General features: G+C 68.7%; 96 protein-coding genes, 1 pseudogene and 1 riboswitch (1 of these 98 running past the window's edge). Of the genes and pseudogenes, 48 read left to right on the top strand and 49 right to left on the bottom strand.

The window, feature by feature from the left end; genetic code table 11:
- Together SCNU_RS10830 and SCNU_RS10825 are read left to right on the top strand one after the other, a co-directional pair.
- On the top strand, window positions 1–980 hold the 3' portion of the coding sequence (locus SCNU_RS10830) for an MFS transporter (RefSeq protein WP_009679412.1). Its footprint begins 280 nt before the window's first position; 980 of the gene's 1260 nt are visible here — the last part of the coding sequence; its start codon lies off the left edge, out of view; its stop codon occupies window positions 978–980.
- A gap of 75 nt (window positions 981–1055) precedes the next feature.
- Window positions 1056–1889, top strand: coding sequence for a hypothetical protein (locus tag SCNU_RS10825; protein WP_009679411.1), 834 nt, complete (start codon window positions 1056–1058; stop codon window positions 1887–1889).
- 314 nt (window positions 1890–2203) lie between these two features.
- Here the strand turns inward: SCNU_RS10825 and galE are convergent, their stop codons facing one another.
- Together galE and rfbB are read right to left on the bottom strand one after the other, a co-directional pair.
- Window positions 2204–3223, bottom strand: a complete 1020-nt coding sequence (gene galE / locus SCNU_RS10820; RefSeq protein ID WP_009679410.1) for a UDP-glucose 4-epimerase GalE — start codon at window positions 3221–3223, stop codon at window positions 2204–2206.
- A 17-nt stretch (window positions 3224–3240) separates the two neighbouring features.
- Window positions 3241–4245: a dTDP-glucose 4,6-dehydratase gene (gene rfbB / locus SCNU_RS10815; protein WP_009679409.1), complete on the bottom strand. Its 1005-nt coding sequence runs from the start codon at window positions 4243–4245 to the stop codon at window positions 3241–3243.
- Between the two features lie 111 nt (window positions 4246–4356).
- On the opposite strand from rfbB, the gene rfbA reads away from it, so the two are divergent.
- From rfbA to SCNU_RS10795, 4 genes are all read left to right on the top strand, one after another.
- Window positions 4357–5232, top strand: a complete 876-nt coding sequence (rfbA, locus tag SCNU_RS10810) for a glucose-1-phosphate thymidylyltransferase RfbA (RefSeq protein ID WP_009679408.1) — start codon at window positions 4357–4359, stop codon at window positions 5230–5232.
- Between the two features lie 3 nt (window positions 5233–5235).
- Window positions 5236–5847 (top strand): dTDP-4-dehydrorhamnose 3,5-epimerase family protein, encoded by a 612-nt coding sequence (locus SCNU_RS10805; RefSeq protein ID WP_009679407.1) that lies wholly within the window; start codon window positions 5236–5238, stop codon window positions 5845–5847.
- 97 nt (window positions 5848–5944) lie between these two features.
- On the top strand, window positions 5945–6988 hold the full coding sequence (locus SCNU_RS10800) for a 2,3-butanediol dehydrogenase (protein ID WP_009679406.1): 1044 nt from the start codon (window positions 5945–5947) through the stop codon (window positions 6986–6988).
- 111 nt (window positions 6989–7099) lie between these two features.
- Window positions 7100–7525, top strand: a complete 426-nt coding sequence (locus SCNU_RS10795; RefSeq protein WP_009679405.1) for a PPOX class F420-dependent oxidoreductase — start codon at window positions 7100–7102, stop codon at window positions 7523–7525.
- Between the two features lie 3 nt (window positions 7526–7528).
- Here SCNU_RS10795 and SCNU_RS10790 read toward each other — a convergent pair whose 3' ends face one another.
- From SCNU_RS10790 to SCNU_RS10770, 5 genes are all read right to left on the bottom strand, one after another.
- A complete protein-coding gene (locus SCNU_RS10790; RefSeq protein WP_009679404.1) occupies window positions 7529–8887 on the bottom strand; it encodes a M1 family metallopeptidase in 1359 nt (452 codons plus the stop codon).
- A 75-nt stretch (window positions 8888–8962) separates the two neighbouring features.
- A complete protein-coding gene (locus SCNU_RS10785) occupies window positions 8963–9418 on the bottom strand; it encodes a hypothetical protein (protein ID WP_009679403.1) in 456 nt (151 codons plus the stop codon).
- Window positions 9419–9497: 79 nt separating this feature from the next.
- Window positions 9498–10670 carry an alpha/beta hydrolase family protein gene (locus tag SCNU_RS10780; RefSeq protein WP_009679402.1) on the bottom strand — a complete coding sequence of 391 codons (1173 nt, stop codon included), beginning with the start codon at window positions 10668–10670 and terminating at the stop codon, window positions 9498–9500.
- 156 nt (window positions 10671–10826) lie between these two features.
- Window positions 10827–11750 (bottom strand): helix-turn-helix domain-containing protein, encoded by a 924-nt coding sequence (locus SCNU_RS10775; RefSeq protein WP_139025948.1) that lies wholly within the window; start codon window positions 11748–11750, stop codon window positions 10827–10829.
- Window positions 11751–11777: 27 nt separating this feature from the next.
- Window positions 11778–15656: a Pls/PosA family non-ribosomal peptide synthetase gene (locus SCNU_RS10770; protein WP_009679400.1), complete on the bottom strand. Its 3879-nt coding sequence runs from the start codon at window positions 15654–15656 to the stop codon at window positions 11778–11780.
- Window positions 15657–15889: 233 nt separating this feature from the next.
- Between SCNU_RS10770 and fgd the strand changes: the two genes are divergently transcribed.
- From fgd to SCNU_RS10740, 6 genes are all read left to right on the top strand, one after another.
- On the top strand, window positions 15890–16903 hold the full coding sequence (fgd, locus tag SCNU_RS10765) for a glucose-6-phosphate dehydrogenase (coenzyme-F420) (RefSeq protein ID WP_009679399.1): 1014 nt from the start codon (window positions 15890–15892) through the stop codon (window positions 16901–16903).
- A 420-nt stretch (window positions 16904–17323) separates the two neighbouring features.
- A complete protein-coding gene (locus tag SCNU_RS10760; protein ID WP_009679398.1) occupies window positions 17324–18061 on the top strand; it encodes an ATP-binding cassette domain-containing protein in 738 nt (245 codons plus the stop codon).
- Window position 18062: 1 nt separating this feature from the next.
- Window positions 18063–19946, top strand: coding sequence for a YhgE/Pip family protein (locus SCNU_RS10755; protein WP_009679397.1), 1884 nt, complete (start codon window positions 18063–18065; stop codon window positions 19944–19946).
- A 54-nt stretch (window positions 19947–20000) separates the two neighbouring features.
- Window positions 20001–21383: a glutamate decarboxylase gene (gene gad / locus SCNU_RS10750; protein WP_009679396.1), complete on the top strand. Its 1383-nt coding sequence runs from the start codon at window positions 20001–20003 to the stop codon at window positions 21381–21383.
- 77 nt (window positions 21384–21460) lie between these two features.
- Window positions 21461–22123 carry a hypothetical protein gene (locus tag SCNU_RS10745; protein WP_009679395.1) on the top strand — a complete coding sequence of 221 codons (663 nt, stop codon included), beginning with the start codon at window positions 21461–21463 and terminating at the stop codon, window positions 22121–22123.
- Entirely contained in the window at window positions 22120–23109 is a 990-nt protein-coding gene (locus SCNU_RS10740; protein ID WP_009679394.1) for an AraC family transcriptional regulator, read from the top strand. The genes SCNU_RS10745 and SCNU_RS10740 overlap by 4 nt, the downstream gene beginning before the upstream one ends.
- Before the next feature lie 24 nt (window positions 23110–23133).
- On the opposite strand, the gene SCNU_RS20430 is transcribed toward SCNU_RS10740, so the two are convergent.
- Window positions 23134–23637: a hypothetical protein gene (locus SCNU_RS20430; RefSeq protein ID WP_139025946.1), complete on the bottom strand. Its 504-nt coding sequence runs from the start codon at window positions 23635–23637 to the stop codon at window positions 23134–23136.
- Between the two features lie 304 nt (window positions 23638–23941).
- Between SCNU_RS20430 and SCNU_RS10730 the strand changes: the two genes are divergently transcribed.
- Window positions 23942–25012, top strand: a complete 1071-nt coding sequence (locus SCNU_RS10730; protein WP_009679392.1) for a helix-turn-helix domain-containing protein — start codon at window positions 23942–23944, stop codon at window positions 25010–25012.
- A gap of 51 nt (window positions 25013–25063) precedes the next feature.
- On the opposite strand, the gene thiD is transcribed toward SCNU_RS10730, so the two are convergent.
- Window positions 25064–25867, bottom strand: coding sequence for a bifunctional hydroxymethylpyrimidine kinase/phosphomethylpyrimidine kinase (gene thiD, locus SCNU_RS10725; protein WP_083812594.1), 804 nt, complete (start codon window positions 25865–25867; stop codon window positions 25064–25066).
- 47 nt (window positions 25868–25914) lie between these two features.
- On the bottom strand, window positions 25915–27597 hold the full coding sequence (thiC, locus tag SCNU_RS10720; protein WP_009679390.1) for a phosphomethylpyrimidine synthase ThiC: 1683 nt from the start codon (window positions 27595–27597) through the stop codon (window positions 25915–25917).
- 3 nt (window positions 27598–27600) lie between these two features.
- Window positions 27601–27716: riboswitch (TPP riboswitch) on the bottom strand.
- Window positions 27717–27839: 123 nt separating this feature from the next.
- Here thiC and SCNU_RS10715 point away from each other — a divergent pair.
- Window positions 27840–28190 carry a GNAT family N-acetyltransferase gene (locus SCNU_RS10715; protein ID WP_009679389.1) on the top strand — a complete coding sequence of 117 codons (351 nt, stop codon included), beginning with the start codon at window positions 27840–27842 and terminating at the stop codon, window positions 28188–28190.
- Between the two features lie 212 nt (window positions 28191–28402).
- Here the strand turns inward: SCNU_RS10715 and SCNU_RS10710 are convergent, their stop codons facing one another.
- From SCNU_RS10710 to SCNU_RS10690, 5 genes are read right to left on the bottom strand one after another with little or no spacing between them, the layout of a single operon-like run.
- Complete coding sequence (locus SCNU_RS10710; protein WP_009679388.1) at window positions 28403–29185, bottom strand: exodeoxyribonuclease III; 783 nt, start codon at window positions 29183–29185, stop codon at window positions 28403–28405.
- A 4-nt stretch (window positions 29186–29189) separates the two neighbouring features.
- Window positions 29190–29675, bottom strand: coding sequence for a barstar family protein (locus SCNU_RS10705; RefSeq protein ID WP_009679387.1), 486 nt, complete (start codon window positions 29673–29675; stop codon window positions 29190–29192).
- On the bottom strand, window positions 29672–30187 hold the full coding sequence (locus SCNU_RS10700) for a guanyl-specific ribonuclease (protein WP_009679386.1): 516 nt from the start codon (window positions 30185–30187) through the stop codon (window positions 29672–29674). Before SCNU_RS10700 ends, SCNU_RS10705 begins: the two co-directional genes overlap by 4 nt.
- Window positions 30188–30217: 30 nt before the next feature.
- On the bottom strand, window positions 30218–30910 hold the full coding sequence (locus SCNU_RS10695) for a GNAT family N-acetyltransferase, cg3035/Rv0428c family (protein ID WP_009679385.1): 693 nt from the start codon (window positions 30908–30910) through the stop codon (window positions 30218–30220).
- A gap of 2 nt (window positions 30911–30912) precedes the next feature.
- Window positions 30913–31506 carry a peptide deformylase gene (locus SCNU_RS10690; RefSeq protein WP_009679384.1) on the bottom strand — a complete coding sequence of 198 codons (594 nt, stop codon included), beginning with the start codon at window positions 31504–31506 and terminating at the stop codon, window positions 30913–30915.
- A gap of 172 nt (window positions 31507–31678) precedes the next feature.
- Between SCNU_RS10690 and SCNU_RS10685 the strand changes: the two genes are divergently transcribed.
- On the top strand, window positions 31679–32035 hold the full coding sequence (locus SCNU_RS10685) for a DUF3263 domain-containing protein (RefSeq protein WP_009679383.1): 357 nt from the start codon (window positions 31679–31681) through the stop codon (window positions 32033–32035).
- Window positions 32036–32045: 10 nt separating this feature from the next.
- Here the strand turns inward: SCNU_RS10685 and SCNU_RS10680 are convergent, their stop codons facing one another.
- A complete protein-coding gene (locus SCNU_RS10680) occupies window positions 32046–33005 on the bottom strand; it encodes an AraC family transcriptional regulator (RefSeq protein ID WP_040518213.1) in 960 nt (319 codons plus the stop codon).
- Between the two features lie 145 nt (window positions 33006–33150).
- Here SCNU_RS10680 and SCNU_RS10675 point away from each other — a divergent pair, with 145 nt between their 5' ends.
- The 4 genes from SCNU_RS10675 to SCNU_RS10660 all read left to right on the top strand — a co-directional run bounded on the left by SCNU_RS10675 (window position 33151) and on the right by SCNU_RS10660 (window position 36093).
- A complete protein-coding gene (locus SCNU_RS10675; RefSeq protein WP_009679381.1) occupies window positions 33151–33621 on the top strand; it encodes an anthrone oxygenase family protein in 471 nt (156 codons plus the stop codon).
- A 62-nt stretch (window positions 33622–33683) separates the two neighbouring features.
- A complete protein-coding gene (locus SCNU_RS10670; protein WP_139025944.1) occupies window positions 33684–34196 on the top strand; it encodes a LytR C-terminal domain-containing protein in 513 nt (170 codons plus the stop codon).
- Window positions 34197–34327: 131 nt separating this feature from the next.
- On the top strand, window positions 34328–34936 hold the full coding sequence (locus SCNU_RS10665; protein WP_009679379.1) for a superoxide dismutase family protein: 609 nt from the start codon (window positions 34328–34330) through the stop codon (window positions 34934–34936).
- A 26-nt stretch (window positions 34937–34962) separates the two neighbouring features.
- Window positions 34963–36093 (top strand): glutamate--cysteine ligase, encoded by a 1131-nt coding sequence (locus tag SCNU_RS10660; RefSeq protein ID WP_009679378.1) that lies wholly within the window; start codon window positions 34963–34965, stop codon window positions 36091–36093.
- Between the two features lie 134 nt (window positions 36094–36227).
- Here SCNU_RS10660 and mnhG read toward each other — a convergent pair whose 3' ends face one another.
- From mnhG to SCNU_RS10630, 6 genes are read right to left on the bottom strand one after another with little or no spacing between them, the layout of a single operon-like run.
- Entirely contained in the window at window positions 36228–36557 is a 330-nt protein-coding gene (mnhG, locus tag SCNU_RS10655; RefSeq protein ID WP_009679377.1) for a monovalent cation/H(+) antiporter subunit G, read from the bottom strand.
- Window positions 36554–36817: a monovalent cation/H+ antiporter complex subunit F gene (locus tag SCNU_RS10650; RefSeq protein WP_009679376.1), complete on the bottom strand. Its 264-nt coding sequence runs from the start codon at window positions 36815–36817 to the stop codon at window positions 36554–36556. Before SCNU_RS10650 ends, mnhG begins: the two co-directional genes overlap by 4 nt.
- Window positions 36817–37599 (bottom strand): Na+/H+ antiporter subunit E, encoded by a 783-nt coding sequence (locus SCNU_RS10645; protein WP_009679375.1) that lies wholly within the window; start codon window positions 37597–37599, stop codon window positions 36817–36819. The genes SCNU_RS10650 and SCNU_RS10645 overlap by 1 nt, the downstream gene beginning before the upstream one ends.
- A complete protein-coding gene (locus tag SCNU_RS10640) occupies window positions 37596–39233 on the bottom strand; it encodes a Na+/H+ antiporter subunit D (RefSeq protein WP_009679374.1) in 1638 nt (545 codons plus the stop codon). The genes SCNU_RS10645 and SCNU_RS10640 overlap by 4 nt, the downstream gene beginning before the upstream one ends.
- Window positions 39230–39880, bottom strand: coding sequence for a Na(+)/H(+) antiporter subunit C (locus tag SCNU_RS10635; RefSeq protein WP_009679373.1), 651 nt, complete (start codon window positions 39878–39880; stop codon window positions 39230–39232). The genes SCNU_RS10640 and SCNU_RS10635 overlap by 4 nt, the downstream gene beginning before the upstream one ends.
- Entirely contained in the window at window positions 39880–42765 is a 2886-nt protein-coding gene (locus SCNU_RS10630) for a Na+/H+ antiporter subunit A (RefSeq protein WP_040518211.1), read from the bottom strand. Before SCNU_RS10630 ends, SCNU_RS10635 begins: the two co-directional genes overlap by 1 nt.
- 83 nt (window positions 42766–42848) lie before the next feature.
- Here SCNU_RS10630 and SCNU_RS10625 point away from each other — a divergent pair, with 83 nt between their 5' ends.
- Window positions 42849–43268 (top strand): hypothetical protein, encoded by a 420-nt coding sequence (locus tag SCNU_RS10625; protein ID WP_009679371.1) that lies wholly within the window; start codon window positions 42849–42851, stop codon window positions 43266–43268.
- 121 nt (window positions 43269–43389) lie between these two features.
- A complete protein-coding gene (locus SCNU_RS20035) occupies window positions 43390–43893 on the top strand; it encodes a hypothetical protein (protein ID WP_009679370.1) in 504 nt (167 codons plus the stop codon).
- A 77-nt stretch (window positions 43894–43970) separates the two neighbouring features.
- Here the strand turns inward: SCNU_RS20035 and SCNU_RS10610 are convergent.
- Window positions 43971–47202 (bottom strand): annotated as a pseudogene (locus tag SCNU_RS10610) ((Fe-S)-binding protein).
- 415 nt (window positions 47203–47617) lie between these two features.
- On the opposite strand from SCNU_RS10610, the gene SCNU_RS10605 reads away from it, so the two are divergent.
- The gene (locus SCNU_RS10605; RefSeq protein ID WP_009679367.1) at window positions 47618–48955 is read left to right on the top strand and encodes a hypothetical protein; all 1338 of its coding nucleotides are present in this window, start codon (window positions 47618–47620) and stop codon (window positions 48953–48955) included.
- 251 nt (window positions 48956–49206) lie between these two features.
- Here the strand turns inward: SCNU_RS10605 and metA are convergent, their stop codons facing one another.
- Window positions 49207–50115, bottom strand: coding sequence for a homoserine O-acetyltransferase MetA (metA, locus tag SCNU_RS10600; protein WP_009679366.1), 909 nt, complete (start codon window positions 50113–50115; stop codon window positions 49207–49209).
- A gap of 69 nt (window positions 50116–50184) precedes the next feature.
- Entirely contained in the window at window positions 50185–51585 is a 1401-nt protein-coding gene (locus SCNU_RS10595) for a WS/DGAT/MGAT family O-acyltransferase (RefSeq protein WP_040518210.1), read from the bottom strand.
- A gap of 125 nt (window positions 51586–51710) precedes the next feature.
- On the opposite strand from SCNU_RS10595, the gene SCNU_RS10590 reads away from it, so the two are divergent.
- Window positions 51711–52382, top strand: a complete 672-nt coding sequence (locus SCNU_RS10590) for a SanA/YdcF family protein (protein WP_009679364.1) — start codon at window positions 51711–51713, stop codon at window positions 52380–52382.
- Between the two features lie 9 nt (window positions 52383–52391).
- On the top strand, window positions 52392–53099 hold the full coding sequence (locus tag SCNU_RS10585; RefSeq protein ID WP_009679363.1) for a hypothetical protein: 708 nt from the start codon (window positions 52392–52394) through the stop codon (window positions 53097–53099).
- Here SCNU_RS10585 and SCNU_RS10580 read toward each other — a convergent pair.
- From SCNU_RS10580 to SCNU_RS10570, 3 genes are all read right to left on the bottom strand, one after another.
- Window positions 53096–54310: an acyltransferase gene (locus SCNU_RS10580; protein WP_009679362.1), complete on the bottom strand. Its 1215-nt coding sequence runs from the start codon at window positions 54308–54310 to the stop codon at window positions 53096–53098. The genes SCNU_RS10585 and SCNU_RS10580 overlap by 4 nt on opposite strands.
- Before the next feature lie 101 nt (window positions 54311–54411).
- Window positions 54412–56562 carry an acyltransferase family protein gene (locus tag SCNU_RS10575; protein ID WP_009679361.1) on the bottom strand — a complete coding sequence of 717 codons (2151 nt, stop codon included), beginning with the start codon at window positions 56560–56562 and terminating at the stop codon, window positions 54412–54414.
- Between the two features lie 69 nt (window positions 56563–56631).
- Window positions 56632–57627 (bottom strand): alpha/beta hydrolase family protein, encoded by a 996-nt coding sequence (locus SCNU_RS10570; RefSeq protein WP_009679360.1) that lies wholly within the window; start codon window positions 57625–57627, stop codon window positions 56632–56634.
- 193 nt (window positions 57628–57820) lie between these two features.
- Between SCNU_RS10570 and SCNU_RS10565 the strand changes: the two genes are divergently transcribed.
- From SCNU_RS10565 to lon, 3 genes are all read left to right on the top strand, one after another.
- Window positions 57821–58945 (top strand): NDMA-dependent alcohol dehydrogenase, encoded by a 1125-nt coding sequence (locus tag SCNU_RS10565; protein WP_009679359.1) that lies wholly within the window; start codon window positions 57821–57823, stop codon window positions 58943–58945.
- A gap of 148 nt (window positions 58946–59093) precedes the next feature.
- Entirely contained in the window at window positions 59094–59696 is a 603-nt protein-coding gene (locus SCNU_RS10560) for a VOC family protein (RefSeq protein WP_009679358.1), read from the top strand.
- 99 nt (window positions 59697–59795) lie between these two features.
- On the top strand, window positions 59796–62138 hold the full coding sequence (gene lon, locus SCNU_RS10555; RefSeq protein ID WP_009679357.1) for an endopeptidase La: 2343 nt from the start codon (window positions 59796–59798) through the stop codon (window positions 62136–62138).
- Between the two features lie 110 nt (window positions 62139–62248).
- Here lon and SCNU_RS20030 read toward each other — a convergent pair whose 3' ends face one another.
- The 9 genes from SCNU_RS20030 to SCNU_RS10520 form a co-directional block, all read right to left on the bottom strand.
- Window positions 62249–62680 (bottom strand): endonuclease domain-containing protein, encoded by a 432-nt coding sequence (locus SCNU_RS20030; protein WP_050792806.1) that lies wholly within the window; start codon window positions 62678–62680, stop codon window positions 62249–62251.
- Complete coding sequence (locus SCNU_RS20025) at window positions 62659–63177, bottom strand: type IV toxin-antitoxin system AbiEi family antitoxin domain-containing protein (protein ID WP_050792805.1); 519 nt, start codon at window positions 63175–63177, stop codon at window positions 62659–62661. Before SCNU_RS20025 ends, SCNU_RS20030 begins: the two co-directional genes overlap by 22 nt.
- A gap of 105 nt (window positions 63178–63282) precedes the next feature.
- Window positions 63283–63594 carry an EthD family reductase gene (locus SCNU_RS10545; protein WP_009679356.1) on the bottom strand — a complete coding sequence of 104 codons (312 nt, stop codon included), beginning with the start codon at window positions 63592–63594 and terminating at the stop codon, window positions 63283–63285.
- A 113-nt stretch (window positions 63595–63707) separates the two neighbouring features.
- Complete coding sequence (locus SCNU_RS21130; RefSeq protein WP_238526425.1) at window positions 63708–64187, bottom strand: DUF2339 domain-containing protein; 480 nt, start codon at window positions 64185–64187, stop codon at window positions 63708–63710.
- A 719-nt stretch (window positions 64188–64906) separates the two neighbouring features.
- The gene (locus SCNU_RS21125) at window positions 64907–65740 is read right to left on the bottom strand and encodes a hypothetical protein (RefSeq protein WP_238526424.1); all 834 of its coding nucleotides are present in this window, start codon (window positions 65738–65740) and stop codon (window positions 64907–64909) included.
- Between the two features lie 90 nt (window positions 65741–65830).
- Window positions 65831–66490 (bottom strand): response regulator, encoded by a 660-nt coding sequence (locus SCNU_RS10535; RefSeq protein WP_009679354.1) that lies wholly within the window; start codon window positions 66488–66490, stop codon window positions 65831–65833.
- A complete protein-coding gene (gene macS, locus SCNU_RS10530; RefSeq protein ID WP_009679353.1) occupies window positions 66487–67692 on the bottom strand; it encodes a MacS family sensor histidine kinase in 1206 nt (401 codons plus the stop codon). The genes SCNU_RS10535 and macS overlap by 4 nt, the downstream gene beginning before the upstream one ends.
- A 3-nt stretch (window positions 67693–67695) precedes the next feature.
- Complete coding sequence (locus SCNU_RS10525; RefSeq protein WP_009679352.1) at window positions 67696–68490, bottom strand: crotonase/enoyl-CoA hydratase family protein; 795 nt, start codon at window positions 68488–68490, stop codon at window positions 67696–67698.
- 61 nt (window positions 68491–68551) lie between these two features.
- The gene (locus SCNU_RS10520; protein WP_009679351.1) at window positions 68552–69919 is read right to left on the bottom strand and encodes an HNH endonuclease signature motif containing protein; all 1368 of its coding nucleotides are present in this window, start codon (window positions 69917–69919) and stop codon (window positions 68552–68554) included.
- 572 nt (window positions 69920–70491) lie between these two features.
- Here SCNU_RS10520 and SCNU_RS10515 point away from each other — a divergent pair.
- Complete coding sequence (locus tag SCNU_RS10515) at window positions 70492–71070, top strand: hypothetical protein (protein ID WP_009679350.1); 579 nt, start codon at window positions 70492–70494, stop codon at window positions 71068–71070.
- Window positions 71067–71750, top strand: a complete 684-nt coding sequence (locus tag SCNU_RS10510) for a nitroreductase family protein (RefSeq protein WP_009679349.1) — start codon at window positions 71067–71069, stop codon at window positions 71748–71750. The genes SCNU_RS10515 and SCNU_RS10510 overlap by 4 nt, the downstream gene beginning before the upstream one ends.
- Before the next feature lie 12 nt (window positions 71751–71762).
- Here SCNU_RS10510 and SCNU_RS10505 read toward each other — a convergent pair whose 3' ends face one another.
- From SCNU_RS10505 to SCNU_RS10470, 8 genes are all read right to left on the bottom strand, one after another.
- Window positions 71763–72497 carry a nuclear transport factor 2 family protein gene (locus tag SCNU_RS10505; protein WP_050792811.1) on the bottom strand — a complete coding sequence of 245 codons (735 nt, stop codon included), beginning with the start codon at window positions 72495–72497 and terminating at the stop codon, window positions 71763–71765.
- A gap of 194 nt (window positions 72498–72691) precedes the next feature.
- Entirely contained in the window at window positions 72692–73657 is a 966-nt protein-coding gene (locus tag SCNU_RS10500; RefSeq protein WP_083812590.1) for a hypothetical protein, read from the bottom strand.
- Window positions 73650–74216 (bottom strand): signal peptidase I, encoded by a 567-nt coding sequence (locus SCNU_RS10495; protein WP_009679346.1) that lies wholly within the window; start codon window positions 74214–74216, stop codon window positions 73650–73652. Before SCNU_RS10495 ends, SCNU_RS10500 begins: the two co-directional genes overlap by 8 nt.
- A gap of 6 nt (window positions 74217–74222) precedes the next feature.
- Window positions 74223–74876: a SipW-dependent-type signal peptide-containing protein gene (locus SCNU_RS10490; protein ID WP_040518206.1), complete on the bottom strand. Its 654-nt coding sequence runs from the start codon at window positions 74874–74876 to the stop codon at window positions 74223–74225.
- A 13-nt stretch (window positions 74877–74889) separates the two neighbouring features.
- Window positions 74890–75834: a signal peptidase I gene (locus SCNU_RS10485; protein ID WP_009679344.1), complete on the bottom strand. Its 945-nt coding sequence runs from the start codon at window positions 75832–75834 to the stop codon at window positions 74890–74892.
- A complete protein-coding gene (locus tag SCNU_RS10480; RefSeq protein ID WP_009679343.1) occupies window positions 75831–76370 on the bottom strand; it encodes a hypothetical protein in 540 nt (179 codons plus the stop codon). Before SCNU_RS10480 ends, SCNU_RS10485 begins: the two co-directional genes overlap by 4 nt.
- A 20-nt stretch (window positions 76371–76390) precedes the next feature.
- Window positions 76391–76897 carry an alternate-type signal peptide domain-containing protein gene (locus tag SCNU_RS10475; RefSeq protein WP_009679342.1) on the bottom strand — a complete coding sequence of 169 codons (507 nt, stop codon included), beginning with the start codon at window positions 76895–76897 and terminating at the stop codon, window positions 76391–76393.
- A gap of 150 nt (window positions 76898–77047) precedes the next feature.
- A complete protein-coding gene (locus SCNU_RS10470; RefSeq protein WP_009679341.1) occupies window positions 77048–77719 on the bottom strand; it encodes a hypothetical protein in 672 nt (223 codons plus the stop codon).
- Between the two features lie 632 nt (window positions 77720–78351).
- Here SCNU_RS10470 and dnaK point away from each other — a divergent pair.
- The 5 genes from dnaK to SCNU_RS10445 all read left to right on the top strand — a co-directional run bounded on the left by dnaK (window position 78352) and on the right by SCNU_RS10445 (window position 82961).
- A complete protein-coding gene (gene dnaK, locus SCNU_RS10465) occupies window positions 78352–80196 on the top strand; it encodes a molecular chaperone DnaK (RefSeq protein ID WP_009679340.1) in 1845 nt (614 codons plus the stop codon).
- Window positions 80193–80792 carry a nucleotide exchange factor GrpE gene (gene grpE / locus SCNU_RS10460; RefSeq protein ID WP_009679339.1) on the top strand — a complete coding sequence of 200 codons (600 nt, stop codon included), beginning with the start codon at window positions 80193–80195 and terminating at the stop codon, window positions 80790–80792. Before dnaK ends, grpE begins: the two co-directional genes overlap by 4 nt.
- Before the next feature lie 117 nt (window positions 80793–80909).
- On the top strand, window positions 80910–82073 hold the full coding sequence (dnaJ, locus tag SCNU_RS10455; protein ID WP_009679338.1) for a molecular chaperone DnaJ: 1164 nt from the start codon (window positions 80910–80912) through the stop codon (window positions 82071–82073).
- A 7-nt stretch (window positions 82074–82080) separates the two neighbouring features.
- Entirely contained in the window at window positions 82081–82491 is a 411-nt protein-coding gene (locus SCNU_RS10450; RefSeq protein ID WP_009679337.1) for a heat shock protein transcriptional repressor HspR, read from the top strand.
- A 71-nt stretch (window positions 82492–82562) separates the two neighbouring features.
- Window positions 82563–82961, top strand: coding sequence for a DoxX family membrane protein (locus SCNU_RS10445; RefSeq protein WP_009679336.1), 399 nt, complete (start codon window positions 82563–82565; stop codon window positions 82959–82961).
- 114 nt (window positions 82962–83075) lie between these two features.
- On the opposite strand, the gene SCNU_RS10440 is transcribed toward SCNU_RS10445, so the two are convergent.
- Complete coding sequence (locus SCNU_RS10440) at window positions 83076–84230, bottom strand: globin domain-containing protein (protein ID WP_009679335.1); 1155 nt, start codon at window positions 84228–84230, stop codon at window positions 83076–83078.
- Between the two features lie 142 nt (window positions 84231–84372).
- Here SCNU_RS10440 and SCNU_RS10435 point away from each other — a divergent pair, with 142 nt between their 5' ends.
- Both SCNU_RS10435 and SCNU_RS10430 read left to right on the top strand, forming a co-directional pair.
- Complete coding sequence (locus SCNU_RS10435; protein WP_009679334.1) at window positions 84373–85497, top strand: amidohydrolase family protein; 1125 nt, start codon at window positions 84373–84375, stop codon at window positions 85495–85497.
- A gap of 78 nt (window positions 85498–85575) precedes the next feature.
- Window positions 85576–86445, top strand: coding sequence for an SDR family oxidoreductase (locus tag SCNU_RS10430; protein ID WP_009679333.1), 870 nt, complete (start codon window positions 85576–85578; stop codon window positions 86443–86445).
- Here the strand turns inward: SCNU_RS10430 and SCNU_RS10425 are convergent.
- A complete protein-coding gene (locus SCNU_RS10425) occupies window positions 86430–87002 on the bottom strand; it encodes a TetR/AcrR family transcriptional regulator (protein ID WP_009679332.1) in 573 nt (190 codons plus the stop codon). The two genes, SCNU_RS10430 and SCNU_RS10425, sit on opposite strands and share 16 nt — an antisense overlap.
- A 214-nt stretch (window positions 87003–87216) precedes the next feature.
- Here SCNU_RS10425 and SCNU_RS10420 point away from each other — a divergent pair, with 214 nt between their 5' ends.
- Both SCNU_RS10420 and SCNU_RS10415 read left to right on the top strand, forming a co-directional pair.
- Window positions 87217–88062 (top strand): sulfurtransferase, encoded by an 846-nt coding sequence (locus SCNU_RS10420; RefSeq protein WP_009679331.1) that lies wholly within the window; start codon window positions 87217–87219, stop codon window positions 88060–88062.
- Window positions 88062–88736 (top strand): response regulator transcription factor, encoded by a 675-nt coding sequence (locus tag SCNU_RS10415; RefSeq protein ID WP_009679330.1) that lies wholly within the window; start codon window positions 88062–88064, stop codon window positions 88734–88736. The genes SCNU_RS10420 and SCNU_RS10415 overlap by 1 nt, the downstream gene beginning before the upstream one ends.
- A 50-nt stretch (window positions 88737–88786) precedes the next feature.
- Here SCNU_RS10415 and SCNU_RS10410 read toward each other — a convergent pair whose 3' ends face one another.
- Together SCNU_RS10410 and SCNU_RS10405 are read right to left on the bottom strand one after the other, a co-directional pair.
- Entirely contained in the window at window positions 88787–90190 is a 1404-nt protein-coding gene (locus SCNU_RS10410) for a sensor histidine kinase (RefSeq protein WP_009679329.1), read from the bottom strand.
- A gap of 242 nt (window positions 90191–90432) precedes the next feature.
- Entirely contained in the window at window positions 90433–92073 is a 1641-nt protein-coding gene (locus SCNU_RS10405; RefSeq protein WP_009679328.1) for a (2,3-dihydroxybenzoyl)adenylate synthase, read from the bottom strand.
- Between the two features lie 105 nt (window positions 92074–92178).
- Between SCNU_RS10405 and SCNU_RS10400 the strand changes: the two genes are divergently transcribed.
- The 10 genes from SCNU_RS10400 (at window position 92179) to SCNU_RS10355 (ending at window position 115297) form a co-directional block, all read left to right on the top strand.
- Entirely contained in the window at window positions 92179–93525 is a 1347-nt protein-coding gene (locus SCNU_RS10400) for a salicylate synthase (RefSeq protein WP_040518202.1), read from the top strand.
- Window positions 93522–97046, top strand: coding sequence for a non-ribosomal peptide synthetase (locus SCNU_RS10395; RefSeq protein ID WP_009679326.1), 3525 nt, complete (start codon window positions 93522–93524; stop codon window positions 97044–97046). The genes SCNU_RS10400 and SCNU_RS10395 overlap by 4 nt, the downstream gene beginning before the upstream one ends.
- Window positions 97043–98359 carry a SidA/IucD/PvdA family monooxygenase gene (locus tag SCNU_RS10390; protein WP_009679325.1) on the top strand — a complete coding sequence of 439 codons (1317 nt, stop codon included), beginning with the start codon at window positions 97043–97045 and terminating at the stop codon, window positions 98357–98359. Before SCNU_RS10395 ends, SCNU_RS10390 begins: the two co-directional genes overlap by 4 nt.
- Window positions 98356–98976: a GNAT family N-acetyltransferase gene (locus SCNU_RS10385; RefSeq protein ID WP_009679324.1), complete on the top strand. Its 621-nt coding sequence runs from the start codon at window positions 98356–98358 to the stop codon at window positions 98974–98976. Before SCNU_RS10390 ends, SCNU_RS10385 begins: the two co-directional genes overlap by 4 nt.
- 276 nt (window positions 98977–99252) lie before the next feature.
- Entirely contained in the window at window positions 99253–100014 is a 762-nt protein-coding gene (locus tag SCNU_RS10380; RefSeq protein ID WP_009679323.1) for a thioesterase II family protein, read from the top strand.
- Entirely contained in the window at window positions 100011–101345 is a 1335-nt protein-coding gene (locus SCNU_RS10375) for a beta-ketoacyl [acyl carrier protein] synthase domain-containing protein (RefSeq protein WP_009679322.1), read from the top strand. The genes SCNU_RS10380 and SCNU_RS10375 overlap by 4 nt, the downstream gene beginning before the upstream one ends.
- Window positions 101338–104430, top strand: a complete 3093-nt coding sequence (locus SCNU_RS10370) for an acyltransferase domain-containing protein (protein ID WP_009679321.1) — start codon at window positions 101338–101340, stop codon at window positions 104428–104430. The genes SCNU_RS10375 and SCNU_RS10370 overlap by 8 nt, the downstream gene beginning before the upstream one ends.
- Window positions 104431–104688: 258 nt before the next feature.
- Window positions 104689–105459 (top strand): MTB12 C-terminal domain-containing protein, encoded by a 771-nt coding sequence (locus tag SCNU_RS20605; RefSeq protein ID WP_009679320.1) that lies wholly within the window; start codon window positions 104689–104691, stop codon window positions 105457–105459.
- A gap of 77 nt (window positions 105460–105536) precedes the next feature.
- Window positions 105537–110792 carry a non-ribosomal peptide synthetase gene (locus SCNU_RS10360; protein ID WP_009679319.1) on the top strand — a complete coding sequence of 1752 codons (5256 nt, stop codon included), beginning with the start codon at window positions 105537–105539 and terminating at the stop codon, window positions 110790–110792.
- Window positions 110789–115297 (top strand): non-ribosomal peptide synthetase, encoded by a 4509-nt coding sequence (locus SCNU_RS10355; RefSeq protein WP_009679318.1) that lies wholly within the window; start codon window positions 110789–110791, stop codon window positions 115295–115297. Before SCNU_RS10360 ends, SCNU_RS10355 begins: the two co-directional genes overlap by 4 nt.
- Window positions 115298–115343 lie beyond the last annotated feature (46 nt).

The following is a 115343-nucleotide window of genomic DNA, read 5'->3' as shown; positions in this document are numbered from 1 at the left end:
TGGCGTCGGGCGAGCACTCCGTGCCGCTGCTGGCCGCGGGGCGCATCCTCAGCGGCGTCGCGCTGGGGCTGGCGATGGCAGTCGGCGGGACCTGGATCAAGGAACTGTCGGACCGGGCAGGCGATCCGCCGTCGACGGGTGCGCGTCGCGCGGCGCTCAGCCTCACCGCAGGGTTCGGGATCGGCGCCGGTCTGGCAGCGGTGCTGGCTCAGTGGGCCCCGCTGCCCGGCCAGCTGTCGTACCTGGTCAATGTCGCCCTCGCCCTCGCCTCGCTCGGCCTGATCCTCCGAGCTCCAGAGACCCGGCCCCGGACCTCCGACGGGCGACTCCCGGACGCGATGAGGATCCCGTCTGTGGCCAAGCCTCGCTTCTGGCTGCTCGTCGCTCCGGTCGCGCCGTGGGTGTTCGGTGCGTGCGCGATGTCGTACGCGGTCATCCCGGCGATGATGACCGAACGCACGCCGGGGACGGCGATCGCGTTCGCGGGGCTGTGCTGCGTCGCGGGACTGACCGCGGGCTTCTTCATCCAGACGATCGGCAAGCGCATCGATCGGCCGGGGTCGGTTCGCGCGCTGCTGGCGGCGCTGGGACTGGTCGCGGTCGGGATGGTGCTTGCGATCGCGGTCGCCCTTCACCCGTCGCTTCCGCTGGCCGTGTTCGCGGCGATCGTCTTGGGCTGCGGCTACGGTATGGCGCTCATCTCCTGTCTGATGGAGGTTCAACGCATCGCCGGCCCGGACGATCTCGCCGGCCTCACTGCGGTCTTCTACACCCTGACGTACCTCGGATTCGCCTCGCCCGCGGTGATGGCGTGGGTGATCGAGCGCTTCCCCTCGGTGGGCTATCCGCAGATGTTCGGCTTCGGAATCGCGATGACGGTTGTCGGCGCGGTGGTGGTCACGGTCGCCAATCGGACCCGGCTCGCCGGACCTGGAACCGTGTCGCCGCGCGAGCGGGAAGTGGATCTGCAGCGAGTCTAGGCAAGACGGCCTAGTTCTGTGCACTCACCGGGAGTCCGGTGAGTGCACACACGCGCGGGGTGGCATGATTCGCCAATGGTTCTGACCAAGGTCACCGACCTTCTGAACGCGGTCGTCGCGCGGCTTCCGGAGAGTGCCGGAAAGTACGTCGTGCTGATCTTCCGGATGATCCGGGCGATCGCGGTGAACAACATCAGCGATCGCGCGATGACGCTGGCGGCGCAGGCCTTCACCTCGATTCTGCCGGTGCTGCTTCTACTGACGACGCTCCCCGGTGCGGGCATCATCGACCGCACCATCGACATGTTCCGGCTCGACGGCCTCGGCCTCGGACAGCCGGACTCCCCGGAGACATACGCGTCGTTCGGCTTCGCCGGAGCGTTCATGACCATCGTCTCCGCGACGTCGATGGCCCGGGCGCTCGACCGGATGTACGTCGGCGTGTGGGGCGTGACGTCGACCGGGCTGCGTGGCTGGTGGCGATGGGTGGCGGTGGTCGTGGTGCTCGCACTGGCGACGATCGCGCAGGCGCTGGTGGTGCTCAGCTTCGACGACTCGGATCGCCATCTGGTGTTGGCGCTGGTGGGGACGTTCGTGGTCTGGACTCTCGCGTGGACCGCGGTACCGCGAATCCTGACGGTGAAGCAGCTCGGGAAGGTCGACCTGTACTGCCTCGGCGGCCTCGCCGGGACCGGGATCACCGTTTTCATGGTGGTCACCGAGATCGGCTACTCACAGGTCTTCAAGTCGGCACGGGACTCGTTCGGACCGCTGGGCGTGGTGTTCGCCTCGATCGGCTGGCTGTTCGTCTTCACCGCGATCGTGGTGGTCGCGACCGTCCTCGTCCAGGTGATTCGCCGACCGGAGGCGGAGACCCCCGACGTCGTCGAACAGGAGATGGAACTGTAGCGACCCGGTGGGGCACGGTCGTCTCCTGCGCCGGCCGACGCCTCGAAGCCGACGTCCGTCGGGCTCCGCGCTCGGCACACCCCATTCTTGTCAGAGGTGATCCATATCATAGTCAGCGCAAGGTCGGAGGTGGCCGCGAAGGTCGCCTCGGGTTGTTTGAGAACTTCATAGCGCGTCGCGGCACACGGCGACTCCGACTGCTTCCGGGACATGGGGTGCCAGAGGCGTTCGGTGGGTGCTGCGACGGCACGGGTGGTGGCGCCGTCGGACGACGGGCCGAGCGCCTTACGCGTCCGGGTACCCGTCGGGATGCCTTACGCGTCCGGGTACCCGTCGGGATTCTGTGACTGCCAGCGCCAGGTGTCGGCGCACATGTCGTCGATGCCGCGGGTGGCCCGCCAGCCGAGCTCCCGGTTGGCCTTCGACGGGTCCGCCCAGTACGCGGCGACGTCGCCGGGGCGGCGCGGGACCACCTCGTACGGGATGTCGCGCCCGCTGGCCCGCGCGAAGGCGGTGACCACCTGCAGCACCGAGACCGGTTCGCCGCTGCCGAGGTTCCAGACGGACAGGGCGTCGTCGACCTCGCCGATCTTCTCGAGAGCCGCGAGGTGACCGGCGGCGAGGTCCTCGACGTGGATGTAGTCGCGGACGCCGGTGCCGTCCGCGGTGTCGTAGTCGTCGCCGAAGACGGCCAGCTTCGCCCTGCGGCCGACCGCCACCTGGGAGACGAACGGCATCAGATTGTTCGGCAGACCGCTCGGATCCTCGCCGATCCGGCCGCTGGCGTGCGCTCCGACCGGGTTGAAGTAGCGCAGGAGGGCGATCCGCCAGGAGTCGTCGGCGACGGCCAGGTCGCGCAGTACCTGCTCGACCATCACCTTGGTCCAGCCGTACGGGCTGGTCGCGTAGGTCGGCATGTCCTCGGTGCGTTCGAGGACCGGATTCTCGCCGTAGACGGTGGCCGACGAGGAGAATACGAACCGCCGCACGCCGTGGGCGTCCATCGCCTTGAGCACTGAGAACGTGGTGTCGAGGTTGTTCTGGTAGTAGCTCAGCGGCTTGGCGACGGATTCGCCGACCGCCTTGAATCCGGCGAAGTGGATCACTGCGTCGATGTCTTCGGCGGCGAAGAGGGCGGCGGTCGCGGCCTCGTCGGTCAGATCGATGCGGTGCACCTTGATCGGCCGGCCGGCCAGTTCCTCGAGACGGTCGATCACGGACGGCTTCGCGTTGCTGAAGTCGTCGGCGATGAGGACGTCGTGTCCGGCGGCAAGCAGCTGGAGAACGGTGTGCGAGCCGATGTAGCCGGCGCCGCCGGTGACGAGTACGCGCATGAGGATCGAGTCTCCGATCAGTCGAGGATCTGTTGGGTCCGGGCGTAGGCGGCTTCCACATCCGCCTTCCGCGGCGCCCACCAGTCGCGGTTGTCCCGGTACCAGTCGATGGTCGCGGCGAGGCCGGAGGTGAAGTCGACGTACCGTGGCTGCCAGCCGACCTCGGCGCGGAGGCGGCGCGAGTCGATGGCGTAGCGGCGGTCGTGCCCGGCGCGGTCGGTGACGAAGTCGAAGGCGTCGGCCGGCTGTCCGAGAGCGGTCAGGATCGCCTCGACCACCGTCCGGTTGTCGGCCTCGCCGTCGGCGCCGATCAGATAGGTCTCGCCGATCTGTCCGCGGTCGATGATGGCCCACACCGCATCGTTGTGGTCGTCGACGTGGATCCAGTCCCGGACGTTGCGGCCGTCCCCGTACAGCTTCGGTCGGACGCCGGTGAGGACGTTCGTGATCTGACGCGGGATGAACTTCTCGATGTGCTGGTACGGGCCGTAGTTGTTCGAGCAGTTCGAGATCGTCGCCGCGGCGCCGAACGAGCGGACCCAGGCGCGAACCAGTAGGTCGCTGCCCGCCTTCGTGGCGCTGTACGGGCTCGAGGGGTTGTACGCCGTCTCCTCGGTGAACCGCGCGGGATCGTCGAGCTCGAGGTCGCCGTACACCTCGTCGGTGCTGACGTGATGGAAGCGCACGCCGTGTCTGCGGACGGCCTCGAGCAGGGTGTACGTGCCGACCAGATTCGTCTGCACGAACGCCGAGGGATCGGCCAGCGAATTGTCGTTGTGGGACTCCGCGGCGAAGTTCACCACCAGGTCGGACTCGCGGACCAGCGCGTCGACCGTCGAGGCGTCGGCGATGTCACCACGGACCACGCGGACGCGGTCGGCCACCGCCTCCAGAGTCGCGGGGTTGGCCGCGTAGGTGAACTTGTCGAGGACGGTCAGCTGCGCCTCCGGCCGGGTGGCCAGCGTGCGCAGCACGAAGTTGGCTCCGATGAAACCGGCGCCGCCGGTCACCAGGACTCGCATACGGGTTCCTCGGATCCGGGCATCGCTGCCCTGAGTTGCTCTGCGGCGCGACTGCCGCATGCCGTGTGGCTTCGAATCTGTCGCGGCCAACTGTACCGATAGGCTGGGCGCATGCGCGGAATCATCCTCGCCGGCGGGACCGGGAGCCGACTGCACCCCATCACGCAGGGCGTCAGCAAGCAGCTGGTGCCGGTCTACGACAAGCCGATGATCTACTACCCGCTCTCGACGCTGATGCTCGCGGGCGTGCGAGACATCCTGATCATCACCACACCCGACGACCGCGGCGCGTTCGAGCGGCTGCTCGGCGACGGCTCGCAGTTCGGTGTCGAGATCAGCTACGCGGTCCAGCACGAGCCGAACGGCCTGGCTCAGGCCTTCGTCCTCGGCGCCGAACACATCGGTGAGGACTCCGTCGCGCTGGTGCTCGGTGACAACATCTTCTACGGACCGGGCCTCGGCTCCCAGCTCAAAGGCTTCGGCGACGTGGACGGCGGTGCGATCTTCGCCTATCGCGTCGCCGACCCGTCGGCGTACGGCGTCGTCGAGTTCGATGCACACGGGAACGCCGTGTCCCTCGCGGAGAAGCCGGCCCGGCCCAAGTCGCGCTATGCCGTGCCCGGTCTGTACTTCTACGACAACGACGCCGTCGACATCGCCGCCCGCCTGGCACCGTCGGCACGCGGCGAGTATGAGATCACCGACGTCAACGCGGAGTACCTGCGTCGCGGCAAGCTGCGGGTCACGGTGCTGCCGCGCGGCACGGCCTGGCTCGACACCGGGACCTTCGACAGTCTGCTCGACGCGGGCAACTTCGTGCGGACGGTCGAGCAGCGGCAGGGACTGAAGATCGCGGTGCCCGAGGAGATCGCGTGGCGATCGGGTTACCTCGACGACGACCAGCTGCGGGCCGCGGCGATGCCGCTCGTGAAGTCTGGCTACGGAAGCTATCTGCTCGACCTGCTCGAGCGCGGACGGGAGTTGTAGAGCGTGGACGTGCGACCACTGACCATCGACGGCGCGTGGGCCTTCACGCCGGTGCAGCACGGCGACGGCCGTGGGCTGTTCCTCGAGGCCTTCAAAGCCGACGTGGTGGCCGAGACCATCGGGCACCGCCTCGACCTCGCGCAGGTCAACACGTCGGTCTCGGCCGCGGGCGTGATCCGCGGGGTGCACTTCTCCGACGTGCCGCCCGGACAGGCCAAGTACGTGACCTGCAGTGCGGGTGCGGTCCTCGACGTGGTCGTCGACATCCGGGTCGGATCACCGACGTTCGGACGGTGGGACGCGGTGCTGCTCGACGACCTGGACCGTCGCGCGGTGTACCTGTCCGAGGGACTGGGTCACGCGTTCTGCTCACTGCAGGACGGTTCGACGGTCACCTACCTCTGCTCCACCGGCTATCGCCCGGGCGCGGAGCACGGGATCGATCCGATGGATCCCGAGATCGGGATCGCCTGGCCGAAGGTGGCCCGCGACGGATCGCCGCTGGAGTTCGTCCTGTCGGAGAAAGACGCCGCCGCGCCGAGTCTGGTGCAGGCGCGCGAGTCCGGGCTGCTGCCGGAGCTCGACGTCGTGCGGGAGTTTCTCGCCTCGAGGTGACCGCACGGAGGAGCGCTCCCCGCTGAGTGGGACGAACTGCTGCCGTCGCCGGCGGCTACGGTCGATGATCGGGGAAACCCACGACTCGGAGGTCCCCATGAAGTCTCTGCTGCTGTTCGGTGCCCAAGACGCGCGCGTCGTCGACGTTCCGGAGCCGGAACCGGGGCCCGGGCAGGTGAAGGTCAAGGTGGAGTGCGCGGGCATCTGCGGCTCGGATCTCTCACTCTTCCAGTACGCGCCGATCCCCGCCGGGTTCAAGCACCCGCTGCTCTGCACGGACGGGCCGCATGCGCTCGGTCACGAGTTCTCCGGCCGGGTCGTCGCGCTCGGCGAAGGTGTGGACGACATCGAGGTCGGTGCCCTCGTCGCGATCCGCCCGAACGTCTACGACGGGACCTGCCCGGCGTGCCTGCGCGGCGAGCAGAACCTGTGCAAGCAGGGCGGGTTCATCGGCGTCAGCGGTGGTGGCGGCGGCTTCAGCGAGTACGCGGTCGCCGGACGCGACGCGGCGCACGTGATCCCGGAGGAGTTCGGCCCCGAGGTCGCGGCGATGGTGGAGTCGACGGCTGTGGCGTGGCATGCGGTGAAGCAGTCGGGCGCCACCGCCGGCACGTCCGCTCTGGTGATCGGCGCAGGTCCGGTCGGGCTGGGGCTCGTGGCCTGCCTCAAGGCGCGCGGCGCCGACACGGTTTACGTGAGCGAGCTGAGCGCGGCGCGCAAGGAGCGTGCCGCGGCGATGGGAGCCGAAGTCCTCGATCCGAGTGAAGTCGATGTGGTCGCGCACGTGCAGGAGGTCGGCGGGGTCGACGTCTCGTTCGACGCCTCGGGTGTCGGCCAGCCGACCTACGACACCGCGCTGGACGCCCTGCGCCCGGGCGGCACCTCTGTGGTGGTCGCGATGTTCCACGAACCGGTGCAGGTGGATCTGCAGAAGTACATGACGTCGGAGAAGCGGCTGGTCGGGTCGATGGCCTACACGGATGCCGACTTCGGTGAGGTGGTGGACGCGATCGTCGACGGCAGGCTCGATCCCAAGCCGCTCATCACCGGGCATATCAAACTCGATGACATCGTCGACAAGGGTCTGAACCATCTGCTCGGCGAGGGGCGCAACAGCGAGATCAAGATCTTGGTGTCGTAAGGCTCCGAGCCCGAGATCTTCGGCACATGAACCGGCTTGTGACGCCGGTTCATGTGCCGAAGTTCTGCGGTCGGCTGGAATGCCGGTCGCAAGGTCCGTGTTGGACCGAGCATGACCGACTTCGACCCCCGAACCCTGATCGCCGAGACCCCGATCGGCGTGCTGGCGACCATCAGATCCAGCGGACTCCCGCAGCTCTCGCCGGTGACCGCGGTCTACGACCGTGACGCGGACCTGATCCACGTGTCGATGACCGAGGGACGGGCGAAGACCGCGAATCTGCGTCGCGATCCCCGCGCCGCGATCGAGTTCACCAGTCCGGACGGGTACTCGTGGGCGACCGCCGAGGGCGGTGTCACGCTGACCGGACCGTCCGACGATCCGGACGATCCGGCGGTCGATGCGCTCGTCGACTACTACCGGCTCGGCGCGGGTGAGCATCCAGACTGGCGCGAGTACCGCGAAGTGATGGTGTCCGACCGCCGCGTACTGATGACGATGTCGATCACCAAGGTGTACGGCGCGAAGCTGCGGTAGCCGTCAGGCCAGGGCGGGGAACGGCGGGAGGCTCGGTGTGAAGAGCCAGTCGTGCCAGATGTCGTTCAGAGACGCTGACGAGAACGTCGAGGCGAGTGCGATGAAGTCCTCGGTCGTCGCGCACCGGTACGCGTACTTCTCAGTCCACCTGCGGATGAGCGCGAAGAACTCGCCGTCTCCGATGCGCAGGCGGAGCGCGTGCAGCGTCATCGCGCCGCGCTTGTAGACCCAGTCGTCGAACATGTCCTTGGCGCCCGGATCGGCGAGTGGCACCCGGACGGGCTCGGCCGCGAGCTTGGCGTAGTAGTGGCGGGCCCATTCATCGGCCGACTTGCCGCCGGAGTGCTGACTCCACAACCACTCCGCGTAGCAGGCGAAGCCCTCGTGCAGCCAGATGTCGCGCCAGCGCGCGACGGTCACCGAGTTGCCGAACCATTGATGAGCCAACTCGTGCGCCACCAGCCGTTCGTGCTCCAGGGTTCCGTCGCAGTGATTGGCGCCGAAGGTGGAGAAGCCCTGCGATTCGAGCGGGATCTCCAGCGCGTCCTCGGTCACCAGTGAGGTGTACTCGCGGAACGGATAGGGCCCGAACATCTCGGTGAACGCCTCCACCATCTGCGGCTGTCTGCCGAAGCTGACGGCGAACTGGGCGCGGAGCTTCGGTGGGATGAGCGCGTGTACCGGTACCGGTCCGTCGGTCATGGTGATGCGTTCGTACTGACCGATCTGCACGGCTGCGAGGTAGGTCGCCATCGGCTCGACCTGCTCGTACACCCACGTGGTCTGCGCGGCGCGACGACGCTTCGAGACGAGCCGCCCGTTGGCCAGGGCGTAGTACGGAGTGTCGGTGGTGATCTCGATCCGGAACGGCGCCTTGGCCTCGGGATGGTCGTCGCACGGGAACCACGACGGCGCCCCGTTGGGCTGGTTGGCGCAGAGCGAGCCGTTGTCGAGTTCCTCCCAGCCGACATCTCCGAACGGGCCGCGGATGGGGCGGGGATTGCCGCGGTAGCGGATCTCGACCGTCAGCGAGCCGCCGGGCGGGATCGGTGAGGCGGGAGTGATCGACACTTTCCCGAGACGGTGGGAGAACCGCGCGCGGCGACCGTTCACCGTCGCCCGGTCGACGCGCATGCCGGTGGCGAGGTCGAGGCTGAACCTGTCGAGTTGCTGATACGAGGCGGCCGTGATGACCGCGACCCCCGACAGCCGATTGCTGTTGACCCGGTAGTCGAGCCCGAGGTCGTAACGGGACACCCGGTAGCCGAGGTTGCCGCTGTTCGGAACGTACGGGTCGAGTTCGTGGGACGCCGCGCTGAGTTTGGGTGTGTGCCAAGCGGACTTGTCGATTCTGCCTGGCACAGACAACCTTCCCGTCGTTCGGATCGCGCGGCAGTTCGAGGGTACCGCTGAATGTCCGGTGCTGCGGGACGACCGTCAGCGCGCCGACCCGTACGGCGGCTGCGACGGGTGGCGGACGGGAGCCTGCGGTGCGGGATACGGCGCAGGCACGACCGCATGCGGGGGCCGGGAAGCCGGAGGCGGGGGCCCGGCGGTCCGGACATGGGGCGGCCGGGGGCCGGCCTGGCGCGAGGGATTCGGCATCGGACGTCCGCCCTGCACGTACTGGGGCGGGTCCTGCCGTGGGTACTGCGGCGCGGGATAGGGACCCTGCCGAATCGACTGGCCCGGGACCGGCGGGCGCGTGGGCTCGACGCGATCGGGTTCGCCGCGGAACGACTTCCAGAGGGCGACGAACGGATACATCAGGGCGGCGAAGAGCTTGTCGAGGATGCGGTCGGCGATGCGTTCCACCGGTCGCATCAGCAGGGTGTAGAGCACCGTGAACGCGATGATGAAGAGGAAGACCCCGATGGCGACTGCGATGCCCATGCGTCCATCTTCATCGACATCGGCCGCCGGGGGAACTCCGCGGCGGCCGATGTCGGTCGATCGATAGAGGCGGTTCGGTTCAGCAGGTTCGCGGTGTCGGCTGTCCGGCGAGGAGGCGGGAGACGAAGCTCTGCGCGTCGCCGAGTGAGTCGGGCACTGCGGCGCGGTGGTCGGCGCCGTCGTACACGCGGTAGTCGACGTTCGCGTTCTTTCCGCAGAGCGTCGAGACCAGGCGGTCGGTGCCGGGCTTGGAGACGAGCGCGTCGGTGGTGCCCTGCGCGATCATCACCGGCACGCGCGGCGAGGTACGTCGCGGATCCTGTGATTCGAGATAGCCGGTGAGCTGTGAGACGTCGGCGTTCGGCCGGAACACCTGGGCGGGCGGCACGGGCGTCATCCCACGCATCTGTGTGAGGCATCCGGTCTTCGCGGTCGCGAGCATCGGGTCCATCGCCGGGCTGAAGATCTCGGCGGGGTCGATCGACGGTCGGGCCACCTGCGCCCCCAGCACGATCAACGGGAGGAAGGCCTCCGCAGCCTCGGCTCCGGGCTGTCCGGAGCGGACGTAATCGACGGTCTGGCTCAGATCGACGCCGCCGGGCGCGATCGCGACCGCGCCGCGCAGTCGCAGGGACGGCTGCCGGGCGGCGCCCTGTTCGGCGGTGAACAATGCGGCCTGTCCGCCCTGGCTGTGCCCGGCGGCGACCCAGTCGCGGCCTATGCGGGGGTCGAGGGCGCGGGCCGCGCGGACGATGTCGGCGACGGTGTTCGCCTCACTGGTGCCGTTGATATAGGGGTGACCGCCGGGCGTGCCGAGGCCCTCGTAGTCGGTCTGGACGACGGCGTACCCGCGCTTGACCCAGGTGTCGAGAACGGTGTCGACGCCTGCGAGGTAGTCGTGGCTGGGTCCGCCCGCGGTGTCCTTCGACGGCGCGCAGGCATCGGCGTAGCCGGTGGTGCCGTGGGCCCAGCTGATCGTCGGCCAGCCGCCGCGCGGCGGGGGAGTGCGCGGGACGGCGACCGTTCCGGAGACGACGATCGGAGCGCCCGTCGCGCCGGTCGAGACGTAGGTGATCGCCGTGGTCCGTGCGGCGCTGGGGAGTGCCGCGGCGGTCGTGAGGGGCCGGGCCGAGAGCAGTCGGCCGGCGGTGGGAGCGGGCGTATGCGGTGCCGCGCCGGCGAGCGGACCGGTTGCCAGTACGGCGCCCGCTGCGACGATCAGCGCGAGGGCGCGCCGAAGGGTGGTTGCCATGGTGGTGAGGACTCCTGAGATGTCGTGCCCCGGGGAGGGTAATGGTCGAATATTCGACCGAGCCGGTAGATTTGTGGTGGGCATCACCGTACGCCGACGACCGTCGCGAGGTCAACGGTTGGCGGAGGTCGGCCGCCTGCGGGGCAGACCTGTGGGTCAGACCTGTGGAAACCGACCGCCGAGGGCGATCGTCAGCTCGTCGGCGACGGTCCGGAGCGCGTCCCCGCGGGCGGCGATGTCGGCGGCGGTGAGCTCGGCGCGTGCGTAGATCGCCAGGAGCAGCGCCTGCTGTCCGGCGGCGTCGAAGGTGGGCGCGGAGACCGCCCCGACGCGGTGCGTGGCCTCGGCGTCTCGGACCAGGTCGTCGTGGAACAGCACCCGTCGTTCCCGCATTCCCGCGAGGAGTTCGGCGATCAATTCGAGGACGTCGGGCGGCAGGCTGTCGCCGTTGCGGCCGATGATCCGGTACACCCGCTCGAGCGTGGGCGACAGATTCTCCACCAGGTAGCCGGTGCGCCGGCACTCGGCGGCCATCCGCTGTACCTCCGGCGTGCTGAGACCGGGGAACGGCTCGGGATGATCGGCCGACCGTCGTGCGAGGACGTCGTCGGGCTGCCACAGCTGGAACATGACTCCGGTCGGCAGCGTGAACGGGAACCGCTGGCCGACTCGGACGGCCGGGCTGCTGCCCGTCGGCGCGGTGGCCCCCAAGATCATGAACTGGTCGCCGGACCGGCCGGCCGCGAGCGTCATCGCGCCGAATCGGTCGCTGAGCGCCTGCAGTCGTTCACTGACCACGGGTGCGACGGCGACCTCGCGCTCCGCCGCCCGACCGGCCGCGACCAGCGACGGACCGAGTCCGTACGTCTTGCTCGCCGGGTCGAGCCGCAGATATCCGCGGTCGGTCAACTCGGTGAGCACCGCCAGACAGGTCGGTTTGCTGATTGCGCACAGGCGCGCCAGCTCCGACAGCCCGAGGCGATCGCCGGGCCGCGCGATGAGCGCTTCGAGGACGTCGACCACCCGCCTGGTGGGCGGGGACGCGGTGGTGCGCTCGGAAGGGTCGGCCACGCCGACCATCGTAGAAGAACGGACCGGGCGATCCGGTCAGCGCGGCCAGGGAGCGATCGGGTTGCCCTGCCAGCGGGTGTGCGCCGGGACCACGTCGCCGCGCATCACCAGCGATGCCGGTCCGACCGTCGCCGACTTCGCGACACCCGACGCGGGCAGGGCCACACAGTGCGGTCCGAGTGTCGCGCCCTCGGCGAGGGTCACCTCGTCGATCGCCATCACGCGATCGTGGAAGAGATGCGTCTGAACCACGCAGCCGCGCTGGACGGTGGCACCGTCGCCGAGCGTCACCAGGTCCGCCTCGGGCAGCCAGTACGACTCGCACCAGACGCCGCGTCCAATGGTGGCGCCGAGCGCGCGAAGCCACAGGTTCAGTACGGGGGTCCCCGCCGCGGCGTTCGCGAACCATGGTGCGGCGACGGTCTCCACGAACGCGTCCGACAGCTCGTTGCGCCAGACGAAGGAACTCCACAGCGGGTGCTCCGAGGCCCGGATGCGGCCGACCACGATCCACTTCGCCACCGCCGCGACCGCGCCGGCGACCACCCCGGCCGCGAGCAGGATGAGACCGCTGCACGGTGTCGCGACCAGCACACTGAACTCGACCGCCAGGGTCTGCATCGCGAACAGCACCCCGATACCGATCCCGAACGAGACCATCACGGCGATGATCCGGAGCGTCTCGACCACGCCGCGCGCCACCCGAAGCCTCGTCGGCGGGGCGAACGTCCGCGAATCGTCCGAGGCGGACGCGGTGCGGCGGAGACGGACCGGCGGACTGCCGAGCCAGCTCGATCCGCTCTTCGACTTCACCGGCGCCGAGGACAGAACGGCGACCAGCGAGTTCTTCGGGAGTTTGCGTGACGGCGCCACCATTCCGGAGTTGCCGAGGAAGGCACGCTTCCCGACCTTGGCCTCACCGATGCGCATCCAGCCGCCGCCGAGTTCGTACGAGGCCATCAGGGTGTCGTCGGCGAGGAACGAATCGTCGCCGACGGTCGTGAACTTCGGGATCACCAGGGCAGTCGAGATCTCGGTGCCCTTACCGATCCTGGCGCCGAGCGCGCGGAACCACCACGGGGTCAGCAGGCTCGCATACATCGGGAACAGGTACGTGCGCGCCGAATCCATCAGCCGCTCGGTGGCCCACACCTGCCAGCCGATGCGCGACCGCACCGGGTACACGCCCGCCTTCATCCCGACCGCGAGCAGTCGGACCGCCACCAGGACGAGGAGGGCGAATGTCGCCATCGCGGCCACCGCGGCGACCGGTGCCATCGCCAGGCCGCGGAGCACCGCCGATCCCATGCTGTCGGCGGGCAGGGCCCAGGACCCGATCACGATCAGGCCGACGGCCAGCGCGACCAGCGGGATCCCTGAGACCAGGAAGGCGCTCGCGGCGTACACCGGCACCCACCAGCGCCGTTGTGGCGGGCGTCGGTCGGGCCACTCGGCTCTGGCCTTGCCGACCTTGACCGCCGGGGAGCCCGACCACCGCTGGCGGGCCTTCACCTTGCCGATGACCGCCGAACCGGGGTCGACGATCGCATCGCGGCCGATCACCGCGCCTGGAAGCAGCGTCGAACGGGATCCGACGGTCGCACCCGGCTTGACGACGATCTCGCCGATCACCAGCTCATCGCCGTCGAGCCACCAGCCCGCGAGATCGACCTCGGGCTCGATCGCCGCGCCGTCTCCGACGTCGAGCAGACCGGTCACCGGGGGAAGCGAGTGCAGGTCGACTCCCCGCCCGATGGTGGCCCCCAGTGCCCGCGCCAGCGTCGGTAGCCACGGCGCGCCGGACAAGTTGTAGGCACCGCTCGCGTGCATCAATCGCTCGGCGAGCCACAGTCGGATGTGGACCGATCCGCCGCGCGGATAGGTGCCCGGGCGGACGTCGGACAACAGCGCCCGCGCACCTGCCGCCGCGATGACCAGCCGCCCGAACGGGGTGACGAAGACGAGGAAGGCGACGATCAGGACCCACCAGTTCACCGACACCAGCCACGGTGCGGGATAGCCTGCGGCGTCGGCGATCTCGCGGCCGACGTTGTTCGCGATGCCGAGCCAGGTGATCCACTGGACGCCGGTCAGCGTGGCGAGTGGGATCGATGCCGCCGCCTGTGCGACACCGGTCGATCGCGGGACCGGCCGCACCTCGCGGGCTCCGACCACGGCTCCGGGGTCGAGCGAGTCGAGGAGCTCGGCCAGGGAGCCGAGCCGCGGGTGGTCGTAGAGGTCGGCGACGGTGATCTCCGAGTAGCGCGTGCGCAGTGCCGTCACCAACTGCGCCGCCGACAGCGAGCCGCCGCCCTCGGCGAAGAAGTCGGCGGTGGCCGACTCCACCCCGACGCCGAGCACCCCGGTCCACTGCTCGGCGAGCCAGGCCTCGGTCGGGGTGAGATCGCTCGCGCCGTCGGATGAGTCGGTGCCCGGCGCCGGCCAGGGCAGCGCGTCGCGGTCGACCTTTCCGGAGGTGCGTGTCGGGAGCTCGTCCATCAGGACCAGGCGGGGGACCAGCGCAGCGGGGAGTGCCTCGCGCAGTCGTCCCGCGGCGGCGGCGACGTCGAAGGCCGGGTCGGCGGACGCCAGGTATCCGACGAGCAGCGAGTTGCCGGTGGCGGTCTTGCGGACCGCGGCGGCGGCGCCGCTGACGCCGGGAAGATTCTGGAGCGCGTTGTCGATCTCGCCGAGTTCGATGCGCCTGCCGCCGATCTTGACCTGATCGTCGGCGCGGCCGACGAACTCGAGCCCCTCCTCGAGGAGGCGGACCAGGTCGCCGCTGCGGTAGGCGCGATCCCAGCCGAGCGAGGGCATCGGGGAGTACTTCTCGGCGTCCTTCACCGGGTCCAGGTAGCGAGCCAGTCCGACTCCACCGATGACGAGCTCGCCGGATTCGCCGACGGCCACCGGCTGCCCATCCGATCCGACCACCGCGAGATCCCAGCCGAGGAGCGGCAGCCCGATGCGGACCGGCTGCCCGCGGTGCATCTGCGCCGCACAGGCGACGACGGTCGCCTCCGTGGGGCCGTAGGTGTTCCAGAGCTCGCGGTCCTCGGTGGCGAGCCGGTCGGCGAGCTCCGGCGGACACGCCTCGCCGCCGAAGATCAGAAGCCGGACGGCCTCGAGTGCCTCGGCGGGCCACATCGCCGCCAGGGTCGGCACCGTCGACACGACGTTGATGTCGCGCTTCACCAGCCACGGACCGAGATCCATGCCCGAGCGGACCAGCGCACGAGGTGCCGGAACGAGGCACGCGCCGCTGCACCAGGCCAGCCACATCTCCTCACACGAGGCGTCGAACGCCACCGACAGGCCGGCCAGGACCCGATCACCGGGGCCGAGCGGCTCGTCCCGCAGGAACAACTGCGCCTCGGCGTCGACGAACGCGGCGGCGTTCCGGTGAGTCACCGCGACGCCCTTCGGTTTGCCGGTGGAGCCCGAGGTGAAGATGATCCAGGCGTCGTCTGCCGTCGTCGCGGGAGAGGTGACCAGTGCCGACTCGGCGACCGGCGGCTGCTCCCGGTCCGTCCGCCGATGCACGCCGTCCGCATCGATGATCGCGTCGACGTCGGCCTCGCCGAACACCAGTCCGGCGCGCTCGTCCGGGTCGTCGGCGTCCACCGGGACGTAGGCGGCACCGGCGTACAGCGTCGCCAGGATCGCGATGTAGAGGTGCCGGTCGCCTGACGGCATCCGGATGCCGACTCGATGTCCGCGTCCGATGCCGATAGCGGCGAGCCTGCGCGCGACCCGTCGGACCAGGACCGCGAGTTCGGAGTAGGAGACGAGCTGATCGCCGTCGTCGATGGCCGGCGCGTCCGGGTGCCGCTCGGCGGTCGTCGCGAGGATCTGGCACAGGGTGCGCGGGGCGGGCGCCTCGGACGAGAGCAGATACGCGGGCGGGATCGGCACGGGTGATGGACCTCCGGGAGCGCAGCGCGAGCAACGGGCCACCGCGGCACGTCGACGTAATTGTGCAACAGCTCCCGCGGTCGCGCTGGGTAGCGCACGGTGATTTGTCCGACCGGATTCGCCTCCTCGGCCGAGGTCGCGGACCGGACCGTAAGGTGGATCACGTCCGGCCGTCGACGTTGATCGGGGGCACGGTAACGATGCTTATGCGACTAGCGCTCAGGAGATGACACATGGCAGCACCGCTCAAACTCGGACTCAAGGCGTCGGCAGAGCAGTTCGACCCGCGTGAACTGGTCGAAGTCGGCGTGATGGCCGAGGAGTTCGGACTCGACTCGGTGACCGTCAGCGATCACTTCCAGCCGTGGCGGCACAACGGCGGTCATGCACCGTTCTCGCTCGCCTGGATGGCGGCCGTCGGCGAGCGCACGCAGCGACTGCAGATGGGCACGTCGGTCCTCACCCCGACCTTCCGCTACAACCCCGCGGTGATCGCGCAGGCGTTCGCCACCATGGCCTGCCTGTACCCGGACCGGGTGATGCTCGGTGTCGGCACGGGCGAGGCGCTGAACGAGTACGCCACCGGATTCCAGGGCGAGTGGCCCGAGTTCAAGGAACGGTTCGCCCGGCTCCGCGAATCGGTGCGGCTGATGCGCGAGCTCTGGACCGGCGAGAAGGTCGACTTCGAGGGCGATTACTACCACACCCAGGGTGCGTACATGTACGACATCCCCGCCAAGCCGGTGCCGGTGTACATCGCGGCGGGCGGCCCGGTGGTCGCACGTTATGCCGGCCGTGCGGGCGACGGCTTCATCTGCACCTCGGGCAAGGGCATGGACCTCTACACCGAGAAGCTCATCCCCGCCGTCAAGGAGGGCGCGGCGAAGGTCGAGCGCGAGTTCGACGAGATCGACCGGATGATCGAGATCAAGATCTCCTACGACCGCGACCCGGCCAAGGCCCTCGAGAACACCCGGTTCTGGGCGCCGCTGTCGCTGACACCGGAACAGAAGCACAGTGTCAACAGCTCCGTCGAGATGGAGCGACTCGCCGACGAACTGCCGATCGAACAGGTCGCCAAGCGATGGATCGTCGCCTCCGATCCGGACGACGCCGTCGCACAGATCAAGACCTACATCGACGCCGGACTCAACCACCTGGTGTTCCACAACCCCGGACACGACCAGCGCCGCTTCCTGGAGGCGTTCACCGCCGACGTGGTGCCGAAGCTGCGCGCGCTGGCCTGATTCGCCGCGGTGGCCGGTGGCGCCGCCGCTCACTGAGAATGCCGGATGGGACCCACGTCCCGTCCGGCATTCGGCGTTTGTGCCTGCAGGCGTAAAACCGTGCCGCCTAAGATAATTGACTTAGTCTGATCGGTTTATGTTTTCGGTCGGAAATGTGCCGCGCGCGTAGATAACTGTGCCGGGCGTCACGTCATGCGACCGGGCCGATGTCTCGTTCGTGCCCTAATAAACGCAGGTCGGCAGAACTCTTTCGTTGTCGGGCCAGGTCTTGGTGCGTCAGATAGGTTCGTCGTGGTCAGTGCCCGCGAGTGTCGCAAAGTTCCCGAAGGGGGCGTCTGGATGTGCGGTGTCTTGTCCGACGAGGTCGTCGGTGTCGATGTGCCTGACCGACGCGGACAAGACTCTGGGGCGAGGTAACAGGTGACGAACGAGTATTACGCTGCGGGGCCGGCTGAGAGCGGGCCGTTGCTGCGAGCGACCGAGCTGGGGGTGGCGGCGTCGTGGGGGCACATCTACGGCCCCACCGACATCACCGTGCAGCCCGGTGGCGTGACCGTGATCCAGGGGTCGGGCGGCCGCGGCCGGACCGCGCTGCTGCTGACGCTCTGTGGACGGATGCGCCCGACCACCGGAACGCTGGAGGCCTTCGGGCGCACAAACAACGCGCACCACCTGTTCAAACACGCTGCGATGGGATTCATCGACGAGGTCGACGGGATCGAACAGACCATTCGCGTTCGCGACGTGGTGACCGAGCAGCTGCGCTGGCATGCGCCCTGGTACCGGTGGGTGAAGCAGGCGAGGGACGAGGATCTCGAGCGATTCTGCCGCCCGGTGTTCGGCGACGAACTCAAGCTCCCGTCGCTGATGTCGTACGTCGAAGAGCTGCCTGAGCTCACGGCCGCGCTGTTCCGGATCGCAATGGCGAACATCCGGACGCCGGAACTCCTGGTCGTCGGCGGCATCGACAGTCTGACGCGAGTCGAGAACTCGCACATCATGCTCGACCGACTCATCGCGCTCGGCCGCACGCAGACCGTGGTGACCGCCGACATCAACGGTGCCCCCGCACACCGAGGCCTCGTCCGAGTGGAACAGGTGGACAACCTCACCGACCGCGAATTCGTCCGGCTCGAGCCGGCAGATCGGAACATCTGACATGCTTGCCGCCTTCTCTCCGGGCAGTGACTTCAAGCGTTACTACCGCGGGCGGATGCCCCGGCTGGCGCTCGCGGTCATCATCCTGATGCCGCTGATGTACGGCGCGCTCTACCTGTGGGCGTTCTGGAACCCGTTCAATGCGGTCAACAAGATCCCCGTCGCCGTGGTGAACCTCGACACGGGCGCGGAGGTCGCGGGGCAGCAGCTCCATGCGGGTGATCAAGTGGTGCAGGGGCTCGTCGACTCGAAGCAGCTCGACCTCAAGGTCGTCTCCGAAGACGAGGCGGTCAAGGGAGTCAACGACGGCAAGTACTACTTCTCGATCACGCTGCCCGCGGACTTCAGCGCCAAGGTGGCCTCACCCACCTCACAGAAGCCCGAGTCGGCCGAGCTGATCTTCACCTACAACGACGCGAACAACTACCTGGCCACGATCATGGGACAGGATGCCGCACAGCAGGTGATCATCCAGGTCGCGTCCCAGATCGGATCACAGACCTTCGACATCGTGCTGAACGACGCAGGTTCGATGGTCGGCAAGCTGACCGAAGCCGCGAACGGGGCGAACGAGCTGAGTGCCGGCCTGGTGGCCGCGCACGACGGCTCGGCGCAGCTCTCGTCGGCGCTCGATGAGCTGAACTCGGCGATCATCAAGGCCACGGATCCGTTGCTGCAGCTGTCGGAGTCGCCGGGCCGGGGGATGAGCGCGGCGGAACTGTCCGCCACCGCGGACCGGATGAGTAAGACCGCAGCGGGCCTCAGCACCATCAGCGGTACCGCCGCCACGACGGAGAGCAACGCCGCCCAGGCCCTCTCGGGCGTGATGAATCAGCTGAAGGCGCACCCGGATCCGGCTGTCCGCGCCGCGGGCCAGGCGCTCGAGCGCATCCGCGGCCAGCTCATCGCACCCGCTGCTGAGCCGGACCTGCCGAGCTCCGCGGAACTTCAGCAGCTCAGCACCGACACCGCGGCGATCAGCCGCGAGCTCGCCGATCCGAACAGTCCGGTGCGGATGGCGATGACCCTGCTCGAGCCGGGTGTCATGCACGACGACATCATGAAGGTCCGAGACGGTTCCGCGGAGCTCAGTTCGGGATCTGACCAGCTGACCGCAGGTCTGGTGGAGCTGTCGTCCGGCGCCAAGGAACTCGCCTCCGGCCTCAATGAGGGCGTGAAGGCGATCCCGAGCTGGACGGACGCGCAGAAGAGGGAACTGGCCGACACCCTCGGGCAGCCGGTGAAGCTGACCGAGAACACCGAGCACGAGGCGGCGACGTTCGGTACGGGCTTCGCGCCGTTCTTCTTCTCGCTGGCGCTGTTCGTCGGCTGCATCATCGCCTGGATGCTGTTCACGCCGATTCAGGCGCGGCCGGTGGCACAGGGACTGAACCCGCTGCGCGTGGTGCTGGCGTCCTATGCGCCGACGTTCGCGGTGGGCTTCCTGCAGGCGGCGATCCTGTATCTGGTGGTCGTTTTCGCGATCGGCATGCGGCCCGCGTACTCGTGGGGCACATTCGGCTTTATGCTGCTGACAGTCGCCATGTTCTCAGCGATGATCCAGATGTTCAACGCGTTGTTCGGGCCGGCGGTCGGACGCGTGGTCACGTTGGCGTTCCTCATGGTGCAGCTGACATCCGCCGGCGGCATCTATCCGGTGCCGACCACCACCCTGCCGTTCCAGTACATCCACTGGGTGGACCCGATGACCTACACGGTGAACGGACTGCGGCAACTGACGCTCGGAGGCATCGACCACAGGCTGTGGGTCGCCATCATCGTGGTCGCGGGCCTGACCCTCGCGTTCCTGGCGATCTCCACGTGGGCCGCCCGTCGCAACCGCCAGTACACGATGGATCGCTTGTACCCGCCTGTCGAAGTCTGACCGGCGTCGCCGAGTTCTGCTCACACCCGAACGACCCTTTCGAAGGAGATAGAGATGCCCAACCCGAACTCGAACGACTCGATGACTCTCAGCCCGGTGTTCAACCGCGCAGGCGAAGCGACGGAGCTGCCGCGTTTCGAGATCCCCGACACGATGATGCTGCCGGAGACGGCTTATCAGATCGTGCACGACGAGGCGATGCTCGACGGCAACGCCCGACTGAACCTGGCGACCTTCGTGTCGACCTACATGGACAAGGAGGCGCACCTCCTTTACATGCAGACCGTCGACAAGAACATGATCGACAAGGACGAGTACCCGGCGACCGCGGCCATCGAGGACCGCTGCTGGCGGATCCTCGGCAATCTGTGGAACAACCCGGACGTCGGTCAGGCGATCGGCACGTCGACGATCGGTTCGTCGGAGGCGTGCATGCTCGGCGGTCTGGCGCTCAAGCGTCGGTGGCAGGCCAAGCGCAAGGCCGAGGGCAAGTCGACGGAGAACCCCAACATCGTCATGTCGACCGCCGTGCAGGTCTGCTGGGAGAAGTTCACCAACTACTTCGAGGTGGAGCCGCGCTGGGTGCCGGTCAGCGAGGAACACCTGTTCCTCGACGGCTATGAGCTGGAGAAGTACGTCGACGAGAACACCATCGGCGTCGTCGCCATCATGGGCCAGACCTACACCGGCGCCTACGAGCCGGTGAAGGAGATCGCCGCCAAACTCGACCAGATTCAGGCCGACACCGGCCTCGACGTGAAGATTCACGTCGACGGCGCGTCCGGGGCGATGATCGCGCCGTTCTGTCAGCCGGACCTGGAGTGGGACTTCCGGGTCGACCGCGTCGCATCGATCAGCACCTCCGGACACAAGTTCGGCCTCGTGTACCCCGGTGTCGGCTGGATCGTCTGGCGCGACGCCGAGGCGCTGCCCGAGAGCCTGATCTTCCACTGCAGCTACCTGGGCGGCGACATGCCGACCCTCGCCCTGAACTTCTCGCGCCCCGGTGCGCAGGTGCTGCTGCAGTACTACCAGTTCCTCCGCCTCGGCCGAGAGGGATACGCGGCCGTGCAGCAGGGGTCGCTCGACGTCGCGCAGGAACTGTCGTCGGCCATCGCGGAGATGGGACCGTTCGAGCTCATCAGCAAGGGCGACACCATCCCGGTGTTCGCGTGGCGGTTGAAGAAGGACGCGAACCCGAACTGGAACCTCTTCGACCTTCAGGATCGCCTGCGGATGAAGGGGTGGCAGGTCCCGGCCTACCCGCTCGCAGACGACCTGGCGGACATGACGGTCCAGCGGATCGTCGTCCGTGCGGGCCTCAGTCACGATCTGGCAGACAAGCTGCTCGAGGACATGCGCGCCGAGGTGGACTTCCTCGACAAGCTCGACGCCCCGATGCCGCGTGAAGGCCAGGGCTCACACTTCCACCATTAGTCACATGACTCGCTGCCCGTCTCGCCGATCGCGCGGGTGCGGGCAGCGAGCCTTCGGTTAGGAGACGTGTTCCTCCCATGACGAACGCCAACGTCGGGGCGTCGACGAGTCGGGTACTCGTCCCGTCGGTAGTCAAGCAGTGCGTCGGATTCATGATCGGCTCGGCACTGTTCGCCCTCGGCTCGGCACCCGGATTCGGGTCCTGGGCGGGCGCGACGACCGCGAATGTCTGCTACTTCGCCGGATCCTGGTTCTTCACCGCCGCCGGGCTGATCCAATTGGTCCTCAGCGGTGCCAGAACGGTCCCCGTCTCCTATGCGCCCGGGCAGATGTTCCGGGCGGAGTGGCTGGCCGCGTCCACTCAGTTCTTCGGAACCCTCCTGTTCAATGTCAGCACCGGGGCGGCGCTGATGGCGCACACTCCGGCCGGCGAGGACCACCTCGTCTGGACGCCGGACGCGGCGGGGTCGGTCGCCTTCCTGATCAGCGGTGTGTTCGTCCTCGTCGCCTTCACGCGCGCCACCGGCAAGCTCTGGGACGTCCGGAGCCGGGACTGGTGGGCCGGTCAGATCAACTTCATCGGCTGCGTCGCCTTCGGCGTCTCCGCGGTCGCGTCGTACATCTCACCCGACGGTGTGACCGTCGACGCGGTGCTGGCGAACGCCGGAACCTTCATCGGTGCGATCTGCTTCTTCGTCGCATCGGGCATCATCCTCCCGCGGGCGCTGGCGGAGCGATGACTTTCCGGCCGTCGCCCGACGAGATCCGGGACTGGAGTCGGCGCGTGGGTGCCGGCGAGAGCGAGGCCGCCGCGGTGATCGGAGGCGATCAGGGATACGCCATGTACCGCGCGTTGGTGGGTTTCGGGCAGCTCACCAGCGACGATCCGGCCTCCTTCGGTGCCGCGATCCACCGGCGCCGGTTGTCTCTGGTCACGGTGCGACGGGTGCTGCGTACTCCGCTGGCGCTGCCGCCGGGTTTCGTCAACGTCGGTCCGGACGGTGACTTTCTCATCATCGCGACTCCCGACCTCCACGGACCGGCCGGTGCGGGTGTCCCGGTCGATCACGTGGTGGTCGCCACTGCGGGATCGACGGACGGGTCCAGCGGCGATGAACTGCACGACATCGCGGTGCTCCACGTCCCAGCCGACAAGCTGGGGGTCAAGGTCAGTACGCTCGCCGAGTCGCGGCTCGGCGTGCCGGACTCCCTGTTGGCGGTCGTCGCGGCGCGGAGTCTGCGCGGTTTCGTGTCCTCCGTCCTCAGCCCGGATCACCGGCAGCAGACGCTGGCGGCGGAGATCGCGATGATCGACATGCTCTCGGCGGTCGTCGCGGAGCGGAACTCCCGGGTCAGCGGGGTCTCGACCAACACGGCCTTCGTTCGGCAGGAGACGCACGACCTGATCGAGCGGCACTATCGGGATCCGGCGCTTTCGCCCGTGGTTCTCGCCGAATACCTGCACCTGTCGCGCAGGCAGTTCTACCGGCATTTCGAAGGCTGCGACACCAGCGTCGCGGAGATGATCGCCGACCGACGGCTGCAGGCCGCCCGCGCGCAGCTGGTGTCGAATCCGACGGTGTCGATCGCGTCGGTGGCGCGGTCGTGCGGATTCGCGTCCCTGGGGGCGTTCCGCTTCCGCTTCCGCCGCGTCTACGGCGTCGGTCCCACGGAGTACCGCGATCGCATGACCGAGGTGGGCGAGTCCGTTCCGCCCGCGGGCTGAGTCGGGCGCCCCTGCCGACCTCTCCTAGGCCGCCGGTTTCGACGCCTCGGCCGTCTCGGTGACTGTCGTCGTACTCAACTCCGTCTTCGTCTTCGTCACCGTGTCCGTCACGGTCCGAGTCCCCGTCGCATTCGACGTCTCGGTCTCGGTCTCGGTCTTCGTGACGGTGGACGTCGCCGTGTGCGTCGCGGTTCGTCCCGCGGTCGTCGAGACCTCGGTGGTCGTGTCCGTGACCGTCTCGGTCACCGTCGCCGCGGTTCCCGACGATCGGCTCTCACCGACGAGGAAGAAGGTGACGATGACGAGCGCCGCGGCGACGCAGGCGATCGCCGTGATGATCCGCCAGCGCCGGACTGCGGCCGTCTCAGCCGCCGAATCGGTCGCCGGGGGAGCCGGGCTGGCAGGCGGCGGGTAGGCCGCCGACTGGCTGCTGTAGGCGGCGTTGCCGGTGGACGCGGGTGGGACTTGCGAGTACTGCGGATCGCCCGGCGGGGGTGTCGTGGGGCCGTCGTTCGGCGGCTGGGTCACGGGCGCTCCTAGGACGAGATGATGCTTGCTGCGACGATGCGATCGCGCCGCATGCTTTAAGCACCCTACCGCGCCGGGTATGCCGCGATGCAGGCGTGTTAGCAGTTACGCCCAGGTGAGGCCCGTTGCGACCCAAGATTGCCGACCGTGACCGTCGGATGTGACCCGAATATCACTTCGGCCGGTTTCGTGATTCACTCGACACGGGAAATTGGGTATGCAAGTATGTCAGATGAGAATGCAAGGCTCCCTCCCAAAGCCAGGCCAATCTCGTCATGTCCCCATGCGTAGAAGGTCTCCCCTGATGTCCTACAGCTCCACCCTGCCCAAGACAGCTCTGTCCAAAACTCGCCCGTCGGTGTCGGCTGCCACCCGCCCCGGACTCTCCACGCGACTGACGCCCCGCACGGTCGCCGAATGGGAGGCCCGGCTCGGCGTCGGCAGCGCCGCGACGCGCCCTCGCCCGGACCGCTTCACCGGGCAGTCCGGCACGGCGTCGTACAGTCCGACCGTCGACGTCCGGATCGCCGAGCCCGACTCCTTCCATGCGATGCGCTTCGCGCAGAATCTCTCGTCGATCGCCACCTACTGCGCGCTGCAGCCCGCGATGACGCTGGAACGGACCGCCGAGCGCGTCCGGACCGAACCGTCGGAGGCCCTGGTCGTCAGTGTCAGCGGCATGCGCGGACAGTCGCTGGTCCGCCAGGGCGGTCGTGAGTTCGTGTACGGCCCCGGCGACCTCGTCTTCGTCAGCAACGCCGCACCGTACAGCCTCATCACCAATGCGGTCTCGGACCCGTCGGGTCTGCTGATCCCGTTCACCCGCCTCGGCAAGCCCCGCCACATCGCGGAGCGGCTGCAGCGGCCGGTCGCCGCGAATACGCCGCTCGCCCGCGCCGCCGCGGTCTTCGTCCGCCGGTTCGCGGCGGAGACGTCGGCCATCAATGCCGGACAGGCTGCGGGGAACGTGTCGGAGCAGGCCGCCGTCGACCTGATCGTCGCAGCGCTCTCGGAACTCGAAGGTTCGCCGTCCGCCTCCGAGGACAACGCCCTGTTCGTCCAGGAGGCTGCACGCGACCTCATCGATCGGCATCATCGCGACGCGACGTTCTCGCCGGACGCCATCGCCGAGCACCTGCACCTGTCACGCCGCCAGCTGTACCGCTACTTCGAGAGCTGCGAGACCTCCCTCGCCAGCCGAATCGCGGACCGTCGCCTGCAGACCGCCCACGAGCTGCTCGTCCAGAATGCGGGTGCCTCGATCAGCGCGATCGCCCTCTCCTCGGGCTTCCCGACCGTCGCGACCTTCCGTAATCGGTTCAAGTCGCGCTACGGGGTCGGCCCGGTCGAGTACCGCCACCGCGTCCGCGGCTGACAGCGTTCTTCGCCGATCGAGCCGGCGGGACTTCGTCCGACGGGCCGGCGCTCAGTCCGCCTCGGGATCCAGGCGCCAGAGCGGATTCACCGGACCGTGCCCCGCGCCCAGCGGATAGGCGGCGGCCAGCCCGCGGGTGACCCACTGTTTCGCGAAGCCGACCGCGTCGGGCACGGCATAGCCGTGCCCGAGCGCGCCGGTGATCGCGGCGGCGAGGGTGTCGCCCGCGCCGTGGTCGTGCGGGGTGTCGATCCGGGCACTCGGGAATTCGAGGAACCCGGTGCCGTCGTACAGCACGTCGGGACTCACATCGCTGCCCCGCAGGTGCCCGCCCTTCACCAGCGCCCAGCGCGGCCCCAACGCGTGCAGCGCGACGGCGGCGGCTCGCTGGGTGTCCGCGTCGACGACGTCGATGCCGGTCAGCAGCCGTACCTCGTCGAGATTCGGAGTCACCACCGTCGCCAGCGGGAACAGCCGCTCCTTCAACGCGCCGAGTGCGTCCGCGGCCAGCAGCGGATCGCCGTGCATCGACGCGCAGACCGGGTCCACCACGAGGGGGACGTCCGCGTCCCGTCCGATCCGCAGGTCGACGGCCGCGTCGGCGATCGCGTCGATGATCGGCCCCGAGGCGAGCATGCCGGTCTTCACGGCCGACACGCCGATGTCCGGTACCACCGAGCGCATCTGCGCGGCGACCACCGACGGCTCGATCTCCTGAATGCCGGTGACGCCGGTCGAGTTCTGCACGGTGACCGCGGTGACGGCCACACAGGCGTGCAGGCCGAGCAGCGCGAACGTGCGCATGTCGGCTTGGATTCCCGCGCCGCCGCCGGAGTCCGACCCTGCGACGGTCATCACCCGCACCGGAGTGGCTCCCGATGCGGGCAGCGGCAGTCGGGCAGTCACCCGACCGTCTCGGTGATCGGCAGGTAGACCTGGTTGCCGGACGCCGCGAACTCCGCCGACTTGGCGGCCATGTCCTGAGCGAGACGGGCGTCGATGTCCTCCTGTGTCACCAGCCCGTTCTGTTCGGCGTAGGTGCGGACGTCGGCGGAGATGCGCATCGAGCAGAACTTGGGACCGCACATCGAGCAGAAGTGCGCGGTCTTGGCGGGCTCGGCAGGCATTGTCTCGTCGTGGTACTCGCGGGCCGTGTCCGGGTCGAGCGCGAGGTTGAACTGATCGGTCCAGCGGAACTCGAAGCGCGCCTTGCTCAGCGCGTCGTCCCGCTCCTGCGCACGCGGATGCCCCTTCGCGAGGTCGGCCGAGTGCGCGGCGATCTTGTAGGTGATGACCCCGACCTTCACGTCGTCGCGGTTCGGCAGTCCCAGGTGTTCCTTCGGCGTGACGTAGCAGAGCATCGCGGTGCCGGCCTGGGCGATCATCGCTGCGCCGATCGCCGAGGTGATGTGGTCGTAGGCGGGCGCGATGTCCGTGGCCAGCGGGCCCAGCGTGTAGAAGGGGGCCTCCTCGCAGAGTTCCTCTTCGAGCCGGACGTTCTCGGCGATCTTGTGCATCGGCACGTGGCCGGGACCCTCGATCATCACCTGCACTCCGTGGCTCTTGGCGATCTTGGTCAGTTCGCCGAGCGTGCGCAGTTCGGCGAACTGCGCCTCATCGTTGGCGTCGGCGATGGAGCCGGGACGCAGCCCGTCCCCGAGCGAGAAGGTGATGTCGTACTGCGCGAAGATCTCGCACAGTTCGCCGAAGTGCTCGTACAGGAACGACTCGCGGTGGTGGGCCAGGCACCACGCCGCCATGATGGATCCGCCGCGCGAGACGATGCCGGTGACGCGCTTCGCGGTGAGCGGCACGTAGCGGAGCAGGACGCCCGCGTGCACCGTCATGTAGTCGACGCCCTGCTCGGCCTGTTCGATGACCGTGTCGCGGTAGATCTCCCAGGTGAGCTTCGTCGGATCGCCGTTGACCTTCTCGAGGGCCTGGTAGATCGGCACGGTGCCGACCGGGACCGGAGAGTTGCGCATGATCCACTCGCGCGTCAGGTGGATGTCCTTGCCGGTCGACAGATCCATGATGGTGTCGGCACCCCAGCGCGTGGCCCACACCATCTTCTCGACCTCTTCGGCGATCGACGACGTCACCGCCGAGTTGCCGATGTTCGCGTTGACCTTCACCGCGAAGGCCTTGCCGATGATCATCGGCTCGCACTCGGGATGACGGTGGTTGGCGGGGATGACGGCGCGACCCGCGGCGATCTCCTCGCGCACGGACTCGGGCGAGACGCCTTCGCGGGCCGCGATGAACGCCATCTCGGGGGTGATGATTCCCTCGCGGGCCCACGCCAACTGGGTTGCGGCGGCATGCCCCGCGACCTGCACCGGCGCCGGATGAGTCCACGCGTCACGGGTCTTCGCGAGGCCGGCTTCGAGGTCGATGATCGCCGACGAGTCGGTGTACGGACCGGAGGTGTCGTAGAGGTCGAGGTGTTCGCCGTTGGTGAGGTGCACGCGTCGTCGGGGGACGGCCATCCCGTCCACGTCGAGGTAGTGCTTGGTGCTGCCCTCGATCGGGCCGCACGTGACCTCGGCCGCTCCGTTCGAGTCGGTCCGAGTTGATCCAGGCATGGTTGTGCCCATGATGATTCCTCCCTACGCCGGCATTATCCGGACAGGTTCAGGCGGTCGACGACCGCCTGTCGCCATCTCAGCCCCCGGTTTCCGTGGGAGCCCCCGCGTGTGAAGTTGTGCGTTGCCCACCATACGCATCTCCCGGAACGACGTCGCATCGTGATGCAGATGTGACAGATGTGACTTGCGTCTCAGCTCGCGCGGAACGTAATCTTGTGACGCTGGTCACAGGAGGTCACATGCGCAGGAAGATCCGTCACTCGCATCCGCCGCAGTCGGCGCGCTCGCTGCTGCATCAGATCTCGCAGGTGTCGCACAATCCCGATCGCGAACGGTTCGAACTCTGGGTGGCCGGCGACCTCGTCGGGGTCCTCGGCTATCGGATCGACGACGGCCCCGAGGGACAGGTGGTCACCATCCTGCACACCGTCCTGTATGACGAGTACAGCGGTCACGGTCTGGCGACCCGCCTGACCGGCAGTGCCATGCAGTACATGCGTGAGAACGGTCTCAAAGTCCGTCCGCTGTGCACCTTCACCAAGCACTTCCTGGACGCGCACCCCGGCATGGTGGCGATGGCCCCGGCCTGAGCGGCACCCGGGGTGGTCGAGCCTCCCCAGGGTGGTCGAGTAAGCCGCCCCCAGGGTGGTCGAGTAAGCCGAGGAACGTAGTGACGAGGCGCATCGAGACCCCCAGCCGCGGTACGGAGGCCTCGATACGCTCGCTCACTTCGTTCGCGGGCTACTCGACCAGCCTTGGGGGTAGCTCGCTCGACGGGCCTGGGCGGCTCTCACCCCTGCGCTCAGCTCAGGTCGAAGACGATCGGTGCGTGGTCGCTCGCGCCCTCGGCGGCGCGGGCGGCGCGGTCGATGAAGGCGTCGTAGACACGGTCGTCGAGGGCCGGGGAGCAGAGCGCGAAGTCGATGCGCATGCCCTCGTTCCGCGCGAACCGGCCCGCCTGATAGTCCCAGAACGTGTAGGTCTTGGGGTCGGTGGTGTACGGCGCCGCACTGTCGACGAAACCGCCCTCGATGAAGTGCCGGAACGCCGCGCGTTCCTCTTCGGAAGTGTGCGTGCGGGACTCGAAGTACTCCGGATCCCAGACGTCGTCGTCGGTGGGTGCCACGTTCCAGTCGCCCGCGAGGACGACCTGTGCGGCCGGGTCGTGCGAGAGTTCGAGCGAGGTCACGTCGCCCAGTGCGCTCAGCCAGTCGAGCTTGTACTGGAAGTGCGGGTGACCGGGCTCGCGGCCGTTGGGCACGTACAGGCTCCAGACGCGGACGTCGCCGCACGTCGCGGAGATGGCGCGTGCCTCACGCTCGCCGTCGTACGTCGGCTGACCGTCGAAGCCGATGTGCACATCGTGCACGCCGATCCGCGAGGCGATCGCGACTCCGTTGTAGCCGCCGGTCCCGTGGAAGGCGACGTCGTACCCGTGCGCGAGGAAGCTCATCACCGGGAACTGGTCGTCCGGGCACTTGGTCTCCTGCATCGCCAGCACATCGATCGCATGCCGGTTCATCCATGCCACGACCTGCTCGGATCGGGCGCGGATCGAGTTCACGTTCCACGTCGCCAGGCGCATGGGGTCAATCCTGCCGCAGTCGGATCAGCGGATCTCCGGCGGCCTCCCATCGTGCCGCCACCGACGGCGCCGTGTCGTCGTCGGCGGATAGGACGAGGCCGAAGCCGCGGCCGGATCGGAGTGATCGCTCGCGCCAGTGCTCGGGCGAGGTCGCGAACCACTCGAAGTCGTCGTCGGAGGCGTCCGACAGCAATTGCTCGGCATCGGTGATCACTGTGAGATACCCGGTCGCGGGGGCGCCGATCGCGGTCCGGAGCCCGAGCGGGAGGTCGCCGAGGCAGTCGTCGAACGCGTCCTTGTTGCGACCGAAGTGGTCCGGAAAGCTCCAGGCCCGGGCGAAGGCGTCGTACAGCCCGTCGAGTGTGCGCATCCGCGCCCCGGACAGCCGGCGGACCACCGCCCCGGTTCGGGCGGCGGAGACGTCGCCGACGGCCAGTGCCGCGGCCGGACCCGGGCCGCTCAGCAGTTCGGCGGGCACGATCGCGGTCATGCCGACGGCCCCCGGATCTCGACGAAGGTCCGGTAGTGGTCGAGGGTGTACCAGGCGGACCCGTCGCTGCCGGTGACGATGCGCTCGGCGTCCCGTCCGCGGTTGGGCTTCTTGGGGTTGACGTCCCATTCCTTATAGGTGATGCGACGGCCCGCGTCGGTCTTGACCGGGAGCTTGCGCTCGTTGTTCCGGAAGGTGTCGCCGCCGTGGGTTCCCGGAGCGTTGGCAGCCTCCGGCCATCGGCCCGAATCGATCTTCGCCAGCGTCGCCGTCACCCGCGTCGGCGCCTGGTCGGCGTTCGCCGCGACAGTCGCCTCACCGGGCGCCACCGCATTCGTCTCGACCAGGGGCGTGCTCGCGGTAGTGGTCGGCGCCGAGGAGGCGTCGTCCGGGCTGTCGCGGCCGTCGATCCACCAGGTGAACGCCAGCACGGCGAGAAGCGCGACGACGGCGAGCGCTGAGGCGATGACCCGCCGCCGGGTGAGTTCCGGGTCAGTGGTGGAGTTCGACATCGTCGTCCACCGTAATTCATCGGATCTCGGCTACAGATTCAGCATTCGGCAGGTGTGGTGCAACTCGAAACTCAGCGCTCGCCACGCGGCGCGTGCGGCGTCGTCGTCCGCGAGCACGGTGACGGCGGCGACTCCGTCGGCGATCCGCGCCCATTCCCCGGCGGCGGCCGTGGTCGGCTCGGGTCCGACGAGGACTTCGAGATCCGCCGATCCCACGACGGTCGCGCCCAGTGCCGACGTGCGCAGCAGACGGTCGGCGACGACCACCCGAGTCGGCAGCCCACGCGCGGCGAGCCACTCGCGCGCGCCGACCAGCCCGGCACCGGTGGCGCCGAAGTCGACCGGGGCGACCGCGGCGGAACGCAGCCCGTCGCCGGCCCCGTTCAGCAGCCAGCCGTCGGACTCGGCGCGCTCGCGGGCGGGTGCCGCGAGCATCAGGGCTCGCTCCACCTCGCGGATCTCGGAGTTGCGCACCACGCGCCGCGACAGCAGGCGGACCGAGGAGATCGCCGACGTCGCGAGACGGTGCAGCGCGCCGTCGCGTTCCACGACGATCGCGTCGTCGCTCTGCTCACGGAGGATCCCGGTGATGTCCGACTGGGTCGGTGAGCCGGTGGTCGGCGGATTCGGCGACGACCGCCAGTCGGCGGGAGCGTCGTCGCCGAGGCGATACCGGATCACCACGCGATCGCCGAGCGCGGGGCGAGGTCCCCGAGTCGCCATCGTCAGTCGTCGTCGTGCCCGAAGGGATCGCTGACGGTACCGGGCAGCCAGGTCAGTCCGGGCACACCCCAGCCGTTGCGCTTGACGGCCTTCTTCGCGGCGCGGGCGTTGCGGCCCACCAGCACGTCGACGTACAGGAAGCCGTCGAGATGGCCCGTCTCGTGCTGGAGCATGCGCGCGAAGAAGCCGTTGCCCTCGATCTCGACCGGATCACCGTTCCGGTCCGTGCCGACCACCTTGGCCCAGTCGGCGCGACCGGTGGGGAATCCCTCGCCGGGGACGGACAGGCAGCCCTCGTCGTTGTCGTCGGGGTCCGGCATTGTCTCCGGGATCTCCGAGGTCTCCAGCACCGGGTTGATCACCTCGCCGCGGCGCCGGACGCCGCCGTCGGGGCAGTCGTAGACGAACATCCGCAGGCCCTCGCCGATCTGGTTGGCGGCGAGCCCCACTCCGTTCGCGGCGTCCATGGTGTCGTACATGTCGTCGAGGAGCGTGACGATCTCGGCCGAGGGCTTCGAGTCTGCGTCGAGCTCGACGGGGGTGGTCGGCTGATGCAGGACGGGTTCGCCGATGATGCAGATCGGGAGAATTGCCATGACAGAGCATTCTACTGCCCGACACATCGGATCCGGCTGCGGTGCGTCGCCGGGGAAGCGGCTGCGGATCGTGGTTAGATGTTCGTCGGAACCACACTGATGTCATTCGTCCGCCGGGAGGCTCGTCGCGGACTCGGTGTGGATGCATGGTTCAGCTGTTTGAGGGAGCGAGATGAACGGCGCAACGGCGCGTAGCCCCAAGGGCGACGACCCCACGGCGATCGACGCAGCCCGCGATCAGGCTGCGAACCTCGACCCGCACGAGATGGGCCCGGACGGACTCACCCGGCGGGAACGCGAGATCCTCAACTTCGAACGCCAGTGGTGGAAGTACGCGGGCTCCAAGGAAGACGCCATCAAGGAGCTCTTCAACCTGTCGGCGACCCGGTATTACCAGGTGCTCGGCGCGCTGGTGGATCGACCGGAAGCGCTCGCGGCCGACCCGATGCTGGTGAAGCGGTTGCGCCGACTGCGTGCGTCTCGCCAGAAGGCTCGCGCCGCCCGCCGCCTCGGCTTCGAGATCACTTAGCGCCAGAAGTTCAGGGCCCCGGCACCTCGTCCCGTGCCACGGAGCCGGGGGTACGCCCGACGATGCGGGTGAACGCGCGATTGAACGCCGCCTCTGATCGATAGCCCAGCTGCGTCGCCAGGCCGGCCGCGGTGACGTGCTCCCGGCGGAGGCGCGACTCGGCGATGCTCATCCGCCAGCGGGCGAGGTACGCCATCGGCGATTCGCCGACCGTCTCGGTGAAGCGCACGCTGAACGACGACCGCGACATCGCGGCCACCTGCGCCAGTCGCTCGAGATTCCACTCTCGGCCCGGCTCTGCGTGGATCGCTTCCAGGGCGAGACCGATCCGCTCGTCTCGGATCCCACGGAGCCAGCCGGCGGCGGGCTGCTCGCCCTCGGCGATCCAGGCGCGGATCGCCTGGACCACCAGGATGTCGGCGAGTCTGGTTGCCACGGCCTCGCCGCCGGGCTGGGGGCGGACGAGTTCGCCCGCCATCAGCCGAAGCGTGTCGCGGACCGACGACGCCGCTGCGGGGCTGTCTCCGCTGATCGACAGCACGGTCGGCAGAGTGCGCATCAGTTCACGCGCTGCGGGGTCGTCGAACGAGACGATGCCGCAGATCAGCTGGGCCGTCCGGCCCGATCCGCCGTAGCGCAGCACCGAATACCGGGGGCTCAGGTACTCCTGCGGCAGCAGGTCGACCCGCGGACCGGGACCGGAGTCGAGGTCGCTGAGCAGATCGTGTCCGAGACCGCGGGGCACTAAGGCCAGGTCGCCCGCGCGGAGTTCGACGGGAGGCCGGTCGGCCACGCGGAGCAGGCAGGTCCCCGCCGTCACGACGTGGAAGCTGACGGAGTCGGCGATCGCGGGCATCTGCAGCGCCCACGGCTCGCTCAGTTCCGCCTGACAGTAGAAGGTGCCGCTCATCCGGAGCATGTGCAGCACACGTGCCAGGCGATCTGTACTCGCTCGTCCCGGTGCGTCCATCCGTCAACGATGGCACCGAGATCGCCATTCGTTCGCCACATGCGGACGAATGAGCAAGATATTCGGGATTCTGATCGTTGTTTCGCCGACAGGTGGTTCCTAGCGTTGATGGCAGGAGCAACAGCTTCAGACGAAGGGGAATGTCATGGACGTCAGCAAGACAGTGACCGTGGCCGTGGTGATGAACGGACTGCTGGCGGGGGTCTACTTCGCGTTCGCATGCGCGGTGACTCCGGCGCTCGGCCGCCTCGACGACCGGAGTTTCGTCGAGGCGTTCCGGTCCATCAACACCGTGATCCAGAACGGGTGGTTTCTCACCGTGCTGTTCCTCGCGCCGATCGTCACGGTCGTCGCCGCGGTGCTCGGCGGGGTGCAGCGTCACCCGTCGTTCTGGCTGCTGCTGGCCGCCGCCGTGTGTGCGGTGCTGACCTTCGTCGTCACGGTCGTCGCCAACGTCCCCTTGAACGACGCCCTGGACACCGCGCGGACCGCCACCGCCGGTCAGTACGAGACGGCCCGTTCGGCCTTCGAACACGCGTGGCGGAACTGGAACGTCGTTCGCACCGTCACCGGGGTCGCAGCCCTCGCATTGCTGGCCGCGGCGAAGACCGGCTAGCCGACGCCCGCCACGGTCTGTGGGCGGGCCTCCGTCGTGACCGGTGGGTTAGAGTTGCCGTGATGAATGCTGAGCGAGATAACAACCGTCTTCCGCTGCGTGCGGGTGCCATGCTGCTGTTGGCGATCGCGGTCGTCTGCATCGGTCTCGGCATCCATCAGCTGACCACCACCGGTGAGGATCCCGACGCGGGCCTCAAAGCCGCGGGCCAGAGTGCCCAGGCGGCCGCCGAGTCGGAGAAGCAGGCTTCCACGAGCAAGGCGCCGACGAGCACGACCAAGGCGGCGGCGGACACCTCCGGCGTGCCGGAACTCTGCGTGCTGAACGCGGGCAATGTGACCGGTCTGGCGAGTGAGGTCAGCAAGAGCCTGACCGACGCCGGGTTCACCGTCGGCGAGACCGCGAACCTCAGCACCGCCAGCGTGAGTGAGAACACGATCTTCTACAACCCGGAGCAGGAAGAGGCGGCGAAGAAGGTCGCCGAGGCGGTGCCCGGCGGCGCCGAGCTCAACCCCCGGCCGACCGCGTTCACCCGCTGCCCGGAGGGGCTGGCGGTCGTCGTGGTGAGCCGGTAGCGCGCGGGTCGGGCCCACCCGTCATAATCATTGGCGAACAGTAAACATCAGGGAATACGGCAACAGCCCAAGTGCACGCGAAGCGGACTCCCCGCCCAGCCGACCACAGTGCCGACGACTAAGGAGCACACATGACCGTCCGTAGCACCAATCGCGCTTCGACCGTTCGGGTCATCGCGGCACTGGCCGCCGCGGGCGGCGCAGCCCTCGCCCTCTCGGCCTGCACCCCGAACGAGCAGCCGAGCGACGTTCCGGGCACCACCCCGGCGGTCGTCACCGGTGACCAGGTCAATCCGGCGGACGCCGTGAACGCCGACGGAATCCCGGCGGAGGCCTCCTCCGCCTCGACCACGCTGGTCGGCAAGGACGGCAACCGCGTCGGCTTCGTGAGCTTCTCGCAGGACGGCGAAGCGGTGAAGGTCTCGATCCGGGTGACCGGCGTGAAGCCCGGTGCACACGGCATCCACATCCACACCACCGGCAAGTGCGAGCCGGCGACCGACTTCGCCACCGCGGGCGGGCACTTCCAGGCCGACGGTCACACCGGCAAGCCGGAGTCCGGCGACCTGGCGACCCTGAACGTCCTCAAGGACGGCACCGCCAGCACCTCGACGACCACCGACGCGTTCACCGTTCAGCAGATCCGCGGCAAGGCCGTCATCCTGCACGACCTGGCCGACGGGGGCTCCGAGGCACCGCGTCTGGCCTGCGGCGTGATCTCGCAGACCAGCGGCAACTAGGCGAGACCTGAGGTCCGGGAGTCACGGTGGCCTCTCCGACGGAGATCGCCTTCACTCGCTCGCCGAAGCCGACGCTCGGCGTCGAGTGGGAACTCGCGCTGGTCGACAAGGCCAGCCGGGACCTGTCCAATGCGGCGGATCTCCTGTTCGAACTCGTCGACGCCCGCGCCGGTGACCAGCGCGGCAAGATCCACCGTGAACTGCTCCGCAACACGGTGGAACTGGTCACCGGGGTCTGCACCACCGTCGGACAGGCGATGGACGACCTCGGCGGTTCGCTCGAGGTGGTCCACGCCCTGTGCGACGAGATCGGCATCGACCTCTACGGCGCGGGGACCCATCCGTTCGCGGAGTGGTCGACGCAGCAGCTCTCGGAGGGCCATCGGTACGCGGAGCTGATCGAACGCACCCAGTGGTGGGGCAGGCAGATGCTCATCTGGGGCGTGCACGTCCACGTCGGGATCGACCACCGCGACAAGGTGCTCCCGATCCTGTCGTCGCTGCTCAAGTACTACCCGCACCTGCTGGCGCTGTCGGCGTCGTCGCCCATGTGGGCCGGTCGTGCCACGGGCTACGCCAGCAATCGCGCGATGATGTTCCAACAGCTGCCCACCGCGGGTCTGCCGTTCCAGTTCGAGTCGTGGTCGGAGTTCGAGGGCTTCGCCCGCGATCAGAAGACCACCGGAATCATCGACCATCTCAATGAGATCCGCTGGGACATCCGGCCGTCGCCGCATCTCGGGACCATCGAGGTCCGGGTGTGCGACGGCGTCTCGAATCGCCGGGAACTGGCCGCCATCGTCGCGTTGACGCACTGCCTGATCGTCGACCTGGACCGCCGACTCACCGCGGGCGAGACGCTCCCGCAGATGGCCCCCTGGCTGGTTCAGGAGAACAAGTGGCGCGCCGCCCGGTACGGGCTCGACGCGATCATCATTCAGGACGCCGCCTGCTCCGAGCGGCTCGTCACCGAGGACCTCGCGGAACTGCTGGTGCGGCTGGAGCCGGTGGCCGCCTCCCTCGGCTGCCTCGACGAGCTGGCGACGGTGGGCGACATCGTCGCGCGCGGGGCCAGCTATCAGCGTCAGCAGTCGGTGTTCGAGCAGACCGGCGACATGCGCAGGGTGGTCGACTCGGTGGTCGCCGAACTGGGGTGATGGAGCGGAGCGACAGGTCGAGCCGATTTCCGAGGCCGAAAGCCGAGGCGTCGGTCGAGACCAGGTGAGTCGCGCTGGTTGTCACGGGGGTTTCGACTCGCTGCGCTCGCTCAACCAGCGAGGGAGCGCCCCGCTCAATCCCCGCGCGGCGCCAACTCGTCCTCGTCCAGTACCGTCTTGCCCAGCGCCTGCTCGCGGTAGACCAGCCGCCCCACGCGCTGCGCGACCACGGGCGCGGTGATCAGCGTGAACAGTCCGGTGAGGACCAGCATGCCGCCGTCCGGGTGGCCGTCGAGCTTGATGAAGGCGCCGATCAACACGAGGATCATGCCGAACGTCTGCGGCTTGGTGGCCGCGTGCATGCGGCTGAGGGTGTCGGGGAATCGGACGATGCCGATGGCCGCGGTCAGGGCGAGCAGCGACCCGGTGAGGATCAGTGCGGCGGCGATGATGTCGATGATCACTGCTGGTCGTCCCTCACTCGGAAGCGGGCGACGGCGATCGACCCGATGAAGCCGACCAGGCTGAGCGCGACGATCCCGGGCACCACCGTGGTGTCGGTGGTGTAGGCGACCCACACCGACAGTCCGCAGATCGAGATGGCGACGATCGCGTCGACGCCGACGAGGCGGTCGAGCGTGGTCGGCCCGCGCAGCGTCCGGTACGTGGTCAGGAGGACGGCGGTGAGCAGCATCGTGGCGCTGATGATCCAGACGACGGTCATCACTTCTCCTTCCGCGAGGGATCCTGCTCGGCGACGCGCCGGCGGTCGCTGAACGGTACGTGGTGGTAGTCGTCGTCGATGCCGTGGAACGGGCTGGCGTGCCACTCGTCGTCGCGTTCGAAGGTCTTGATGAACTGGCGCTCCACGTACGCCATCTGCCGGAGGAACTCGTCGATGTACTTCTGCTTGCGCACGTCGAAGACATGGATGTACAGCATGCGCTGGTCCTGGTCGATCTCGACGACCATGGTGCCGGGCACCAGATTGATGTAGTCGACGGCCAGGGTGAGCGTGAGGTCCGACTTGATCGCCATGTGCACGCGGACCACGGCACCCAGCGGCGGGTCGCCGGGTGCGACCGAGGCCCAGGCGACCTGTGCACTGGAGATGAAGAAGTTGTAGATCATCGTCGCGATCAGCTTCAACGCAGCGATCGGGTGGAACCGGCCCTCGACCGGAACGCGGGGCAGCGGTAGCACCACCATCACCAGCAGCGCGATCACGGCGCCGACGACGATGTTGCCCCACGTGATGTCGCCCCACAGCAGTACCCACACGAACGTCAGCCACGCGAAGCCCCAGAGGCGGACGCCGAAATCGCGAAGGGATCCACCGGTCCACGCGGGCGCGTGCAGATTCTCGTTCAGCCACACGTACGACCGCACGGCGGGCCACGCCAGATGGACCAGCGTGACGCGCCACAGATTGCCGAAGAACGCCGCGACCGGACGCTTGCCGACGGGCTTGGCATGCGGGCGATCGGGGAACGGAGCGTTGCTCATCGCTGGCCTCCGTCCGTCGGGTGCGCTTCGTCGGAGTGGTGCAGCACGGTCGAGATGTACTGGCTGCGGTCGAGGACACCGTCGGCGGCGTCGTCGGTGAAGTGGAAGATCTGGCCGCCCCACACGGTCAGTGCGAGGCCGGCTCCGACCATCGCCATGGTCGGCAGGACCATGGCGGGAGGCATGCGTCCGACGTCCTCGCGATCTTCGAGCAGTACGTCGGTGCCCTCTTCGATGAGCGCCGAGGCAGTGCTGGAGGCCATCGAACCCTCGGGTGCATCCGCGCGGGCCCGCCAGAACGCCTTGGTCCAGATACGGGCCATCACGTAGAGCGTGAGCAGGCTGGTGACCACCGAGCCGCCGACCAGGATCCACGCGAGCACCGATCCGTCGGCGGTGCCCGCCTCGAGCAGCGCGACCTTGCCGATGAACCCGGAGAACGGCGGGATCCCGCCGAGGTTCAGCGCCGGGATCAGGAACAGGCCGGCGAGCAGCGGGCTGGCGATGAGTCCGCCGAGTCTGCGGAGCGACGCCGACCCGGCCTGGCGCTCGATGAGTCCGACCACCAGGAACAGCGTCGTCTGCACGAGGATGTGGTGCGCGACGTAGAAGATGGCCGCCGACGTTGACAGCTGCGAGCCGACGGCGATGCCGAAGACCATGTAACCGATGTGGCTGACCAGCGTGAACGACAGCAGACGTTTGATGTCCGACTGCGCGATCGCGCCGAAGATGCCGACCAGCATCGTCAGCAGTCCGGCGACCATCAGGACGTTGTCCATCGAGCCGCCGGGGAACAGCAGGGTGTGCGTCCGGATCAGCGCGTACACGCCGACCTTCGTCAGCAGTCCGGCGAACACCGCCGTCACCGGGGCGGGCGCCGTCGGATAGGAGTCGGGCAGCCAGGTGGACAGCGGGAACACGGCGGCCTTGATGCCGAAGGCGACCAGCAGAACCGCGTACAGGGCGTTGCGTGTGCCGTCCGGGACGTCGTCGAGGCGCACCGCCATCTCGGCGAGGTTGAGCGTTCCGGTGGTCGCGTAGGCGAAGGCGATGCCCGCCAGGAAGATCAGCGACGACACCATCGACACCATGATGTACGACGCGCCCGCACGCACCCGATCGGCGCTCGCACCGAGGGTGAGGAGCACGAAGCTCGCGGCGAGGAGGACCTCGAACGAGACGTACAGGTTGAACAGGTCACCCGCGAGGAACGAGTTGCACACCCCGGCGGTCAGGATCAGGTAGGTCGGCAGGAAGATCGACACCGGCTGCTCGGTGGTGCCGTCGCGGATGCCCTGCCCGATCGCGTACACGACGACGCACAGCAACACGGTCAGCGAGATCACCAGCATCAACGCGGCGAGGCGGTCGACGACCAGGGTGATGCCGAGCGGGGAGCCTGCGATGCCGCGTCCGTCCCAGCCGCCGACGTTGACCGCGAAGGTCCCGTGGCCGCTCGTCAGGTACAGCATCATTCCGGACGCGATGAGGGCGATGCCGATGGCGGTGACGGTGACCGCCCGCTGGATCGTCGGACTGCGGCCGGCGAGCAGGGTGACGGCCGCCGCGAGCAGCGGCACCATGGTCGGGAGGACGATCAGCACGGAGATCCACGATGTCTGCGGGATCATCGGGTCGCCTCCTCGTCGTCGGGCTCGTCGGCGTCCGTGGGCATCTCGTCGCCGTCGTCGGGCAGTTGCTCGATGACGGCCGCGTCCTCCGGCATCAGGTCGGGTTCGTGAACGTTCACGTGGGCGGCGATGAATTCCTCGGCCGTCAACGGATTGCCCCGCTTGTCGAAGAGATCGCCGACGACGGTGTCCGCGCCGGTGGTCGGATCGTCGCTGCGGTCGCGGTCGGGCTGCGTCTGCGGCGTGCCGGTGAGGATCTTGATGTCTTCCTCGTCGTCGCCGAGTTCGTCGTCGGTCGCGACCTCCTGTCCGAGGAGCTTCTTCTCCTCCTCGGCGGCCTGGTTGATCTTGAACAGCCGATACGTGACCGCCAGAACGAAGGCCGCGATGCCGAGGGTGATCACGATCGCGGTGAGGACCATGCCCTGGGCCAGCGGGTCGGTGTCGAAGTTCGGTCCGTTGGTCTCGCGGCCGCGGATCGGGGGATGGCCGGGCGGACCGGACAGCACGAGGATCATCAGGTTGAGCGCGTTGCCGACCAGCAGCAGACCGAACAGCATGCGGATCAGGCTGCGCTCGGTGAGCAGGTAGACGCCGGCGGCAGCCATCGCTCCGACGACGATCAGGAGTCCGAGGTTCACCGACATCACTTCACCTCCTCGGGTTCGGGCGCCGGGGTCGTCGGGGTCGGCGGGTCGACGACGTCGAGCCGGGCGCCGAGGCTGCGCAGGATGTCGAGGACCAGGCCGACCACGATGAGATAGATGCCGAGGTCGAAGAAGAGCGCGGTGACGATGTGGACCTCGCCGAACACCGGCAGATGCATCTCGATCACGGCGGACGAGAGCGCGGGCGCGCCCAGAAACAGGGACACCGCGGCGGTCGTCGCCGAGATCGCCAGACCGGCGCCGAGGATGGTTCCCGCTTCGATGCGCATCGCCTCGCCGAGCTCGTAGCGGCCGCCCGCCAGGTATCGGAGAACCAGGGCCAGGCCCATCACGAGGCCGCCGGCGAAGCCGCCGCCGGGGGCGTTGTGCCCGGCGAAGAAGAAGTACACCGACAGCACGACCAGCGTCGGGAACACCAGCCGGGTGGTGGCCTCGAGGATGAGTGAGCGCTGCGACGGGTCGCGCATCTCGCTGCCACGGAGCCAGGTGGTTCGGCCGTGCGACGGGTCGTCGCCGTTGCGGCGCTCGGCCAGCGCGGACTCGGTGACGCGCGGGACGGCACCGAATCTGCGGCTCCGGAAGACCATGGAGGCGACACCGGTCGCGGCGACGATCAGCACCGAGATCTCGCCGAGGGTGTCCCAGGCGCGGATGTCGACCAGCAGCACATTCACGGCGTTGGCCCCGTGCCCGAACTCGTAGGCGGCGTCGCCGAGGTACACGTGCAGGGGTTCGGTGGAGCGCGCCGCGGCGGCGAACAGACCGATCAGCACGAGCATCGCGCCGAAGGCGACGGCGATCACGATCCGCACGGGCCGGTGACCGGTCCGTTGCTTGGGTGTCGCTTCGGGGGGCAGCTTGCGCAGCACGAGAACGAACACGACCAGCGTCAGACTCTCGACCAGGAACTGGGTGAGCGCGAGATCGGGAGCCCCGTACATGGCGAACAGCGCACCGCAGCCGTAGCCGGTGATGCCGAGGGTCAGCAGGCCCGCCAGCCGATTGCGCAGGACGGCGGTCGCGACGGCCGCGGACACCATCACGAAGCCGATGACGATCTCGTCGGCGGTGTTGAATCCGCTGATGTGCAGTGTCTGCCTGCTGCCGAGGAAGAGGACGGTGACCGGCAGCAGCACCGCGGTGGTCAGGATGACGCCCTGGGTGATCGGCAGCGAGCCGCGCTGGGTGTTCCGGGTGACCCACAGGGACACGGTGTCGGCCGCGCGAAGCGTGCGGTCGTAGATCCGGTCGGCGTTGAGCCGCGGCGGATGGACGAAGACGTGCGCGCGTCGTGCCCGGAGGAACATGAAGAGGCCGGCGCCACCGGCCACCACGATGATGGAGAACACCACGGGCAGACCGAAGCCGTGCCACTGGGCGAGGTGCTCGAGCTCCTCGCCGTATGCGGGCAGGGATTCGGCGTACGGCTCGAAGAGCGAGCCGATCCAGCCGGAGGCGAACGCGGCGATCACTCCGGTCGCGGACAGCAGGGCCGGCGGCACCTGGAACATCACCGCGGGCGGTTCCAGCTGGGCGACGGCGCGCGTCGGCAGATGCCTGACCTTCCGGCCGAAGGCGCCCCACAGGAAACGGGTGGTGTAGGCGAAGGTGATGATCGAACCGACCAGCAGGACCACGTCGACGGTGTGCCGTTGCAGCGGGGAGAGCGCACCGGTGTCCCAGACACTGCCGAACGCCGTCTCCTTCCCCACGAAGCCGAGGGTGAACGGCAGACCGGCCATGCTCGCTCCGGCCACCGCGGCGGTCACCGCCAGGACGGGCAGTCGTTGCCCGAGTCGCGCGAGCTTGCGGATGTCGCGGGTGCCGGTGGACTTGTCGATGATGCCGACGACCATGAACAGGCAGGCCTTGAACATCGCGTGCGCGACCACCATGGCCAGGCCGGCCATCGCCACGTTGGCATCGCCGATGCCGACCAGCACCATCATGAAGCCGAGCTGCGAGACGGTGCCGAAGGCGAGGATCAGCTTGAGGTCCAGCTCTCGCAACGAGCGCCAGCCGCCTAGCACCATCGTCAGCAGGCCGAGCCCGATCACCATGACCTGCCAGCTGACGAGCGGCGCGAAGGCGGGGGCGAGGCGGGCCACCAGGTAGATGCCCGCCTTCACCATCGCGGCGGCGTGCAGGTAGGCGCTGACCGGAGTCGGCGCCGCCATGGCGCCGGGGAGCCAGAAATGGAACGGCACGATCGCCGACTTCGACAGTGCGCCGATCAGCACCAGGATCACCGCGACGTCGATGTAGACGCCGCCGGTCGGCGGGTGCGCGACGAGGTCCGACAGCAGGTAGCTGCCCGTCCGTTCGCCGAGCATGATGATGCCCACCAGCATCGCGAGTCCGCCGAAGGTGGTGACCAGCAAGGCCTGGGTGGCCGCGCGCCGCGACGTCGCACGGACGGCGTTGAAGCCGACCAGCATGAACGACAGGACGGTGGTCGCCTCCCAGAACACGTACATGACCAGGGTGTTGTCGCTGACCACCAGGCTGAACATGGCACCGGCGAAGGCCACCAGCTCGCCGCCGAAGACCGCGACTCGACGGCGCATCTCCTGGAAGTAGTTGGCGCAGTAGACCAGCACCAGTGCGCCGACCCCGAGGATCAGGACCGACATGATCGCCGACAGCGTGTCGAATCGCAGCACGATGTCCATGTCGAGGCTGGGGATCCAGCTGATCGTCTCCGTGCGGGGCGGCTCGCCCGGCGTCGGCCAGTTGGCGGCCACCCATACGAGTCCGGCCGCCGGAGCGAGCGCGAGGACGTAGAAACCGCGTGACCCGAGCGTCTTGATGATCGGTGGTGAAATGAGCGCACTGACGGCCAGGGCGATCAATACCAGGATCAAAATGGCACTCCGACTTGTGTCGAGGACGGGCGGGCGGGGTGTCGTGGTGACGCGAACTTGAGGTCTACCTTACCGTTCTCCCTATGAAGGATTTTCGCAGACTGCTGGCAGCCGCGCTGATCATGGTGTGTGCGAGCACATTCCTCATGGCTTGTGGTTCGGACGACGAGCCGACTCGACCGGGCGTCGCACTGCCGTCGGATTTCCCGGAGTCCGACGTCCCGCTGGTCGACGGGGCGGTGCTCACCGCCTCGGGCGAATCGCCCAAATGGCAGGTCACCGTGCAGGCGAAGGCATCCGACGGAAACGCTTTGACCAATGCGGTCACCGAGCTCACCGACGCCGGCTTCGAGGAGTCCTCGCGAGTCGACGACCCGCAGTCGAAGTCGGTCCTGCTGAGCAAGGACGTCGACGGCAAGCAGATCTGGGTGAACGTCGGATCGTCGCCGACCGCGTCGGCCGGTGCGTCCACGCTGATCTATCAGGTCACCGTCGCCGGATAGGGGCGTTTCGCGGGCTCGGAGGAGATCCGCACGTCGGTCCCAGCGACCTCACAGGGGCCGCGGGTTTCCTCGGTGGTCGACGGCGACGATCGTCGCCACCGGATAAGAGGATCGACCGAGCATGACTGACCCGAACGAACCCCAGCAGCACGACCCGGCGGCCGCGGACCCGCAGGCCCCCCCGCCCCCCGCCGAGCCGATCGCTCCGACCGAACCGATCGTCCCGCAGGCCGACGCCCAGGCCGCCGTGCCCGCACCCGGTGCGCCGGTGCCTGCGGCCGCGGCATCCCAGTCGATCGAGGTCAAGCGCAAGTGGCTGCTCGTCGGATCGGGTGTCGGCGCGTTCGCCTGCCTCGGCCTCGCGTTCGGTCTCGGATACATCACCGGTGACCAGACTGGCGGACACGATCAGGATCACGGCTCCCGCTACGAGCGCGGCGAGGACATGCGCGGTTTCACCGGCGGCGACGGTATGCAGAACCAGTTCGGGCGCGATCAGCGCTGGCGGATGATGCCGCCGGGGTCGCAGAACGGCGATGAGCAGGCGCCGGGACAGCCGGGACAGTCGGGGCAGCAGAACCAGACGCCGGGCACGACCACCGCGACTCCGGGCACGGCGAGCTGACGTCCCGGAAAACACTCATGCCGTTCTGCGTCACCCGAATCGGTGACGCAGAACGGCATGAGCGTTTCTAGGGACTGCTACTTGGCGCCGGGACGCTTCTTGCCGGCGGCGAGCCCGAAGCCCTTCGCCTTCGAGGCGCCGGTCTCGGCGATCGTCCGCGCGTCCTGAGCGGTCTCCGCCGGAGCCTCGACCGGTGCGGAGGCCGGCTCCGCGGGAGTCGGCTCCGCGGCAGGCGCGGCCTCGGCCTCCGGCTCGGGAGCCGGTGCCGCGGGTGCCGCCGCAGCGGGCTTCGGCGCGCCGGGCTTCTTCGCGCCCGGCTTCTTCAGACCCGAGGCCATCCCGAAGCCCTTCGCCTTGCCTTCGGTGCCCTCGGTGGTCGCCGCACCCTCGCCGGTCGCGGCGCCGCCGTCGACGACCGGCTGCTCGGCCGGCGCAGCGGGCGTCTCCGCGGGGGCCTCGGCCGCCGGAGCGGCAGCGGCAGCGGGCTTGGGGGCGCCGGGCTTCTTGGCACCGGGCTTCTTGAGTCCGCCCGCCATGCCGAAGCCCTTGGCCTTGCCCTCGGTGGCCGCGGTCTCGACCGGTGCCGAGGCCTCGGTGGCTGACGCCTCGGTGGCCGGGGCCTGCGTCGCGGGGGCCTCTGCGGCGGGTGCGGCTGCCGGAGCCGCCGCGCCGGGCTTCTTGGCCCCCGGCTTCTTGAGCCCGCCGGGCTTCTTCAGGCCGCCGCCCATGGCCAGACCCTTGGCCGCGGGGGCCGCGGGCGTCTCCGCAGCAGCCGCCGGAGCTGCGGTTGCCGCCGGAGCCGCTGCGGCGCCGGGCTTGGGTGCGCCACCCGGCTTCTTCAGCCCGCCGGGCTTCTTGAGTCCGCCGCTAGGACCCAGAGGTCTCCGAGTGGCCTGCAGGGACAGGCAGCGGAGGGCGAAGCGCGGCGTCGCGGTGGGACGGCCACTCGGCCGCCGGAGCCGCCGCAGTCGCCGCGACTGCGGCCGCGGCCGGCTCGGGGGCCCGCTCGGTCTGGATCGGTCCGAGGAACTTGCCGCCGCGCTTGACGTCCTGTCCCTCGCGGCCGCGCTTGACGCCCTCCAGGATCAGCTGGCTGACGTCGACGACCTCGACCTGGCCCTCGTCCTCGGTGCCCGCGGTCTGGGCGGTCACACCGTCGGTCAGCATCACACGGCAGAACGGGCAGCCGGTCGCGATCTTGCGGACCTGCTTGTTGCCGTCGGCGTCGGTCGGCCGCGAGTTCAGCGTGTTCAGCGCCTCGTCGACGCGGTCGACGTTGATGCGCTTGCCGATCTGCTCTTCCATCCACATCCGGGCGCCGCCGGCACCACAGCACATCGAGCGCTCGCCGTGGCGGGGCATCTCGGTGAGCGTCGAGCCCGACGACTCCATCAGCTCGCGCGGAGCGTCGTAGACCTTGTTGTGGCGACCCAGGTAGCAGGGGTCGTGGTAGGTGATCTGCTCACCCGCGGGTGCGGCGACCGGGACCAGCCGCTTCTCGCGAACCAGGCGGTTCAGCAGCTGCGTGTGGTGGACCACCTCGTACTTGCCGCCCACTTGCGGGTACTCGTTGCCGATCGCGTTGAAGCAGTGCGCACAGGTGACGACGATCTTCTTGCGCTGTTCGGGAGCGGTCGCGAAGACCTCGTTGAACGTCTCGATGTTCTGCTGCGCGAGCATCTGGAACAGGAACTCGTTGCCCGCGCGGCGAGCGGAGTCGCCGGTGCAGGTCTCACCCTGGCCCAGCACCATGAAGTCGACGGCCGCGATGTCCAGCAACTCGGCGACGGCCTTGGTGGTCTTCTTCGCGCGATCCTCGTAGGCGCCGGCGCAGCCGACCCAGAAGAGGTACTCGTAGCCCTCGAACGAGTCGACGTCCTGGCCGTACACCGGGATGTCGATGTCCATCTCATCGATCCACGCGGTGCGCTGCGAGGAGTTCTGGCCCCACGGGTTGCCCTTGTTCTCGAGGTTCTTGAACATGCCCGCGAGCTCGGACGGGAAGTCCGACTCGATCAGGACCTGGTAGCGGCGCATGTCGATGAAGTGGTCGACGTGCTCGATGTCCACCGGGCACTGCTCGACGCAGGCGCCACAGGTGGTGCAGCTCCACAGTGCCTCGGCGTCGATGACGGCGCCGGTGGTGCCCTCCGACTCGCCGACCAGCTTGCGCTCGGCCTCTGCTCGTGCGGCCTCGGGCACCTTGTTCAGGCGTGCCTCGTCGACGTTGCCCTCGGCGTCGACGATGCCGACCTCGTCGCCGCCCATGTCCTTGCGACCGCCCGCGAACAGATACGGAGCCTTGGCCTGACCGTGGTCGCGCAGCGACATGATCATCAGCTTCGGCGACAGCGGCTTACCGGTGTTCCACGCGGGACACTGGCTCTGGCAGCGACCGCACTCGGTGCAGGTCGTGAAGTCGAGCCAGCCCTTCCAGCTGAAGTCCTCGATCTTGCCCGCGCCGAACGCGTCGACGTCGGGATCCGCGGTCTCCATGTCCAGGACCTTGCCCTGGCTCATCATCGGCTTGGCAGCACCGAGAGCGACGCCGCCGTCGGACTCACGCTTGAAGTAGATGTTGAAGAACGCCGCGAAGCGGTGCCAGGCCACACCCCAGTCGATGTTCAGACCGACCACGGCCAGCCACACCATGCCGCTCATCAGCTTCACGACCGCGGCCGCGGTGACCCAGTAGATCGAGATGCCATCGAAGAGCTGGGCGAAGTAGTGCGTGAAGAACGAGGTCCAGACCGGCGGATCCTCGATGTCCGAGGCGATCTTGAAGGTCTTCACGAAGATCATGCCGAGACCCTCGAGGAGGACGACGGCCTCGACGAAGTAGGCGGCGCCGAAGCGGGAGCCGGAGAACCGCGACAGTCGTGCCGGAACGCGCGGGTGATTGAGCTGGCGGATGATGATCAGCACGACGATGCCGATGACCGTGGCCAGACCCAGGACCTCGTCGGCGAAGATGTAGATGTTCCAGGCGCCGATGACGGGCCAGTGGAACTCGGGCTCGAAGATCTGACCGTAGGCCTCGAACCAGAAGATGAAGCCGATCAGGAAGCCGAACATCACCAGCCAGTGGGCCCATCCGACCGTGCGGAACTTGGCCATGCGGGTGTGCGCGACGAACTCCTTGAGCATCGTCGCCAGACGTTTGCCCGGGTAGGCGAATCGCGTGGATTCGACCTTCTGGCCCTGCGCGATGGAGCGCACCATCGTGCCGACACCGCGAAGGAAGAGTGCCCAGCACACGAGGCTGAGTAATACGGCGATGGTCCCGATCACGGCGGTAGTCGTCGTCACTGGAAGTACCGGCCTTTCTGTCCAGGTCGTACCAAGACGTCAAAGCGCTCGGGTCGTAGCACTCCACGTCAACCTTTATTCCCTGGTAACCGTAAAGGTTCGACCCTGCTCAGGTCTGCCAAGGTTTGCCTTACTTGACCTGTGGATCGGAGCTCGAGGTTCCCGTTGAGTGGAATATTACTCGCGAGTAACAAGGGGGTCCAGTCCGTCGCCGCGGCGGCACGAGGCGGCGGATCTGAGTCGCAGCGGCAATTCCGTGCAGCGAATTCGTGTCACCTGAACGGTTGAAAGGATCGCTTATCGCCCGAAAGTTACCGTTCGGTACGAGTCCGGCGGCGGGCGCGCTCCGACTGTCCGCGGGGATGGAGCGCCGGGCTCGGTCCACAACGTTTTCGCTGAACAGAAAAGAGTCCCTGTGACCTCGCTCGATACTCGATCCCCAGCCCGTCGTGCACGACCTTCGCGTGTCCTCACCGGACTCACCTCCATCGCCGCGTCGGCGGCGATCGTGGCGGCCGGTGTCGGTGCGGGTGCCGCCGACGCCGGCAACGGACCGTACGACCTCCCGGTCGTCCAATGCGCACCGGGGCAGACCGCGGTGCCGAGTGACATCGGCGACTCCGCCGACTGCACGGCCGCCTCGCCCTCGATCATCGCGAAGGTCGGCGACACCCTGATCGGTGCGGTGCTGCCCGGGCTGGGCATCAGCCTGGCCGATCTGAACACCGCATCGGCGATCAGCCTGGCGCCGTTGCTCGGCGACATGTATCCGGGTGCCGCGACGATCGCCGGCACCGGCCTCGCCTCGGCGTTCGCCTCCGGCGGCACCGCGAATGCGACGGCGGACGCCTTCCTGTCGGCGGCGATCTCGATCGGCGCGCTCGGTTCGCAGGCGGATTCGCACGCACTCGGTGGGCTCGGCCTGGCGGTGGGTGCCGGTGTCGGCGGAGCGTCGGCGAATGCCTTGCCCGCAGGCATCGCCCTCGCCTTCGGTCTGGGCGAGACCGCGTCTGCGACGGCGCTCGGCGGTGTCGCGGCGGCCACCGGTGTTCTCGACGGAGTGGCCGGTGTCCCGGACCCCGCACAGAGCACCGTCATCTGCACGGCGCTGTACGGCCGGGCTCAGGTGACTGACGGGGAGACCGGTGCGAACTACTCGTCGTGCACCAGCCTGGCCTTCCTCTTCCAGAAGTCACAGCAGGGTGAGGGGCCGGTCGTCTACTCGATCAAGAACCCGTTCTCCCTGGAGCTGACGGCTCCGCTGGCGCCGATGTCGAGTCTGCTCGATCTGGTCGGCGCCCTCGGTGTCGAGACGCCGTTCCCTCCGGCGGTCACCGACATCCTGATGGGCAAGATCATCCCGACGTTCACGCAGGACCTGGTCCGCGTGGTGATGACCGACGGCGGCCCGAAGCTCGAGACCGATCTGTTCGGCAAGAGTGACGCGCCCAGCGCGCCGGCGCCGACTCTCGCCTCGGCGACCGTGTCCGACCCGGTCGACGACGAGCAGGCGTCTGCCGAGTCGGTGTCGGCGGTGACCGAGGCTTCGGCGACACCCGAGGTCGACGAGTCCGACGACGAGCCGGCCGCCGGCACGGCACCGGTTGCCGATCCCGAGCCCGAGGCTGATGTGGACACCGCCCCGGAGGTCTCCGAGGAGGCGTCGGCGACCGAGTCGGAAGTCAGCGATCCGGCGTCCGCGGAGTCCTCGGCCGATGCCGCCCCCGGCGACGACTCGGCGTCGATTGCGTGACGTAACACACTGATCGGACTGTGAGTGGCATCACACCGTCATACGATGGCGATGTCGTCATGCAGCAGACCGAGGAAAGGGACCGACGATGAGCAGATGGACTCGACTTCGTAAGCAGGTCGCCGAGTACTTCGCGGCGGGATCGACCGTCGCACTGATCACCAGCGGAATGGCCTGACCTCGATCCGAACCGCCGGACGCCCGCCTCGTGCAGTCGCACGGGGTGGGCGTTCGGCGTTGCAGCGATCCCGTCAGGCCAGGTCGAACGGGGTCTCCTGGTACACGCAGTAGTTCAGCCAGTTGGTGTACAGCAGGTGGCCGTGACCGCGCCAACGATTGAGCGGGACGGCAGTGGGATCGTCGCCCGGGAAATAATGCGCGGGTGCCGCGACCGCCGCCTGCTGTGCGACGTCGCGCGCGTACTCGAGGGAGAGGGTGTCGGCGTCGTACTCCGGGTGGCCGGTCACGAAGACCTGGCGACCGTCGGGAGTCGCGGCGAGGAAGACCCCCGCCTCGTCGCTGATCGCGAGGACGTCGACCGCCCCGGTCGCCTCCACGTCGGCGGCGTGCACGTCGGTGTGCCGCGAATGCGGGGCCAGGAACTCCTCGTCGAACCCGGTCACGACAGGTGACTTCGCGCCGGTGAGGCGATGGGAGAAGACGCCGGAGATCTTCTTCGGCACTTCGAACTTGCCGACTCCGTAGTGGTGGTAGAGCGCCGCTTGCGCTCCCCAGCAGACGTGGAGCGTCGACTGGACGTTGGTCCGGGTCCAGTCGAGGACCCTGGTCATCTCCGGCCAGTAGTCGACGTCCTCGAAGGCCAGCCGCTCGATCGGCGCCCCGGTGATGATCAGACCGTCGAAGTGTTCGTCGGCCACCTCGTCGAACGTCGAATAGAACGCCTCGAGATGTGCGGCCGAGGTGTTCTGCGAGACGTGGCTGGACATGTGCAGCAGGGTGATCTCGATCTGCAGCGGGGTGTTGCTGAGCAGTCGAAGCAACTGTGTCTCGGTGGCGACCTTCGTCGGCATGAGATTCAAGATGGCGATCCGCATGGGGCGGATGTCCTGACGGCCCGCGCGCTCCGCGGACATGACGAAGATCTTCTCGGACTCGAGAATGGCTCTGGCCGGGAGGTCGTGCGGCATCGTGACAGGCATCGGGGACGAGTCTAGTCGCGGTGGCGGTGTGGCGACATCGCCGCAGACCGCGACCGTGACGGACGCCGGTCAGGAAGCGGGCGGCAAGTCCTCCAGCTCCGACAGCGCGGTCTCCAGATGCACCAGGATCCGCTGGAGACTGGGCAACTGGGCGCGGGCCCCGATGATCCCGAAGCCGGCTTTGCCGCCGATCGTGGTGACCGTGATGTTCATCGCCAGCCCCTCCATCGGGATCGACACCGGATAGCAGCCGTCGAGGCGCGCGCCGTTCCAGTACAGCGGCGTCTCCGGGCCGGGGACGTTGGAGATGATCAGGTTGAAGCCGCGCGGGGTGTACTCGACGAACCCGGGGACCGTGGCGAAGGCGAGCGGCCAGATCGTCGCCGCACCTAGCGCCAACGACTGCAGGGGCTTGAGCCCGCGGATGACGTTCTTCGCCCCTGCGGTCGACGCCTTGATCGCCGCCACTCGCTCGGCGGGCGATTCGAGGTCGGTCGCCATGCGGACGGACATCGCGGTGACCGCGTTGCCGTCCGAGTCACCCTCGCTGTGCAGGGAGACCGGGACCATCGCGATCAGCGACTCGTCGGGCAGCCCGCCCTGGTCGGTCAGGTAGGAGCGGAGGGCGCCCGCACACATCGCGATGATCACGTCGTTGATCGTCATGTGCTGGTACCGGGCCACGGCGCGCAACCGTTCGACGGGCCAGTCCTGTGCGGCGAATCGACGTGCGGAGCCGATCGACTGATTGAGGATGGTCGACGGCGCCATCTGCAGGGGAGCGACGTAGTCCTTGTCGAACACGCCCGCGGTCGCGACTCGAGCAGCGGCCGGAGCCATGCCGACCACCTGGCCCGCGGTGTCGACCACCGCACTCGCCGCGCCGGTGACGCGATCGAGCCAGCTCCTGTCGGTCTTGTTCGCGGCGTGTCTGCGCCGTCTGCGGCGGACGAGCTCCATGTCCCAGAACGCGGTACCGGACCGGTCGGCCGGATCCGTCGACAGCGATCGCTGCAGCAGGCGGAGCGCGGTCACCCCGTCGACGACCGAGTGGTGCACTTTCGAATACAGCGCCACCCGCCCGTCCTTGAGGCCCTCGATGATGTGGATCTCCCACATCGGCCGACGACGGTCGAGCAGGGCGCCGTGGTTCTGGGAGACGTAGCGGAGGAGGTCTTTGATCTCACCCGGCCGGGGCAGGATGATGTGCCGGATGTGGTAGTCGAAATCGACGTCGTCGTCCTCGGTCCACGCCGTGTAGCCCGCGACTTGGGCGGGTGTGGCCGGGCGCTTGAGGAACATCGGCGCGATGTCGGTCGCGGCATGGAAGCGTTCGGAGAACTCGTCGGCCAGCGCCTCGGCCGTCTGTCCCTCGCGCGGTGCGAACAGTTGCAGACCGCCGACGTGCATCGGCTGATCGCGTGTCTCGGCGACCAGGAACATCGACTCGGTGACCGGCATGTACTGCATCGACGTCTCCCCTGGTTCCGACTGGGCCCGCGCCCCGTTCGGTGCATTGTGGCACGAGCGAGGGCGGCTGTCGCCGGCCCGTCCGCAACCGGTCGGGACGTGCACGGGTCGTCTACCGTGGACCGGTGAGAATCCGCCGAACCGTCCGCCGCCGTCTGCGCGCGGCGTTCCTGCTCGCGGCGCTCGCCGTGGAGACGCTGGTCGCCGTCGCGTCGCTCTGGATGGTCGCCGGATCGCGAGGCCGGGTCGCGGACGCCGCCGACCTGCCCGACGACGCCCTGCGGACGATGATCGTCCTCGGAGCGAAGGTCGAGGACGGACAGGTCGGGGACTATGTGGGGGCGCGGCTGGACGTCGCGGTCGCCGCTTTCCGGTCCGGTCACGTCGAGCGGGTCATCGTCTCCGGGAACGATGCCGACGACGCGGGCAACGAGGTCCGGGTGATGCGCGCCTACCTGGAGGCGCAGGGCATTCCGGCATCAGCCCTGGTGGACGACCCGTTGGGCGTCAATACCAATGCGACGTGCCGTCGGGCGGCGACCGTGTACGGCGTGACGTCGGCCGTCATCGTGACGCAGGACTTCCACGTCGCCCGCGCGGTCACCCTGTGCCGGGCGTGGGGCATCGAGGCCTGGGGAGTGATCGCGCCGTGTGATCACTGCTCGCTCCTCAGCCTGATCCGGAACCAGCTGCGTGAAGCGCTGGCGTCCCGTCCGCGCGCGGTTCTCGACTCGCTGACGGCGCGTCGCAGGAGTGCGGTCATTCAGACGTCCGATCGGCTCATCCGCAGGCCGTAGCGTGAATTCATGCCTGACTACCACCGCGTCGCAGGTGCCGGCGCGAGTGCGGTACCCGATCGTGAACTGCCGATCCAGGTCCGCGTGTCGGGCATGGCGGTGGCTGCGCTCGCCTCAGCCGACCCGTGTGTCGGTCCGGCGCGGGAGGCGCTGACCGACGGACGGGTGGGCGCCGACGAGCTGTCGGCGGTGATCCATGTCGCGGCGCCGACCGATCGTCGGTGGTCGGCCGACGGAGTTCGCGCGGGGCTGGGACTCGGCGGGAGTTCGGGCCTTCGCGTCCTCGATGTGGTCGACGACGGCTGCGGGGTGCCGTCGTCGATCGCTGTCGGATCGTCGTTGCTGGCATATGCGGGCGGAGCAGTGCTGGTCAGCGTGCCCGGCGCAGCGCTGGTGCTCACCCGGATGCCGGGACGGCGGGACGAGCGGCCGAGCCGGCTCGCCGCCGTCGAATCGGCGGAATGCGGGCGGGAGTCGGCCGTCGAACGTGTACTCGCCGCGGTCGGTGATCGCCTGCCGATCGTCGCGTCCGTGCCCGGCGGGGTCCGGCTTTCCGCGGGGCGTCGATACGCCTGCGTGAACCTGGCCGCGGACGGGGCGGCGTCGATCGCCGGTCTCGTCGAGGCGCGATCGGCGGGCCACCCGGAAGTGGTGCTGGTGACCTCGGGCGAAGGCGGTCAGGCGGCGGCTGTGGTCTGCGTCCTCGATCGGGGCTAGATCATCGGCCGCAGCGGCAGCCGTGCACGTCCGGTCAGGTAGAGACTGCCGGGCAGCCTGCGCAGCACCTCGACCACCAGCAGTGAGATGGCGAGGGTGGCGACGTACACGGTGATCGTCGCGAAGGGCTGCGGAATGTGCGCGACCATCCACTTCTGGCCGTCGTCGGTGACCGGCCGGAGCAGGAAGAACAGCACCATCACGTGCACCAGGAACACCGGGAACGAGCGGTTCGACGCGTACGCGACGGTCTTCGCCATGAGCGGTGTGCGATCGCGATGGAACGTCGCCCAGTGCAGGGCCATCGCGTACACCGAGATCGCGGCGACCACGATGAACGGCAACAGGGTCAGCTCGAACGGGCTGCTCGGGTCGTTGATCGGCGCACCGCTGAACACCACGCGGTGCACGTACGAGCCGACGGCCAGCAGTCCGGTGCCCAGCAGCAGCCAGCCGAGGAGCTCCCCGCGACCGCGGAGCCACCGGCCGACCTGTTCGCGATGATCGGCGGCCAGCGCACCCAGCACGATCAGCAGCTGGTACGGCAGGACCGTGGCGTACATGTGCCCCCACAGTTCGGCGAAACCGGCGGGCGGCGTCCAGTAGGAGATCATGCTCAGCACGACGACCTGCAGCGTCACACTGCCCGCGAGCAGCCACCAGTGGTGACCGCGCGTGCGGGTGACGATCTGCCGGACCAGCGGGAACAGCAGGTACACCTGCAGCATCACGAACAGGAAGTACAGGTGGAACGCGGCAGTGCCCCATTTGACCTGGTCGAAGAGCTCATCGAGGCTGGTGGGGATGTCGTTGAGGCGGCCGTGCGCCCACATGCCTTCGATCACCCAGTACAGCACCGACCACACCAGGTACGGCACGATGACCAGCTTGATCCGGCGCCGCCAGAACGACGTCGCGCGGAAGTCGGGCCGGTCGAGGTACTGATACATCAGCACGAAGCCGGTCAGCGCGAAGAAGATGTTCCGCGTCGAATGGAACAGCAGGGCGGTCCCGTTGGTACCCATGCTGGTGAACTCGGCGGTGGTCGACGTCAGCGTGTGCACGAAGATCACGAGCGCGAACGTCGTCGTCCGGATCAGGTCGACGTGGTGCAGGTACGGCCGTTTGGCTGTGGCCTTCGCCGGCGCGGTACCGATGGTGGCGGCTGTCGTGGCCGGCGCCGCCTCGCGGACGGCAGCAGTGGTCGACATCGAAACCTCAGACAAGTCAGGGAAAGCGGATCAGTCGGCCACGGTAACAGTCGAGCCTGTGCGGTCGCTGTGCACCGGCTGCCGTGACGATGGGTGTCCGATCACCACCAGCCGGTGGCTTTCTGCAGGTCACGGTCGAGAAATGGCACGAGGCTGCGCATGAAGGTCGTCGTCACGTGGTGATAGTCATGCCACACCAGGATGTTGCCGACCACCGCCGGGCAATAGGTCGCGGTGCAGAAACCGTCGCTGTAGTCGAGGAACGTCATGTTCGGGAAGTCGGGGACCAACGTTTCCGCCGGATCGACCGGTGACAGCGCACGGTCGCGCTCCACGCCGCACACGTCGGGCAGTCGGCCCGACGCGATGCACTCCGGCGGCGACATCGGTCCGCTGGTCCACGGGGTGTCGCGCACGGCGATCACCCTCTGTCCGCGATCCCGGAACTCCTTGAAGAAGTCGACGTAGCCGCGCGGCACCACGTCGCCCTCCTCCCCCGGGGGAGCCGGCCGGGTGGACGTGGTGAAGACGACGTCGGGCTTGTCGACGGCCAGTCGATCGCTGACCGCGCGCGACCACTCGTTGCATTCGGTCAGAGTGCGGCCGTCGATCTCGACGTTGGCCTCGGTGGAGAGGGCGCAGCCCGCCTTCATATAGGTGCTCACCCGGAATCCGCGTTGCTTGCCGATCTGATCGAGGGCGGTCATCCAGTGCTCCGAGTGCGAACCGCCGACCACTGCGACGGTGTGCGTGCCCTTGGGGTCGCCGTAGATGCCGACCTTGATGGACGGATCGCCGAAGTTGGAGAAGTTCTTCCAATGGCTCAGCGGCCAGTCCTCGGCGACTGCCTCGGGTGACGGCGCGACCGGCACCGCAGGGACGGGGGCGCCCTCGAGGAAGGCCCGGGCGCCGGGGTACTCCCGGGGGTCGAGGTTGGTGGTGTCGACGGTCAGCTTGCTCTGCCGATACTGCCAGTAGCCCGCGCTGCCGAGGGCGAACACGGAGGCGACGATGAGCACCACGCTCAGCGTCCGCCGGTACCGGACGGAGAAGCCGCCGCCGCGGCCCGCCCGGAGTGGCGTCTCGATGAACCTGGTCATCAGCCACGCCACCAGCACCGACATGATGAGGATCGCGGTTCCCTCGACGAAATCGACGTCGTCGATGAAGCGCCAGTTCATGTAGAAGATCAGCAGCGGCCAATGCACCAGATACAGGGAGTACGCGATCGACCCCAGCCAGACGATCCACGGGTGCGCCAGGACTCTGCCGACCGGGCTCAGATCGTTGCCGGGAACCGGTCGCGGCGCCGTCGCCGAGGAGCCGACCCAGATCAGCAGGAGCGTGGAGCCGACCGGGACCAGCGCCATCGCCGCCGGATACTCCTGAACCCCCGCGATCCAGAATCCCGACGAGGCGATGAGGGCCACCGCGGCGGCGGTGAGCACCCCGCGCAGCCAGTCGGCCAGCCGCACCTTGGGCATCCAGACGGCGAGCAGTCCGCCGGCCATCGGCTCCCAGATGCGGGCGATCGTGTCGTAGTAGTTGAACGGCTGGTTGACTCCGTGCCGGTAGTTCGCCCAGGCGAACGAGACCAGGGTGACGATGAGGAGCGCCGAACCGACGATCGCACGGATCACGTCGTACCGGGTCAGCACCTCCCAGCGTCGGGCGCCCCACTTGAGGAGTCCGCCGAGTGCCAGCGCGGTGAGCAGGGTCAATACGAAGAACTGGCCCTGCATCGACATCGACCACAGGTGCTGCATCGGGCTGATCGCGGAGTTCGCGGCGCCGTAGTCCTGGGACAGGAAGGCGAGGTGATAGTTCTGGTAATAGAACGCCGAGGCGATGATCTCCTCGCCGAGCGGACCCCACCGCGTACTCGGCATGAGCCACCACACGCCGGCGGCGATGAACGCGAGCAGCAGGAACATCGCCGGGATCAGACGCCGGAGCAGTCGGCTCAGGCGCGGCCACGGGTCGACGGCCGAGCGCCAGGACGCGGCCGCGGGCTGAGTCTTGACGACGTGCCGCAGCAGCGATGCGACGAAGAAGTATCCGGAGAGCGTCAGGAAGACGTCGACGCCGCCCGAGACCCGCCCGAACCAGACGTGGAAGACGGCGACGAGGAAGATCGCGATTCCGCGGAGTCCGTCGAGGTCGGGGCGGTAGCCGGAGTTGTTCCCGGTGGCGGCGTCCTCGTTGTGGCGAGTCGGCGGTGCCGCCGTCGGGTCGGTTCCAGCAGACTTCACACGCCGGATGCTACTGGGACCTCGTCGCCGATTTCCATTCGCTACGCCGCGCCGGCGTCGGCGGGTTCGTCAGCTTGCGAATGCGGTGTCGGAGATCAGCGCGACGAGGGACCGATATGCCGCAGACCGCGTCTCGAACATCGACGTGTGCGTCTGACCGGGCAGAAGTCGCAGGTCACCGCGCCCGCCCCGGATCAGGTACTCGGCGATGAACCGTTCGGAGTTCACCGCGGAGACGAAGTGGTCCGCCGCGCCGTGCACGGCGATGATCTTCGGGGCGGGCGCGGCGTCGCGGCCCGCGAGCAGCTCGACCGGATCGACGGCGCGGTATCGCGCCGGAACCTGTGCGGGTGAACCGCCGAGCACGCGGACCACACGGGTGTCGCCGTGCGTGGCGGCGAAGATCATGTCGAGTGGTCCGGAGACGCTGATCACGGTTGCCGGATGCCAGCGGGGGACGCCGAGACCCGGCCCGGGGGCCGCTGCGGTGCGCAGGCCGGCCCACGCCGCGAGCTGGGCGCCGGCGCTGTGGCCGACGAGCACCGACCGGCTGAGGCTGATCTGCGGGTGGCGCCGGGCTACCTCGGGGAGATCGTCGAGGGCGCTGCCGACGTCGGTGAACGTGGTCGGCCAGCCGCCGCCGGTGCCGATCCGGCGGTACTCGACGTTGTACACCGCCAGCCCGCGGGCGGTGAGGTTCCGCGCGAGGTGGTCGAAGCTGTGCGCCCCGACTGCGCCTGCCCACGATCCGCCGTGGACGAGGACCACCAGCGGGACCGTCGACCGTCCGGAGGCTCCGGCGGGTAGATAGAGGTCGCCGTAGTTCTGCGACGGGTCGGCGTGGGCGGCCGGGTACAGGATCCGCTGGACGATCGGCGCCGTGCCTGCGGACCCACCGCGTTGCGCGGCCGGTGTGATGACGGCGGTGTGGCTGCGCTGCTGCGCGGGCGTGCTGTCGGACGACTTGCCCGCAGCTTCCCAGAGCAGCACGACGACCAGCGCCAACGCGACCAGCACCGTGGAGATGATGCCGGTCGCGACAGGGTGGTCGCGCTTGAAGTTCATCGCTGTCGATTCTCTACCGGCGGCCCTGGCAATTTGCTTAGGGAAGTGGCCGCCACGAGGAGATCGCGGCGCGCCGTCTGAGCGTTACGGGGCGATCCGCCGATTCGCCATCCGCGATCCGCGGATCGGGGAAGGATGGATGCGGCGACCCCTGTGACGGTCGGCTCACTCCTCGAGAAGAAAGTGGTTGACGATGAAGACGAAGGCTGCAGTCCTGCACGGTGTGAACGAAGATTGGAAGATCGAAGAGGTCGAGCTCGGCGACCCGGTCGCAGGCGAGGTCCAAGTCCGCCTGGTCAGCTCGGGACTCTGCCATTCCGACCACCACCTCAGGACCGGTCAGAGTCCGGCGCCGATGCCGGTGGTCGGCGGCCACGAAGGCGCAGGCATCGTCACCAAGGTCGGCGAGGGCGTCACCCGATTCGCCGAGGGCGACCACGTCGTGACCGCGTTCATTCCCGCCTGCGGTGTCTGCGAACCGTGTTCGCGCGGCGCGCAGAACATCTGCGACGAGGGCGCGGGGCTGCTCACCGGACTCTCGATCTCCGACAAGACGCATCGGGTCACGCTGAACGGGCAGGGCCTCACCCAGATGTGCCTGCTCGGCACCTTCTCCCCGTACATCACCGTCAACCAGGCGTCGCTGGTCAAGATCGAGGACGACATCCCGCTGCAGCAGGCGGCCCTGCTCGGCTGCGGCATCGCGACGGGTTGGGGCTCGGCGTCGGAGATCGGCGGCACGCGGGTCGGCGACACGGTCGTGGTGGTCGGCATCGGCGGGGTCGGCATCAACTCGGTCCAGGGTGCCAAGGCTTCGGGAGCCCGGCACGTCGTCGCGGTCGATCCGGTGAAGTTCAAGCGGGACATGGCCGAGAAGCTCGGCGCCACGCACACTTTCGAGAGCATGGAGCAGGCGATTCCGGCGATCGGGGAGATGACCTGGGGCAAGATGGCCAACACCGTCGTCCTGACGGTCGGTGAGATGAAGGGCGAGTACATCGCGCCGGCACTGGCGATGACCGCGAAGGGCGGCCAGGTGGTGGTCGTCGGCATGGGCGACTTCCAGGCGATGGACGTCCAGATGAACCTCTTCGACCTCACCCTCATGCAGAAGCGCGTCCAGGGCGCGATCTTCGGCGGCGCGGGTCCGCGGACTCAGGTCCCCAAGCTGCTCAACGAGTACCGCGCCGGACAGCTCAACCTCGCCGATCTGGTGACGCAGACCTATCGTCTCGAGGACATCAACAAGGCCTACGACGACATGCTCGAAGGCAACAACATTCGCGGCATGGTCGTCTTCGACGAGACCGACTGGTAGTCGGAGTCGCCTCGAACGGACCCGGATCGAGTCGAAACCCGTTGATCGACAACGGATCTCGGCTCGCTCCGTGTCGTTTCGGGACCACCCATCGCATCAAGCAGTTTTCGAGAAGCACTTCCGGTGGTGCGCTCGTAACGTCAGTCGTATGACGAACATCAACACCCTCACCCTGCAGGTCGCCGACGTCGATGCGGCGAAGTCCTTCTACGACAAGGCCTTCGGTCTCACCGACCGCCTCCGGTTCGAGCAGTCGGACGAAGCCACCTCCGGGTTTCGGGGCTTCGTGATCTCGCTGGTCGTCGCCGATCCTGCGGTGGTCGACTCGTTCTTCGACCCCGCGATCGCCGCGGGCGCCCGCGCGGTGAAGCCCGCCAAGAAGTCGTTCTGGGGTTACGGCGGCGTGCTCGAAGCGCCGGACGGCACCCTCTGGAAGATCGCGGCGTCGTCGAAGAAGGTGACCGGCGCACCGTTGCGCGTCGTCGACTCGCTCGTCCTGCTGATCGGGACCGATGACATCGTGGAGAGCAAGGGGTTCTACTCCGACCGCGGTCTTCCGGTGGCGAAGAGCTTCGGCCGCAAGTACGTGGAGTTCGAGGCGGGTACGGGCGCTGTGACGCTGGCCCTTTACGGAAGGAAGGCCGCGGCGAAGGACGCCGGTGTGCCGCCCGAGGGCAGTGGCTCTCATCGGCTGGTGGTCGGATCCGACGGCGGGGAGTTCGTCGACCCAGACGGCTTCGCGTGGGTCTGATTCCGCACTGCACGGCCTGATCGCCGAGGGCGAACACAGCGGCGGAACAAACGCAAGGCACCCCTGGTTGAGTCGAGCAGACTGAACTTTGGAGGTGTCATGTCTGAGAACATTTCCGTCCCCGTGCTGTTCGTTCCGGACCTCGTCGTGCTGCCCGGCATGGTGGTGCCCATCCCGCTCGACGACGCCGCGCAGGCCGCGGTCGACACGGCGCGGGCGAGTGAGGACGGCAAGATCCTGATCGCGCCGCGCCTCGACGACAGGTACCCGACGCACGGCGTGATCGCGTCGATCGTGCAGGTGGGACGCATGCAGGGCCGTGACGGCTACGTCGCGGTGGTGCGCGGCGAACAGCGTGCGCACATCGGTTCCGGAACCACTGGACCCGGTGCGGCGCTGTGGGTCGAGGTCGAGCTCGTCGACGAGCCGGCACCCACCGAGACCACTCGTGAGCTGGCCGCCGAGTACCGGAAGGTGGTCCTGGCGATGCTGCAGCGCCGTGAGGCGTGGCAGGTCATCGATGCCGTCAACCGGCTCACCGATCCGTCCGCTCTCGCGGACACGTCGGGCTACTCGTCGTGGATCGGCGAGGAACAGAAGCGGCAGCTGCTGGAGACCGAGGACGTCGACGAGCGTCTGCGTCTGCTGATCGCCTGGACGGGCGAGCACCTGGCCGAGACCGAGGTCAGCGACAAGATCGCGTCCGACGTCCGCGAGGGCATGGAGAAGACGCAGAAGGAGTTCCTGCTGCGTCAGCAGCTCAACGCCATTCGCAAGGAGCTCGGCGAGGGCGAGCCGGACGGCGCCGACGACTACCGCGGCCGCGTCGAGGCGGCCGACCTGCCGGACAAGGTCCGGGAGGCGGCATTGCGCGAGGTCGGCAAGCTGGAGCGCGGGACCGATCAGAGCCCCGAGGCCGGCTGGATCCGGACGTGGCTCGACACGGTCCTCGACCTGCCGTGGTCGGTCACGACCGACGACTCCACCGACCTGGTCGGCGCTCGGGAGATCCTCGATGCCGATCACCACGGGCTGGAGGACGTGAAGGACCGGATCGTCGAGTACCTCGCGGTGCGCTCCCGTCGTGCCGAGCGCGGACTGTCGGTGGTCGGCGGGCGTGGCTCCGGTGCGGTGATGGTGCTCGCGGGGCCGCCGGGAGTCGGCAAGACGTCGCTGGGCGAATCCGTCGCACGGGCGCTCGGGCGCAAGTTCGTCCGGGTCGCGCTCGGCGGTGTCCGGGACGAAGCGGAGATCCGCGGCCACCGGCGCACCTATGTCGGCGCGCTGCCCGGTCGGATCGTCCGGGCGATCGGCGAGGCCGGGTCGATGAACCCGGTGGTGCTGCTCGACGAGATCGACAAGGTCGGCTCCGACTACCGCGGCGACCCTGCGGCGGCCCTGCTCGAAGTCCTCGACCCCGCGCAGAACCACACGTTCCGCGATCACTACCTCGACCTCGACCTTGATCTGTCCGACGTGGTCTTCCTGGCGACCGCGAACGTCGTGGAGAACATCCCGTCGGCGCTCCTGGACCGCATGGAGCTGGTCACCATCGACGGCTACACCGAGGACGACAAGGTCGCGATCGCGCGGGACTACCTGGTGCCCAGGCAACTGGAGCGCGCCGCGCTGACCGCCGACGAAGTGACGATCACCGAGGACGCACTCCGCGAGATCGCCGCGAACTACACCCGGGAGCCGGGCGTGCGGCAGTTCGAGCGGATGCTCGCCAGGGTGGCGCGCAAGGTCGCGGTCAAGGCCGATGGCGAACTGATCACCGTCGACGCGGAGTCGCTCGTCGACTACCTCGGCCGACCGCGGTTCACCCCGGAGACAGCTGAGCGCACCGAGGTGCCCGGCGTCGCGACGGGCCTGGCCGTGACCGGCATGGGCGGCGACGTGCTGTTCATCGAGGCGCTCAAGGCGGCGGGGACGTCCGAGAAGAAGGACGGCGCGGCCGGTCCGCAGCTGAAGCTGACGGGTCAGCTCGGCGACGTGATGAAGGAGTCCGCGCAGATCGCGCTGAGCTACGTTCAGGCGCACGCGGCCGACTTCGGCATCGATCCGGCGGCGCTCAACGGCACCGTGCACATTCACTTCCCGGCCGGCGCCGTCCCGAAGGACGGACCGTCGGCGGGCGTCACCATGGTCACGGCGCTCGTCTCGATGTTGACCGGTCGTCGGGTCCGCAGCGACGTCGGCATGACCGGCGAGGTCACGCTCAACGGCCGGGTGCTGCCGATCGGCGGGGTGAAGCAGAAGCTGCTCGCCGCGCAGCGGAACGGACTGCGGACGGTCTTCGTCCCGCAGCGCAATGAGGCCGATCTCGACGACGTCCCGGCGGAGGTCCTCGACGTCCTCGAGGTGAAGCCGATGACGGACGTCGCGGAGATCGTCGCGCAGGCGCTGGAGCCGGTCCGGGCGGACTCCGCCGCGGCCTGATCGGCTCATCGGTCCAACCGACCTCGGTTCCTTCGGGACCTAGCGTCTCGGCAAAAACTATGGGTTACGGACCGGCTCTCCACGCCGGTCTGTAACCCATAGTTTTCGGGTCAGCACAGGTCGGCGCGGCGCGAGGCGAGCGCGTCGGTCAGTTCCCGGATGCACGACTCGGGGTCCCGATTGAGACGCCGGCACGAGTAGGCGAGTGGGAGCCAGCCGATTCCCGCGATGGCGTTCGCCTTCACGAGGTCACGGTCGAAGCGATCCTGATGTCGGTGAAAGGCGTGGCCGTGGATCTCGACGCCGATCCGTTCGGCCGGCCATCCGAAGTCGAGCCGGAACCCGCAGAGCGAGACCTGTCGGCGCCATCCGGTGATCTTCTCGCGGCGCAGCAAACGGACGAACAGTCGTTCGGCAAACGACTCCGAGCCGTCGGCGGTGATCGCGAGGAGCTCGCGCGCCTTGCCCAGCCCGTGCATGCCCCGGTTTCGATCCAGGCACGAGGTGAGTTCGTGGACGCTCACCACGTTCTTCTGGAGCATTCGGTCGAGAAAGGGGAGCCCGTCGTCGAGGGTCGCGGCGGTGCCAGGATCGACAGCGCGGTACCGGTGACGGGGATCCCGCGCAGGCGGGTGACGTCTTCGCTCGGAAAGGTCCGCCTTTTGAGGTCGGCGTCCACAGTGCAGCCGCTGCCTGCTCGGGTGGTCCGCGGCAGCGACGCGGTCACTTGCCCGGGAGCCTCGTGAAGCAGCCCGTGCCACCAGGCCGCCGACGTACGGTCGATGACCGCGGAGTGCGCCGCCGCGGTGGCGCGGATGCGTGCGGCGTCGCCCAGCGGATGCTCGAGCGAGAGGAAGACTCCGCGTGCCAGCCGGACCCAGAGTCCGCGGTCGATCCGCCGCCGGATCTGATCGCGAGTGAAACCGCAGGCCAGTGCCTCCTCGATGGTGATCACGCCGTCGTGCGATGCCAGATGATGCGCCGCTACGATCTCCGGGCGCTCGGTCCAGTCGCCCTGCCGTTGCTGGTTGTCCCCCATATGAATTAGACGCAGCGGCACCCCGAAGCGGTTCCAGCTGAAAACTTTGGGTCATGAACCGGCGTCGTGCGCCGGTTCATGACCCAAAGATTCTGCAGAGGACTTCTACAGCGGGAACTCGGTGACTTCGGTGAACACCATCGAGACGTCGCCGGTCACGAAGTTCGGGAGGTCGGCGGTGAGTGCACGACCTTCCTCGGATCCGAGGGCGGCCATCAGATCCTGCTTGGAGTCGAAGTACAGCTCGGCCACCTGGTAGATGTCGGGCGTGCTGCCGTCCAGGGTGTCACCCTTCGAGACCGCAGCGCTCCGGATCCCGGGCAGTTTCGCCGCGAGAGGCATGTGCGTTCCGGTGTAGTACTCGTCGAACGCCTGCGGATCGGTCGGCTGGCTGTAGAGGACGCTGAGGCGGTACATGATTCTCCGATTCGGTGGGGGAGGTGATGGTCCTCGGGCGAGGTTACCTGCGCCCGGCGACTGCGGTCGGGCGTTGGCCAGGACCGCCCTTCGGGTCGGGTGGGGCGGAGGTATCAGTGCACCGGGCCCAGCGGTGTCGCGTCGTCGGCGCCGTCGTCCGAGACGAGACGTTGCGCGTAAGCCACGCCGAGGGACAGCAGCACCAGACCTGCGACGATGAACGCGACCACTCGGAACACACCGTCGAGGGTGGCGAGGTCGAAGAGGAAGAGCTTGGCGATCGCCGCCGCGATCACTGACAGCCCGGTGCCGAGGACCAGGGCTCGTCTCTGTCCCCGCAACGTCCGCGCCCGCATCAGTGCGGCGGCGGCGCAACCGAACCAGATGAGCGTCGCGGCCAGGTGGCCGCCGCGGAAGCCCGCGTCGGTGCCGCCGGTGACGAGATCGCCGACACTGATGCACAACTCGGTGATCAGCCACAGATCGATCAGGCCCGAGGCCAGCCAGACACGCTGCGAGTCGACAGCCGGCCGGCCGGCCCATTCGCCCGCCAGGACTGTCGTGGCGGCGAGGCCGAGAACTGCGCCGACCATCAGGGTCGCCTGCTCGCCCGTGCTCAACAGCCCGGGGACGGTCAGGTGTGCGCCGCCGCCGATTCCGAGCAGTGCGGTCAGTCCCAGCGCTGCGAAGACGGTGGCGATGATGCGAACGGCGTCGGCGAGATCGTCGGCCCAGCGCACGGCCACGGTCAGCACGACCGCCGCGGCCAGGAACCCGAGCGACACGGCCGACCCGTCCAAGGCGATGCCCACTGCCAGAGACAACAGCACGGCGCCGGCCGCGATCCAGACGATGCGGCAGGACACCGGCACGGCGGCGACTCCGCGGACCCCCACCGCCGCGAACGCGAAGATCGCGGCGCCGAGACCGACGACGGCGACGGCGGTCGGCCGTTCGGCCATCCCGGTCGCGCCGATGAGCGGCAGCGGGAGCGCGGCGACGACCGCGATGAGGCCGACGATCACGGCGCGACTGCTCGACGGCGCCAGCAGGATCGCGGAGACGAGAGCCAAGGCGAGTCCGACCAGCCCCACGACCGCGACGAACCACGCCTGCGAGTGATCGGCAGTGAAGGGCAGGCCGAGCTGAGGCGCCGTCGCGGCGACGGTGTTGACGACGAACAGTGCGGTCCAGTCGCGGCCGATCTGCAACCACACGGTGGAGGCCGCGTACGCGAGCATGAAGCAGACGAGCATCTCGTTGACCCCGCCCGTCACCACCGGCGCGAAGACGAGCAGCGGCACCGACACCATCAGTCCCAGAGTCTGACTGTTCCATCGGTGCGCGACCCACAGCTCGCTCGCGCCGACCGCTGCGCCCACCACCAGCGCCGCGACCTGCGGCAGCCAGTGGTAGATCGACGCGGACGCCAAGACGTCGAAGAGAGCTGCGGCGACACCCGTGGCGACAAGTGCGACCGCGCCCGATCGCTTCTCCGGTCGGCGGCCGATCCGCCATCCGATCGCGACGAGCCCGGCGGCGAGGACCGCCCCGCCGCCCCCCGGAGCTCAGGCCGAAGCAGTCCCGCCTGCGCGGCGAGGACCAGCAGCAGCACGATTCCGGTCAGCGTGATCCCGACACCGACCGCGGCGAGAACGCGACCGATGAGCCCGCGCTCGGCGGCGTCGCTCAACCTCTCGGCGACGGATCGTTTCGGCGGTGCGGCGGGATATCCGGGTACGACCGTCGGCCCGGGGAACGGGCCCGGCCGGGGGCCCGCGAAGGGAGCCGCACCGAGATGGGGCGTCACGTACTGGAGCTGGGGCTGGGGCGGCCCGAACGGCGCGGAGGGCGGGAACGGCGTGATCGGCGGGAACGGCTGGGGTGGCTGGGGCGGCGGCGGGCTCGAGAAGGCCGGTGGTGGCATGACCGGGTCCTCCGCGACCGGAGCTGTCGCGACGGGAACTGTCGCGACGGGCGCCTCCGCGACGGGAGTCGTCGCGGAGGCGGGCACGGTCGCAGTGCGCTCCAGATTTCCGGCGAGGGCCGCCAGGTCGGCGGAGACCGTTGACAGCCGGCTCGTGATGGTGGACAGCTCGTCGCCGAGACGAGTCGCCTCGAGGGCTGGATCGTTGTTGTTCGTCATGCCTTCCAGCCTCGCGGGAATGCGGCGACCGGACATGCGCAGAACTACGCAGACGGACTGGGGACTTGCGCGTGCGGTGTCGTGCCGCGGCTACTCGTCGTCGAGCCCGTGCTCGATCGCATACCTCGTCAGCTCCACCCGATTACCCAGCTGCAGCTTGCGGAGTGCGGCACCCACATGGTTCTCGACCGTCCGCGGGCTGATTTCGAGCCGGGTGGCGATCTGGCGCGACGACAGCCCCTTCGCGACGTGCCGGAGGACCTCCGTCTCGCGCTGAGTCAGCGTCGGAACTGCGGCGTCCGCCTCCCCGGGCGACCGGGCGATGCGGCGGTACTCGCCGAGCACCAGGCCGGCGAGGCCCGGCGTGAACACGGCTTGACCGTCGCCGGTCGCGCGGACCGCGGCGACCAGCTCGGACCGCTGCGCGCTCTTCACCAGGTAACCGGTGGCCCCGGCTTTGATGGCTTCGAGGACGTCGTCGCGTTCGTCCGATGCGGACAGCACCAGCACGTGCGCGCAGGGATGAGCGTCGAGCACCGCGGCCGTCGCCACCGCGCCGGAGCCGTCGGGCATCTGCATGTCCATGAGCACCACGTCGGGTCGGACGGCGGCGGCGCGTGCTGCTGCGCTGACGCAGCCGTCCGCGGTGGCGACGACGTCGAAGCCCTCTTCGGTCAGGTCGCGGGCGACGCCTTCGCGCCACATCGGGTGGTCGTCCACGACCATCACGCGGAGCGGAGCATCGGTCATCTGGGCGGTGCCTCTCTCTTCGCGGAGGGAACGGTGAGTTCCCATTCTGTCCCGGCCCCGGGCGCCGACTCCAGTTGCGCGCGACCGCCGAGCGACTCGACGCGTCCGATGATCGACTGCGCGATGCCCAACCGGCCTTCGTCGATGGCTTCCGACAGTCTGCCGGGCTCGATGCCGACGCCGTCGTCGCGCACGCTGACCACCACCTCCCCGTCCAGATCCTCGAGAAGGACGAACGTCTCGGCGCCGGCGCCCGCGTGTCGCTCGACGTTGTCGAGGATGTTGCCGACCGCGGCGAGGATCTCCACCGCCACGGCGGCGTCGACCATCACCGGTTCCGCGGGAGCGCTCACCCTGATTCGGCCGGAGGCCAGCGCGCGGAGGCCTGGACCGAGGTCGATGCGCGTCCCCGCATCGGGCATCGGCGGTGGCGCGGCCGCGATCAACTGTCGCAGCACCCGCTCCTGCTCGGCGGCGAGCGTCGCGAGTTCCTCTGTGGGACCGCCGATCTCGCGTCCGCGCCGGGCGATGAGCGCAAGGACCTGCAGTACGCCGTCGTGGACCTCGCGGGCGAGCCGGTCCCGCTCGGCGGAGGCGGCGGCCAACTCGATCGCCGCGGCGAGCCTGGCGTGGACCAGGCGTGCCCGGGACGCGGCCATGCCGAGCGCGATCGACGCCGCGGCGAGCAGGATGGCGGTCGCATTTCGGCCGAAATTGAGCAGGAACTCGCCCTTGACGTAGTAATTCGTCAGACCGATCGCCGCTGCCGCGGCGAAACCCCAGCGCGCCCCGCCGAGCAGCGCCGCCGACAGTGCCGCATTCGTCATCCACAGCGTGGTCGGCCACGTCTGGTTGTCCGCGATCCAGTCGGCGGACGCCACGAACTCGGTCGACAGCATCATCGCCGCCGAGACGACCACCTCGATCAGCACGAACCACCATCGGCGGCCGAATCCGATGAGGTAGCCGACGGTCCACCAGACATTCGCCGCGCTGAGTACGGCGAACAGGATCCAGGTGAGTGCGGGCCGCTCGAGGTCGCCGTTCACGGCGACCTCGAAACCGAGCGCGTAGACGAAGCTGACGAGCCGGAAGATCTGCGCCGCTCGCCACATCGGCCCCACCGGATCGTCGTCGTCGAGTCCGCGCCACAGAGACGCCGGATCGGTCGCCGGTGCAGCGGTGCGCGGAGGGCGGCTCACCGATCAGATCTGTCGGTCGACGAACTGAGGAGTCTCCTTGGCGATGCCGGCCTTCCTCGCGATCGCGGAGTTCCGGCCGCGGAGCAACCGCAACTGCAGTGCCTGTTCCACCGGGAACGACAGCCGCGAGCCGTTGTACCAGGTGTTCTCGAAAAGAGTCTTCGCCGAAGCGACGGCGTCGGGCGACCGCTGCTTCACCGACTCGATGAACTCCTCGGCGGCCGCGTACGGGTCGTCGTGCACCTCGCTCACGAGGCCCCAGTCGAGGGCCTGTGCGGCGGTGAACTTCTCACCTGTCATCGTCAGGCGCTTGGCGACGTCGATGCTGGTCAGCTGCGAGATGCTCGCCGTGAGGGACATGTCGGGAATCAGTCCCCACTTGGCCTCCATGATCGAGTAGTCCGCGTCCGGGGTGGAGTAGCGGAAGTCGGCGCCGAGGGCGATCTGCAGACCACCGCCGAAACAGTGGCCCGTGACCACCGCGACCACCGGCACGGGGACACTCCGCCACGCCCAGCCCGCGGCCTGGAAGTTGTTGGCCGCCGACGAGCGTTTCGGGATCATGTTCCGCATCATCCGATTCCGCTCCTTGCCTGCGGAGGCGAAGTCGAGCCCGGAGCAGAACGACGGCCCCGCTCCGCTGAGGATCACCGCGCGCAACGACTTGTCCTTGCCCGCACGATCTGCGGCCTTGGCGAGGTCGTCGATCATGTCGAAGGTCAGGCCGTTGTGCTTCTCGGGCCGATTGAGCCGGACGTGCGCGACCTGATCGCGGACCTCGTAGTCGATATTCGTCATGCAGTCATTGTGGACTGCCGGGCGGACTCGTTGTACAGGATGATCTGGGCCGTTCGGCGTACTAAGCCGCGGCGGTGGGTGCGATCGTCATCGTGCGCCGCGCATGCGACCGCAGTACCTCGCGAGGCCGCTGCGGTCGATCAGGGTCGGCCGGCGCGCGGAACCACGGGTGGCGGTCGTGGCCGATGAACACCTCCCAGCCTGTCAGATGCACCTTGCTGTGGTGCATCCGGCAGAGGAGCACACAGTTGTCGACCGATGTCTCGCCGCCGTCCGACCACGGTACGCAGTGGTGAGCGTCGGTCCAGGAGACCGGCCGCCCGCAGCCCGGAAACGCGCATCCGCGGTCGCGGGCTTCGAGTGCCTTCCGGAGGGCGACACTGACCAGCCGCATCTCGCGCCCCACGTCGATCGGCGCAGACTGCGCATCCAGTACGACCTTTCGCATCGATGCCTCGCACAGAACCAGGCCGGCGGTCGTCGGTGAGACCGGCCCGGTGAATCCCAGCATCGCCACAGGGGAACTCTCTTCGCACCAGGTGTCTTCCGATCGCGGAGGGGTCGTCGCCCGGGTCGGGACGATCAGCGTCACATGCGGGAGAACTCCCCCCGCGCTTGTCGGACGATCTCGGCCCGACAGGTACTCGTGAAGCACCTGTGCGATCGCGTCCGAGCGCCTACGGCCCGCCGGTCGCGGGTCGGCCGACCCGTCGGGCTGCAGCACCGGCCTGCACAGCGGATCGAGTACTTGCTGCAGTTCTTCGGCGGTCAGCGCGTCGATGTCGAGCGTCACCGCGGTGCGGCCGTCGTCGCCGGTGACGACGGTCATCTCGTTGAGCTCGGGGTTCTCCGCGATCGGTAACGAGCCGGGGTCGGTGGCATCGATCTCCGGCGACCATTCGATAGCGAGCTCCCGCGCCCGCCGGTTGACGTCGGCCGGATTCGCCTGTGCCGCGAGCCTTCGGGCGAGATCGCTCTTGGCCTCGGTGTCGAGCGGAATCCGCTTCTCCACGAACGCGATTCCCCGCCCGACCGCATCGAGGTGCTCGATCGGCATTCCGCCGATCCGCGCTAGCCGAGACAGTTCGGGAAGCTGCGGAGCGGTTCTCCCAGCCCTTGCGAACCGATGAGCGACTGCCGGCGGAACGCCCAGCTCCTTCAGCAGATCCGATCCCGTCTTGACCCCTTTGCGACGTGGGATGCCTGCCTCCTCCGCTGCGACCGTGACCTTCGACAGCGCGATCGACACGAGATTCAGTGTTCGTGTCAGTTCGACCATCGTCTGGAGCAGCGCTCCGTCGTCGAATCCGAGACGGGACGGTGCCGCCACGAGTTGAGCGAATTCGCCGCCGGGCGAATCCGTTCCGGGCGGACTCAAGTCGTCGATCAGTCGGTCATTGAATGCGGCGATGTCGTCAGCAGTAGTCATGTCATCCCCCTCACGTCGTGGTGAACGCAGCCTCATTGAGGTTCGGTTCCGTCACAGTCCTTGAATGCGATACGTCGTCCGAGTGCACGAAGCCAACTCGGTCTGGGACACACCGATCGCGTCGTCCGGTGGATGTGACGGTCGTCGGTCTGCTGACAAGCTCGCAGCGGACGCTCGAGCAGGTAGTTCGCCCCCGGTCAGAGGGCGAAGCCGGTGACCGTCACACCCATTGCCGTCGGACACCCACCGGCCGCCCCTCCAGCTCCCACGCCCCGGAAGCGGCCCGTGTCGCGTGTGCCGCGACGCGCTATGAAGTTCTCAAAGAACGTGGAACGACCCCGTCGGGCCTTCCTGTTTGTCCGTTCTGAGGACAACAATAACGTGATCCAGAACATAGAACAATAGTTCGAGAAAGATATATTTCTGCAGGTCAGGTGGGGTGTTAGACGCGCACTGGCTGCCCGCCCCAGTCTTTCACGCCGGTACGACATCGGCTCGCTCTCGCCGGGCCGTCGAGCCGGATCTCCGGTCCCGTCGACCGCCGTTCGACCTCGCTCGGGCATGCTGATCCGATGACGATCTGGCGGCACGCGGACTGGTCGATCGAGGCCGAGTTCGGCGACGATGCGATCCTCTACTCGAGGTATCCGCATCCCGCGGCGTCGGTCCGCCGGTCGCCTCGCCTCGCCTCGTCGCAGGTCCGTGACGTCGACTCGGCCGAGTTTCCGCCTCAGATTCGTACGACATCGGGGGAGACGCTGTTCGTTCCGCGTGAGGGGCGGTTCGGGCTCGCGGAGTTCGCCGCACGCAACCGCGTTCCCGAGGTCCGGCGCCCCGATCTGTGGTCCCTGGTTCTCGAGCCGTTCCTCGATACGGAGGTGACCGCGCATCAGATCGAGCGGGTCGACGGCATTCTCCGAACCCATGGACTGACGGATGTCGAGATCGGAGACCTGCGTGGTCGCGTCTCCGCGATGATGGAGAGCTACAACGCGTTCCTGTGGGACTGGACGGATCTGAATCTCTACGACCTGGTCTGTGCGTCGTCGGTATGGCACCGGTCCGACATCGACGTCGGCGTCGCGTTCTATCGGTGGGCGATGGAAATCGCGGATCGGCCGACCGGCCGGTCGTTACCATCGGCCCCATGACCTTCGCAGACAGCTTTGACTCCGCAGACTTCGACCTGGCGCAGACCGACGCCCTGCTTTCGACGACACGCGCGGTGCGCAAGCGATTGGATCTTCATCGTGACGTTCCCGACGACGTCATCCTCGAGTGCCTTCAGCTCGCGGTCCAGGCGCCGACCGGCTCCAACAATCAGGGTTGGCGGTGGCTCGTCGTCCGCGACGCCGACACCAAGGAGAGGCTCGCGGAGATCTACCGGCGCGCGGGCAGTGACTACCTGGCGGCCGGTGCGGCGAAGACGGAAGCCGGCTCGCAGTCGGCCCGCGTCATGACGTCTGCCAACTATCTCGCCGAGCACCTCGGCGAGGTCCCGGTGCTGGTGATTCCGATGATCATCGGTCGGGTGGACCAGCTGAGTGACACGCCGAACAACGAGATCTCTGTCGGGCTCATGGGCTCCATCCTGCCCGCGGTCTGGAGTTTCCAGCTCGCACTCCGCAGTCGCGGTCTCGGCAGTTGCTTCACCACGCTGCACTTGGGCGACGAGGCCGCGGCAGCTGAGGTCCTCGGTATTCCGCCGCACATGACACAGGCCGGACTGGTGCCTGTCGCCTACACGACCGGCACCTCGTTCCGCGCCGCGCAGCGTCCGCCCGTCGAGGAGATCACCTACCTGGATCGGTACAAGAACCCGATTCGCTGAGCGTCGCGGGGGTCACCGCTCCACGTACAGCGTGACGGCGACGAGATCACGCTTGGCGAACTCGAACATCGCGACGCCGTGGTCGTCGTCCCGCTGCAAGCTCACCGTGACGAATCGTCCTGCGGCCAAGCATTTTCCGGCACGCCAGCCGGAGAGGTCCGCCGGTGTCAGGGAGGCGCCGGTGCCGTCCTTCGCGGGTAGCTGTGCGGTGGGCGCGGCGAGGAACGCGATCGCCGTTCGCTTCTGGTTCTCGCCCGCGCGCAGGAATCCACGACCGAACCCGAACGCTCCGGCGAGTCCCTGGTTGCGGACCATGCTGCCCGACAACCGTGCGGACACCGGTAGTGCGTGCACGCCCTTCTTGAGTAGCTGCATGACCATCGTCGGCAGTTCCCAGTGGGCGTAGAGGCCGGCGATCCGGTCGGGGGAGGTCATCTCGTACCGCAGGTGGGTCGGCACGTGGAGGACGACGTCGTCGCTCATCCGGATCTCGAGCGTCACATCGCGCACCACAGTGCTGCCGGAGACGACATCGTCATGCTCCTGATGGAAGACGATCGTGTTGGGTGCGATGAAGGTGTCGTAGAACCGTGAGAGCTGCTCGTCGCCCCGGTGCGGGCTCGATCCGACGGGGTCGTTGACGACCGCGCCGTCGGCGAACAGTGACAGCCACTGCTCCTTGTCGTGCGCCGCCACGGCCGCAGGCGATCCCTCGACGGTGGCGAGCATGACCTGCCGTACTTCCATGTCCATCCCCTCCGATAACTGAAACGTGTTCTAGTTTAGGTGACCGTCGCCCATCCGCGTAGTTCAACGACATCCGCGTTGTCCGGGACGTCGCGGATGTCGTTGAACAACGCGGATGGGGCTCGGAAATGGGTGAAGGCGCGTCCGGGTCGGGGTACGCCGGACGCGCCTTCGTCTGTGGGGATCAGCTCAGGTCAGGAGACCTTGCACGTGTTGACGTCGACGGTCTTCACCGCGCCGTCCTTGGTGGTGAGCGTGACCTCGTTGTTGCCGACGGTGACGACATCGTCGTTGGCCTTCGGCGCGCTGCACTTCTCGACGCCGTCGTGGTAGACGATGAAGCCCGATTCTTCGCCTGCCGCGGCTGCCGCAACGGTGATCACCGGCTCAGTCGCAGCAGACGATTCCGGAGTCGAAGTCTCGGTCTCGGATGGCGTGGGAATCTCACTCGACGACGGAGTCTCAGTCTCAGATTCCGACGGCTTCGGTGTTTCGGTAGCGGTAGGCGACGGTGATGCGGAGGTCGTCGCGTTTGACTCCGTGGTTGGAGTGGTCTGCTTGGACAGGACTGACCGTCCGAACGTCTGCTGCTGCGCTGGCGTCCACGCTGCCTGATCCTCCCAGGTCGCATTTGCCTTCACACCCGCGCCACCCTCACAGGTACCGTTGCGCTGACCATTGCTGCCGACCGTGATGCGACGGTAGCCCGACGAGTACAGGCGCGTCTGGTCAGTGTCACCGCTAGCGATGTTCATGGTCTCGACGGTGAGTACGTAGTTGCCCCAAGCAATGTTGTAATTCACACTCAGTGTCCAGGACGTGCCGGTCTGGTAGGCGGCACCGCGCTCGACACCGGCCATGTTGTTCGTCCACAGGACGACCCGGTACTTCATTCCGGGGCCGGCGCTCGGCCAGCTGACATTCGCCGAGCGAAAGCCTGGAGTTCCGCTTTCAGAGCAGGAGATCGAGCTCGGCAGCGGTGTCGGGAAGAAGTTCTCGCTCGCAATCTGCGACGTATTCGCACTGACCGCGTCATTGGTCGCGGCGAGCGTGTCTGTGGTCTGGACTGCGCCCACGACGACGGCGGCGGCGCCGCCGATCACGAGGAGGGCGCGCTTGGATGGAAGCTTGCGTCGAACGGTTTGAAGAAGATCAGGCATGGTCTGCCTCCTGGAGTTGCGGCTCGCTGTCCTCGGCGGGCTCGTCGGTCGGGAATGTGCTGTCGCTCGGACGCCGGATCGGACCGAACGCGAGCATCAAGAGGGCGCCGGCGATGATTCCGCCGATGAAGATGGCTGTCTTGCTCGACAGCCAGGCTGCGACGTAGCCGAGGACGGGAACACTGGTGATGATCCGGTCGGCCGTGGTCACGACATATGGTGAGGGATCGGGAACGCGGTTGGCGTCGCCTTTCAGAGTCAACGAGACAGACCCGTCGCCGACGGGCTCAATAGCGATCACCCGGTGAGTGATGCGCGTGCCGACTTCGTTGTCGACGCTGACGACGTCGCCGACTCGGATGTCGGACGCATCGACTGACCGCGCAACGGCGAGCGAGCCGGTCGGGATGTCGGGGGACATGGACCCGGATCGGAACACCAGCGGGGTGATCCCGAACAGCATCGACGCGATCGCGACGACGATGCAGACCAGGCCGAGAATCGCACCGACGTTGAGAAGAAGTTCTCGTCGTGATCGTGGCTTCTCTGGTCGACTCATCTGACGTCAAGCCTTGGTCGCAGTGAACTTGAACTTGACCGAGACCGCAGACATGCGGGCTTCCTTCGGCGCGTTCGGGTTGACCTTCACCTGGATGCACAGGTCGTCGGTGGCGTTGACGGCGAGGGGACCGGTGGTCGGAACCAATGCCTTCGAGCCGATGACAAGCGGCGTGTCCGCAGTGCCGAGCACGGTGCCGCCGGTGCAGGTGTCACCGCTCACTGTTCCGCCCTTCCGGACGGTGACAAGGAGATTCTGTGCGAACACAGATGCGCTGGCTCCGCCGTACGTGGCCGTGCCGTTGTCAGCGGTGTCGACGCCGGTCGCGTAGTTGAACGCGTCCGAGCCGGTGTTCTTCACCGCCAGCATGCCCGCGGTTGTCGCGCCGCGCGCCAGGTTGATCTTCTTCAGGCTGACGAAGTTGTAGACCGGCCGGTTGTCGTTGACTTTCATCTGCACGTTGACGGCCGATGTCTCGAACATGCCGGTACTCGCAGTCGCAGTGTCCGACCATGCGGCCATAGTGCCGACGGCGCCGAGGCCGAAGACCATGCCGAGAGAGGCGATCGCGCGGGCGCGGGTCCAGCCGGTGTCGCCGAGGACTCGGTGAAGCCGCGACCCGGACCGCACCTGATCGCGGTTTTCGTTGGGTGAAGACATGATTGCTGCCTTGTCAGTTGTGGGAGGGAGTCGGTGGTTGGACGGGGATCGGCCGGGTGACCTCGGTACTCGGGAGACCGGCGGCGGGACTGCTGGAGTGGCCCATCGGATCGGTGACTGCGGAGTACGCCAGCGGCGGTCCTCCGCTCGATCCCTCCCGCTGCGGCGCCCCGCAGGCATGACACACCGGGACTTCGGGTGCGGCGTGTCGTGCCGGCAGCATCGAGGGGAGTGAGGCCGGGGCCGCGGGTATCGAGGCGACGGGAGCCAAGTTCTCGGTCAACGGAGCGTCCGGGATCGGCTGCGGGTCGACGGGATGCTCGTCGGCGGGTGGTTCGTCGTCCTTCGGCTTCTTCCGGTCGCGGATGCTGCTGATCCACATCCACAGCGCGTACGCACCGAGCGCGCCGGCGATGAGGAAGACCAGGATGCTGCGGGAAGAACCGGAGAGGAGCGAGTTGAGCCGACCGAGGTAGGGCACCGAATAGAGGAGTCTGCCTCGGACCTGGCCTTCGACGATCGGCTCGTCCTGGGCATTGTTCGCATCACCCTTGGTGACGAACTTCCGTTCGCCCTTCGCGTCGTAGACGATGCTGACGATGCGATGGGTGGTCACGGACGGGTCGCCCGACTTGGGCTGGAACGTGATGACGTCGCCGGCCTTCAGCTGGTCGCCGGGGGTCGGCTTGACGACGATCAACGTTCCCGGCGGATACGTGGGCTGCATGGAACCGGTCAGCACCGTGTAGGCGGTGGAACCGGTCAGTCGCGGGATCACCACCAGCACTGCGAGCAGTGCGACCGCCGCCGCCAGAAGCGTCCACGAGGCGATGGTCTTGATCCACCAGATCGGTGGAGTCTTGTCATCGTCGGTGTCGACTTCTGCCGTCGACGGCTCGCCGGGACCAGGGAGGACCTGGGTCTCGTCGGTGTGGTGGATCCCGCGACCGGAGGTCATGCGCCCGCGACCGAGTTCGCGCCGAAGGTGAACGTCGCGTTGGAGCTCTGCGACGTACCGGCGTTGGTGGCGATGGTCACTCGCAGACACAGCACTTCCGTGCTGCCCGCCGCGACGTTGCGCGGACTGGTCGCTGCACCGTTCGGTGCACCGTTGTACAGCTCGGTGCCGACATCGCCGGTCGGAGTGCATGCGGCCTGGTCGGCCACCTTCGCGACACGCAGCATGAGCGGAGTCGTCCCGTTCACCGCGACGCTGTTCAGCTTGTACTGCATGGTGACGTTGCCCGAGTTGATGACGGGCAGCGGCTTCTGCACACTGTCGCCGGGGGCGGCGTCACTCAGCTTCAGCCCGTCCAGGGTGAAGGACTTGACGCCACCCTGGCCCGCGGAGATGTCGAGCTTGCCTGCGGTCAGAGTGCCGCCGCCGTCAGAGCTTGCTTCCGAACGCCAGAGGGCGCCGGTCTGCTGGAGGGAGATGAATCCCACCAGCAGAACCGCCGCCGCTGCGAGCGCCCATTTGATTTGGGGCTTCACGATGTCCTCTTATGCAAGAACTAGGAGGTGGTCTGAGTCAGCGTGACCGATGCGCCGGAGAGCACGGTCGACGCGCTCTGACCGGTGGTCGCATCGGGATTGAAGGTCACCGTGGTGCTGACGGTCTGCGGGCCGGATGCGGTGACGTGCACGGTGTCGTTCCCGGAGGTGTCGACCTGGAGGAGGCCGGCGAGTGTGCCGCTTCCGACGCCAGCCAAGGTCGGAACGAGATCCGCTTTCAGGTTGGTGCCGACCAGCTGTACATCGTATGTGGCGGTGTAGGCAATTTTGTCACCAGGAACGATCTTGTCGTTGGCGAAGTCGACTGCCTGGTTGTTCTTGCTGCCGCCGACCCACTTCCAGACGCCGGTGCCTTCTTGCTGAGTGACGTTCAGCGAACCAGCGGAGATGGTGCCGCCGCCGGTGCCGTTCACGGTGCTGTTCCACGCAGCCATCGTGCCTGCGCCGCCGGCGAGGATCGCCGCACCGGCCGCAGCGGCGAGTGCACCCTTGGTGACCTTGTTCATGTATGTGCCCTTACTTTCGGGGACACTCCGGGGTCCCGGAGTGCTTAGGAGGGAGACCGCGCCGGTGAGCCTGCGCGGGGGCGGTCGCTTGCGCGACCGTCTACGACCGGGGAATCACCTGCGGTGCGGTCGAAGTCTTGGGAGTCGGTCCTAGCGGACGGTGACCGACGGGGAGTGGACCTTCACGAGCTTCGACGCGGAGGCGCTGTCGAGGCTGCCGGTGCCGAGGCTGCCGAAGACGCTGTCGAGCGAGCCGCCGCCGGAGTTGTTGCCGCCGCCGTTGTCGCCGCCTGCGACCTCTTCCAGCGCGAAGCTCCAATTCGGCTGAATCGTGTAGCCCTGCTTGGTCTCGCCTGTTGGGATGCCGACCCGGAGGGTAACTGTCATCGGGGTGTCCTTGGCGATCGTCTTCTCAGCAATCAGGAGCCCTGGGTCTCCAGCAAGTGGGTGGTTCGCGCCGATGGCGCCACCGAGATCGGCGCGCAGGTAGGCGGAGCCGCCGCCTGTGATCGACCAGTGTCCGGCGTACACCTGGAACTTCGCGGGGGTCGCGCATACATTGCGGACGCTGGTCTTGCCGTTCTCGACGTCGCTTCCGGGCGACGGAATGTTGCCCGGAAGCCAGTTGATGTTCGAGTCCGCGTCGGTGGACCAGGAGGAGCCGTTCTTGGAGAACTCAAGGCAGCTGTCGTCGAGGTTGTCGCCGACCGCAGCGTGTGCGGTGCCTGCGCCGATAGCAGCGAGCGAGACCGCCGCGGCTCCGGCGGCAGCGACGACGGCTGCGCGTCGAGCGGTGGAGGTCAGTCGTGCTGTATGTGCCATGTCCAAAATAATGGGATGTCGGACCCCTACCGGGTGGTACCCATTCGGGTGACAGATGCAGGTATGCGAAGTTCTGTGCCGCAGATGCGATGGTCTGTCGGAATGTGTAACGTCGGCCCGTTTTCCCAGGTGAACAGGCCTTATAGCGGTCTTGCTCAGGTTCTGCTCAGGTAAGTGTGGCGGTCGTCACCATCTGTTCGTGGGAGTGCAACAGGTCATTGTTTTGACGTTTGAAACGTGCCCGAGTGGCACGGGAATGGCTCAGATGCTGGGGCGGAGTGGCGTGTGGGCGGGAGCGTGGGCGCGGTCTCGATACGCCGCGGCGCTGCGCGCCGGGGCTACTCGACCAACCTAAGGGGGACTGCTCGACCAGCCCCTGACGGCCTCGTTCCGATGTGGCCGACATCACGCAAGATTGAGCGTAATCCGCTCAAGTCTGCGGAATGAATCGTTGCAGCGCACGGTTGAACCGATCGAGAAACTTGAGTGACAAAGGCTCAACAAGGTTGACGAAGGCGAGATCCTAGATTAAACCTGAGTCGAAGGCACTGAGGTTTCGTCAGACCCAGCAGGCCTCCCGGCCCAAAGAACTACCCGGCCCCACCAGCAAGCCGGAACTAGGAGGAACACACATGTCACGTGCTGTCGGAATCGACCTCGGCACCACCAACTCCGTGGTGTCGGTTCTCGAAGGCGGCGAGCCCGCCGTCATCGCGAACGCTGAAGGCTCGCGGACCACCCCGTCGATCGTCGCGTTCGCCCGCAACGGCGAGGTCCTGGTCGGACAGCCGGCCAAGAACCAGGCCGTCACCAACGTCGACCGCACCATCCGTTCGGTGAAGCGCCACATGGGCGACACCAACTGGACCGTCGAGATCGACGACAAGAAGTACACCCCGCAGGAGATCAGCGCTCGCACGCTGATGAAGCTGAAGCGCGACGCCGAGGCCTACCTGGGTGAGGACGTCACCGACGCCGTCATCACGGTGCCCGCGTACTTCAACGACTCCCAGCGTCAGGCCACCAAGGAGGCCGGACAGATCGCGGGACTGAACGTCCTGCGCATCGTCAACGAGCCGACCGCGGCCGCCCTGGCCTACGGCCTCGACAAGGGCGAGAAGGAACAGACCATCCTGGTCTTCGACCTCGGCGGCGGCACCTTCGACGTCTCGCTGCTGGAGATCGGCGACGGTGTCGTCGAGGTCCGCGCGACGTCGGGTGACAACAACCTCGGTGGCGACGACTGGGACGAGCGCATCGTCGAGTGGCTGGTCGACAAGTTCAAGGCTTCCTCGGGCATCGACCTGACCAAGGACAAGATGGCGATGCAGCGTCTCCGCGAGGCCGCTGAGAAGGCGAAGATCGAACTCTCCGCCTCGCAGAGCACCTCGATCAACCTGCCGTACATCACCGTCGACGCCGACAAGAACCCGCTCTTCCTGGACGAGCAGCTCTCGCGCAGCGAGTTCCAGAAGATCACCAGCGACCTGCTTGAGCGCACCCGCACTCCGTTCCAGGCCGTGATCAAGGACGCGGGCATCGCGGTCGGCGACATCGACCACGTGGTGCTCGTCGGTGGATCGACCCGCATGCCCGCCGTCACCGAGCTCGTCAAGGAGCTCACCGGTGGTCAGGAGCCCAACAAGGGCGTGAACCCGGACGAGGTCGTCGCCGTCGGCGCCGCCCTGCAGGCCGGCGTGCTGCGCGGCGAGGTCAAGGACGTGCTGCTGCTCGACGTGACCCCGCTGTCCCTCGGCATCGAGACCAAGGGCGGCGTGATGCACAAGCTGATCGAGCGCAACACCACCATCCCGACCAAGCGCTCGGAGACCTACACGACCGCTGAGGACAACCAGCCGTCGGTGCAGATCCAGGTGTACCAGGGCGAGCGCGAGATCGCGTCGCACAACAAGCTCCTCGGATCGTTCGAGCTCGGCGGCATCGCGCCCGCCCCGCAGGGCGTGCCGCAGATCGAGGTCACCTTCGACATCGACGCGAACGGCATCGTTCACGTCACCGCGAAGGACAAGGGCACCGGCAAGGAGAACAGCATCCGCATCCAGGACGGTTCGGGTCTCTCGAAGGACGAGATCGACCGGATGGTCAAGGACGCCGAGGCGCACGCCGAGGAGGACCGCGCTCGTCGCGAGGAGGCCGAGACCCGCAACCAGGCGGAGTCGCTGGTCAACCAGACCGAGAAGTTCTTGAAGGAGAACGAGGACAAGGTCCCCGCCGACGTCAAGGAGAAGGTCACCGCGGCCGTCGCCGACGCCAACGAGGCGCTGAAGGGCACCGACACCGGAGCCATCCGCGCCGCCATCGAGAAGCTGTCGGAGGAGTCGCAGGCCATGGGCCAGGCGATCTACGCCAGTGCTCAGGCGGGGGGGGGGGCTGCCGGTGCAGCCGGTGACGCGGGCGGCGACGACGTCGTCGACGCCGAGGTCGTGGACGGTCCGGCCGAAGGTGAGAGCAAGTGACGTCGGAGAACAACGCCGACGAGCCGGTCACGGTGACCGACAACCGTCGCGTCGACCCGGAGACGGGTGAGGTGCGCGACGGTGTCGGCACCGACCAGGCTGTGGCCGCCGCGGAGGACGCGGCGGCCCAGCGGGCCGGTGACGAGGCGGCCGACGCCGAGGTGTCCGGGGCCGATGCACAGGTCGCGGAGCTGACCGAGGCACTGCAGCGGGAGCGCGCACAGTTCGCGAACTTCCGTCGTCGCAGCGCCGAGGAGCAACTCCAGGCCGTCGATCGGGGCAAGCAGATCCTGCTGGAGAAGCTGCTGCCGATCCTCGACGACATCGACCGCGCACGCGATCACGGCGACCTCGAGGAGGGCCCGCTCCGGGCCTTCGCCGACAAGCTCGTCGACGTCCTGACGGGTGAGAAGTTGGCCAAGTTCGCGGAGCCCGGAGAGGAATTCGACCCGGAACTCCACGAAGCGATTCAGAATGATGGCAGCGGGGACACCCCGGTCATCGGCAACGTCTTCCGGACGGGATACCGCCTGGGCGACAAAGTGATCCGTCACGCCATGGTGACGGTCACCGACCCGGCCACGCCGGAGCAGTGACGAGAGCGCGGGGCGGCCCGGCGACAGCCGCGGCCGCCCCGCGACCGCACCGCAGAACTGAAGTGTCCGACCAGAGGGCACATGAACTACACACAGACTTCAAGGAGGTGACGCCTGATGGCTCCACAGCGTGAATGGCTGGAACGCGATTTCTACGCCGACCTCGGCGTTTCTTCCGACGCCACCGCGGACCAGATCAAGAAGGCATACCGCAAGCTCGCCAACGAACTGCACCCGGACAAGAACCCGGGCGACGCGGCGGCGGAGGAACGCTTCAAGCGGGTGTCGGAAGCCAACAGCGTGCTGTCCGACGACAGCAAGCGCAAAGAGTACGACGAAGCCCGGTCGTTGATGGCCAGCGGGCGTTTCCGGGGCGGCGGCGGTTTCGGCGGGTCGACCGGCGGAGCCGGCGGCTTCGACATCGGCGACCTCTTCGGCAACGCCGGTACCGGGGGCGGCGGCGGTTTCGGCGACTTGTTCGGCGATCTGCTGGGCGGACGCGGCGGGGCGAGCTCCGCCGGACCGCGCCAGCGGCGCGGCAATGACCTCGAGACCGAGACGACCCTGGCCTTCCGAGACGCGGTGCAGGGCACCACGGTCACGCTGCGCGTGACCAGTCCGTCGCCGTGCACCAAATGCCACGGCAGCGGTGCCCGTCCGGGTAGCAGCCCCCGCACCTGCCCGACCTGCAACGGGTCAGCGTTCGTGACGCGCAATCAGGGCCACTTCGGCTTCTCCGAGCCGTGCCCCGACTGCCAGGGCACCGGCACCAAGATCGACGATCCGTGCCCGGACTGCCAGGGCTCGGGAATCACCGTGCGGCCGCGGACCATCAACGTCCGAGTCCCGCAGGGAGTCGAGGACGGTCAGCGCATCCGTCTCGCCGGCCAGGGCGAGGCCGGGATGCGCGGCGCGCCGTCCGGCGACCTGTACGTGACCGTCCACGTGATGGCGGACAAGGTGTTCACCCGCAGCGGCAACGATCTCAAGGTCCAGCTGCCGGTGTCCATCTCGGAACTGGTTCTCGGTGCGACCGTCTCGGTCCCGACGCTCGACGGCTCCGTCGGTGTCAAGATCCCGGCCGGCACGTCCGACGGGCGTACGCTGCGGCTGAAGGGTCGCGGTGTCCCGAAGCGTTCGGGCGGCGCGGGCGATCTGCTCGTGACCGTCAAGGTCTCGGTGCCCGCCAAGCTCGACGACGCCGCGACCGAGGCGATGAAGCAGTACGCGGAGGCCGAACGCGCCAGCGGTTTCGACCCCCGCTCAGGATGGGGGCGGTGAATGACCCATGGCAGTCGACAATCGAGGAGACCAGCCGCGCGACGAGACAGCTGACGCCGCCACGTTCATGATCTCGGTGGCGGCGGAACTGGCGGGCATGCACGCCCAGACGCTGCGGACCTACGACCGCCTGGGGCTGGTGACACCTCAGCGGACCCGCGGCGGCGGGCGCCGCTACTCCAGCCGCGACGTGGAGATGCTGCGCGAGATCCAGCGGCTCTCGCAGGACGAGGGTGTGAACCTCGCGGGCATCAAACGGATCATCGAACTGAGCGACGAGGTGGAGGCACTGCGCAAGCGGGTCGGCGACCTCACCCGGCAGATGGAGTCGGCGCGACCGCGGCACGGCGAACTGGTCCCGGTCCCGCGCACCAACGCGCTCGTCGTGTGGCAGCCGCGCACCAAGCGGAGTCGTTGAGGACGCAGACGAGTACTACCCTCGATCCCTGTGCGTGTCGAGCGCACGTAGGACAAGCGAGAGGTACCCAGATGAAACTGCTTCAGACCGCCGGTCGTGCCATGACCGGGCTGCCGTACATGGTGTTCGGCTACCAGTCGGCCACGGAGCCCGGTGGGCGCGTCGCAGCTGCGGCGCCGCTGCTCGACCGAATCCGCCAGGCGGTACCGATCCCGGTGGACAACGAGACGGTGGTCCGCGCGAACGGTGCCGCGCAGGCGGTCGGCGGTGCGATGGTCGCGACCGGGCTCGGTCGACGTGCCGGTGCCGCGATGATCGCGGCGTCTCTGGTGCCGACGACCGTAGCCGGACATGCGTTCTGGGAGTACGAAGACCCGATGCAGCGCAAGCTGCAGGAGACCCAGTTCCTCAAGAACCTGGTGATGCTCGGCGGTGTCGTCGCGATCGCGGCGAGTGCCGGGCGCAAGTAGTCGCAGGAAACAATCAGGCCGCTCAGCGCCTGCCGAGGGCGTATTGCCCTCGGTGGACGCTGAGCGGCCTGATTGTCGTCGTGGGGGTGGGGCCAGGTCCCACCCGCACCGGCCTCAGCTCAGCGGATCGTGCTGGATCGCGGCGGGATCGACTCCCGCGGCGCGCAGCCGCAGGGCGGTGTGGAACACCATCGGCGCAGGTCCGGACAGCAGCACCTGGCGATCGGACCAGTCGGCGTACTCGGCTGCGACCTCGCCGACGCGGCCGTATCGCATCTCGACTCCCCAACGACGGGGATCGGTCGCACCCGTCAACCACCACGGGTCCTCAGTGGTCTCGGCGACGGCGGTGATCCGCAGCCACGGGTTGGTGGCCGCGAGCTGCTGGAGCACACCCAGCTCGTACAGCTCACCCGGGTGCGTGGCGCCGTAGAAGACATGTGTCGGCGGAGCCTCCGCGAATCGGGCCAGGTCGATGAGCAGCGCGCGTAGCGGCGCGAGGCCGGTGCCGCCGGCGATCAGCAGCGCAGGCCGGTTCGGGTCGATGTGCATCGTCCCGTGCTGCTGTGCGAAGGTCCACACGTCGCCGACCGCCGTGTCGCGGACGATGGAGCCGCTGACGCGACCGCCCGGCACTGCTCGTACATGAAACTCCAACTCGCCCTGTGGATTCGGCGGAATCGAAGGGGATAGGTTCCGCCACGTCCGCGGCCACTGCGGGATCTGGGTCTCGAGGTACTGGCCGGCGGCGAAGGCGGGGCGGGGACCGGTCGCGACCAGTCGGACCACCGCCCGTTCGCGGGTGATCGTGAACTTCTGGACCACGCGCGCCTGCCAACGGGCCGGCCCCTCGGCACTCTCCGCGGCGCCGCGCATCACTCCGGTCGTGAGCAGCATCGCCTGGCCGACGGTCTCCTCGACCTCGGGGGTCCAGCGTCGGCCGAACGCGAACTGGAACTCCGACATGAGCGCCTCGTACATCAGCCAGTAGTGCTCGCTTACGACCCCGTACTTGCGGTGGTCTCGTCCCAGCTGTGCCAGGAACTCGACGAGCTCGCCGTGCCCGTCGGGGGCCTCGATCGCCTCGAGCACGTGGTCGAGGACGTCGACGAACGACGAACGGAGACTGCCCATTTCGGCGGGGAAGAACTCGCGCAGGCTGGGCCGCATCGCGAACATCCGCGCGAAGACGTTGCGCGCGAACCGGTCCGGATCGCCGGCCAGCAGTACCCGGGTGCGCGCCAGGATCGGCTGCTCGGGCTCAGACACGCTCGCTCGCTTCCTTCGGATCGTCGCAGGTGTGGACTGGGGGGGGGTGCCCGCTGCCGGGCGAGGTCCACTGTAGTCCGCGCCTCCGACGGACCCCGATATTGTTCGGCGTGCCGCTTGTGGGTTGTGGCACCCTTGCGTTGTGACGACGCTCGATGGACTGCTGACCGGGATCGTCGACGCGCACGTCCACTACTTCAACCCGATGCGTTCGTCGTGGGCGCTGGCCCGATTCGCCCGGGTCTCCGACTTTCCGCTGCGCCGTTTCGTCCCGTCGCCCGCACTTCGGCTGGTCGCGCGGATCGGGAGCGGAGACGATCGGCGGTACGGCCTGGACTCGAGCATCCTGTCGTCGCCCTACGAGCCGGCGCAGTATTCGAGCGACACGGTCGCACTGCTGTCGGTCGCCGGAATCGGAGTCGAGAGCGTCGGCCAGGTGGAGTCGCAGTGGCGGCCGGCGCGTGATCCGGCCGAGCTGATGGATTCGTCGTTCGACGAGCTCAAGTATCTGACCGGTCTTCCGCACGGTCAGAAGGGGCCGGCCCTGGGTGCGACCGTGGTGGCGGGGGATCCACGGCATCCCGATTTCGCCGGGCGCGTGGATCGGGAACTGGCGCACTCGGACCGGGTCCGGGCCGTCCGTTTCAAATGGGCTCGGCATCCGGACCCGGAGATCCCCGACTGGTGCAACGAGCCGGACGCCGTCGCGTCCACCGCGTTTCTCAAAGGCTTCGAGTCGCTGGCCTCGCGGGGGCTGGCGTTCGTCTCGTTCGCGTACTCGCACCAGCTGGGGCAGCTCGACATGCTGGCGCGGCGATTTCCCGAGACGACGATCGTCGTCGAGCACCTGGGGATGCCCGCGGGGGTGTTCGGGCCGGTCGGTGCCGAGACCGGGATGACGGCGGCCGCACGCGCGGCGATCCTGAGTCTGTGGCGCGAACGCATCGCGATGATCGCGACTCGGCCGAATGTGGTGATCAAGGTGTCAGGCCTCGGGTTGTCGTTGCTCGGCTACGGCCGCGACACGGCCGGGAACATCGGCAGTCGTGCCGTGTTGGCGGACATGGCCGGCCCGCTGGCACTCCACGCGGTGGACCGATTCGGCCCGGACCGCGTCATCTTCGGCTCGGACTCGCCGGTGGATCGGCCGAACGCGCCGATCGGCATGACGGTCGGCGCGCTGCTCGACGTGCTCGGCGACCGCGGCGACTATCTGCTTCAGCAGTTGTTCGCGCGAAACGCGAAGCGGATCTTCCGCATCTCGTGACGCGGTTGCGCGGCGTGGCCGATCTGTGAACTAGAACGTGTTCTAGAGTCGTAGGGGACTACGCGGTTGGGAGTATTCGTGGGCAAGTATGTGGTGACCGGCGCAGCGTCGGGCATGGGCAATGAAGTGGCGCGCAGGCTCCGGGCCGACGGACACGAGGTGATCGGCGTCGACCTCGCCGATTCGGAAGTGATCGCTGATCTGTCGACGAGCGCCGGACGGTCGCGCGCGGTCCGCGAGATCATGGCCGCGGCGAGCGGGCGGCTCGACGGCGCCGTCTTCGCCGCCGGAGTCGGTGCGCACCGCGGTAAGGAGCGGCTGACGGTCGAGGTCAACGTCCTGGGCGTCACCGAACTGCTGATGGCGCTCCAGCCCGAGCTGGCGGCCGCGGGCAACGCGAAGGTGGTGGTCTTCGGCTCCAACTCGACCACGTCGACGCCGTTCGTGCCGCGTCGGGCGATCAAGCTGCTCGAGTCCGGTGACACCGAACGCGCGACGCGCATCCTGCGGCGGCGCGGCGCCCTCTCGGGCCCGGCGGCGTACGCGGCGTCGAAGATCGCGGTGAGCCGGTGGACCCGAAGGCACGCGATGACCACGCAGTGGGCGGGTTCGGGCATCCGGGTCAATATCCTCGCGCCGGGGCCTGTGCTCACTCCGCTTCTGCGCGCTCAGCTCGAGAGTTCGTCGGGCAAGCACGTGCGGTCGTACCCGGTGCCGGTCCGCGAGTACGGCACTCCCGAGCAATTGGCGCAGTGGGTGCTGACGATGCTGTCGCCTGCCGCGGACTTCATGGCGGGGTCGGTGATCACCGTCGACGGCGGCACCGAGGCCCTGCTCCGGCCGAACGACTGGCCGTCGCCCCTGCCGCTGCGCAGGGTTCCGCGGATGCTGTCGGCGTTGCGACGCGCACCGCGAACGGGTCAGGTCGCCGACTATTCCGCCGTCTGATCGCTCTTGCGGGGCAGACTGAGCGTGCGATCGAGGATCCGGTGCATCGCCCACTCGAAGTCGGCCTCACCGATGTCGGAGCACTGGTAGCCGACCAAGACCAGCATCGAGTGTGCGGCGATGCGCGCGGGCTCGTCCGGATCGGCGATGAGATCGGCGACGAACTCGGTGAGCGCGTCGAGTCGGGTCCGGTCCACATCGGAGACGGCCTGGGCGACGCTCGGGTCCTTCGCCGACCACACACGCAACGCGCGTTCGGTGTGGTGCGGCAGCCTCTTCGATGCCTCGACCACCGCGAGAATCCGCTCGACCGGACTGCCGATGGTGCGCAACTGTGCGACGACGTTCGCCGTCGCCTCCGTCTGCCAGTGCGCGATCAGGGACGTCTCGAAGTCCTTCCAGTTCTTGAAGGAATGGTAGAAGCCGCCGGTCGTGAGGCCGGTCTCGGCGCAGACCGTCGACTGCTTGAACCCGCCGTAGCCGTCGCGGGCGAGCACGCGCAGCCCGGCGTCGAGGAAGCGGGAACGGAGCGGGTCGAGGGTCGGCGATTCGGACATGGCCCGATTGTCGCACGTCGCGGTGGACCTCCGGGCTGTCGTTCCGCCGAACGTACGACGCCACGCGGGGCTCTTGCGACGATGATCACGCAGGCCCGGGGCCGGTCGAGCGCCGCAGGCGCTCTCTGCCTGGATGTCACTGCTGAGCAATACAGTCTTCTGTAGCGACGGTCGTGCGCCGTCCGCAGCACGGTGACGGTGAAGGGATGGTCCGATGACTTCCGACCAGCGAGATCAGGTTCTCACGACGGTCGACGACCTGGTGGAGGCGATGCTGTCGTCGCGACCGCCGGTGGTACTCGACGTGCGGTGGCAGCTGGGCGACGACGCGGGTCATGAGCACTATCGCGAGGGACATCTCCCGGGGTCGGTGTACGTGGACCTGGATGCCGAGCTCGCCGGACCGGCATCGGCCGATGCCGGGCGGCATCCGCTACCCGCGCTGTCGGATCTGCAGGCGGCGGCCCGTAGATGGGGCGTCGACGTCGGCTCGCGCGTCGTGGTCTACGACGATTGGGAGGGCAAAGCGGCGGCTCGGGCGTGGTGGCTGCTGCGCTGGGCCGGGATCGCGGACGTCACCATTCTCGACGGCGGGCTCGGCGCGTGGAAGGCCGCCGGAATGCGCGTGTCGACGGGTGACGCGACGCCGCGAGTCGGGAACGTGGTGCTCTCCGGTGGACACCTGCCGGTGGTGGGGATCGACGACGTCGCCGCGCTCGACACCGATGCCGTGTTGCTGCTCGACGCGCGGGCGCCGGAACGCTACCACGGCGAGGTCGAACCGATCGACGCGCGGCCCGGCCGGATCCCGGGCGCGGTCAACGCTCCCGCCGGCGGGAACGTCACCGCCGACGGGAGGTTCCGCCCGACCACAGAGCTCGCGGACCTCTACCGCGGGCTGGGCGCCGATGATCGGGAGGTCGTGATGTACTGCGGTTCGGGCGTCACCGCCGCGCAGGGGATCGCGGCGCTGGCGGCCGTGGGCATCACGGCAGCGCTGTTCCCCGGTTCGTATTCGCAGTGGTCGGCCGACACGGACCGTTCGGTGGAGCGCGGCTGATGCGCGTGCTGCTCGTCGACGACGATCCGGCGATCGCCGAGACCGTGCGCCGGACGCTGGTGGCGGAGGGCTGGGTGGTCGACACCGCGACCGACGGTCTCACGGGGCTGCAGAAGGCCCTGAGCGAGCCGTTCGACGTCGTCGTGCTCGACATCATGATGCCGGGTCGCAACGGCTACGAAGTGGTGCGCGACCTTCGCCGGGCACAGGTGTGGACGCCCGTACTGATGCTCACCGCGAAGGACGGAGAGTACGACCAGGCGGACGCCTTCGACTTCGGCGCCGACGACTACCTCACCAAGCCGTACTCGGCTGTGGTGCTGGTGGCCCGCCTGCGTGCTCTCGCGCGGCGCGGGGCGCCCGAGCGGCCCGCTGTGATGACGGCGGGCTCGCTGTCGCTCGATCCCTCGGCGCACGTCGTCAAACGCGGCGACACCGAATTGTCACTCACGCGACGCGAGTTCGCGCTGCTCGAATTCCTGATGCGGAACAAGGGTCAGGCGGTCACGAAGACGCAGATCGTCGACTCGGTCTGGGATGTCAACTACACGGGCGACGAGAACGTCGTCGAGGTGTACATCAGTTACCTGCGTAAACGGATCGACGCGCCGTTCGGCTGCAAGTCGATTCAGACTGTCCGCGGCGTGGGGTACCGGCTGGACGACGACGGGTAGCAGAAGGCACGGGGCGCGAGGGGTCCGCCCCCAGAGAGTCTCGTCGCCTGCTACGGCGCCTCCACCGGCAGCTCGAAACCGATCCGTGCGCCGCCGCCGGGGGCATCGTCGACGATCATCTCGCCGCCGTGCGCGCGCACGATCTCGGCGACGATCGCCAGTCCGAGGCCTGCGCCGCCGAAGGTGCGGGTGCGTGCGGAGTCGAGGCGGACGAAGCGGTCGACGATCCGCTCCTTGTCGTCGTCGGACACCCCCGGACCGTCGTCGGACACGGTGATGGACACGCCCGAGTCGTCGGCGGCCATGTCGATGGCGATGCGGCTCCGGGCGTGCCGGACCGCGTTGTCGGTGAGATTCCGGAGCGCGCGGCTCAGCTTCTCCTCGTCGCCGGTCAGCTGAATCGGCAGGATCGTCGCGCTGATCTCGAAGTCGGTGATCGCGCCGAGTCTGCGGATCTCCGATTCCACGATGTCGTCCAGATCGACCGACCCGGTGCGCAGCGGGATGCCGCTCTCATCGGCGCGCGCGAGGAGGAGCATGTCGGCGACCATGTACTGCAGTCGCCGCGCCTCGGGGGCCATCACGTCCCGGGCCGTCTCCCTGTCGATGCCCTCTCCGTTCATCTCGGCGAGGTCGAACAGACCGACGAGTGTGGTCAGCGGACTGTTCAGCTCGTGTGAGGCGTCGCCGACGAAGCGGAGTTCGCGGGCCCGGGCCTCTTCGAGCCGATCGAGCATCTCGTTCATGGTCACCGCCAGTGTCGCGATCTCGTCTCGCGTTGCGGGCACGGGGACCCGCTGGTGGAGGTCGCCGACCGAGATCTCGTCGACACGTCGGCGGATGGCTTCCACCGGCTCCAGCGACCGGCCCACGAAGTAGTAGGTCAGAACGGCGATCAGCGCGCCGATGATCGGGAACATGAGTCCGCAGAGGAGTGCGACCACGAGGATCAGCCAGTGCAGTTGTTTCTCGGAGGTGCCGACGGCGATCGTGACGTCGCCGTGGTCCGGCGAGGTGACGCCGACGAAGCTGGTGCGGAACTCCGGTGTGTCGGGTGCGGGCACCGTGTCGTCGACGACGGTCTCAGCGCCGGGTGCGACGCTCGGGCCGAGCGGTTGCGTGGTGCCGTGGTAGGTCGACGCGAGCACGGTGCCGTCGCGACTGTAGATCTGCACGATGTCGACGTATTGATTCAGGTTCAGGAGGGCTTTGTCGACGCCGTCGACGCCCTCCGACCTCACCACCGTCGCGATCTCGGCTGCCCGTGACGAGGTCGCCTGATCCGCGGTGTTGTACAGCAGGTTCCGCGTCACCAGCACCATCACGGCACCCGCGATGAGCAGGGCGACGAGCACCAGAACGGTAGCCGTCATGGTCAGTCTGGTCCGCACCGGACCCGTGAGTCGACGAGTGCGGGCCCGTAGTCCGCCCGTCGTCACCGTCTGCTCGGTCACGTGTCGACGTTATCGGGTCCGGGCGCCGACGGACATCGTCCGAGCGAGGCTTCGTACGTCCGTTTGTGTCAGAGGTGACTCATATCATATCGGTGCAGGGTCGGAGATGGCCGGACGGCCGTCTCGGGTTGTTTGAGAACTTCATAGCGCGTCGCGGCAAGGCGACACGGACTGCTTCCGGGGCATGGGGCTGGAGGGGCGATCGGTGGTGCCGCGACGGCAGGCGGGCGACCGTACCGTGGTCAGTCGACTCGGCTCGGTGACGCGAGATCGGTGCGCAGTGCAGCTTTGTCGATCTTGCCGACGGACGTCACCGGGAGTTCGTCGATCGCGTGGAAGCGGTCGGGCAGCTTGAACGACGCGAGGCCGCGATCGGCGAGGAAGCTGCGCACGTCGGGAAGTGAGGGGGCGGTCGTGTCTCGGCCGGGTACGACGACCGCACAGATCAGTTCGCCGAGGGCGTCGTCGGGCAGGCCGATCACGGCGGCGTGCGCGATCGCGGGATGGGCGAGCAGGTGCTCCTCGACGTCGTCGGCGGCGACGTTCTCGCCGGCCCGCACGATGGTGTCCTTGATCCGTCCGGTGACGGCGAGGTGGCCGGACGGCAGCCGACGCACCAGGTCGCCCGATGCGTAGAAGCCGTCGTCGGTGAACGACCGCAGGTTGTGCTCGGGTGCGCGGTAGTAGCCGCGGATGGTGTACGGCCCGCGGACCTGGAGTTCACCTTCTTCGCCGTCCGGGACCGGCGCCCCGTCCTCGTCGACGATGCGGACCTCGTCGAGCGGGCTCATCGGTGCGCCCTGGCTGACGTGCACCAGGTCGCGGGGGTCGTCGAGGCGGGTGTAGCAGATGAGCCCCTCGGCCATCCCGAACACCTGCTGCACCACCGGACCCATCGCGGCGTCGATCGCGGCAGCGTCCGGTGCGGCGAGTTTGGAGCCGCCCACTTGGAGCAGTCGTAGTGATGAGATATCGGCGGGTTCCCACTCGGTGGCCGCGCACCACAGCTGCGCCAGCGCCGGGACGAGCGCGGTGACGGTGACCCGGTAGCGCTCGATGACGTCGAACGCGGAGTCTGGACTGGGGTCCTGCGTGAAGACGGTGTGACCGCCGACGCCGATCATCCCGAGGAGTCCGGGGCAGCAGAGCGGGAAGTTGTGCGCGGCGGGCAGAGCGGCGAGGTAGACGTCGCTCGCAGTCAGTTCGGCGATGGCTGCGGACGTGACGGCGTTGAACGCGTAGTCATTGTGCGTCCGCGCGATGAGCTTGGGTAGTCCGGTGGTGCCGCCGGAGACCAGGAACAGGGCGGGGAGGTCGGCGTCGACGGCCGGCGGGTGCCAGTCTCCGGAATCCTCGGGGAGCGGGCGGAAGGAGCCGGCGTCGCCGGTCACGAAGATGTGTTCGACGGCCGGGACTCGCGACCGGAGGTCGGCGGCGAGATCGCGGTAGTCGAACCCGCCGCGGATGTCGTCGCAGACGTACGCCCGGGCCCCGGAACCGGCTGCGAGGTGCGCGATCTCGGTGATGCGGTGAGCGGGCAGCGTCATCACGGGAACCAGGCCGGCGCGCAGGAGGCCGAAGAAGGTCACGGCGAACTCGGCCGAGTTGTGGAGTTGCAGGATCACCCGGTCGCCCGGTCGCAGTCCCGCCGTCGCGAAACCGGCCGCCCGTCGATCCGAGGCGTCGAGGAGTCCGCGGTAGGTGAGCGTCGTTCCGGTCGCGCCGTCCGTCACGGCCGGATCGGTGGGATTCGAGACCGCTCGAGCGGCGAGGGCGCTCCACAGCGGGCGGTCGTCGAAGACGCCTGCGGCCCGATAGGAGTCGGCGAGGTCGGGACGGTGCGGGGCGAACCCGGTGGCGAGAGTGCTCGCAACAGATGGCATGCTCGGTCCTAGCTCTAGTAGACGAGGGCAGCCTAACCTATCGATTCCCCGGTGATGTAGATTAGCCTCACCTAATTGTCGGGCAGTGAACGATGGGACTGAACAATGGTTGTGGCACCTGCTTCTCCGGTAGCGGACACGCCCTCGATCGATGACCTCGCCGCGCGAGCGGCCGCGGTGTGCGGAGCGTGGGCGTCGTCGGGCGAGTTCGGCGAATACGTCGTCTACGAGCGTGACGGACGCTGGATGTTCGCGGCCCGCCCGCAGGCGCGGATCATCCTCACGAAGACTCAGGTGATCGTCGACCCGGCACCCGGCGACGAGGGGGCCCGAACCCGTGAGATCTCCTGGGCCGGGGATCCCGCGGACGCGCTGAACGCCGCCCTCGACGGTCTCGGCCTGTCGCATTGGCGGCTGTACGGCTGGGTCGGATTCGACTACTGCGCACCGCATCACGGGCTGCTCGACCGTGTTCAGGACGACGTCGTCCTCGCGCATCTCATCGTGCCGGGACTCGAGGCGTTCGTCGACGTCGACGGAATCTCCGCGCCCGGCGCGGACGAGGCGACCCTCGAACGACTGCGTGAGCTCGCCGAGCGTCCCGTGAACGCCGGTTCGGAGGAGACCATCGATGTCGGCAACGACCCCGACGACTACCGCGGTCGTGTCGCGACCGCGGTCCGCGAGATCAACGAGGGCCGCTATCAGAAGGTGATCCTCTCGCGGAGCGTCGACGTCGGCTTCGACGTCGACATCCCCGCCACGTACGTGCGCGGTCGTCGGGGCAACAACCCGGCGCGGTCGTACCTGCTGCATCTCGGCGGTCTCGAAGCCGCGGGTTTCAGTCCGGAGCTGGTGGTCGCGGCGGACGGCATGGGCTCGGTCGTCACCGAGCCGCTCGCGGGCACGCGAGCGTTCGGACGCTCGCCCGAGATCGATGCCGCCGCGCGCGCCGATCTCCTCTCCGACGAGAAGGAGATCGCCGAGCACGCGATGTCGGTGCGGGCCTGCTTCACCGAGATCGAGTCGGTGGCACTGCCGGGAACCACCGTCGTCGACGAGTTCATGGTGGTCCGCGAGCGCGGCAGCGTTCAGCACCTGGCGTCGACCGTGTCCGGTCGCCTCGATCCGGACGCCGGACCGTGGCGTGCGCTCGGCGTCCTGTTCCCGTCGATCACCGCATCGGGCATTCCGAAAGCCCCGGCACTCGAAGCCATCTACCGACTCGAACCGCAGCGCCGCGAGTTGTACTCGGGTGCGATCCTGGTCGCCGACTCGAGCGGTGAGCTGGAGGCGACCCTGGCCCTCCGCACCATCTTCGCCGAGGGCGACCGCGCGTGGCTGCGTGCCGGAGCGGGCATCGTCGGTCAGTCGCGGCCGGAGCGCGAGTTCGAGGAGACCTGCGAGAAGCTCGGCAGTGTCGCACCATTCGTCGTGAGAGCGGCCCGGTGAGCGGGGTCGACGGCGTCTCGGAATCGACCGTCCGCGCGGACATCGCCGCCCTGTTGGACGTCGACCCGTCGACCATCGGCGACGGCGACGACCTGATCGGGCTCGGCCTGGACTCCATCCGGATGATGCGCTTGGCAGGTGGATGGCGCAAGCTCGGTCACGACGTCAATTTCGCGGATCTCGCGGCCAGCCCGACTGTCGCCGATTGGTCCGCCATGCTCGGGGCCGCGGACGCTGAGCCGGCCGGCGCTTCGGGTGTCACGGAGCAAGGCATCGGAGGTTTCGACGCGGAGGACTGGGCCGCGGACTCGTTTCCGCTGGCACCGATGCAGCACGCCTACTGGGTCGGCCGCACGGGAGCCGCGGACCTCGGCGGCGTGGCCGCGCACCTGTACGTCGAGTTCGACGGGGCGGGCCTCGACCCCGATCGGCTCGCCGCGGCCGCCGAGGCGCTGGTCGCGCGGCACGGAATGCTCCGCGCCCGATTCGGAGCCGACGGCCGCCAGCAGGTGCTCGACGCGTTGCCGCGGCCTGCGCTGGTCGTCGACGACCTCCGCGGCACCGACTCGGCAGACATCGAGCGACTGCTGACCGAACGGCGCGAGTCCAAGAGCCACCAGGTGCTCGACATCGCCGCGGGCCAGGTCTTCGACCTCACCCTCACACTGCTCCCGGGCGGTCGCCATCGCCTGCATTTCGACATCGACATGCTCGCCGCCGATGCGATGAGCTACCGGACGTTGCTGCGCGATCTGGTCGCCCTCTACGACGGCGCGCAGCTGCCGCCCCTGTCCGTCGGCTACCGCGACTACCTGCGGCATCGCGCCGAGCATCCGGACTCCGCTCGCGCGGCCGACCGCGACTGGTGGGCCGACCGCCTCGCCGATCTGCCGGGCGGGCCGATCCTGCCGGCACGACCGGCCGGACAGACGCAGAGCGACCGGGCGCGCGTGGTGCGGATGAACCACTGGCTCGACGCCGGCGCCCGCGCGGGTCTGCTCGCCGCGGCGCACGAACGCGGCGTGACGCCCGCGGCGGTGGTCGGTGCGGTCTATGCCGCGAGCGTCGGCGCGTGGTCGTCGACCCCGCACTTCCTGCTCAACGTCCCACTGTTCCAGCGGGTTCCGATGCACGACGAGATCGATGCGGTGTCGGGTGACTTCAGCTCGTCGATCCTCGTCGACGTCGACCTGCGGGTGCTGACCGCACCGGGGAACGGATCGGTGCTCGACCTCGCCCGCGATGTGCAGCGCCGCATGCACGAGGCCGGATCGCACAGCGCGTACGGCGCGCTCGACATCCTGCGCGACCTCGGCCGTCTCCGTGGCGAGACGGTCTTGGCTCCGGTCGTCTTCACCAGTGCGCTGGGTCTCGGCGAACTGTTCGCCGACGAGGTCTACGCACGGCTGGGCCGACCGGCCCACATCGTCTCGCAGGGGCCGCAGGTGCTGCTCGACGCGCAGATCACCGAGGTCGGCGGCGGGCTGCTGACGAACTGGGACGTCCGCATCGACCAGTTCCCGGACGGCGTCGTCGAGGCGATGTTCGAGCACTTCACGACCACCCTCGACGGACTGGCTGCCGGCGGGTCGTCGGCCGGGTGGCTCGCCGAGGCGCTGCCGCAGCTGCCCGCGTCGCAGCGGGCGGTGCGATGCGAGGTCAACAACACCGCCGCACCGACGACCGGGCGCGTCCTGCACCAGGGATTCTTCGAGGTCGCCGCCGAGGACCCGGAGCGACCCGCACTCCTGTGGCGCGACGGTGGACTCGCCTACGGCGAGCTGGCACCGCAGGCGCTGGCAGTGGCCGCGGCCCTGCGGTCGGCGGGCGTGCGCCCCGGCGACGCGGTGGGCGTTCAGATCCCCAAGGGCTACCGCCAGATGATCGCGACCCTCGGCGTCTACGCCGCCGGGGCGGTCTGGGTGCCGGTCACCTACGACCAGCCCGCGCCGCGCCGCGCCGCGATCCTCCGCACCGCGGAGGCCGCCCTGTTGCTCACCGACGGTGTCGTCGAACCGGATCGCCTCGAGGTCCCCGCGCTGGAACTGAGCGACGCCCTGGCTGCGGCACCGCTGTCCGGACCGTACCTGCCCGATCCCGAGGCCGTCGCGTACGTGCTGTTCACGTCCGGCTCCACCGGAACGCCGAAGGGCGTCGAGGTGCCGCACCGCGCCGCGATGAACACCATCGACGACGTCAACCGCCGTTTCGGCGTCGGCCCCGGCGACCGGTCACTCACCGTCGCGGCCCTGGAGTTCGACATCTCGGTCTACGACATCTTCGGGCTCTACAGCGCGGGCGGCGCGGTGATCGCGGTCGGCGCCGACGACGCCAAGGACCCGGCGGCCTGGCGCGACCTGCTGGTCGCTCACCGCGCCAGCGTCTTGACCTGCGTGCCGAGCGCGCTCGACATGCTCCTCACGCTGGCCGAGACCGAGACGGGCGGTGGCGCGCTGGGCGATTCCCTGCGCGCGGTGCTCCTCGGCGGCGACTGGGTGGGCGCCGACCTGCCCGGCCGCTTGCGATCGCTCGCGCCGGGCGCGCGGTTCGCCGGACTCGGCGGGGCCACCGAGATCGCGATCCACGGCACGGTGTGCGAAGTGTCCGAGCCGCCCGCGCACTGGACCAGCGTGCCGTTCGGCACCCCGCTCGCGAATGTGGCGTGCCGCGTCGTGAGCGACCTCGGCACCGACTGCCCGGACTGGGTGAGCGGCGAACTCTGGGTCGGCGGCGACGGCGTCGCCCACGGCTACCGCAACGAACCCCAGCGGACGGCCGAGCGGTTCGTCGAGTTCGAGGGGCGGCGCTGGTACCGCACCGGCGACCTCGCGCGCTATTGGCCCGACGGGACCGTCGAGTTCCTCGGACGGGCCGACAACCAGGTCAAGATCCGCGGCTTCCGCGTCGAACTCGGAGAGATCGAGGGCGCGCTGCGCACCTTGCCGTCGGTTCGTCATGCGGTGGCGGTCCTCGTGGCCGGCAACGGTCCCGCGACCCTGGCCGCCGTCGTCGCACCCGAACCCGGCAGCGCGCCGAACCCTGACGAGCTGCGTGACTCGCTCGCGGACCTGGTTCCCGGCTACATGGTGCCCGCGGTCATCGACGTGCGAGCTGAACTCCCGCTGACGGGCAACGGCAAGCTCGATCGGGCCGCGATCACGGCGAGCCTGGGCACGACCGCCGCGGACTCGAGCCCGCGCCGCGACCCCGAGACCGACCTGCACCGTGCGCTTCTCGCCATCATGGCCGACGTACTCGGCGGCGACCGCGAACTCGGCGTCGACGACGACTTCTTCGCCGCGGGCGGCGATTCGGTGCTCGCCACCACGGTGATCGCCCGCGTCCGCGATCTGCTCGACGCGCCCCAGGCGGGCGTCGCCGACATCTTCGCGGCCCGGACGGTCGACGAACTCGCACGACGGCTCGATGACGCGGACGAACGACCGGGCCGGCTGGAGCAGGTCGCCGCGATCTACCTGGAGATCGCCGCGATGGACGACGAGGAGCTGATGGCGCAGTGATCCCGAACAACCCCGAACCCGCAGGCGCGGGCGACCGCTCGGCCGGGACGCTGGTTGCGATCGGTGCCGGCCCGAAGTCGCTGGCGGTCGCCGCCAAGGCGAAGGTGATGGCCGATCTCGGGCTGCCTGCTCCCCGGGTGGTCATCATCGATCAGCATGCGGTGGGCGGTAACTGGCTGCCGCTCGGCGGCTGGACCGACGGCCGTCACCGGCTGGGCACGAGCCCCGAGAAGGATCTCGGCTTCCCGTACCGGGGTGCGCCGCATCGTGCGCAGGCCGCGCAGATCAACGCGGGCATGCTCGAGTTCAGCTGGATGGCGTTCCTCGTCGCCCACCAGACCTACACGGAGTGGATCGACCGCGGTCGACCGAACCCGCATCATCACGTCTGGGCGCGCTACCTGGACTGGGTGGCGTCTAAGTCGGGTGCAGAGTTGCACATCGGCACCGTCGAACGGGTGCGCGTCGCCGACGGCGGCTGGACCGTGGCGTTCCGCACCTCGGACGGCGCGGTCGAAACCGTCGACGGCGACGGGTTGCTCGTGACCGGTCCCGGCTCCAGCGATGAGCCGTTGCTCGACGATCCGCGTGTGCTGTCGGTCGCGGACTTCTGGAACGCGGTGTCGCGCAGGGAGATTCCGGCGTCGTCGCGAGCGGCGGTGATCGGCGGCGGCGAGACTGCGGCGTCTGCGCTGGACGAACTCGTCCGTCATGAGGTCATGTCGATCTCGGTCATCTCACCCGCTCCGACCATCTACACCCGTGGGGAGAGCTACTTCGAGAACTCGGTCTTCTCCGACCCGACCGGATGGCCGTCGCTGCCTGCCGCCGAACGGCGCGACGTGATCCGCCGTACCGACCGGGGCGTGTTCTCGGTGAGCGTGCAGGAGAATCTGCTCGCGGACGATCGGATCCACCACCTTCGCGGACGGGTGACCGGTGCTCGCCGCACCGGCGAGGCGGTCAGCCTGACGCTCGGCAACCCCGGCTGCTCGGCGGTGGACCACTCGTTCGACCTGGTGGTCGACGCGACCGGTGGCCGTCCGCTGTGGTTCCTGGACCTCTTCGACGCGGAGACCGTAGACGAGCTGGAACTCGCGTTGGGAAGCAGGCCGGACGTGAGCAGTCTGGAGAACTCGATCGGGCATGACCTCGCGGTGACGGGTCTGTCGCAGGCGCTGTACCTGCCGAATCTCGCCGGTTTCGCGCAGGGACCCGGCTTCCCGAACCTGAGTTGTCTGGGCGAACTGTCGAATCGCGTGCTCCGCAGTGCGGTCGACCGCGCCTCGTCGCGTCAGGCGGTGAGCCGATGAGCCTGCCGGACAGCGACTTTTCCATCGCACGCGAGATCACCGAGGTCTCCGGCGCGGTCGACGCCGCCGGGCCCCCACCGGTGCCGGGCGTCGTCGGCGACTTCGGACTCCGCGTCGTGGACCCGGACGGAACCGATCCGGCGCTGCTGGAGGAGTGGTTCGCCCGCCCGCACCTAGTGGACACCTGGGATCAGGATTGGTCCGCGCAGCGCTGGCGCGACGATTCCGCCTACCGCCTGGCGGGCGACTATTCGCGACCGATCATCTTCTCGCACAACGGCGTCGACGTCGGCTACCTGGAGATCTATCGAGTCGCCCGCGACGAGATCGCGCGACTGTACGCCGTCGATCCGCACGATCTGGGACTCCACATCGCGACCGCGGACACTCGCCTGCTCGGTCGCGGCGTCGTCTCGGAGTTTCTCCGCGACCTGGCCGGTGAGCTGTTCGCCGCCGACCCGCGGTGCCCGCGCATCGCCGTGGAGCCCGCCTCGACCAACGCCCCCATGCGCCGCGCACTGACCAAGCGCGGGTGGCGCGATGTCGGCGACTTCCAGGTCCGCCCGGACCGCCGGATAGCCCTCCACCTCCTCGATCGCGACTCTCCCGGTGGTTGAGCGAGCGATGCGGCCTTCCCCGTTGGTTGAGCGAGCGCAGCGAGTCGAAACCACCGTGACGACTCGCTGGTTCGCTCTCGAGGTTCCAGCGGAGCGTGGGTTGGTTTCGACTCGCTCCGCTCGCTCAACCAGCGGGGGTGCTCAACCGGCGAGGGCGCGTTTCGCTCGCCTCGACGAGCGTCCTTCCTCGTTGGTTTCGACTCGCTCGACTCGCTCAACCAGCGGGGGCCCGACCCCCGAAACCCCCTACCACCACGAACGACTTGGATCCCTCGCATGACCACTGCCACCCGTAAAGCTCCCGCCCTGCGAGCCTTCCACAAGCCGGCCCGACCGGACGCGCCGATCCTGATCGTGTTTCCGCATGCGGGTGGCGGGGCGTCGTCGTACCGGGATCTCTCCGGCCGTCTGTCCGCATGTTTCGACGTCCGGGTGATGCAGTACCCGGGCCGTCAGGACCGGATGCGTGAACCTGCGGCCACCGGGCTGCCCGATCTCGCCGTCGAAGCCGTCGAGGCGTTTCTCGCCGACCCCGAGCTCGCCGACCGTCCGACGGTCGTCTTCGGACACAGCATGGGCGCGATCGTGGCATTCGAGTTCACGCGTCGCCTGACCGATGCCGGCCGGGCGCCGCAGCAACTGATCGTGTCGGCGGCGACCGCCCCCAGCCGGGTGGCGCAGTTGCCTGAGCACCCCGACTCCGATGAGGAGCTCATGGCGCATCTGACCGGACTGCAGGGCACCGGTGGCGCGGTGATGGGCAGCGAATCGGTGATGCGGATGGCGCTGCCGGTGCTGCGCGCCGACTATCGCGCGTTCGACGCCTACGATTGCGGCGCCGACGTCCGCATCTCGGTCCCGCTGCAGGTGATCGGCGGTGCCGATGATCCGGTGATCCGGCCGCATCAGCTGCATTCGTGGACCGATCATGCGGACGACGTCGACGTGACCGTGGTCGACGGCGGCCACTTCTACCTCAACGAGCATCCGGATTCGTTGGTCGCGCTCCTGACGCCGTACGCCGGAGTCACGAAGTGAGCGAGCGGATCGAGGCGGCCCCCACCGCCGCAGCCGACGACGCGATCGTCATCGCCGGAATGGCGGTAGAGGCACCGGGCGGAATCGACACCCCCGAGGACTTCTTCGACGCGCTCGCCGCGGGCGCCGACCTGATCGGCCCGATGCCGCGCGATCGGGACTGGCCGATCGACCAGGTGCTCGCGCTCGACGACATCGCGGGTTGGGGCGCGGTGCCCGACGCCGGGGGATTCCTCGACGGCGCCGCCGAATTCGATCCGCAGTTCTTCGGACTGAGCCCGCGTGAGGCGGCGGCGATGGACCCGCAGCAGCGCGTCGCGATGCGCGTCGCGTGGCGCGCGGTCGAGAACACCGGCATCAATCCGGCCGCGCTCGACGGTGCCGAGGTCGGCGTCTTCTTCGGCGCCTCGGCCATGGAGTACGGGCCGCGCGCGGCAGCGGTCAACGAGTACTCGGGCCATCGGATCGCGGGCACCGCACTCGGCTCGGTCTCCGGCCGGATCTCGCATGCACTCGGTCTCACCGGACCGTCGATGACCGTCGACACCGCGTGCGCGTCGTCGTTGACCGCCATCCATCAGGCGGCCGCGGCGGTCCGATCCGGTGAATGCGACTGGGCGATCGCGGGCGGCGTCTGCGTGATGGGCTCACCGGGCGCGTTCTTCGAGTTCTCACGCAACAACGCCCTCGCGGCGGACGGGCGCTGTCGGTCGTACTCGGCGGGTGCCACCGGCACTGTCTGGGGCGAGGGCGCGGGCGCGGTGATCATCGAGACGGCGGCCGCGGCGCGGGCCGCCGGGCACCGGATCTACGGTGTCATCGCCGGATCTCGCGTGAACCACAACGGCGGTGGCGGACCGATCGTGGTTCCGAGTGCGCAGGCGCAGCGACGGGTGATCGAGGCGACGATCGGCGCGGCGGGCATCGACCCGGCGTCCGTCGACCTCATCGAGGGACATGGCACGGGCACGCTCGGCGATCCGATGGAACTGTCGGCCCTCGCCGACACCTACGGTGCCGCGCGGTCCCCGCAGCATCCGGCTGCGGTCGGTTCGGTGAAGTCGAACGCAGGGCATGCGCAAGCCGCCTCCGGCGTCCTCGGACTCATCAAGGTGCTGCTCTGCGGCCGTCACGCGACCATCGTCGCCAGTCGGTTCTCCGACGACCCGACCGACGAGATCGATTGGCCGACCTCCGGGCTGCGTCTGGCGACCGCCACCGAGCCGTGGCCCGCGCGGGACGGGCGGCGCGCCGCCGCGGTCTCCAGTTTCGGCGTCTCCGGAACCAATGCCCACCTCATCGTCGACATGCCGGAGGCCGTCAGTGTCTGAGTCGCCATCGCAGTCCCGCTCCCAGTACCTGCTGCCCGACGGCCTCGTCCCGGTGGTCGTCTCGGCCGACGCCGAGGATCGCCTCGGGCGTTACGCGGCGTCCGTCGCGGGTTACCTGCGTGAGCATCCGGACGTCGACGTGGACCGTGTCGCGGCCTATCTGCTCGATGCCCGTCCGGTCCGGCGTCATCGCGCCGTCGCCGCGGTGGCGGACCGCGACGCCCTGCTCGACGCGCTCGACGCCGTCGCCGACGGCAGGCCGCACCCCGATGTGGTCAGGGGGAGCGCCGCGAGCCATCGGTTCGCGTACGTCTACCCCGGTCAGGGCAGTCAGCGGCCGGGAATGGGCGCCGTCGACTACCGGTGCTCGGCCGCCTATCGGACCGCCGTCGACGACTGCCATGAGGCGTCGATGGAACTCTTCGGCACGTCGCCGATCGACTACGTCCTCGGCCGCGACGCAGCGGTGGAGACCGACGACGTCACCGTGGTGCAGCCGGCCCTGTTCATGCACATGCTCGGACTCACCGCCATGTGGGACGCCGCGGGTGTCCGGCCGGCGATGACCGTCGGGCACAGTCAGGGCGAGATCGCCGCGGCGGTCCGCAGCGGTGTGGCATCGCTGCGCGAGGCGCTCGTGGTCGTCACCATGCGGGCGCGCGCCGTCGACGCGATCGCACCGCGCGGGTACACGATGGCCGTCCTCGGGGTCAGCCTCGACGAGGCCGAAGCACTCCTGGCGCGGAACTCGGGCTGGATCGAGCTGTCGGTCGTGAACTCCGCGCACATCCTGTGCGTCTCGGGCGAGCGCCCCGCCGTTCTCGGACTGATCGCCGCGCTGGAGGCCGACGGGAAGTTCGCCAAGGAGATCCGCGTGGCATACCCCGCGCACACCAGTATCGTCAGCAAGTTCGCGGCCGAGTTCGTCACCGCGTTCGATTCGTTCGGACTCGGCGAACGATTCTCCACGCCGCGGATCCCGTGCATCGGAGCGACTCTCGGCGAGGCGATCGACGAGACGATGACCCTCCGCGACTACTGGTTCTGGAACCTGCGCAACCGGGTGCGCTTCGACCGTGCGGTCGCGACCGCCGCCACCGACGGCGCCGACACGTTCATCGAGATCGCCGAGCACCCGACTCTCGTCCTCGCGATGTCGGAGACGCTCGCGGAGACGACGGGCACCACCATCCTGGGCACCCGCCGCCGGGAATGCACCGACCACTCGCTGTTCACGAAGAACGTCCTGGCCGTCGCAGTCGCCGACTCCGCCTTCGACTGGTCGCGGTGGGCGGTCCCCGGCCGCACCCGCCACCTGCCGCTGGAGGGGTTCCCGAACTCCACGATGCGAAAGACGAGGCTGTGGGCGCGGTTCGACGCCGGTGCGACCGACCCCGTGAATCGGCCCGGCTGGGCCACGACCACCCCGGATCACGACGTCCGGGTGCTGCGCACCGAATGGCAGCGACCGTCGAGTCGCAAGCTCGTCGCTCCGCAGCGCATCGCGGTGCTCACACCCGCCGGCGCCGATCGTGGATTCGCTGCCACGATCTGCGAGACCGCCCCGTCGCACGGTGCCGTCGCGTGGCAGCTGCCGGACGGGGGCGCGGAGATCGGCGAGGTGGATGCCGCGCTGCTTCTCCTGCCTGCAGGCACCGATGACGTAGAGGCGGACCTCGCGGGTCTCCTGGCCGATGAGGCCTGGCGCGGCGGGCTGACGGAACTTCCCGCTGTGCTCTGGGTGGCGACGACCGGCGGCGAGACCGTCGGCCCGGACGAGGCCGCTGATCCGTTCCACGCCGCGGCCGCGGCCGCACTGCGGTGTCTCGCGGTCGAGCAGACCGGTGCCCGCGTGGCACAGCTCGATCTGCCAGTCGAGGGGACCGCCTCCGCCGACGACGTGCTGTCCGCGATCCACGTCGGCGGCGAATCGGCACTGGCCCTGCGGGACGGTGTGATTCACGTGAAACGCCTTGTTCCGGCGGAGGTTCCGGCGAGCCATGACCTCGATCTCGCCCATGTGCTGATCAGTGGCGGGACCGGCCGGGTCGGACTGGCTATGGCCGAACGCTTCGCCCGCGACGGTGCCCGCAGGCTCACGCTGCTGAGTCGTTCGGGAGGTGACGACGAGGCTCGTCGGACCGTGGCCCGACTGACCCGTCGCTTCGGGGTGAGCGTCGACGTGGTGCGCATCGACCTCACCGACGCCGTTGCGGTCGCGGACGTCCTCGGTGGACTGCGGACCGTCACGACGGCGGTCCACGCGGCCCTGGACTACGTCGACCGCCCGCTGTCGGCGATCGACGCCGCAGACGTGCATCGCGCGCTGGACGCGAAGGTCGGCGGGCTCGGCAGGATCCTCGACGCGCTCGACGAGTCGCCGCGGGTGCTGGTCTGCTCCTCGCTCGCCGCCACTCTCGGCGGTCGCGATCAGGCGCTGTACGCGGCGGCGAACCGTCTGCTCGAAGTCGAGGCCGCACGACTGCGGGCGGTCGGTGTCGATGCGGCCGCGGTCGGCTGGGGATTGTGGGCCGTGCAGGGCCCCCTGGATGCCGACGGGCTGGCCCGAGTGACGGCCACCGGGGTGGTGCCGATGGCGCCGCAGGCCGCGCTCGACGCCGGGCTCGGCATCCGGGGATTCGACGCGCAGGTGATGGCGGCGTCGTGGCCGGATCTGCGCGCGCTGCTCGCGATGACGGGAACGGCCGCGCTCGTCTCCGACGTTCTGGACCTGGTGGCCGGTGCCCCCGAGGTCGCGGAGGATCCGCGCCCGCTCGACGCGCCGCCGGCCGAAGTCGCCGAGCCAGAGACTGCCGAGTATGAGACGGTCGCCGAGCAGCCGGGCCCCGCGGAATCGGGCGATCTGATGACCGATCTCGTCGCCGAACTCGCAGTCGCGATGGACTTGCCGACGTCCGACATCGACCCCGGAGCGCCACTGGTCGCCCTCGGCATGGACTCCCTCCAGGCCCTCGATTTCCGCAAGCGCGTGCAGGCGTCCCTGGCGTGCGACTTGCCGGTCGAGGCGATTCTCGGCGGTGCCAGCCTGAACGAGGTGGTGGCGCTGATGGATACGGCGGCGTGAGGTCGTCTCACCGAGAGGGTGTAGGCGCTGCGCGCCGGGGCTGCTCGACCAGCTTGGGGAAGGTTAGGCGGTCGGCGCTGGTGACCGGCGCGTCCCCGTGAGGACTGTTCGTGGACTATATGTCCATCAGCTGTGGTGGCGGGGACGCGGAGGACGGTGCCGGGTTTCGCTCTGCCCGCTCCACGCCACGCGCACCCGTGACCAGGCTAACCATACTAAGGCTAGACTTACCTTCTAGCAGTTTGGTTGAATTGCGGCATGTATGACGAAGAGCGCGTGGAGCAGCCCGAGGCTCCGGTGGCGGAACCCGCTGCGGCCGGTGGCGCCGGATCTGCGGTCAACTGGCCCACGGTGATGATGGCGGCGGGAATCTCCGCTGTCGTATCGGCGATCATTCTCGCCATCGGTCTGGTCGGCTTGATGCTGAGCGACGTCGGCAACTCGCGCTCGACGGCGCAGGAACCGCCGGCCACGGTGGTCAACCTGGGTGCGCAGCAGCCGCAGGCGGGGACGCCGGCGGCGACGACCAGCGCGGTGTCGTCGTCCGAGGCTCCGGCCGAGGACGCGCCGGCGGCCGACGTGCCGGCCGCCGACGCGCCTGCGGCTGATGCTCCGGTGGCACAGGCCCCGGCAGCGCAGGCTCCGCAGCAGCAGTCGACGTCGCAGGCGGCCAGCGGCCCGACGAAGCCGACCGCCGCGCAGTTGCAGGCGGACCTCGACTTCCTGGGCTCCGGCGCGTCGAACGCGCAGAAGGCCGAGCGGCTGGAGGGCGGCTCCCGTGCGGTCGGTCAGGCGCAGGGCATTCTGAGCCTCGCGAAGAAGTTCAAGCCGATGGGGCTCACCTATCAGATCGTCGACCCGGTCACGATGAACGGCCAGACCGCCTCCGCGCGAATGAAGCTGGCGTCGCCGGGGTATCAGCCCAACTACATGACCTTGAAGTGGGTGTGGAAGGACGGTCGCTGGAAGATGACGAACCAGTCCGTCTGCGCGCTCGGCGCGTACGCGAACATCCCCTGCAATCTGTAGGACTCGACTCGAGTGCAAGGCCCGGGGCTCACCGCCCCGGGTCTTTCTATTAGGTAAGGCTACGCTAAAGTATCGGCATGACGATTGACCTTGCCGCACGCCGACGAGAACTCCTTCGCAAGCGGCTCGAGGACGGCGGTCTGGCGCGTGACGACGCCGGTCGAACCTCCTCCTCGCGGTCGGACGGCGACCGCACGCCGCTCCCCATGGCGGCGCACCGGCTGTGGTTCACCGGCCACCGGAATCCCGACGACACCTCGCTGAACGTCTCCGTCGCATTCGAGTTGATCGGTGGGCTCGACGTCGAGCGGCTCCGCGCCGCGTTCACCGCCGTCATCGCACGGCACGAGACGCTTCGTGCGCGTTATCTGGCAGACGACGACGGCGCGCCGGTGATGGAGCACCGCGTCGCCGCTGAGGTCGGTTGGCAGGAAGTCGACCTCAGTGAGCTGTCGGAGAGCGCGGCGGACCGTCGGCTGCAGGTCCTGGCCGCGCGCGAGGCGCGCAGCCCGTTCCGCCTCGCGGAGTCGAGTCCGATCCGGGTCACCCTCATCACCCGAGCCGCGGATCGCCACGTGCTCCTGATCTCGGTGCATCACATCGCCTGGGACGACGACTCCTGGGGCGTCCTCTTCGCCGAACTGGCGGCGACGTACCGCGACCCCGACGCGGACCTCCCGCCGATCACGCGCCAGTACGCGGACCTTCCGGATCCGACCGACGAGCAGATCGCCGCGGACCTCGAGTACTGGTCGGCGGCCCTGCGGCCGACGCCGGAACCGCTCGACCTGCCCGGCGGCACCGGTTCCGTCGGCAGCGGTCGCGCGCATCGCCGGCTCGACCCCGGAATCGAAACGGCGGCGGCCGACCTCGCTCAGACCAACGGCACCACGGTGTTCGCCGTCCTGGTCGCCGCGACCCAGGCATTCCTCCATCGCGCGTTCGGCGCCACCGACGTGCTGCTCGCCGTACCCACCACCCTGAGGCCTGCGGGCGCGGCCGATCTGATCGGCTACTTCGGCAACACGGTGCTGCTGCGCGGCGCCGTCGATCCGGAGTCGACGCTCACCGAGGTGATCGGCGGCTCGCGCGAGACGCTCGCGGCCGCGCTGGGCGCGGGCCGCGCCCCCGTCGACCGCGTGGTGGCCGAACTCGCCGACGATCGTCGAAGCGGCCTCGCCGGCCTCGTGTCCGCCAGCCTGACACTGCGCCGGGACCTCACCGGTCTCGACCTCGACGGGCTGACCGCGACGCACCTCGATGGCCTCCATGCACCGAACGCGCAGCTCCCGCTGGAGTTCGCCGTGGTCTCCGGTGACCGGCCCATTCTGGAACTCCAGTACCAGACCGACCGGTTCACTGCGGCCGATGCGGAGTCATTGCTCGACGCGTACCGGAGCTTCCTCGAAGGCACTCTCGCAAGCCCGGATACCGCGGTCCGCGATGTGCCCATGCTCGACGCCGACGGTCGTGCGGCTGCGGTCGAGGCGGCGGCGGGCCCCCACGTGACGGACGATCCGCACACGCTCGTCGGGATGTTCGCCGCGGCGGTCCGCGAGCGTCCCGGGCACCCGGCGCTGATCACCGACGATCGGACGATCACGTACGCCGAGCTCGATGCCGCCGCCGAGCGGCTCGCCCGCACGCTGATCGCCCGCGACCCGGAGGCCTTCGCCGGATCGGATCCGGTGGTCGCCCTGCGAATGTCGGCGAGTGCGCAGTTCGTCGTCGTCGCCCTCGCGGTGCTCAAGGCGGGCGCGGCCTACCTCCCGGTGGACCCGGACTATCCGGCCGACCGCGCCGCATTCCTGCTCGAGGACGCGAGGCCGGTGCTGGTGCTGGACGCCGACGAAGTCGACCGGCTGAGCGCCGAGCCCGACTCGGATGCCGAAGTCCCCGAACTGCTCTCCCCGTCGTCGCTGGCCTACATCATCTACACCTCGGGTTCCACGGGCACGCCGAAGGGCGTCGCGGTGGAGCACCGGGCGATCGCCGAGCACCTCCGCGCCTTCGGTGCGACCAGCGTCGTCGGCGCCGACGACCGGCTGGTGCAGACGTCGTCGGTCAGCTTCGACGCGTCGATGTTCGAGATCTTCGCGACGCTGACCGTCGGGGCGACACTGGTGGTGCCGAAGAAGGGGGCGCTCACCGACATCGCCTATCTCGCCGATCTGCTCGTCCGCGAGCAGGTGACGGTGATGCACATGGTGCCGAGCATGCTCTCGACGCTGCTGCTGATTCCGGAGGTCAAGCAGTGGACGACGCTGCGGACGGTGCCGGTCGGCGGCGAGGCGCTCCCGGGCGAGGTCGCCGACGCATTCACGACGGCGTTCGCCGCCGACCTCAGCAACAACTACGGTCCCACCGAGGCCGTCGTCGCCGCCACGCATCATCGTGTCGACGGGCCGCGCGGCGGGGCGGTCGTGCCGATCGGCCGACCCAATCCCGGGGTGAGGGCGCATCTGCTGGACGGCGGCCTGCAGCCGGTGCCCGAGGGCGTCGTCGGTGAGCTCTACCTCGGCGGCCGTCAGCTGGCGCGCGGGTACCTGCGCCGCAGCGGACTCACCGCTGCGCGCTTCGTCGCCGATCCGTTCGCGCCGGGGGAGCGCCTGTACCGCACCGGCGACCTCGCGCGTCGCGGCGCGGACGGCGAGCTTCGCTTCGTCGGTCGCTCCGACGATCAGATCAAGGTCCGCGGCTTCCGCATCGAGCCCGGTGAGATCGAGACGGTGCTGGCCGCGCATCCGACGGTGCAGCGGTCGCTGGTGACAGTCGTCGACGACCGGCTGCTCGCCTATGTGATCGCCGAGCCGGATGTGGTCGTCGAGCCGTCGGACGTTCGCGACGCGGCCGCACAGGTCCTGCCCGCGCACATGGTGCCGGACGCCGTCGTGGTGATCGACGAGGTGCCGATCACGGTGCACGGCAAGCTCGACCGCGCAGCGCTGCCGGTCCCCGAGGTGGAGGCGGCGGAGTTCGTCGAACCGGCCACCGCCACCCAGCGCCGCGTGGCCGCGGTGTTCTCGGAGCTCTTCGGCGGTCGGGCCGTCGGCGCCGACGACTCCTTCTTCGACCTCGGCGGTCACTCCCTGCTCGCCGCTCGACTGGTGACCGCGCTGTCGTCGGAGTTCGGTCTGGACGTCGACGTCCGCACGCCGTTCGAGCATCCGACGGTGGCCGGACTGGCGACGGTCCTCGTCGAGAAGGCGCAGGCCGATCTCGGGATCGACCTGGACGCGGGCGGAGCGGAGGACTGGGCCGACGACGACTGGACGAGCGCCGAATTCGGCGGCGTCTCGCTCGCGGCCGACACCGACACGAACGTCAGGGGGGCCCCCCCGCCGCTGCCCGCAGGCAGCGGCGACAGTCGTGCGCCGCTGTCGTTCTCTCAGCTCGCCATGTGGTTCAACCACCGCTTCACCGGCGCGAGCGCGGCCGACAACATCGTGCTGAAACTCGGCATCGACGGACCGGTCGACACCGGTGCTTTGGGCGGAGCCGTCGCGGACGTCGTCGAACGGCACTCGTCGTTGCGAACATCGTTCACGGAGGTAGACGGGCTGCCGGTGCAGATCGTCGCCGAGCGGGCCGACGTGGAACTCACCGTCAGCGACGTCGAGGAGGCGGATGTCGCGGCCGCGGTGGCGCGGGCGGCGACGGTCGTCTTCGACCTCGCCGAGGCTCCGCTGCTGCGCCCGCATCTGGTGCGATCGGAGTCCGGTTCGGTCCTCGTCCTGGTGATCCATCACATGGTGGTCGACCACGGCAGTACCGAGGTGATCATCGCCGACCTCGCCGCCGCTTATCGGGCGCGGACGGGTGGTCCCGCGCTCGCTGCCCGGGCCGACGGTCCCCAGTACACCGACTTCGCGGTCTGGCAGCACTCGATGTTCGGTCTGGATGCGGACCCGGCCGCCGACGCCGGCCGCTACGGCCGCGAGCAGATCGACTTCTGGCGCGAACGGCTCGACGGACTCCCGGACGAGATCCTGGTGGCGACCGACCGCGCGCGCCCCGAGGGGCTGAGCCACCGCGGACATCTGGTGGACTTCGCGATCAACGCCGAGCGGTACGCCCGTCTCAAGGCCGTCTTCTCGGCCGCCGGCGTCAGCGACTTCATGGCGCTGACCGCGATGTGGTCGGCTGCGCTGGGATCGCTCGGCGGTGGCACCGACATCGCCGTCGGCACCCCCGCGGCGGGCCGAGTCGATCCGGGAACCGAGAGGCTCGTCGGACTGCTCGCGAACATGGTGGTGCTGCGGACCGACCTGGCGGGCGAGCCGACGCTCACCGACGTGCTGCACCGCTCGCGCGACGCCGTGCTCGATGCCTTCGCTCATCAGGACCTGCCGATCGAGCGGTTGGTGGAGGCGCTCAATCCGCGTCGCACCCGCGCCCGGAATCCGTTGTTCCAGAGCATGATCCACTTCCGCGATGCGGCAGGCGACACGGCTGTCGACTTGTCGGATGAGACGAGCATGCGGATTCTCCCGATGGAGATGGACGCCTCCTATCTGGACCTCAATCTCATCGTCACGACCGTCGACGGCGGCGGCCTCACCGGCCGACTCGTCGCGAGCGCCGACCTCTACGACGAGGACGCAGCCCGCGGGATCGCCGACCGCTTCGTCGGACTGCTCGACGAGTTGGCCCGGCATCCGGACCGGCCGCTCGGCCAACTGGACGTCGAGCCGCTGCCCGGCGCGCTCGACAGGTCCGCGCACCAGGAGGATCCGGCACGGCTGGCCCGACTGATCGCGGCGGACTCGCCGCGCCGGGTGCAGGCGCGACCGGCGACGCTCGCCGGTCTCCCGCACGCCGGCCTCACCCATTGCGCCTCCGTCGGCACCTGGATCGTCGACGGTGACGGCGCGTCCGAGGCCCTGGCCGAGACCTTGCGCGCACTCTCTCCGGGCTCGCTCGTGATCGACAACTACGCCGCCGCACCCGCCGCGGCACCGGTCGCCGAGATCTACACAGCAGGCGGCGGAACCGAGACGGCCACCGAACGGGCGCTGGTCACCATGCTCGAAGAACTCCTCGGCGTCTCCGGCATCGGCCGCGACGACAACTTCTTCGCCGTCGGCGGCGACAGCGTCATCTCGATCCAGTGGTCGGCACGCGCCGCGGCGTCGGGCATCGCGCTCGATCCCCAGCAGATCTTCGATCACTATTCGATCGCCGAACTCGCCGAGGCTGTCGACGCCGCGCGCAACGAGACCGGAACCGCCGACGAACGACCGGAGCCCGACGACGCCTCACCGATGTCCGCGTCGGGGCTGTCGACCGACATGCTCTCGGCTCTCGGCTCGGCATGGGAGGCCCAGCAGTGACGGCACAGCGGGAAGGCGCGCAGGCCAAGCCCGCGATCGAGGACGTGCTGGCACTGTCGCCGCTGCAGTCGGGTCTGTTCTCGCTCTCCGAGATGGCGGGCGACGGCCTCGACGTCTACAGCATGCAATTCGTCGTGGAGATCAGCGGACCACTCGACGCCGAAAAGCTCCGCAGCAGCGTCGCCACCGTCATGCGACGTCACCCCAACCTCCGGGTGAGCCTGTGGGATGAAGGGGTGCCGCACCCCGTGCAGATCGTTCCGTCACAGGTCGATTTGCCGTGGCGGACCGTCGTCACGGCACCCGACGAGTTCGATGACCTCGCCCTCGCGGAACGGACGCAGCGCTTCGACCTGCGTCACGGGCCCGCGATGCGCGTGGTGCTCGCCGAACTGCCCGGCGGCCGCCACCGACTGCTCCTGACCGCCCACCACATCCTGATGGACGGGTGGGCCATCGCCCTGTTCTTCCGCGAACTGCTGTCGATCTACAGTGCGGGCGGCAGCGCGGACGGCCTGCCGCCGGTCAAGCCCTACCGCAACTACATCGCCTGGCTCGCCCAGCAGGACTCCGCGGCGGCACTCACCGCCTGGTCCGCGTACCTCGACGGTGCGGTCCCGCTGCTCCTCGGGGCACCCGGTACCCCGGTCACCGAGCCGCAGCGACACCGCCGCACCGTCGACCGCGAGGAGACCGCCCGGATCCTGGGGTGGGCGCGGCGCAACGGTCTGACGCCGGCCGCCGTCACGCAGTACGCGTGGTCGGTGGTCCTCGGCAGGCTGTCGGACCGCACCGACGTCGTCTTCGGCACCACCATCTCCGGCCGACCGCAGAGCCTGCCCGGCGCGGGGGAGATGGTCGGGCTGTTCATCAACACCGTTCCCGTCCGTGTCGATCTGGCCGCCCAGCCGACGGTCCTCGAGGCGGCCACCGCGGTGCAGCGCTCCGCGGCCCGGATGCGCGACCTCGGCTTCCTCGGCCTCGCCGACATCGCGCGTACCGCAGGCACTTCCAACCTCTTCGACACCCTCTTCGTCTACGAGAACGCGCCCATCGGTTCAGCCACCGAACCGGTCACCGCCGCCGACGGCACCCGGTTCCTGCCACTCGCGATGGAGTCCCTGTCGCACTATCCGCTGACGGTCGTCGCCTACGAGCTCGACGGCGAGCTGGTCGTGATGACCGAGTCGGTCGCCGAGTGGCTGGGTCCGATCGATCCGGCCCAGGTCATCGAGCGGATGATCGCGGTGCTTCGTGCCCTGCCGGAGGCCGCGGATGCGCCGGCGGACACCCTCGATGCGCTCCTCGACCACGAGAGGGTGTGGGCGTCGAGGCCGTCGGCGGGCACCGCCCTGCCCGCCGGAACCACCGCGATCGGGCTGTTCGCGGAACAGGCGGACCGAACTCCGGACGCCCTTGCACTCGTCGCCGACGACGGGACCTGGACGTACGCGGAACTGCTTCGCCGGGCGCGCGCCGTCGCGGCGGAACTGCAGGCCGCGGGTGTGAGTCGTGGTGACGTCGTGGCGGTGGCGCCGCGACGGTCCGGCCGGACGGTCGTCGGACTGCTGGCGGCGATGCTCGCCGGTGCGGCGTACGTGCCGATCGATGTCTCGATGCCCGCCGCCCGGATCGAGAACCTTCTCGCGCAGTCGGTCGCGGGCGTGGTCCTCACCGACTCCGAGTTCGCTGATCTCTTCCCCGGTCGGACGGTCCTGTCGGACTGGCCGTCCGACTCGTCGACGGCGTTCGTTCCCGTGCCGCTGGATCCGACCGACGCCGCCTACCTGATCTTCACCTCCGGATCGACCGGTGAACCCAAGGGCGTGATCGGCACGCAGGGTGCGCTCGCGAGCTACGCCCGGGACCACCGCGACCGCGTCCTGACCGTCGGACGCGAGCGGTTGGGGCGGGCGATGCGGGTGGCCCACGCGTGGACGTTCTCCTTCGACGCCTCGTGGCAGCCGCTGGCCGCGCTGCTCGACGGCCACGAGGTCCACCTGTTCTCCGACGACGAGACGCGCGACGCCGCCCGGCTCGTCGCCGCACTCGGTGAACGCGGCATCGACATGATCGACACCACCCCGTCGATGTTCGGCCAGCTGTCGGCGGCCGGACTGGTGTCGGGGGAACCGGGTCGCCCGACGCTGACCGTCCTCGCGCTGGGCGGTGAGGCCATCGGCCCGGCGCTGTGGCGACAGCTCGGGGCACTCCCGCGCACGGCCGTCTTCAACTGCTACGGACCGACCGAGACCACCGTCGAGGCGATGGTCGCGCGCGTCTCGGAGTCGCCGGTGCCGACCATCGCCGGGCCGACCGACCGGATGACCGCCCGGGTGTTCGACTCCCGGCTGCGGCCCGTGCCCGACGGTGTGATCGGCGAGCTGTACCTGACCGGCGATCAGGTGACGCGCGGTTACCAGGGCAGGCCCGGGCAGACGGCGACCACCTTCGTCGCCGATCCGCGCATACCCGGACAACGCATGTACCGAACCGGAGACCTGGTGCGCCGCAACGCAGCCGGGGACATCGTCTTCGTGGGGCGGGGCGACGACCAGGTCAAGATCCGGGGCTACCGGATCGAGGTCGGCGAAGTGGAGGCCGGCCTCCGCTCAGTCTCCGGTGTCCGCGACGCCGCAGTGATCGTCGTGGACCGGCCGATCGGCGCGGCATTGGTGGGCTTCGTCTCCGGGACGGACACCGCGCTCGACTCGACCACCGTCCGCAGCGAACTGGCGCAGCGGCTTCCGTCGCACATGATTCCGACCCGGGTCATCGTGCTGCCGGTGCTGCCGGTCAATCGGAACGGCAAGCTCGACTCGACCCTGCTGACCGAGTCGGCGCGCGCAGCGCTCTCCGGTGGCGGGATCGTCGGTGGGCAGTTGGATGACGTGGAGGAACGCGTCGCCGAAGCGGTGTCCGGAGTGCTCGGTACCCGGCCCGGTCCCGACGACGACTTCTTCGACCTCGGGATGGACAGCATCGTCGCGATGGCGTTGGTCACCGCGATCCGTGCGGGCGGGGACGAGATCGCCGCCCGCGACGTGATGACCTTTCCCAATGTTCGCGATCTGGCCGCCGCGGTCCGCCGCGGCAAGCAGTTGGCGCGGATCGCCGCCGAACGGGAGTACGGCGAGGTGCCCGCTCTGCCGGTCGTGGAGTGGATGTACGAGGGCGGCGATTGGCGGCGATTCACCCAGACGGTGCTGTTCCGCCTGCCCGACGGGTGCGCCGACGTGCAGGTCGTCGAGGTCCTGCAGTCGCTGCTGGACGCCCACGACATGCTGCGATCCACGCGCGAGAGCGGTGTGCTGGTAACCCGTGAGCCGGGAACGGTCGACGCGGCCAGCCGCTTCTGGGCGCTCGAGGGGGAACCGGGACGCGGCACCGGTGAACTCGTGACGATCGCCGCCCGCGAGGCGAACGACGCCATCGACCCCGACCGCGGGCACATGGTCGCCGCGGTCCGCGTGCCGGTGGACGCCGGCGACGACCTCCTGCTGCTGGCCGTCCATCACCTCGCCGTCGATGCCGTCAGCTGGCAGATCCTGTTCGGCGACATCGCGCAGGCCGGTGCCACCGTCAGTGCGGGCGGACCGGTCGCCCTGACCGCCGAGTACACCGACTATCGCGCGTGGAGCGAGCGACTGCTCGCCCGGTCCGGATCGGACGAGGTCGTCGCGCAGCGCGACTACTGGCGCGACCAAGTCGTCGGCGACGACCCGGTGATCGGCGAGCGCCGTCCCGAGATCGGACGGGACGCCTGGTCGGCACTGCGATCCGCGCCGGTTCTCACCGACGTCGACGTCACCGAGGCGGTCCTGAACGGCATCGACCAGCGGATCGGCATGCGCGAGTTCCTGTTGACGGCGTTGGCGGTGACCTTCGCGTCCTGGCGCAGTGAACGGGGACAGGACCCGTCGGCGGGTTCGTTGATCGCGCTCGAGGGACACGGTCGGGAGGATGCGACGGTCGGCGACGACATCGACACCGGTCGCACCCTCGGCTGGTTCACCACGGTCTTCCCGGTCCGCCTGGCGGCCGGCGAGTCGCTCACCGTCGACCGGCTGGAAGCCGAACCCGATGCGGGGCGGACGATTCTCGATCATGTTGCGGCGGAACTCGATTCGATTCCGAATCGCGGCCTCGACTACGGACTTCTGCGGTATGCGGGGCGCGACGCGGACCTGGTCGCGAGCCTCGAGCCGCAGGTGGAGTTCAACTACCTCGGACGCTTCGATCTGGGCGTCGCCGGCCAGGACCCGGGCCCCTGGCAGCCGGTCGTCGACCTGGAGCTGAACGAGTACCTGCCCACCGACCCCGAGCCCGACCTGCCGCTGCGCTACGCGCTCGACGTGGTCGCCGTGGTCCGCGGGACGGACGCCGGTCCGCAGTTGGTGACGAACTGGCGCTACTGCTCCACAGTGCTCTCGGCGTCCGACGTCGACCGGTTGTCGTGTCTGTGGTCGCGCGCGGTCACTGCACTCGCGACGATTCTGGCCTAGGTGTACTTCCCCGACACGTTGTGAACATCTGAGTTGAAGCGAAGAC

The sequence above is a fragment of the Gordonia neofelifaecis NRRL B-59395 genome, from assembly GCF_000192435.1.
Lineage (GTDB): Bacteria > Actinomycetota > Actinomycetes > Mycobacteriales > Mycobacteriaceae > Gordonia > Gordonia neofelifaecis.
This window is presented reverse-complemented; position numbering and strand designations above follow the sequence as displayed.

Coding starts and splice junctions, on each gene's coding strand:
- SCNU_RS10825 (WP_009679411.1), top strand. CDS start 1,056: ATGGTTCTGACCAAGGTCACCGACCTTCTGAACGCGGTCGTCGCGCGG.
- galE (WP_009679410.1), bottom strand. CDS start 3,223: ATGCGCGTACTCGTCACCGGCGGCGCCGGCTACATCGGCTCGCACACC.
- rfbB (WP_009679409.1), bottom strand. CDS start 4,245: ATGCGAGTCCTGGTGACCGGCGGCGCCGGTTTCATCGGAGCCAACTTC.
- rfbA (WP_009679408.1), top strand. CDS start 4,357: ATGCGCGGAATCATCCTCGCCGGCGGGACCGGGAGCCGACTGCACCCC.
- SCNU_RS10800 (WP_009679406.1), top strand. CDS start 5,945: ATGAAGTCTCTGCTGCTGTTCGGTGCCCAAGACGCGCGCGTCGTCGAC.
- SCNU_RS10795 (WP_009679405.1), top strand. CDS start 7,100: ATGACCGACTTCGACCCCCGAACCCTGATCGCCGAGACCCCGATCGGC.
- SCNU_RS10785 (WP_009679403.1), bottom strand. CDS start 9,418: ATGGGCATCGCAGTCGCCATCGGGGTCTTCCTCTTCATCATCGCGTTC.
- SCNU_RS10780 (WP_009679402.1), bottom strand. CDS start 10,670: ATGGCAACCACCCTTCGGCGCGCCCTCGCGCTGATCGTCGCAGCGGGC.
- SCNU_RS10775 (WP_139025948.1), bottom strand. CDS start 11,750: ATGGTCGGCGTGGCCGACCCTTCCGAGCGCACCACCGCGTCCCCGCCC.
- fgd (WP_009679399.1), top strand. CDS start 15,890: ATGGCAGCACCGCTCAAACTCGGACTCAAGGCGTCGGCAGAGCAGTTC.
- SCNU_RS10755 (WP_009679397.1), top strand. CDS start 18,063: ATGCTTGCCGCCTTCTCTCCGGGCAGTGACTTCAAGCGTTACTACCGC.
- gad (WP_009679396.1), top strand. CDS start 20,001: ATGCCCAACCCGAACTCGAACGACTCGATGACTCTCAGCCCGGTGTTC.
- SCNU_RS10745 (WP_009679395.1), top strand. CDS start 21,461: ATGACGAACGCCAACGTCGGGGCGTCGACGAGTCGGGTACTCGTCCCG.
- SCNU_RS10740 (WP_009679394.1), top strand. CDS start 22,120: ATGACTTTCCGGCCGTCGCCCGACGAGATCCGGGACTGGAGTCGGCGC.
- SCNU_RS10730 (WP_009679392.1), top strand. CDS start 23,942: ATGTCCTACAGCTCCACCCTGCCCAAGACAGCTCTGTCCAAAACTCGC.
- thiD (WP_083812594.1), bottom strand. CDS start 25,867: ATGACCGTCGCAGGGTCGGACTCCGGCGGCGGCGCGGGAATCCAAGCC.
- thiC (WP_009679390.1), bottom strand. CDS start 27,597: ATGCCTGGATCAACTCGGACCGACTCGAACGGAGCGGCCGAGGTCACG.
- SCNU_RS10715 (WP_009679389.1), top strand. CDS start 27,840: ATGCGCAGGAAGATCCGTCACTCGCATCCGCCGCAGTCGGCGCGCTCG.
- SCNU_RS10710 (WP_009679388.1), bottom strand. CDS start 29,185: ATGCGCCTGGCGACGTGGAACGTGAACTCGATCCGCGCCCGATCCGAG.
- SCNU_RS10705 (WP_009679387.1), bottom strand. CDS start 29,675: ATGACCGCGATCGTGCCCGCCGAACTGCTGAGCGGCCCGGGTCCGGCC.
- SCNU_RS10700 (WP_009679386.1), bottom strand. CDS start 30,187: ATGTCGAACTCCACCACTGACCCGGAACTCACCCGGCGGCGGGTCATC.
- SCNU_RS10695 (WP_009679385.1), bottom strand. CDS start 30,910: ATGGCGACTCGGGGACCTCGCCCCGCGCTCGGCGATCGCGTGGTGATC.
- SCNU_RS10690 (WP_009679384.1), bottom strand. CDS start 31,506: ATGGCAATTCTCCCGATCTGCATCATCGGCGAACCCGTCCTGCATCAG.
- SCNU_RS10685 (WP_009679383.1), top strand. CDS start 31,679: ATGAACGGCGCAACGGCGCGTAGCCCCAAGGGCGACGACCCCACGGCG.
- SCNU_RS10680 (WP_040518213.1), bottom strand. CDS start 33,005: ATGGACGCACCGGGACGAGCGAGTACAGATCGCCTGGCACGTGTGCTG.
- SCNU_RS10675 (WP_009679381.1), top strand. CDS start 33,151: ATGGACGTCAGCAAGACAGTGACCGTGGCCGTGGTGATGAACGGACTG.
- SCNU_RS10670 (WP_139025944.1), top strand. CDS start 33,684: ATGAATGCTGAGCGAGATAACAACCGTCTTCCGCTGCGTGCGGGTGCC.
- SCNU_RS10665 (WP_009679379.1), top strand. CDS start 34,328: ATGACCGTCCGTAGCACCAATCGCGCTTCGACCGTTCGGGTCATCGCG.
- SCNU_RS10650 (WP_009679376.1), bottom strand. CDS start 36,817: ATGACCGTCGTCTGGATCATCAGCGCCACGATGCTGCTCACCGCCGTC.
- SCNU_RS10645 (WP_009679375.1), bottom strand. CDS start 37,599: ATGAGCAACGCTCCGTTCCCCGATCGCCCGCATGCCAAGCCCGTCGGC.
- SCNU_RS10640 (WP_009679374.1), bottom strand. CDS start 39,233: ATGATCCCGCAGACATCGTGGATCTCCGTGCTGATCGTCCTCCCGACC.
- SCNU_RS10635 (WP_009679373.1), bottom strand. CDS start 39,880: ATGTCGGTGAACCTCGGACTCCTGATCGTCGTCGGAGCGATGGCTGCC.
- SCNU_RS10625 (WP_009679371.1), top strand. CDS start 42,849: ATGAAGGATTTTCGCAGACTGCTGGCAGCCGCGCTGATCATGGTGTGT.
- SCNU_RS20035 (WP_009679370.1), top strand. CDS start 43,390: ATGACTGACCCGAACGAACCCCAGCAGCACGACCCGGCGGCCGCGGAC.
- metA (WP_009679366.1), bottom strand. CDS start 50,115: ATGCCTGTCACGATGCCGCACGACCTCCCGGCCAGAGCCATTCTCGAG.
- SCNU_RS10595 (WP_040518210.1), bottom strand. CDS start 51,585: ATGCAGTACATGCCGGTCACCGAGTCGATGTTCCTGGTCGCCGAGACA.
- SCNU_RS10585 (WP_009679363.1), top strand. CDS start 52,392: ATGCCTGACTACCACCGCGTCGCAGGTGCCGGCGCGAGTGCGGTACCC.
- SCNU_RS10580 (WP_009679362.1), bottom strand. CDS start 54,310: ATGTCGACCACTGCTGCCGTCCGCGAGGCGGCGCCGGCCACGACAGCC.
- SCNU_RS10570 (WP_009679360.1), bottom strand. CDS start 57,627: ATGAACTTCAAGCGCGACCACCCTGTCGCGACCGGCATCATCTCCACG.
- SCNU_RS10565 (WP_009679359.1), top strand. CDS start 57,821: ATGAAGACGAAGGCTGCAGTCCTGCACGGTGTGAACGAAGATTGGAAG.
- SCNU_RS10560 (WP_009679358.1), top strand. CDS start 59,094: ATGACGAACATCAACACCCTCACCCTGCAGGTCGCCGACGTCGATGCG.
- lon (WP_009679357.1), top strand. CDS start 59,796: ATGTCTGAGAACATTTCCGTCCCCGTGCTGTTCGTTCCGGACCTCGTC.
- SCNU_RS20030 (WP_050792806.1), bottom strand. CDS start 62,680: ATGCTCCAGAAGAACGTGGTGAGCGTCCACGAACTCACCTCGTGCCTG.
- SCNU_RS20025 (WP_050792805.1), bottom strand. CDS start 63,177: ATGGGGGACAACCAGCAACGGCAGGGCGACTGGACCGAGCGCCCGGAG.
- SCNU_RS10545 (WP_009679356.1), bottom strand. CDS start 63,594: ATGTACCGCCTCAGCGTCCTCTACAGCCAGCCGACCGATCCGCAGGCG.
- SCNU_RS21130 (WP_238526425.1), bottom strand. CDS start 64,187: ATGGTCGGCGCAGTTCTCGGCCTCGCCGCCACGACAGTCCTGGCGGGC.
- SCNU_RS21125 (WP_238526424.1), bottom strand. CDS start 65,740: ATGACGAACAACAACGATCCAGCCCTCGAGGCGACTCGTCTCGGCGAC.
- SCNU_RS10535 (WP_009679354.1), bottom strand. CDS start 66,490: ATGACCGATGCTCCGCTCCGCGTGATGGTCGTGGACGACCACCCGATG.
- SCNU_RS10525 (WP_009679352.1), bottom strand. CDS start 68,490: ATGACGAATATCGACTACGAGGTCCGCGATCAGGTCGCGCACGTCCGG.
- SCNU_RS10520 (WP_009679351.1), bottom strand. CDS start 69,919: ATGACTACTGCTGACGACATCGCCGCATTCAATGACCGACTGATCGAC.
- SCNU_RS10515 (WP_009679350.1), top strand. CDS start 70,492: ATGACGATCTGGCGGCACGCGGACTGGTCGATCGAGGCCGAGTTCGGC.
- SCNU_RS10510 (WP_009679349.1), top strand. CDS start 71,067: ATGACCTTCGCAGACAGCTTTGACTCCGCAGACTTCGACCTGGCGCAG.
- SCNU_RS10505 (WP_050792811.1), bottom strand. CDS start 72,497: ATGGAAGTACGGCAGGTCATGCTCGCCACCGTCGAGGGATCGCCTGCG.
- SCNU_RS10500 (WP_083812590.1), bottom strand. CDS start 73,657: ATGCCTGATCTTCTTCAAACCGTTCGACGCAAGCTTCCATCCAAGCGC.
- SCNU_RS10495 (WP_009679346.1), bottom strand. CDS start 74,216: ATGAGTCGACCAGAGAAGCCACGATCACGACGAGAACTTCTTCTCAAC.
- SCNU_RS10490 (WP_040518206.1), bottom strand. CDS start 74,876: ATGTCTTCACCCAACGAAAACCGCGATCAGGTGCGGTCCGGGTCGCGG.
- SCNU_RS10485 (WP_009679344.1), bottom strand. CDS start 75,834: ATGACCTCCGGTCGCGGGATCCACCACACCGACGAGACCCAGGTCCTC.
- SCNU_RS10475 (WP_009679342.1), bottom strand. CDS start 76,897: ATGAACAAGGTCACCAAGGGTGCACTCGCCGCTGCGGCCGGTGCGGCG.
- SCNU_RS10470 (WP_009679341.1), bottom strand. CDS start 77,719: ATGGCACATACAGCACGACTGACCTCCACCGCTCGACGCGCAGCCGTC.
- dnaK (WP_009679340.1), top strand. CDS start 78,352: ATGTCACGTGCTGTCGGAATCGACCTCGGCACCACCAACTCCGTGGTG.
- dnaJ (WP_009679338.1), top strand. CDS start 80,910: ATGGCTCCACAGCGTGAATGGCTGGAACGCGATTTCTACGCCGACCTC.
- SCNU_RS10450 (WP_009679337.1), top strand. CDS start 82,081: ATGGCAGTCGACAATCGAGGAGACCAGCCGCGCGACGAGACAGCTGAC.
- SCNU_RS10445 (WP_009679336.1), top strand. CDS start 82,563: ATGAAACTGCTTCAGACCGCCGGTCGTGCCATGACCGGGCTGCCGTAC.
- SCNU_RS10425 (WP_009679332.1), bottom strand. CDS start 87,002: ATGTCCGAATCGCCGACCCTCGACCCGCTCCGTTCCCGCTTCCTCGAC.
- SCNU_RS10420 (WP_009679331.1), top strand. CDS start 87,217: ATGACTTCCGACCAGCGAGATCAGGTTCTCACGACGGTCGACGACCTG.
- SCNU_RS10415 (WP_009679330.1), top strand. CDS start 88,062: ATGCGCGTGCTGCTCGTCGACGACGATCCGGCGATCGCCGAGACCGTG.
- SCNU_RS10405 (WP_009679328.1), bottom strand. CDS start 92,073: ATGCCATCTGTTGCGAGCACTCTCGCCACCGGGTTCGCCCCGCACCGT.
- SCNU_RS10400 (WP_040518202.1), top strand. CDS start 92,179: ATGGTTGTGGCACCTGCTTCTCCGGTAGCGGACACGCCCTCGATCGAT.
- SCNU_RS10385 (WP_009679324.1), top strand. CDS start 98,356: ATGAGCCTGCCGGACAGCGACTTTTCCATCGCACGCGAGATCACCGAG.
- SCNU_RS10380 (WP_009679323.1), top strand. CDS start 99,253: ATGACCACTGCCACCCGTAAAGCTCCCGCCCTGCGAGCCTTCCACAAG.
- SCNU_RS20605 (WP_009679320.1), top strand. CDS start 104,689: ATGTATGACGAAGAGCGCGTGGAGCAGCCCGAGGCTCCGGTGGCGGAA.
- SCNU_RS10360 (WP_009679319.1), top strand. CDS start 105,537: ATGACGATTGACCTTGCCGCACGCCGACGAGAACTCCTTCGCAAGCGG.